Origin of the sequence: Streptomyces sp. NPDC127177 (genome assembly GCF_042672475.1) — a bacterium.
Taxonomy (GTDB): Bacteria; Actinomycetota; Actinomycetes; order Streptomycetales; family Streptomycetaceae; genus Streptomyces.
Genome location: NZ_JBHXUW010000032.1, coordinates 1 through 92,524, shown reverse-complemented (window position 1 = coordinate 92,524; position 92,524 = coordinate 1). Strand labels below are relative to the sequence as shown.

The 92,524-nt window shown below is 71.1% G+C and carries 83 protein-coding genes; 45 read left to right on the top strand and 38 right to left on the bottom strand.

Annotated elements, in window-relative coordinates; all coding sequences use genetic code 11:
* Positions 1-220 precede the first annotated feature (220 nt).
* Positions 221-1,285, top strand: a complete 1,065-nt coding sequence (locus ACFVJX_RS20850; RefSeq protein ID WP_384125996.1) for a Zn-dependent alcohol dehydrogenase — start codon at positions 221-223, stop codon at positions 1,283-1,285.
* A gap of 44 nt (positions 1,286-1,329) precedes the next feature.
* Here the strand turns inward: ACFVJX_RS20850 and ACFVJX_RS20845 are convergent, their stop codons facing one another.
* Both ACFVJX_RS20845 and ACFVJX_RS20840 read right to left on the bottom strand, forming a co-directional pair.
* Positions 1,330-2,502: a serine hydrolase domain-containing protein gene (locus tag ACFVJX_RS20845; protein ID WP_384125993.1), complete on the bottom strand. Its 1,173-nt coding sequence runs from the start codon at positions 2,500-2,502 to the stop codon at positions 1,330-1,332.
* A gap of 230 nt (positions 2,503-2,732) precedes the next feature.
* Positions 2,733-3,728, bottom strand: coding sequence for a GlxA family transcriptional regulator (locus ACFVJX_RS20840; protein WP_384125991.1), 996 nt, complete (start codon positions 3,726-3,728; stop codon positions 2,733-2,735).
* Between the two features lie 150 nt (positions 3,729-3,878).
* Between ACFVJX_RS20840 and ACFVJX_RS20835 the strand changes: the two genes are divergently transcribed.
* Both ACFVJX_RS20835 and ACFVJX_RS20830 read left to right on the top strand, forming a co-directional pair.
* Positions 3,879-5,111 (top strand): MFS transporter, encoded by a 1,233-nt coding sequence (locus ACFVJX_RS20835; RefSeq protein ID WP_384125988.1) that lies wholly within the window; start codon positions 3,879-3,881, stop codon positions 5,109-5,111.
* A 50-nt stretch (positions 5,112-5,161) separates the two neighbouring features.
* A complete protein-coding gene (locus tag ACFVJX_RS20830; RefSeq protein WP_384126183.1) occupies positions 5,162-5,527 on the top strand; it encodes a DUF2809 domain-containing protein in 366 nt (121 codons plus the stop codon).
* Here the strand turns inward: ACFVJX_RS20830 and ACFVJX_RS20825 are convergent.
* The gene (locus ACFVJX_RS20825; RefSeq protein WP_384125985.1) at positions 5,478-5,813 is read right to left on the bottom strand and encodes a hypothetical protein; all 336 of its coding nucleotides are present in this window, start codon (positions 5,811-5,813) and stop codon (positions 5,478-5,480) included. The genes ACFVJX_RS20830 and ACFVJX_RS20825 overlap by 50 nt on opposite strands.
* A 169-nt stretch (positions 5,814-5,982) precedes the next feature.
* On the opposite strand from ACFVJX_RS20825, the gene ACFVJX_RS20820 reads away from it, so the two are divergent.
* A complete protein-coding gene (locus ACFVJX_RS20820; RefSeq protein WP_384125982.1) occupies positions 5,983-7,305 on the top strand; it encodes an MFS transporter in 1,323 nt (440 codons plus the stop codon).
* A 118-nt stretch (positions 7,306-7,423) separates the two neighbouring features.
* Here the strand turns inward: ACFVJX_RS20820 and ACFVJX_RS20815 are convergent, their stop codons facing one another.
* The 4 genes from ACFVJX_RS20815 to ACFVJX_RS20800 form a co-directional block, all read right to left on the bottom strand.
* A complete protein-coding gene (locus ACFVJX_RS20815) occupies positions 7,424-8,038 on the bottom strand; it encodes a flavin reductase family protein (protein ID WP_384126181.1) in 615 nt (204 codons plus the stop codon).
* Between the two features lie 277 nt (positions 8,039-8,315).
* The gene (locus ACFVJX_RS20810; protein WP_384125979.1) at positions 8,316-9,212 is read right to left on the bottom strand and encodes an enoyl-CoA hydratase/isomerase family protein; all 897 of its coding nucleotides are present in this window, start codon (positions 9,210-9,212) and stop codon (positions 8,316-8,318) included.
* A gap of 112 nt (positions 9,213-9,324) precedes the next feature.
* Positions 9,325-11,553 carry an acetate--CoA ligase family protein gene (locus ACFVJX_RS20805; protein WP_384125977.1) on the bottom strand — a complete coding sequence of 743 codons (2,229 nt, stop codon included), beginning with the start codon at positions 11,551-11,553 and terminating at the stop codon, positions 9,325-9,327.
* A gap of 505 nt (positions 11,554-12,058) precedes the next feature.
* The gene (locus ACFVJX_RS20800; protein WP_384125974.1) at positions 12,059-13,246 is read right to left on the bottom strand and encodes a flavin-containing monooxygenase; all 1,188 of its coding nucleotides are present in this window, start codon (positions 13,244-13,246) and stop codon (positions 12,059-12,061) included.
* A 157-nt stretch (positions 13,247-13,403) separates the two neighbouring features.
* Between ACFVJX_RS20800 and ACFVJX_RS20795 the strand changes: the two genes are divergently transcribed.
* The 3 genes from ACFVJX_RS20795 (at position 13,404) to ACFVJX_RS20785 (ending at position 15,222) form a co-directional block, all read left to right on the top strand.
* Entirely contained in the window at positions 13,404-13,856 is a 453-nt protein-coding gene (locus tag ACFVJX_RS20795; RefSeq protein ID WP_384125971.1) for a DoxX family protein, read from the top strand.
* Positions 13,853-14,362 (top strand): Zn-ribbon domain-containing OB-fold protein, encoded by a 510-nt coding sequence (locus tag ACFVJX_RS20790; protein WP_384125969.1) that lies wholly within the window; start codon positions 13,853-13,855, stop codon positions 14,360-14,362. The genes ACFVJX_RS20795 and ACFVJX_RS20790 overlap by 4 nt, the downstream gene beginning before the upstream one ends.
* 77 nt (positions 14,363-14,439) lie before the next feature.
* Complete coding sequence (locus ACFVJX_RS20785; RefSeq protein WP_384125966.1) at positions 14,440-15,222, top strand: thioesterase family protein; 783 nt, start codon at positions 14,440-14,442, stop codon at positions 15,220-15,222.
* 13 nt (positions 15,223-15,235) lie between these two features.
* Here ACFVJX_RS20785 and ACFVJX_RS20780 read toward each other — a convergent pair whose 3' ends face one another.
* The 4 genes from ACFVJX_RS20780 to htpX all read right to left on the bottom strand — a co-directional run bounded on the left by ACFVJX_RS20780 (position 15,236) and on the right by htpX (position 17,816).
* On the bottom strand, positions 15,236-15,832 hold the full coding sequence (locus ACFVJX_RS20780; protein ID WP_384125963.1) for a DUF1707 domain-containing protein: 597 nt from the start codon (positions 15,830-15,832) through the stop codon (positions 15,236-15,238).
* Positions 15,833-15,891: 59 nt separating this feature from the next.
* Positions 15,892-16,212, bottom strand: a complete 321-nt coding sequence (locus ACFVJX_RS20775) for a hypothetical protein (RefSeq protein ID WP_384125959.1) — start codon at positions 16,210-16,212, stop codon at positions 15,892-15,894.
* Between the two features lie 81 nt (positions 16,213-16,293).
* Positions 16,294-16,878 (bottom strand): hypothetical protein, encoded by a 585-nt coding sequence (locus ACFVJX_RS20770; protein WP_384125956.1) that lies wholly within the window; start codon positions 16,876-16,878, stop codon positions 16,294-16,296.
* Between the two features lie 26 nt (positions 16,879-16,904).
* Entirely contained in the window at positions 16,905-17,816 is a 912-nt protein-coding gene (gene htpX / locus ACFVJX_RS20765) for a zinc metalloprotease HtpX (protein WP_384125953.1), read from the bottom strand.
* Between the two features lie 238 nt (positions 17,817-18,054).
* Between htpX and ACFVJX_RS20760 the strand changes: the two genes are divergently transcribed.
* Both ACFVJX_RS20760 and ACFVJX_RS20755 read left to right on the top strand, forming a co-directional pair.
* The gene (locus tag ACFVJX_RS20760) at positions 18,055-19,266 is read left to right on the top strand and encodes a cytochrome P450 (protein ID WP_384125950.1); all 1,212 of its coding nucleotides are present in this window, start codon (positions 18,055-18,057) and stop codon (positions 19,264-19,266) included.
* A gap of 29 nt (positions 19,267-19,295) precedes the next feature.
* Positions 19,296-19,484 (top strand): ferredoxin, encoded by a 189-nt coding sequence (locus ACFVJX_RS20755; RefSeq protein WP_384126180.1) that lies wholly within the window; start codon positions 19,296-19,298, stop codon positions 19,482-19,484.
* Between the two features lie 117 nt (positions 19,485-19,601).
* Here the strand turns inward: ACFVJX_RS20755 and ACFVJX_RS20750 are convergent, their stop codons facing one another.
* Together ACFVJX_RS20750 and ACFVJX_RS20745 are read right to left on the bottom strand one after the other, a co-directional pair.
* On the bottom strand, positions 19,602-20,291 hold the full coding sequence (locus ACFVJX_RS20750; RefSeq protein ID WP_384125947.1) for a pyridoxal 5'-phosphate synthase: 690 nt from the start codon (positions 20,289-20,291) through the stop codon (positions 19,602-19,604).
* A gap of 210 nt (positions 20,292-20,501) precedes the next feature.
* Positions 20,502-21,680: an acetyl-CoA acetyltransferase gene (locus tag ACFVJX_RS20745; protein ID WP_384125944.1), complete on the bottom strand. Its 1,179-nt coding sequence runs from the start codon at positions 21,678-21,680 to the stop codon at positions 20,502-20,504.
* 166 nt (positions 21,681-21,846) lie between these two features.
* Between ACFVJX_RS20745 and ACFVJX_RS20740 the strand changes: the two genes are divergently transcribed.
* Together ACFVJX_RS20740 and ACFVJX_RS20735 are read left to right on the top strand one after the other, a co-directional pair.
* Positions 21,847-23,112: an acyl-CoA dehydrogenase family protein gene (locus ACFVJX_RS20740; RefSeq protein WP_384125941.1), complete on the top strand. Its 1,266-nt coding sequence runs from the start codon at positions 21,847-21,849 to the stop codon at positions 23,110-23,112.
* Positions 23,112-23,609 carry a nitroreductase/quinone reductase family protein gene (locus ACFVJX_RS20735; protein WP_384125938.1) on the top strand — a complete coding sequence of 166 codons (498 nt, stop codon included), beginning with the start codon at positions 23,112-23,114 and terminating at the stop codon, positions 23,607-23,609. Before ACFVJX_RS20740 ends, ACFVJX_RS20735 begins: the two co-directional genes overlap by 1 nt.
* 134 nt (positions 23,610-23,743) lie before the next feature.
* Here the strand turns inward: ACFVJX_RS20735 and ACFVJX_RS20730 are convergent, their stop codons facing one another.
* Positions 23,744-24,391, bottom strand: coding sequence for a TetR family transcriptional regulator (locus ACFVJX_RS20730; RefSeq protein WP_384130832.1), 648 nt, complete (start codon positions 24,389-24,391; stop codon positions 23,744-23,746).
* Between the two features lie 326 nt (positions 24,392-24,717).
* Here ACFVJX_RS20730 and ACFVJX_RS20725 point away from each other — a divergent pair, with 326 nt between their 5' ends.
* Both ACFVJX_RS20725 and ACFVJX_RS20720 read left to right on the top strand, forming a co-directional pair.
* Positions 24,718-25,518: a VOC family protein gene (locus ACFVJX_RS20725; protein WP_384130829.1), complete on the top strand. Its 801-nt coding sequence runs from the start codon at positions 24,718-24,720 to the stop codon at positions 25,516-25,518.
* A 176-nt stretch (positions 25,519-25,694) separates the two neighbouring features.
* Positions 25,695-28,121, top strand: a complete 2,427-nt coding sequence (locus tag ACFVJX_RS20720) for a serine/threonine-protein kinase (RefSeq protein WP_384130826.1) — start codon at positions 25,695-25,697, stop codon at positions 28,119-28,121.
* A 129-nt stretch (positions 28,122-28,250) separates the two neighbouring features.
* Here the strand turns inward: ACFVJX_RS20720 and ACFVJX_RS20715 are convergent, their stop codons facing one another.
* Entirely contained in the window at positions 28,251-28,997 is a 747-nt protein-coding gene (locus ACFVJX_RS20715; RefSeq protein ID WP_384130823.1) for a hypothetical protein, read from the bottom strand.
* A 242-nt stretch (positions 28,998-29,239) separates the two neighbouring features.
* On the opposite strand from ACFVJX_RS20715, the gene ACFVJX_RS20710 reads away from it, so the two are divergent.
* A complete protein-coding gene (locus tag ACFVJX_RS20710; protein WP_384130820.1) occupies positions 29,240-29,779 on the top strand; it encodes a hypothetical protein in 540 nt (179 codons plus the stop codon).
* 36 nt (positions 29,780-29,815) lie between these two features.
* Here the strand turns inward: ACFVJX_RS20710 and ACFVJX_RS20705 are convergent, their stop codons facing one another.
* From ACFVJX_RS20705 to ACFVJX_RS20695, 3 genes are read right to left on the bottom strand one after another with little or no spacing between them, the layout of a single operon-like run.
* The gene (locus tag ACFVJX_RS20705; RefSeq protein WP_384130818.1) at positions 29,816-30,604 is read right to left on the bottom strand and encodes an enoyl-CoA hydratase/isomerase family protein; all 789 of its coding nucleotides are present in this window, start codon (positions 30,602-30,604) and stop codon (positions 29,816-29,818) included.
* A gap of 5 nt (positions 30,605-30,609) precedes the next feature.
* Positions 30,610-31,050, bottom strand: coding sequence for a Zn-ribbon domain-containing OB-fold protein (locus ACFVJX_RS20700; RefSeq protein WP_384130815.1), 441 nt, complete (start codon positions 31,048-31,050; stop codon positions 30,610-30,612).
* A 5-nt stretch (positions 31,051-31,055) separates the two neighbouring features.
* Positions 31,056-32,204 carry a lipid-transfer protein gene (locus tag ACFVJX_RS20695; RefSeq protein WP_384130813.1) on the bottom strand — a complete coding sequence of 383 codons (1,149 nt, stop codon included), beginning with the start codon at positions 32,202-32,204 and terminating at the stop codon, positions 31,056-31,058.
* Positions 32,205-32,316: 112 nt separating this feature from the next.
* Between ACFVJX_RS20695 and ACFVJX_RS20690 the strand changes: the two genes are divergently transcribed.
* Positions 32,317-33,870, top strand: coding sequence for a FadD3 family acyl-CoA ligase (locus ACFVJX_RS20690; protein WP_384130810.1), 1,554 nt, complete (start codon positions 32,317-32,319; stop codon positions 33,868-33,870).
* A 152-nt stretch (positions 33,871-34,022) separates the two neighbouring features.
* On the opposite strand, the gene ACFVJX_RS20685 is transcribed toward ACFVJX_RS20690, so the two are convergent.
* Together ACFVJX_RS20685 and ACFVJX_RS20680 are read right to left on the bottom strand one after the other, a co-directional pair.
* Entirely contained in the window at positions 34,023-34,187 is a 165-nt protein-coding gene (locus ACFVJX_RS20685; protein WP_384130807.1) for a hypothetical protein, read from the bottom strand.
* A 207-nt stretch (positions 34,188-34,394) separates the two neighbouring features.
* On the bottom strand, positions 34,395-37,355 hold the full coding sequence (locus ACFVJX_RS20680; protein WP_384130804.1) for a BTAD domain-containing putative transcriptional regulator: 2,961 nt from the start codon (positions 37,353-37,355) through the stop codon (positions 34,395-34,397).
* 237 nt (positions 37,356-37,592) lie between these two features.
* On the opposite strand from ACFVJX_RS20680, the gene ACFVJX_RS20675 reads away from it, so the two are divergent.
* Complete coding sequence (locus tag ACFVJX_RS20675) at positions 37,593-38,825, top strand: amidohydrolase family protein (RefSeq protein ID WP_384130801.1); 1,233 nt, start codon at positions 37,593-37,595, stop codon at positions 38,823-38,825.
* 139 nt (positions 38,826-38,964) lie between these two features.
* On the opposite strand, the gene ACFVJX_RS20670 is transcribed toward ACFVJX_RS20675, so the two are convergent.
* Positions 38,965-39,792, bottom strand: a complete 828-nt coding sequence (locus tag ACFVJX_RS20670; protein WP_384130798.1) for a MerR family transcriptional regulator — start codon at positions 39,790-39,792, stop codon at positions 38,965-38,967.
* Positions 39,793-39,950: 158 nt separating this feature from the next.
* Complete coding sequence (locus ACFVJX_RS20665; protein WP_003967102.1) at positions 39,951-40,154, bottom strand: cold-shock protein; 204 nt, start codon at positions 40,152-40,154, stop codon at positions 39,951-39,953.
* Positions 40,155-40,531: 377 nt separating this feature from the next.
* On the opposite strand from ACFVJX_RS20665, the gene ACFVJX_RS20660 reads away from it, so the two are divergent.
* The 4 genes from ACFVJX_RS20660 to ACFVJX_RS20645 all read left to right on the top strand — a co-directional run bounded on the left by ACFVJX_RS20660 (position 40,532) and on the right by ACFVJX_RS20645 (position 45,435).
* A complete protein-coding gene (locus ACFVJX_RS20660; RefSeq protein ID WP_384130796.1) occupies positions 40,532-41,410 on the top strand; it encodes a menaquinone biosynthetic enzyme MqnA/MqnD family protein in 879 nt (292 codons plus the stop codon).
* Between the two features lie 385 nt (positions 41,411-41,795).
* A complete protein-coding gene (locus tag ACFVJX_RS20655; protein WP_384130793.1) occupies positions 41,796-43,511 on the top strand; it encodes a serine/threonine-protein kinase in 1,716 nt (571 codons plus the stop codon).
* A gap of 72 nt (positions 43,512-43,583) precedes the next feature.
* The gene (gene mqnC, locus ACFVJX_RS20650) at positions 43,584-44,783 is read left to right on the top strand and encodes a cyclic dehypoxanthinyl futalosine synthase (RefSeq protein WP_384130790.1); all 1,200 of its coding nucleotides are present in this window, start codon (positions 43,584-43,586) and stop codon (positions 44,781-44,783) included.
* A 7-nt stretch (positions 44,784-44,790) separates the two neighbouring features.
* Positions 44,791-45,435 (top strand): hypothetical protein, encoded by a 645-nt coding sequence (locus ACFVJX_RS20645; RefSeq protein WP_384130787.1) that lies wholly within the window; start codon positions 44,791-44,793, stop codon positions 45,433-45,435.
* 26 nt (positions 45,436-45,461) lie between these two features.
* Here the strand turns inward: ACFVJX_RS20645 and ACFVJX_RS20640 are convergent, their stop codons facing one another.
* From ACFVJX_RS20640 to ACFVJX_RS20625, 4 genes are all read right to left on the bottom strand, one after another.
* Positions 45,462-46,091, bottom strand: coding sequence for a DUF3152 domain-containing protein (locus ACFVJX_RS20640; protein WP_384130784.1), 630 nt, complete (start codon positions 46,089-46,091; stop codon positions 45,462-45,464).
* A 193-nt stretch (positions 46,092-46,284) separates the two neighbouring features.
* The gene (locus ACFVJX_RS20635; protein ID WP_384130781.1) at positions 46,285-47,187 is read right to left on the bottom strand and encodes a DUF3152 domain-containing protein; all 903 of its coding nucleotides are present in this window, start codon (positions 47,185-47,187) and stop codon (positions 46,285-46,287) included.
* Positions 47,177-48,124, bottom strand: coding sequence for a hypothetical protein (locus tag ACFVJX_RS20630; RefSeq protein WP_384130840.1), 948 nt, complete (start codon positions 48,122-48,124; stop codon positions 47,177-47,179). Before ACFVJX_RS20630 ends, ACFVJX_RS20635 begins: the two co-directional genes overlap by 11 nt.
* 17 nt (positions 48,125-48,141) lie before the next feature.
* The gene (locus tag ACFVJX_RS20625; protein ID WP_384130778.1) at positions 48,142-48,651 is read right to left on the bottom strand and encodes a SigE family RNA polymerase sigma factor; all 510 of its coding nucleotides are present in this window, start codon (positions 48,649-48,651) and stop codon (positions 48,142-48,144) included.
* Between the two features lie 233 nt (positions 48,652-48,884).
* Between ACFVJX_RS20625 and ACFVJX_RS20620 the strand changes: the two genes are divergently transcribed.
* The gene (locus tag ACFVJX_RS20620; protein ID WP_384130776.1) at positions 48,885-49,577 is read left to right on the top strand and encodes a demethylmenaquinone methyltransferase; all 693 of its coding nucleotides are present in this window, start codon (positions 48,885-48,887) and stop codon (positions 49,575-49,577) included.
* A gap of 154 nt (positions 49,578-49,731) precedes the next feature.
* Positions 49,732-51,015 (top strand): geranylgeranyl reductase family protein, encoded by a 1,284-nt coding sequence (locus ACFVJX_RS20615; protein ID WP_384130774.1) that lies wholly within the window; start codon positions 49,732-49,734, stop codon positions 51,013-51,015.
* Between the two features lie 142 nt (positions 51,016-51,157).
* On the opposite strand, the gene ACFVJX_RS20610 is transcribed toward ACFVJX_RS20615, so the two are convergent.
* The gene (locus tag ACFVJX_RS20610; protein ID WP_384130771.1) at positions 51,158-51,985 is read right to left on the bottom strand and encodes a C40 family peptidase; all 828 of its coding nucleotides are present in this window, start codon (positions 51,983-51,985) and stop codon (positions 51,158-51,160) included.
* 805 nt (positions 51,986-52,790) lie between these two features.
* Here ACFVJX_RS20610 and ACFVJX_RS20605 point away from each other — a divergent pair.
* The 15 genes from ACFVJX_RS20605 (at position 52,791) to recQ (ending at position 71,168) form a co-directional block, all read left to right on the top strand.
* The gene (locus ACFVJX_RS20605; protein ID WP_136328529.1) at positions 52,791-53,150 is read left to right on the top strand and encodes an NADH-quinone oxidoreductase subunit A; all 360 of its coding nucleotides are present in this window, start codon (positions 52,791-52,793) and stop codon (positions 53,148-53,150) included.
* Positions 53,151-53,167: 17 nt separating this feature from the next.
* Entirely contained in the window at positions 53,168-53,722 is a 555-nt protein-coding gene (locus ACFVJX_RS20600) for an NADH-quinone oxidoreductase subunit B family protein (RefSeq protein ID WP_024491742.1), read from the top strand.
* The gene (locus ACFVJX_RS20595; protein ID WP_384130766.1) at positions 53,719-54,432 is read left to right on the top strand and encodes an NADH-quinone oxidoreductase subunit C; all 714 of its coding nucleotides are present in this window, start codon (positions 53,719-53,721) and stop codon (positions 54,430-54,432) included. Before ACFVJX_RS20600 ends, ACFVJX_RS20595 begins: the two co-directional genes overlap by 4 nt.
* Positions 54,432-55,796, top strand: a complete 1,365-nt coding sequence (locus ACFVJX_RS20590; protein ID WP_384130763.1) for an NADH-quinone oxidoreductase subunit D — start codon at positions 54,432-54,434, stop codon at positions 55,794-55,796. Before ACFVJX_RS20595 ends, ACFVJX_RS20590 begins: the two co-directional genes overlap by 1 nt.
* A 29-nt stretch (positions 55,797-55,825) precedes the next feature.
* The gene (nuoE, locus tag ACFVJX_RS20585) at positions 55,826-56,641 is read left to right on the top strand and encodes an NADH-quinone oxidoreductase subunit NuoE (RefSeq protein WP_384130837.1); all 816 of its coding nucleotides are present in this window, start codon (positions 55,826-55,828) and stop codon (positions 56,639-56,641) included.
* Complete coding sequence (nuoF, locus tag ACFVJX_RS20580) at positions 56,638-58,005, top strand: NADH-quinone oxidoreductase subunit NuoF (protein ID WP_384130760.1); 1,368 nt, start codon at positions 56,638-56,640, stop codon at positions 58,003-58,005. Before nuoE ends, nuoF begins: the two co-directional genes overlap by 4 nt.
* Positions 58,002-60,509 carry an NADH-quinone oxidoreductase subunit G gene (locus tag ACFVJX_RS20575; protein WP_384130757.1) on the top strand — a complete coding sequence of 836 codons (2,508 nt, stop codon included), beginning with the start codon at positions 58,002-58,004 and terminating at the stop codon, positions 60,507-60,509. The genes nuoF and ACFVJX_RS20575 overlap by 4 nt, the downstream gene beginning before the upstream one ends.
* Positions 60,506-61,909 carry an NADH-quinone oxidoreductase subunit NuoH gene (gene nuoH / locus ACFVJX_RS20570; protein WP_384130754.1) on the top strand — a complete coding sequence of 468 codons (1,404 nt, stop codon included), beginning with the start codon at positions 60,506-60,508 and terminating at the stop codon, positions 61,907-61,909. The genes ACFVJX_RS20575 and nuoH overlap by 4 nt, the downstream gene beginning before the upstream one ends.
* On the top strand, positions 61,902-62,630 hold the full coding sequence (gene nuoI / locus ACFVJX_RS20565) for an NADH-quinone oxidoreductase subunit NuoI (protein ID WP_384130752.1): 729 nt from the start codon (positions 61,902-61,904) through the stop codon (positions 62,628-62,630). The genes nuoH and nuoI overlap by 8 nt, the downstream gene beginning before the upstream one ends.
* On the top strand, positions 62,627-63,457 hold the full coding sequence (locus ACFVJX_RS20560; protein ID WP_384130749.1) for an NADH-quinone oxidoreductase subunit J: 831 nt from the start codon (positions 62,627-62,629) through the stop codon (positions 63,455-63,457). Before nuoI ends, ACFVJX_RS20560 begins: the two co-directional genes overlap by 4 nt.
* Positions 63,454-63,753 (top strand): NADH-quinone oxidoreductase subunit NuoK, encoded by a 300-nt coding sequence (nuoK, locus tag ACFVJX_RS20555; protein WP_024493678.1) that lies wholly within the window; start codon positions 63,454-63,456, stop codon positions 63,751-63,753. Before ACFVJX_RS20560 ends, nuoK begins: the two co-directional genes overlap by 4 nt.
* A gap of 15 nt (positions 63,754-63,768) precedes the next feature.
* The gene (gene nuoL / locus ACFVJX_RS20550) at positions 63,769-65,670 is read left to right on the top strand and encodes an NADH-quinone oxidoreductase subunit L (protein WP_384130747.1); all 1,902 of its coding nucleotides are present in this window, start codon (positions 63,769-63,771) and stop codon (positions 65,668-65,670) included.
* Positions 65,671-65,674: 4 nt separating this feature from the next.
* Positions 65,675-67,246: an NADH-quinone oxidoreductase subunit M gene (locus tag ACFVJX_RS20545; protein WP_384130744.1), complete on the top strand. Its 1,572-nt coding sequence runs from the start codon at positions 65,675-65,677 to the stop codon at positions 67,244-67,246.
* Complete coding sequence (gene nuoN / locus ACFVJX_RS20540; RefSeq protein WP_384130741.1) at positions 67,243-68,904, top strand: NADH-quinone oxidoreductase subunit NuoN; 1,662 nt, start codon at positions 67,243-67,245, stop codon at positions 68,902-68,904. Before ACFVJX_RS20545 ends, nuoN begins: the two co-directional genes overlap by 4 nt.
* A 179-nt stretch (positions 68,905-69,083) precedes the next feature.
* Positions 69,084-71,168, top strand: coding sequence for a DNA helicase RecQ (gene recQ / locus ACFVJX_RS20535; RefSeq protein WP_384130738.1), 2,085 nt, complete (start codon positions 69,084-69,086; stop codon positions 71,166-71,168).
* A 229-nt stretch (positions 71,169-71,397) separates the two neighbouring features.
* On the opposite strand, the gene ACFVJX_RS20530 is transcribed toward recQ, so the two are convergent.
* The 10 genes from ACFVJX_RS20530 to ACFVJX_RS20485 all read right to left on the bottom strand — a co-directional run bounded on the left by ACFVJX_RS20530 (position 71,398) and on the right by ACFVJX_RS20485 (position 83,886).
* Complete coding sequence (locus ACFVJX_RS20530; protein WP_384130735.1) at positions 71,398-74,118, bottom strand: fumarate reductase/succinate dehydrogenase flavoprotein subunit; 2,721 nt, start codon at positions 74,116-74,118, stop codon at positions 71,398-71,400.
* 26 nt (positions 74,119-74,144) lie between these two features.
* Entirely contained in the window at positions 74,145-74,894 is a 750-nt protein-coding gene (locus ACFVJX_RS20525; protein WP_384130732.1) for an ABC transporter ATP-binding protein, read from the bottom strand.
* Positions 74,891-75,754: an ABC transporter permease gene (locus ACFVJX_RS20520; RefSeq protein ID WP_384130729.1), complete on the bottom strand. Its 864-nt coding sequence runs from the start codon at positions 75,752-75,754 to the stop codon at positions 74,891-74,893. Before ACFVJX_RS20520 ends, ACFVJX_RS20525 begins: the two co-directional genes overlap by 4 nt.
* Positions 75,751-77,118 (bottom strand): ABC transporter substrate-binding protein, encoded by a 1,368-nt coding sequence (locus tag ACFVJX_RS20515; RefSeq protein ID WP_384130726.1) that lies wholly within the window; start codon positions 77,116-77,118, stop codon positions 75,751-75,753. Before ACFVJX_RS20515 ends, ACFVJX_RS20520 begins: the two co-directional genes overlap by 4 nt.
* 14 nt (positions 77,119-77,132) lie before the next feature.
* Entirely contained in the window at positions 77,133-77,360 is a 228-nt protein-coding gene (locus tag ACFVJX_RS20510) for a ferredoxin family protein (RefSeq protein WP_033297536.1), read from the bottom strand.
* A 56-nt stretch (positions 77,361-77,416) separates the two neighbouring features.
* A complete protein-coding gene (locus ACFVJX_RS20505) occupies positions 77,417-78,187 on the bottom strand; it encodes a GntR family transcriptional regulator (RefSeq protein WP_384130723.1) in 771 nt (256 codons plus the stop codon).
* 174 nt (positions 78,188-78,361) lie between these two features.
* Positions 78,362-79,009, bottom strand: a complete 648-nt coding sequence (locus ACFVJX_RS20500; protein WP_384130721.1) for a GPP34 family phosphoprotein — start codon at positions 79,007-79,009, stop codon at positions 78,362-78,364.
* Positions 79,006-80,235, bottom strand: a complete 1,230-nt coding sequence (gene fahA / locus ACFVJX_RS20495; protein WP_384130718.1) for a fumarylacetoacetase — start codon at positions 80,233-80,235, stop codon at positions 79,006-79,008. The genes ACFVJX_RS20500 and fahA overlap by 4 nt, the downstream gene beginning before the upstream one ends.
* Positions 80,236-80,382: 147 nt before the next feature.
* Positions 80,383-82,377, bottom strand: coding sequence for a CocE/NonD family hydrolase (locus tag ACFVJX_RS20490; protein WP_384130715.1), 1,995 nt, complete (start codon positions 82,375-82,377; stop codon positions 80,383-80,385).
* A gap of 9 nt (positions 82,378-82,386) precedes the next feature.
* Positions 82,387-83,886 carry a peptide MFS transporter gene (locus tag ACFVJX_RS20485; RefSeq protein ID WP_384130711.1) on the bottom strand — a complete coding sequence of 500 codons (1,500 nt, stop codon included), beginning with the start codon at positions 83,884-83,886 and terminating at the stop codon, positions 82,387-82,389.
* A 156-nt stretch (positions 83,887-84,042) separates the two neighbouring features.
* Between ACFVJX_RS20485 and ACFVJX_RS20480 the strand changes: the two genes are divergently transcribed.
* The 8 genes from ACFVJX_RS20480 (at position 84,043) to ACFVJX_RS20445 (ending at position 91,527) form a co-directional block, all read left to right on the top strand.
* Positions 84,043-85,053, top strand: a complete 1,011-nt coding sequence (locus ACFVJX_RS20480) for a polyprenyl synthetase family protein (protein WP_384130708.1) — start codon at positions 84,043-84,045, stop codon at positions 85,051-85,053.
* Positions 85,054-85,281: 228 nt separating this feature from the next.
* Positions 85,282-86,514 (top strand): outer membrane lipoprotein carrier protein LolA, encoded by a 1,233-nt coding sequence (locus ACFVJX_RS20475; protein ID WP_384130704.1) that lies wholly within the window; start codon positions 85,282-85,284, stop codon positions 86,512-86,514.
* Positions 86,515-86,658: 144 nt separating this feature from the next.
* Positions 86,659-87,648 carry an ATP-binding cassette domain-containing protein gene (locus tag ACFVJX_RS20470; RefSeq protein WP_384130701.1) on the top strand — a complete coding sequence of 330 codons (990 nt, stop codon included), beginning with the start codon at positions 86,659-86,661 and terminating at the stop codon, positions 87,646-87,648.
* A 4-nt stretch (positions 87,649-87,652) separates the two neighbouring features.
* Positions 87,653-88,549 carry an ABC transporter permease gene (locus tag ACFVJX_RS20465; protein WP_384130834.1) on the top strand — a complete coding sequence of 299 codons (897 nt, stop codon included), beginning with the start codon at positions 87,653-87,655 and terminating at the stop codon, positions 88,547-88,549.
* Positions 88,550-88,747: 198 nt separating this feature from the next.
* The gene (locus ACFVJX_RS20460) at positions 88,748-89,338 is read left to right on the top strand and encodes a TetR/AcrR family transcriptional regulator (protein WP_384130698.1); all 591 of its coding nucleotides are present in this window, start codon (positions 88,748-88,750) and stop codon (positions 89,336-89,338) included.
* Positions 89,339-89,633: 295 nt separating this feature from the next.
* Positions 89,634-90,158: a hypothetical protein gene (locus tag ACFVJX_RS20455; RefSeq protein ID WP_384130695.1), complete on the top strand. Its 525-nt coding sequence runs from the start codon at positions 89,634-89,636 to the stop codon at positions 90,156-90,158.
* A gap of 71 nt (positions 90,159-90,229) precedes the next feature.
* Entirely contained in the window at positions 90,230-90,592 is a 363-nt protein-coding gene (locus tag ACFVJX_RS20450) for a hypothetical protein (RefSeq protein WP_384130692.1), read from the top strand.
* A 371-nt stretch (positions 90,593-90,963) separates the two neighbouring features.
* Positions 90,964-91,527, top strand: a complete 564-nt coding sequence (locus ACFVJX_RS20445) for a DinB family protein (protein WP_384130690.1) — start codon at positions 90,964-90,966, stop codon at positions 91,525-91,527.
* A 142-nt stretch (positions 91,528-91,669) separates the two neighbouring features.
* Here ACFVJX_RS20445 and ACFVJX_RS20440 read toward each other — a convergent pair whose 3' ends face one another.
* A complete protein-coding gene (locus ACFVJX_RS20440) occupies positions 91,670-92,476 on the bottom strand; it encodes an HAD family hydrolase (protein WP_384130687.1) in 807 nt (268 codons plus the stop codon).
* Positions 92,477-92,524: the final 48 nt, after the last annotated feature.

Genomic DNA, 92,524 nt, shown 5'->3' with positions numbered 1-92,524 from the left:
GCCCCGGACCCCGGTCCTCAATCGCCGGGACGGGCTGGAAGGGGCCGCTGGCCCCCGGCATCGCGGGCTGGAAGGGGCCCTGGCCCCAGGAATCGGACGGGCTGGAAGGGCCCCTGGCCCCAGGAACCGGACGGCCCCGGTGCGGGCGAAACAGGGGCCCCGGCAGCATCCGCGAAACCACCACCGCCGAGCACGCGCTCGGCCTACCTAGGGAGCCGAGATGAGAGGCGTCGTTTTCGACGGCAAGCGGACCGAGGTCGTCGACGACCTGGAGATACGCGACCCGGGCCCCGGCGAGGTACTCGTGGCGGTGGCCGCGGCCGGCCTCTGCCACAGCGACCTGTCGGTGATCGACGGCACGATCCCCTTCCCGCTGCCGGTCGTACTCGGCCACGAGGGCGCAGGCGTGGTCGAGGCGGTCGGCGCCGGCGTGAGCCACGTCGCCCCCGGCGACCACGTGGCCCTGTCCACGCTGGCCAGTTGCGGCGCCTGCGCCCAGTGCGACCGCGGCCGGCCCACGATGTGCCGCAAGGCGATCGGGATGCCGGGGCAGCCGTTCTCCCGGGGAGGCAAGCCGCTCTACCAGTTCGCGTCCAACTCGGCGTTCGCCGAACGGACCCTGGTCAAAGCCGTGCAGGCGGTGAGGATCCCACCGGACCTGCCCCTGACCTCCGCGGCCCTGATCGGCTGCGGAGTGCTGACGGGAGTCGGAGCCGTACTGAACCGGGCCAAGGTCGACCGCGGCGAGAGCGTCGTCGTGATCGGCACCGGCGGCATCGGGCTCAACGTGATCCAGGGCGCCCGGATCGCCGGCGCGCTGACGATCGTCGCGGTCGACTCCAACCCGGACAAGGAGGCGGTGGCCCGGCAGTTCGGCGCCACCCACTTCCTCACCTCGGCGGACGGCGTCCGGGAGATCCTGCCGCACGGCGCCGACCACGCCTTCGAGTGCGTGGGCCGCACCGAGCTGATCCGTACCGCGATCGACCTGCTGGACCGGCACGGCCAGGCGGTGCTGCTGGGCGTACCGGCGGCGACGGCCGAGGCGTCGTTCCTCGTCTCGTCGATGTACCTGGACAAGTCGATCCTGGGCTGCCGCTACGGCTCCTCGCGCCCGCAGCGCGACATAGCCCTGTACGCGGACCTGTACCGGGAGGGCCGGCTGCTGCTGGACGAACTCGTCACCGAGACCTACCCGGTGGAGGACTTCGCCAAGGCCGCGGACGACGCCCACCACGGGCGGGTGGCCCGGGGGGTGCTGGTGTTCGGGGGTGCGGCGGCGTAGCGCCCCGGTCGTGCTCCGCCACGGCGCACACCCGGGGAGGGCGATCAGGGGCGGGCGCGGCACAGCTCCTGTCCCACGAGCGTGCTCATGGCCTGCTGCGTACCCTGGCCGCCGTCACTGGTGACGTACGTGACGGCCGTCCTGGTGCCATCTGCTGTGACGCCGCCCCAGCTGTGGTAGCCGAGCAGTTCGCCGGGGTGACCGAAGTAGCTGCCACCGCAGGGCAACGGAAGCTCGCCCAGACCGAGCCCGTACCTCACGCCGGGTATGCCCAGTTCGGTCGCCGGCACGGTGGTCGTCATCTCGTCGAGCTGCGCCGGAGGCAGCAAGCGTCCGCCGAGCAGGGCGGTGTAGAAGCGGCTCAGGTCGTGTGTGGTGCTGACGAGTGAACCGGAGCCGACGGCCATGCTGGTGTTGAGCACGGTGACATCGGTACTGCTGTCGGTGCGGAACGCGGCGTAGCTCTGGGCGTGCGGGCCCGGGATGAACGGAGAGGCGCCGGGCACACCGGTGTCCCTCAGGCCCAGCGGACGGATGATCCTTTCGTTCACCTCCTGTGCCCAGCTCCGGCCGGTGACCTCGTGGATGATCATCGAGGCGATGACGTAGTTGGTATTGGAGTACGACCAGTCCCTGCCCGGGGAGAATTCGGGGCGGTGCCGCATCGCCAGCCTCACCAACTCCTCGGGGGTGTAACCGCGGAACCGTTCGGCCCGGTAGCCGTCCGCGCTGTTCAGGGCGGGTATCTCCGGCGCGACGTCGGGGATGCCGCTGGTGTGCTGGAGCAGTTGTCGCACAGTGATCCGGCGTCCGTCGATGCCGTTGCCCTGGACCACTCCCGGCAGCCACTGTTCGACGGTGTCCTCCAGGGACACCCGTCCCTCGCCGACGAGTTGCAGGACGACGGTGGCGGTGAAGGTCTTTGTGGCGCTGCCGATCCGGAACCTGCCGTTCTGCGGCATCGGTCTGGTGGTGCCCCTCCGGGCCGTCCCGGCGTGCGCGCTGTCGCGGGTGCGGGGCGCTGTCACCTCGGCGGACACACCGACGGCCCCGGTGGCGTGGACGGTGTCCACCTGCTGTTGGAGTGGATCGGCCCGCGGCTTCGCCGCCGCTGTCGGCCCGGTCGATGCGACGAGGAGAGCCGGGACCAGGGCGCTCAGGGCGGTCAGGACGAGCCGGCCGCGCCGACCGCGCCGGCACCTTTGGGACACGTGCATGGTGATCCCCTTACTGGTCGGGTTGCCTGCTGGTTCCGGAACCCGCTCGGACTGTGGCCCGCGGTCTCTTCGCCCTCGGGAGCCGGCGGTTGGCCACCATCCCATCAGCGGAGGGACGCTCGGCCCATCCGGCTTTCACCCCGATGCGCCGACGCGCTGTCCTCAGGCGGCGCCGGGGGATACCCCCACGGCAGGGCAGCTGGCGAGGCAGCCCCGGCAGCCCGAGCCGCTCAGGCGCGGCTCCCGGCCGCCGTAGCCCGGAACGTCCGCCGGTACCCCGTCGGCGACACCCCCAGCGCCGCCTGGAGATGCTGCCGAAGCGAGGTGGGTGTGCCGAAGCCGGCGTCCCGGGCCACCTGGTCGATCGACAGATCGGTGGACTCCAGCAGTTGGCGGGCCCGCTCCACGCGTTGCTGGGTCAGCCACTGGACGGGGCTTATCCCGACCTCCTCACGGAAGCGCCGGGTGAAGGTGCGTACGCTCATCGACTCCTGCTGGGCCATGTCGCGCAGCAGGATCGGCCGTTCCAGCCGGCCGAGCGCCCAGGCCCGTGCGGCGGTCGTGCCGGAGAGCTGGACGTCGGGGACCGGGCGCTGGATGTACTGTGCCTGGCCGCCGTCGCGGTGCGGCGGTACGACGGTGCGCCTGGCGACGTCGTTGGCGACGGCGGTGCCGTGGTCGCGGCGCACGATGTGCAGGCAGAGATCGATCCCGGCGGCGACACCGGCCGAGGTCAGGACGTCTCCGTCGTCGATGAACAGGACGTCGGGATCGACCCGGACGGCCGGGAAGAGTCCCTGGAAGTGGTCGGCGGAGGACCAGTGGGTGGTGGCGGGACGCCCGTCGAGGTACCCGGCGGCGGCCAGGACGTACCCACCGGTGCAGATGGAGACCATCCGGGTGCCGGGCCTGATGTACGACAGGGCGGCGGCGAGTTCGTCGGTCAGCCGGCCCTCGGTGTGGACGGGGCCGAGTTCGTAACTGGCGGGGATCACCACCGTGTCGGCGGTGGCGAGTGCCTCCGGGCCGTGCTGGACGGTGATCGTGAAGTCCGCGTCGGTGCGGACCGGGCCGGGCGGGCGGATCGAGCAGGTGACGACTTCGTAGAGCGTCTGGCCCCGGTTGAGGGGTTCGAGCTCGAGCGACCGGCCGAATATCCTTTGCGGGATGCCCAGTTCGAACGGAAGCGCCCCATCGAGGGCGAGGACGACGACTCGGTGCGGCACGACGGTCTCCCTTCACCACTAGCTGGTATAGACCATAAGCTGATACATGTCATCGGTGTGAAGGAAAAGTCAGCAGACCACGCATGCATTCCCGCCGCTGACCGCGAGAGTGCTTTGCGTCATTCGTCCCCTGCGCTCCCGTTGTCCCCGATGCCCGCGCTGCCCCCGCTGCCGTCCCTGCCGGTCGGGCCCGACCGGCTCTGGAACCGCAACTTCCGGCTCTTCTTCGTCGCCCGTACCGCTGCGCTCTTCGGCGACGGAATGATCCCGGTGGCGCTCACCGCCGGCCTGCTGGGTGCCGGGCGCCCGCACTCCTCGGTGGGGTACGCGCTGGCGGCCTGGATGGGCCCGCTGGCGCTGTTCGTGCTGTTCGGCGGCGTACTCGCCGACCGGTTCACCCCACGCCGGATGATGATCATCGCCGACACTCTGCGGCTGATCGGCGCCAGTGCGCTCGCGGTCTCCTTCTCGATCGGCAACCCGCCCCTGTGGGCGGTGTACGCGCTGAGCTCGGTCGCCGGTGTGGGGGCGGCGCTCTTCCAGCCCGGGGTCGCGTCGACCGTGCCCCGGGTGGCGTCCGACGTGCAGCGCGGCAACGCGGTGCTCCGCGTCTCCGAGGCGCTGATGACCATGGCGGGCCCGGCGTTCGCGGGCGCCCTCGTGGGGCTGGCGAGCGCCGGGGCGGTCTACGCGGCGAACGCCTCGACGTTCCTGGTCTCCGGCATCTGCCTCTTCCTGCTCCGACTGTCCCCGGCCCCTTCGGACGATGCGCAGCGCGGCACGTTCGTCGCCGAACTGGTCGACGGGTGGCGTGAGTTCAAGGCCCGCAGCTGGCTGTGGGGGGTCATCGCCGTCTGGACGGTGTACGGGTTCACCGTGCTCGGCCCGATGCTTCCGCTGACCGCGGTCGAGATCACCGAGGCGCACGGCTCGGGGACGTACGGCGCGATGATGGCGGTGAACGGCGCGGGCAGTGTCGTCGGCGGCCTGCTCGCCCTGCGGCTGCGGCCGCCCCGTCCGCTGGCGGCGGGCGCCATGGCGCTGACCGGGGTGTGCGTCAACCTCCTGGTGCTGGGTCTCGGGCTGCCCGTGTTCGCGCTGGGTGCCGGGCAGTTCATCGCGGGTTCGGCGTTCGCGTTCTGGCTGGTGATGTGGTCGACGTCCGTCCAGACGCAGGTGCCGCCGGAGGCGCTGAACCGGCTGCACGCCTACGACGTGGCCGGGTCGCTGCTGATGCTGGCGGCGGGCCGGGCGCTGGCGGGCCCGGTCGCGGATCTGGTGGGTGCCCCCGAGGTGCTGCTGGCCGGAGCGGTGATCAACATGCTGGCGGTGGGCGTGCTGCTGGCGGCCCGTCCGATCCGGCGGCTGGAGCGGATCGGGTGACCGCGCGCGTCCGGAGCACCGGCCGGGTGTGGGCCGCGGCGGCGGCCCTGATGACGGTCGCGGCCGGGCTCGGCGTCCGTACCGTCTCGGACGGCGCTGGCGCCAAGTACGCGGGCGACGCGCTCTACACGGTCCTGATCTGCGCGCTCGTCGCGCTGTGCGCACCCCGGTCCCGGCCGCTCACGGTGGCCGGGACCGGGCTCGGGATCAGCTGGGCGGTCGAGCTGCTCCAGCTCACCGGGGTGCCGGCGGACCTGTCCCGGCACAGCGCGGTGGCACGGCTGGTGCTGGGCTCGACGTTCAACGCGCCCGACCTGTTCTGGTACGCGGTGGGCGCGGCAGTCGCCTGGGGTGTCCAGGTGGCTGCTACTTCCCGTTCGCGCGGGCGCGGTCCTCGGACTTCTGCATCTCGATGACCTGGAGGACGTGCGCGCTCGTCTGCCGGCGCACACTGCCGCCGACGAGCAGCGCGGCACCGAGCACGGACAGCGGCACGGACACCGCCAGGATGGTGAGCTGCTTGGGCAGGGAGGTGACCAACACGCAGTTGTAAACCGTGCGGTAGCAGTACGCGTCCTGCTGGTCCACCAGCAGGAACGCCAGCCATATCCACAACGCGCAGGCGACGAGCAGCAGGACGACGCCCCACCCCTGCATCAGCACGGACCGGTGATGGAAGTTCTGACGTGCGGCCCACTGCATGAGGTCCCCCGAGGACGTAGGTGGAGCGGCACGCGTGCGTGTGCGGACCGCCGGAGCAGGAGAGCGTACGCGGTCCGGTCCGTGGCCCGTGCCGCACGGTTCGCACGTGTGGCCCGATCCCTGCGAACAGTGGCCCTCGGGCCACTCGTGGGTGCGCGGCCGGGACCGGATGCTTGGCGACGTGACCCAGACAACCGACAGTTCCGCCCGGGGCATCCGCCGGCGGACAGCCCCCGACGCACGGCAGCCGCCACGCTTCCACCGTGCCTGGCTCGTCGCTGCCGTCACCTTCGTGACGATCATCGGCGGCGCCGCGTTCAACTCCCTTCCCGGGCTGCTCATCGACCCGCTCCACGCGGAGTTCGACTGGTCGCGCGGCGAGATCGGCCTCGCGGTGTCGATCGACATGGCGCTGTACGGGCTCACCGCGCCCTTCGCCGCGGCGCTGATGGACCGGTTCGGCATCCGCCGGGTCGTGGTCGTCGCGCTCACCGCGGTCGCCTCCGGGGCGCTGGCCGGCGTCTGGATGACGGCGGCCTGGCAGCTGATGATCTATTGGGGGCTGCTCGTCGGCCTCGGCAGCGGTTCGATGGCGATGGCCTTCTCCGCGACGGTCACCAACCGCTGGTTCGTCGCCCGCCGGGGCCTGGTCACGGGCATCCTCACCGCGGCCGGTGCCTCCGGTCAGCTGGTGTTCCTCCCGCTCTGCGCCTGGATCATCGACGCGCACGGCTGGCGACCGGCCTCGGTGACCGTCGCACTCGCCGCCCTGGTCGTCGTCCCGCTCGTCTGGCTCCTGATGCGCGACCACCCGGCCGATGTGGGCCTGGCCCCGTACGGCGGTACGTACGTGGAGAAGCCCGCGCCCGCGCGGGGCGCGGCGAGCCGGACCGTACGCGTACTGCTCGACGCCGCCCGCACCGGGCCGTTCTGGCTGCTGGCCGGCACCTTCGCGATCTGCGGCGCCTCGACCAACGGCCTGATTCGTACGCACTTCGTACCCTCGGCGCACGACCACGGCATGCCCATCACGGCCGCCGCCTCGCTGCTCGCCGTCATCGGGGTCTTCGACATCATCGGCACGATCTTCTCGGGCTGGCTCACCGACCGCTTCGACGCCCGGCGGCTGCTGGCCGTCTACTACGCGCTGCGGGGCATCTCGCTGCTGTTCCTGCCGATGCTGATGGCGCCCACGGTGCACCCGCCGATGGTCTTCTTCATCGTGTTCTACGGTCTGGACTGGGTCGCCACGGTCCCGCCGACCCTGGCCCTGTGCCGCGAGCAGTACGGCGAGGACAGCGCGATCGTCTTCGGCTGGGTCCTCGCCTCCCACCAGGTGGGCGCCGCCGTGGTGGCGTTCCTGGGCGGGGTGGCACGCGATGTGTTCGGCTCGTACGACATGGTCTGGTACGCCTCGGGGGCGCTGTGCGCGACGGCGGCGCTGATGGCGCTGGTGATCCGGCGGAATCCGGCGAGCGCCGTCGTCCTGTGAACGCGACGGCCCGAGCCGCGCCGCCGCTCAGCCGCAGAAGCGCCCGAACGGCCGCGGCTCAGCCGCCGATATGCCCGAACGGTGCCGCTCAGCCGCTGAAGCGCCCGAACGGTGCGGCTCAGCTGCTGAAGCGCCCGAACACCCCCTGGTGGAAGAGCAGCGGACCGCTCCCGGCCCCGCCCGCCGCCGCTCCCAGCGCCTCCACCCGGCCGACCACGATCAGGTGGTCGCCCCCGGTGTGGACGGCCTGGATGCGGCAGTCGACCCAGGCGGGCACCGATTCCAGCAGCGGGGACCCGGTCGCGGGGGCGGGGGTGTGGGCCACCCCGGCGAACTTGTCGGCCCCGCTGACCGCGAAGGAACGGCACAGCGCGCCCTGTTCGGCCCCCAGGATGTTGACGCAGAAGGCCCCGGCGCGGGCGATGCGCGGCCAGGTCGTCGACGTGCGGGCGACCATGAACGTGACGAGCGGTGGGTCCAGCGAGAGCGAGGCGAACGACTGGCAGGCGAAGCCCGCCGGGCCCGCGGGGTCGTCCGGGGCGTGCGCGGTGACGATCGTGACCCCGCTGGCGAAGTGCCCCAGCACCCGGCGGAACTCACCCGGATCCAGGGACAGTCGCTCGTCGTCGCCGACGGCCCGCAGATCGGGGCGCGGCAGCGCATCGACCGCCGCCGGAGAGACGGCTGTCGCGGCGCCGACGGACCTGAGGTAGCGGACGACGGTCGCGGCCATTCCTGCGTGTCCCATCACTCTCCCGATTAGAGCTGACGGAGCGTCAGATTGGAAGGGCGGGAGAACCTCCGGCCTTCGTCGGGGGGTGCCCCTGACGTCCGGCCCGGGTATCCCGCTCGCGCCGCTCCTGGGTCCGTTCCCATGAGACGGGAAACCGGCCGGGCGGCCCGGCAGGAGGACCGGCGGGACACCGGCTGGAGCGCCGGGCCCGTTCGGCCGGGCCTCGGAGACGGCGGGCCGCGACCCGCGGGAACGGCGCTTCGAGCCCGCGACGGCCTCAGACGCCGCGGTACTTCGCCGCCCGCCGTTCCACGAAGCTCGCCACGCCCTCGTTGGCGTCCTGCGTCGTCATGTTGATCTCCTGGGCCATGGCCTCGGCGGTGAACGCCGTGGTCCGGTCGGAGTCCAGCGAGGCGTTGACCAGCTGCTTGGTCAGGGCGATCGAGCGGGTGGGGCCCTCTGTCAGCCGCTGGGCCCAGGCCCGTGCCGTCGCCGCCAGTTCCTCGTCCGGCACGGTCCGGTTGACCAGGCCCAGCCGCTCCGCGTCCCGCGCCGGGAGCGAGTCGCCGAAGAACATCAGCTCCTTGGTGCGCTGCGGTCCGATCAGCCGGGGCAGCAGATACGCTCCGCCGCCGTCCGGTACGAGGCCGCGGCGTACGAACACCTCGATGAACTTGGCCGATTCGGCGGCCAGCACCAGATCGCAGGCGAACGCCAGATGGGCGCCGATACCGGCGGCCGTGCCGTTGACCGCGGCGATGACGGGCTTCTCGCAGTCCAGGACCGCGCCGATCAGGCGCTGTGCGCCGAGCCGGATCGTGCGGGCGACATCGCCGGGCACCCGGTCGCCGGTTGCCCGGTCGCCGGTCGCCGGGGCGCCGGTTGCCGGGGCGCCGGTTGCCGGGGCGCCGGTTGCCGGGGTGGCGCGCAGATCGGCGCCGGCGCAGAAGCCGCGGCCGGTGGCGGTCAGGACGACGGCCCGGATCCCGGGGTCTGCGGAGGCCTCCGCCAGCAGCGCGATGATGCGTTCGCGCTGGCCCCAGGTGACGGCGTTCATCGCCTCGGGGCGGTTGAGGGTGATCCATGAGACGCCGTTGTCAGTGGCGTGGAGTATCAATGATTCAGGCGTTCCGGACGGGGTGCCGGGGGTGGTGTCTTCGGGGGAGGACGGCATGAAGCAGCTCCTGAGCAGGTGGCGGCGGCGCGGACGGCGGGCGGGGCCGGGGGCGGTCGGCAGGGGCCGGTCAGCGGCCGGCGGGAGGCGGCCGGCCGCCGGCGGGGTCGGGTCAGCGGCAGACGGCGAGCGCGTCCAGCGCCACTGCGCCCTGCCCGCGGCCCAGGACCATCAGCGGGTTGATGTCCAGCTCGCAGAGGTCGTCGCCCAGTTCCAGTGCCATCCGCTGCACCCGCAGCACCACTTCGACGAGGGCGTCCACATCCACCGGCGGCCCGCCGCGCACCCCTTCCAGCAGGGCCCGGCCGCGCAGCTCGCCGAGCATCGCCCGCGCCTGGTCCTCGCCGAAGGGCGGCACCCGCACCGCCGCGTCGTGCAGCACTTCGACCAGCACGCCACCGAGGCCGACGGTCACGGTCGGCCCGAACAGGGCGTCCTGCGTGACGCCGACCATCATCTCGACGCCCCGCTCGACCATCTGGCAGACGAGGATCCCGTCCAGCTCGATGTCCTCGTAGCGCGCGATGTCGGTCAGTTCGCGATAGGCGTCCCGCACCTGGCTCGCCGAGGTCAGGCCGACCTTGACCAGCCCCAGTTCGGTCTTGTGGGCCAGCCTGGGGCCGGACGCCTTCATGACGACGGGGTAGCCGACGAGCCCCGCCGCCCGGACGGCCGCCGCGGCGCTGGTCACCAGCTGCTCGCGCGGCACCCGGATCCCGTACGCCCGCAGCAGCTGCTTCGCCGCGTGCTCGCTCAGCTGGTGGCCGGGGCGCATCAGTGCCTGCGCCTTGCGGAAGGAGGGCGACGGCGTGCGCGGCGCCTCGTCGAAGGGGGAGCGGTAGGAGGCGGCGAACCGGTGGTGGTCCAGATAGGCCTTCACCGCGGTGATGCAGTTCCCGAAGGTACGGAAGGTGGCCACACGGGACGAGCCGAGCAGGGTCGTGCGGTAGGCCTCCTCCGTGCCGACGGGCGAACCCCACACCACGCAGACCAGCTTGTCCGTGGTCTCCGCCGCGTCCACCAGGTCCTGTGCGAGCTTGTCGCTCATCGGCGGGAAGGGGCCTGTGATGGGACAGATCAGCACCCCGACCCCGGGATCGGCGAGGATCGCGTCGATGATCTTCCGGCCACGCCAGTCCCCGACCGGGTGACCGCCGTTGTCGACCGGGTTCGCCACGTTCAGGTAGTCCGGTATCCAGGTGTGCAGCTCGGCCTGCTTCTCCTCGGACAGGACGGGGATCTCCAGGCCCGCCGCCGTGGCAAGGTCGGAGAAGTGCGCGCCCGTGCCGCCCGAGATCGAATACACGACGACGCCGTCGGCCCGGGGCTTGCGGGCCCGCGCCAGGAGGGCCGCGGTGTCCTGGAGTTCGTCGAGACCATCCACCCGGATCACGCCGAACTGCCGCATCGCCGCGTCGACGACCTGGTCGGCGCCGGTCAGCTTGCCGGTGTGTGACGCGGCCATCCTGGCCCCCGTCTCCGTCCGCCCGACCTTGACCGCCACCACCGGGACGCCGGCCCGAGCGGCCCGGTCGGCCGCGAGCAGGAAGGAGCGCCCGTCCTTGAGCCCCTCCACATAGCAGGCGATGGCTCCGACTTCGGGGCGCTGGGAGAAGTACGCGATGAAGTCGGCGGTCTCCAGATCCGCCTCGTTGCCCGTGGGCGCCCAGTGCGAGAGCCGTACGCCCAGCTCCTGGAGGGTGTAGACGGGGCGGCCCTGGTGACCGGACTGGGTGATCAGCGCGATGGCCGGACCCTCCAGGTCGTCGCGGAACTCCTCGAAGGCGTTGAGGTTGGTGTTCGGCCCGAGCAGCCGCAGCCCCGACCTTTCCACCGCGGCGGCCAGCCGGGCCTGCGCGGCGGCGCCCTCGACGCCGGTCTCCGCGAAACCGGACGCGAAGGCGACGGCGAACTTCACCTTGGCGTGCGCCAGTTCCTCGATCACCGGGAGCGGGTCGCCGACCAGCAGCACCGCCAGGTCCACCTGTTCCGGCAGATCCGCTACGGAAGGAGAGCACGGGAGCCCGAAGACGGCCTCCCGCGTGGGGTGCACGGGATACAGCCGCGCCCCGACCCGCTCGGCCCAGGCGATCAGCTGCCGGGTGATTCCGGTGTTCGGCCGGCCGTCGGTGTCGGATGCGCCGATGACGGCCACGGACTCCGGCCGGAAGAACCGGTCCAGATCGGGCACGTTCGCGTGCAGCGGCCGGCCGCTGACATCGAGATCGCCCTCCGCCGCGGCGGCCGCCATGCTGTGGACGGCGGCGTGCGGCTCCTCGCCGCAGGCCACCACCCTGGCGCGGAAGTCGGTGGTGAGGGTGCCGTGAGTTGATCCAAGCATCGTTCCGCCCACTCCTGCTCGAGGTCCTCGGCGCTCGTGCTGCCCGGCCGGCGCCATGAGCTGACGCCATGTCAGATTACTTAACTGACGGCCCGTCAGGAATGGTCGTGCAGGCAAAGGATGGGAGTGGCCGCTCCGTGCGTCTCCTGCGATGCGCCGGACCCGGGACCGGCGCGGCCATTTGTGGTCTGCCCGGCACCCCGGAGGCCCACTTGCGGTCTGCCCGCCGATCGGGGGCGCGGAACCTGGGGTGGCTTTTTGCGGCCCGTTGGGCGTTTGGGGGCGCGGAACCTGGGGCGGGCATTTGTAGCCCGCCCGGCGATTGAGGGCGGAGCGGCACCCCCGGGCGCCCCGGCCCTTTGGGTCACCCGGTCACCCGGTCACCCGGTCACCCGTGCAGCCCCGCACCCCGTGCAGCCCCGCACCCCGTGCAGCCCCGCACCCACCGTGCCGGCCCCCCGCCGGCCCCGCCCCGCCCGTGCGGTTCCGGCCCCGGTTCCGGCGGTCAGCCGTTGCGGGCCAGCTTCTTGGCGATCTTCTGCGCGTCCAGGGCCAGTTCGCGGAGCATGCCGCTGATCGGGTTGGTGAACCCGGTGAAGTACAGGCCGGGAGCCTGCTTGGGGCTGCGCCCGCCGTGCACGACGGGCCGGCCCCGGGCGTCCAGCACATCGAGGTGGCCGACCAGCCCCTCCAGGGAGCGCAGGTAGCCGGTAGCGGCGATCACCGCGTCCGGGGTGATCCGGGTGCCGTCGGCCAGTACCACCGCGTCCTTGTCGAACGACTCGACGGCCGCCACCGGCACCACGCTGCCGGCCTTCACCGCGTTGATGAGGCCCACGTCCTGGACCGGGATGGCGCCGTCCTTGACGCGGGAGTACAGGCCGGTGTCGGGGCGGGGCAGCCCCTGTTCGGTGAGGTCGGGCATGGTGGCGCGGGCCATCAGACCCGCGGCCCGATCGACGAGGGCGACGGGCAGCCGGCGCACCAGGATGCCGGTTGCCTGGGCGGGCCAGCCCGCCGTGGAGCGGCGCAGGATGTGGGGAACGGTCCGCACGGCGAGCCGCACCTGTGACGCCCCGCCCTCCACCAGGTCGACGGCGATCTCGGCTCCCGTGTTGCCGATGCCCACGACCAGGACGTCCTTGCCCGCGAAGGGGGCGGGGGAGCGGTAGTCGGCCGCGTGCAGCAGCTTACCGGTGAAGGTGTCGCGTCCGGTCCAGTCCGGGATGCGCGGGGTGTGGTTGAACCCGGTGGCCACGACCACGGCCCGCCCGGTCAGCTCACGGCCGCCGGTCGCGGTCAGCCGCCACCCGGTGCCGTCCGGCGCCCGGTCGATGCGCGAGACCTCGACGCCCGTCACCACCTCCAGCTCGTGGTGCTCGGCGTACTTCTCCAGGTAGCGCACCACGTTGTCGCGGGACACCCAGCGGCCGAATTTGCGGGGCATGGCCAGCCCCGGCAGGGCGGACCAGCGCCGGGTGGTGTGCAGATGCAGCCGGTCGTAGTGGTGTCGCCAGGACGCGCCGACATCCGCGGACTTCTCCAGGACGACTGCTCGTTGACCCTGTGCGCGCAAGGCCGCCGCCGCGGCGAGACCGCCCGGGCCGCCGCCGATGACGTAGACGGGCCGACCCTCGGTGAGGTCGGTGGGGGACGCGGCGGTGCTACCGGCGGTAGATGTGCTGTCGGGCATGTTTTGGAGCGTAATCGCCCACCTCTTTGATGGGTCTCGGTCAAGACCGGAATCGATTGCGAATTGATCACGGCTACGCACTCATGTGCGACCTCTTGCGCGGTCCGCCGCCATCAGGTGAACTGACGTACCGTCAGATTACGTGAACGGAGGCCTCATGCGGACGATCTGGCTCGACGGAGCCGAGTGGCTCGCCGTGCTCCGAATAGGCCTCGGCCTGTGGTGGCTGGAGAGCTGGCGGCACAAGGACAAGAAGGGCTGGTTCGAGCGCGGCACCGGCATCGCCTGGGCCGCGGACGTCGCGGGCAAGCACCGCTGGCCGGTGGTGCGCGGCGGCTTCGAGAAGATCGTCGCGCCGCGCCCGAAGGCGATGGCCCACGTCGTCGTCTACGCGGAACTGGCCCTGGGCCTCGGCCTGGTGACCGGCCTCCTCACCCCGGTCGCGCTGGTCGCGGGACTCCTGCTCAACCTGCTCTACCTGGTGCTGATGATCCACGACTGGGCCGAGCAGGGGCAGAACGCGATGATGGCGCTGATCTCGCTCGTCGCCCTGTTCGCGATGTCCTGGCAGACCTGGTCCCTCGACAACGCGATCGGACTGTTCCTGTGACGCCCCCGGCCCAGCCCCCGGCCCAGGCCCAGCCCCCGGGTCCGGCCCAGCCCCCGGCCGCCACTCCCACCCTCACCCCCACCCCCACCCGCACCCCCGCTCCCCGTTACGACGCCCCGGAGCCCGATGCGTTCACCCGCCCCTACTGGGACGCCGCGGCCGAAGGGCATCTGCTGCTGCGCCGGTGCCGGGCCTGCGAACGGGCGCACCACTACCCGCGCGAGTTCTGCCCGCACTGCTGGAGCGAGGACGTCGGCTGGGAACGGGCGAGCGGCCGGGCCACGCTCTACACCTGGTCCGTCGTCCACCGCAACGACCTGCCCCCGTTCGGCACCCGGGTCCCGTATGTCGCGGCCGTCGTCGACCTGGCCGAGGGGCCGCGGATGATGACGGAGGTCGTGGAGTGCGAGGAGTCCGCGCTCGCCATCGGGATGGAGCTGCGGGTGACGTTCAGGCGGGAGGAGGGGCACGAGGCGGTGGCGGTCTTCGCCCCCGAATCCCTCTGAGGCCCCGGCCGCCGGCCGGAATCCGTTCGGTGTCACGCTGAGGTTCCTTGATCCGCACGGCCGCGAGGGACGCACCCATGAACACCGGCAGCTACTACGAGCGCACCGACGAACACCGCTTCAAGCCCACCGCCCACGCGAGCGGCGCATGGAGCACGGACGAAGTGCACTTCAGTCCGCTCGGCGGCCTCATCGTCCACGCCATCGAGAGCCACCTCGCAGACCGGCCGGGAGCGGCCCTGCTCCTGTCCCGGATCAGCTTCGACATCCTCGGCCGGCTCGCCCTCGACGAGTGCGAGATCCGGGTCGAGACCATCCGGCCCGGCCGCACCATCGAACTGGTCGAGGCCGTAGCCCTCATCGCGGACCGTCCCGTCGTGCGCGCCAGGGCCTGGTGCCTCGCTGCCGTCGACACCGGCGCGGTCGTCGGAGGGGAGACCGACAGGCTCACGCCTCCCGAGGCGCTCGCGCCCTGGGCCATGGCCGACCTCTGGCCCGGCGGCTACATCGCGTCCATCGACGTCCGCCCGCTCGCGCCGCCCCGGCCGGGCCGTGCGACGGCCTGGGTCTCCACGCCACTCGACCTCGTCGCGGGTGAACCCGTCGGCCCGCTCGCGTCCTATGTCGCGCTCGTCGACACCGCCAACGGCATCGCCGTACGCGAGTCACCGACGGCCTGGACGTTCCCCAACGTCGACCTGACCATCCACCTGCACCGTCATCCCGAGGGCCGTTGGACCGGGCTGGACACCACGGTCGTCTTCGGCCCCACCGGTCAGGGCATCACCAGCACTGTCCTGCACGATGTCAACGGACCGGTCGGCCACGCCCAGCAGATCCTCACCGTCCGCCCTGTGTAGGGCGGGAACGGGCTCAGTGCGGCAGTTCCTTGCGCTGCTTGCGGCGCTCGCGGAAGTTGGGGTGGCGGATGTGTACGCCCCCCATGCCGCATGTGCCCGTGATCCGCAGCACCGGCGTCCCCGGCAGCTGTTCGCCCGCGGTCTTGTCCTTCAGGCCGCCGAACCCGAGATCCAGGGCGTCGGTGTCCGCCTTCCAGCCCACCGGGACCACGATGCGGACCCCGGCCATCTGCGAGTCCACCTCCAACTCGATCTCGCGCAACCGGCACTCGGCCTGCGTGAAGTCGAGACGTACGCCGCCCAGGCCGCCGTACGCGAGGATGCGCGGCGGCACCTTCCAGCGTCCCGTCCGCTGCGCGCCGTGCACGCCGCCCCGCAGCGTCAGCGGTTCGCCGCCCGAGTCGGGCACGGCCGGTCCGAGGTCGTCGGTGAGCGGCACGAGTTCGCCGCGGGTCTTGGCGGCGAGAGCCAGTCCCAGGCGCGTGTCCAGCTCATCGAGGTCGATCCGGCCGTCCGCCGCCGCCTCCCGCAGTTCTTCCACGACCGCTTCGCGGTCGGCGTCGGAGGCACGCATACGTCCGGCGGATCGCGCGGGCGGCTCAGAAGTCATGCGGTCGATGATACGGACGCGGGCACGCGAGGCCAGGCCTCCCGGCCCCCCTTCCCTGCCTACTCCTCGGGCACCAGCTGTGCCGTCACCACCCCGTGCAACAACTCCGCGTCCACGAAGTCCCCCGCCTCCGGCGCCCCGCAACGCCAGCTCAGCGGATACGTGTTGCCGTGCGGTGCGGGGATGCCCACGTACTGGTCACGGGTGGCCGGCCCGAAGCACTTCGTGCCGGGAGCGAGCAGCAAGTACGTCCACCGCGCCCCCGCGATCTCCCGCACGACAGGTCCCGGATCGCCGTCGGTGAGCGTGGCCAGATGGTGCAGCACCGCCTCACCGCGTACGCCGCGCAGCCGGATCGCGTCGAAGTGGATGCCGGTCACGACGGCCCCACCTTCGCCGTCGCCCCGGCCGCCTGGACCGCGTTCCTCGGGCACGCGACCGTCAACGGCTGACCGCGGGCCTCACAGCCCCGGCGCCCCCCACACCGGGAACCAGCGGGCCAGGTCCTTCTCCACCCGGAGGTCGTCCCCGAGGGCGGACCGGACCTGTAGTTCGAGCTCGTTGTCGCGCTTCTGGGCGCCGCCCTGCACCGGGGCGAAGGGGTAGAAGGTGCCGCGCTTGTAGAGGTAGACGAGCGCCAGCGACCGTTCCCGCTCGTCCCGGAAGGCGATCAGCGAGCAGAGCAGCTGTGGGCCGAAGCCGCCGTCCTGGAGCAGTGTGTTGACCGCGTGCAGGTCGTTGACCAGGGCGGCGCTGTCCTCGGCGGGCTGGCGGGCCAGCAGCCAGGTGTAGCCGTAGGAGTCCCGGCTGAACTCCACCGGGATGCCGCCGCGCCCGGTGTCGGCGTCCAGCAGCTCCCGTACGTCCTGCTGGATACGGGCGAAGGTGCCGCCCTCCACGCCCGCGAAGCACACGGAGCCCAGACCGGTCGGGACGAAGCCCGTCGCCGCCTGGAGGGTGAGGGCGGCGGACGGGACGGCGAAGAGCTGGTCGAGGTCGGGCCGGATCGGTTTGCTGCGGCCCAGGATGGTGTCGAGCAGGCCCACGGACGTACTCCTCAAGGGGATCGGGGTCAGGGACGCGACAGGTCGGCGGAGATGCGGGCCAGCTGGTCGAGCCGCTGTTCCAGCGTCGGGTGCGAGGAGAGCAGCCGGCTCAGGCTCTCCTTGGAGGAGAAGGCCGGGACGAAGTAGAACGCGTTGTACGGCTCCGCCTTCCGCAGGTCCTCCGTCGGGATCCGGGCCATCTGGCCGCTCACCTTGGTGAGGGCGGAGGCGAGGGCGGAGGGCCGGCCCGTGAGCAGCGCGGCCGTGCGGTCGGCGGAGAGCTCGCGGTAGCGCGACAGCAGTCGGGTGAGCAGGAAGCTCAGGGCGTAGACCACCGCGCTGACCAGCGGAATCAGCAGGATCGCGATGCCGATGGGGTCGTTGCTCCGGTTGGACCGGGCGAATCCGCCCCACAGGGCGACACGGGTGATGATGCCCGCGAGTACGCCGAGGAACGAGGCGATCGTCATGACGGCGACGTCACGGTGTGCGACATGGGACATCTCGTGGGCGAGCACGCCCTCAAGTTCCTCGGGCTCCAGTCTGCGCAGCAGGCCGGTGGTGGCGCAGACGAGGGCGGTCTTCTCGCTTCGGCCGGTGGCGAAGGCGTTCGGGACGTCGCTCTCGGAGATCGCCACGCGGGGTTTGGGCATGTCGGCAAGGGCGCAGATCCGGTCGATGGCGCCGTGCAGTTCCGGTGCCTGCTCGGGCGTGACCTCGCGGGCGCCCATGCTGAAGGCCGCGATGCGGTCGCTGAACCAGAACTGGGCGATGAACATGCCCCCGGTGATGATCAGGATGATCGGCCAGGCGCCACGCAGCACGGCGAGCAGCACGCCGACCAGGACCACGTACAGCAGGCCGATCAGGAACATGGTGGTGACCATGCGTGTGGTCAGACCGCGGTCGGAGTCGTACCGGCTACGGGTTCGGGTCATGGGTGACCTCCAGTCCAGTCCTCATCTGTCTCCCATAGTGCTCCTCGGCTGTTGAAATCGGATAAGGGCCGGGCGGAACCGCTGGATATACGGGCCGTAGCGGGTGCGAGCAGCCGGAAGGGCGTTACGGGATTCGGCCGGGGGAATTGGCCGAACAACGCCTAGCCCATCTAGGTGCCTGAGGCATCTAGTGGTGAGTGATCGGCAGGACATCCCCCATCGCATTGCGAGGTCCTCCATGGCAGAGACCGAGAGCGTCACCTTTCCGCAGAACCGAACCTGCCCCTACCACCCGCCGACGGGATATCCCAGTGAGAGCCGGGGACAGCAGGCGGTGACTCCCGTCCGGTTCTTCGACGGCCGCACGGCGTGGTTGGTGACCGGGTACGCAGAAGCACGGTCCCTGCTGGTGGATCCGAGGCTTTCGTCGGACCGGGAGAACCCCGCGTTCCCGTTCTTCGCCCGGCGGCAGGCCGAGACCACCCAGCGGCGGGTGGAACTGATCGGCGTCGACGACCCGGAGCACAACACCCAGCGCCGGATGCTGATCCCGAGCTTCACCTTGAAGCGGACGGTGGCCCTGCGCCCGCAGATCCGGGCGACCGTGGACAGCCTGCTCGACGCGATGGTCGAACAGGGGCCGCCGGCCGATCTGGTCAACGCCTTCGCGCTGCCGGTGCCCTCCATGGTCATCTGCGCGCTGCTCGGGGTGCCCTACGCGGACCACGAGTTCTTCGAGGCGCAGTCGCGCAAGCTGCTGCGCGGCCCCGAGGCCTCCGACGTCGAGGCGGCGCGGGACGCGCTGGACGAGTACTTCCGCGTGCTCATCGAGCGGAAACGGCGCGATCCGGGTGAGGGGCTGCTCGACGAGCTGATCGCCAAGCAGCTGGAGACCGGTGCGGTGGACACCGAGGAACTGGTGCGGCTGGCCGAGATCCTGCTCGTGGCGGGCCACGAGACGACGGCGAACATGATCTCGCTCGGCACCTTCACCCTTCTTCAGCATCCGGAGCAGCTGGCCCGGCTGCGCGAGGCGGGCCGGGACTCCGGCAGCGCCGGGATGCCCGCCGCCGTCGAGGAGCTGCTGCGCTTCCTGTCCATCGCGGACGGGCTCTCCCGGGTGGCCGTCGAGGACATCGAGGTCGGCGGGGTGACCGTCCGGGCGGGGGACGGCGTCGTCCTGTCCACGTCGGTGATCAACCGGGACGAGGCCGTGTACCCGGCTGCGGACGAGCTGGACCTCGGCCGCAGCGCGCGTAATCACGTCGCTTTCGGGTTCGGAATCCATCAGTGCCTGGGCCAGAATCTGGCCCGAGCCGAATTGGAGATCGCGCTGCCGGCCCTCTTCGAACGCCTTCCCGGTCTGCGCCTGACGGTTCCCGCCGAGGAAATCCCGTTCAAACCCGGGGACACGATCCAGGGGCTCCTGGAACTTCCCGTGACGTGGTGACGGAAAACGATCGGAAAGGTCCTGCTGGGATGCGGATCGATATCGACAGGGACGTGTGTATCGGCGCGGGACAGTGCGCGCTCGCCGCGCCGAGGGTATTCACCCAGGACGACGACGGGTTCAGCGAACTGCTGTCCGAATCCGGTGAGGAGCTCGGAGACCCGATGGTCGGGGAGGCGGCCCGCGCCTGCCCGGTGCAGGCGATCACGGTGAACTGAGCGGCACGCTGCCGGGGCCCGGCGGGCACGGCGGGGTCGTTGGGGCCAGTGAGGCTGCCAGGGCTGCTGGGGCTGCCAGGGCCGCCGAGGTCGCTGCGGCCGCCGGGTCGGTGGCCGTCAGGGCCAGAGCAGCTCCCGCTCCCAGGCCCCGGCGGTCCCGGCGACCCGGCGGTAGCGCAGCCGTACGTGCCGCCGCCGGGCGTCGCCCTGGAAGAACTCGACCTCGCGCGGTTCGACCACGTACCGCGTCCAGGACGTCACCTCGGCGTCCGGCTCCGCTTGGGCCCGCTGCCAGGCGGTGTCCGATGCCCGGTCGAGTTCCCCCGTGGAGCCCAGCACCTCGCTCTGCCGCCCCACCAGCGCGGAGGCCAGCGCCCCGGTGGAGCGGGCGTGCAGATCGGCCCGGCTCTCGGCGGCCGAGCACGCGGTGACCGGGCCCCGGACCCGTACCTGCCGCCCCTGGGCGGGCCAGTAGAAGCCGAGCGCACCCTGCGGGCGGCCGGCGAGCTGGCGGCCCTTCGCGCTGCCGGAGTGCGTGGCGAAGTGCCAGCCGCGCTCGTCCGCGTCGTGCAGCATCAGCGTGCGGACATCGGGCAGTCCCTCCGCGTCGGCCGTGGCCAGGGTCATCGTGTGCGGCTCCGCCTGTCCGGCGGCGACCGCCTCGGCGAACCAGGAGTGGAAGAGGGGGAGCGGGGCCGGTGGAGCGGCGGCCGGATCGAAGGCGGGCAGCTCGATGTCCCACACGCGCTGGGCGTGGAGCAGGTCACGGAAGGCGCGCTGCGCGGGGGAAGGGGGTGCGTCGGTCATACGGCTCATTGCACCGCATGGGTGGGCGGGCATCCAACGGTGCGTCGGGCGGGCATCCAACGGTGCGTACGGATGGAGAAGCCGGGGGCCGCGCCGTGGCCGCCTTCGAACCGCTGCCCTTCGACGGGGAAGCCGCTGCCCGATACGGGAGCCCGGTGTCTCTTGTCGTCACCTCAGGCGAAAACCCACGCCCCACGGCGCGGTGGCCCCTCACCCACGCCCCAGCACCACCGTCCCCGACGAGCAGAACCAGCCGCCCGTGCCGGACGCCACCGCCAGTTCCGGCAGCCGGCCGCCCGCCTTGCGCACCTGGCGTTCCCCAGCCTCGCCGCGCAACTGGCGTACCGCCTCCACCAGCAGGAACAGTCCGCGCATGCCCGGGTGGCAGGCGGACAGGCCGCCGCCGTCCGTGTTGACAGGCAGCTCGCCGGTCAGGCCCGTGCGGCCCTTCTCCACGTACGCGCCGCCCTCGCCCTTCGCACAGAAACCCAGGTCCTCCAGCGTCACCAGGGTCATGTAGGTGAAGGCGTCGTAGATCTCGGCCAGGTCGATGTCGGCCGGCCTTACCCCGGCCCGCTCGAAGGCAAGGCGGCCCGAGACGGCGGCGGGGGAGACCGTGAAGTCGTCCCACTCGGACATGGCGGAGTGCGAGACGTGCTCGCCCGTCCCGAGGATCCAGACGGGGTCCTTCGCCGTGTCGGGTACGTACTCCTCGGCGGCCAGCAGCACCGCGCAGCCGCCGTCGCTGCGGATGCAGCAGTGCAGCTTGGTGAACGGGTCGGCGATCATCGGTCCTGACAGCACCTCGTCCACCGTGACCGGGTCGCGGAACATCGCGTCCGGGTTGGCCGCCGCGTTGGCGCGGGCCTGCACCGCCACCTCGGCCAGCTGCTCCAGGGTGGTGCCGTACTCGTGCATGTGGCGGCGCGCGGCCATCGCGTACTTGGCTATCAACGAGTGGCCGTAGGGCACCTCGAACTGGAGCGGGCCGCGGGCCCCGAAGGAGAGGTTGGACGTACGGCGGCCCGCCCTGATGTCGGCGCGTGCCGTCGATCCGTACACCAGCAGTACGGCGTTGGCGCGGCCCGCCGCGATCGCGTCAGCCGCATGGGCCGCCATCACCTCCCAGGTCGATCCGCCCACCGTGGTGGAGTCCACCCAGGTGGGCTTCAGGCCCAGGTACTCGGCGACCTCGACCGGGGCGAGCGTGCCGAGTCCGGCCGAGGCGAACCCGTCGACGACCGACCGGTCGAGCCCCGAGTCGGCGAGCGCCCGGCGGGCGGCCTGTGCGTGCAGGGCGTACGGGGTGGCCGTGTCGACGCGTCCGCAGTCGGCGAGGGATATGCCGACCACCGCGACCTTGCGGGGGGAGGAAGTCTCAGAAGGCATGAATCTGACGGTACATCAGATTCAGTGCCGGTGAACGGGCTTGTCGCATCGGGTTCCTGCGGCCCCCGTCACCGCGCGCGGCTCTGGGCATCTCACGGAATCCCCCCTAGCATGACGGCCCGTCAGATCAGAGGCCGTCGGCCTCTGAGGGGAAGGAGCCCGACGAATGGATGCCGCCTTCACCGCGGAACAGGACGAGATCCGCCGCACCGTGCGCGAACTGCTGGCAGGACCGGGGCGCCCCGGCCGCGACGGGAGTGCCGGGGGGCCACCGGACGACCCCGGCGGCGCCGTGGACGCGCGGGGTGGCCACGACGCCGCGCTCTGGCGCCGGCTCTGCCGGGACGTCGGGCTGCCCGGACTCGCCCTCCCGGAGGAGTACGGCGGCGCCGGCCGTGGCCCCGCCGACCTCGCCGTCGTCTGCGAGGAGACGGGCCGCGTACTGCTGCCGTCCCCGCTGCTCGCCACGGCCGTGCTCGCCGCACCCCTGATCCTCGCCCTCGGCACCGAGGAACAGCGCACCGCCCTGCTGCCCGCCGTCGCCGCGGGCGGGCTCACCGCGGCGCTGGCCGTGCCCGGCGGCTCGCTCCCCACCGCCCTCGGCCTCACCGGCGACCTGACGGGGGGCAACTGGGCGGGCGGCGGCAGGGCGGGCGGCGTACAGGCCCGGCAGACCGGTGACGGCGGGGAGTGGCGGCTGTACGGGGAGGCCGCCCAGGTGCTGGACGGGCACAGCGCCGGACTGCTCCTGGTCGCCGCGCACGCGGGCGGGTTCCCGCGCAGCCGCACCCTGCTGTTCCTGGTCCGGACTGACGGGGCGTCCGCGCCCGCGGGGCTCGTCCGCACCCGGCAGGCCTCCCCGGACGGGACCCGGCCGCTCGCCCGGATCCAGCTCCGTGACACCGAGGCCGAACTCCTCGGCGCCGACGACACCGTGGACGCGACGGCGGCCCTCGCCACGGCCGGCCGCACAGCGGCGGCGGTACTGGCCGCCGAGGCGGTGGGGGCGGCGGCGGGCGCGCTGGAGCGGACGGCCGCCTGCCTCGGCGAGCGTGAGCGGTCCGGCCACGCTGCCGGGGCCTTCCAGACGGTGAAGCACCGCCTGGCGGATCTGTACGTACGGGTGCAGTCCGCCCGCTCCGCGGCGTACTACGCGGCCTGGGGCCGGGAGGCCGGGGGGCTCGCCCTCGCCCAGGCGCTGGAGGTCCTGCGGGTCACCACGGCCGAAGCCGTACAGCTGCACGGGGGCTACGGCCTCGGCCGGGAGCAGGGGGCGCATCCGTACGTCGACCGGGCCGCCGCCGGTGAAATGCTCCTCGGGCCCGTGCACCGCCTCCGCGACCACGCGGCCCAGCAGGCGGGACTCTTCGCGTCCGGCCCGCACGAGCCGGCAGCCGCCGGTCCGGGAGCGGCCGAACGGGTGGCGGTCTGATGGCGCCCGGCGTCCGCCTCGTCCAGAAGGTCTCATCGACCCGCGCCTTCGCACGGATCGCGCCCCATCTCGTACCGGCCATGGACCGCACCGTCCACCGGCTCACCCGCGGCCGGGTGCTGCTCAGCGCGCAGATGCTGCCCGGGGTCGTCCTGACGGTGCCGGGGGCCCGCAGCGGACTGCTCAGGACCACCCCACTGGCCTGCATGCCGGAGGGTGGCGACAGCGGCGGGGGCGGCTGGATTCTGGTCGGCAGCAACTTCGGCCGTCCGGGGCACCCCGCCTGGACGGGGAACCTGCTGGCGCACCCGGAGGAGGCCGTCATCAACTGGAAGGGCCGCGACATTCCCGTACGGGCAGGGCTGCTGGAGGGCGCCGAACGGGCGGCCGTGTGGGAGGCGGCGCTGAGGTTCTGGCCGCCGTACGCGGCGTACCAGGCGCGGATCGACCGCGAGATCCGGCTGTTCCGGCTGGAGCGGCGCGACGCCACGGATTGAGTGCGGGCGGGCGCACGGAAGTGTCCGGGTACGCCGACGGCGGACCACCTGCGTGGTCCGCCGTCGGCGAGACAGGACCTGGGGCACCCGGGATCACCGCGCGTCACCCAGTACGGGGGAATCCGGCGCGGGCGCTACTTCGTCGGCTTCTTGCCGGTGATGCCCAGGTGCACCAACAGCGCGAGGTTCGGCCGGAGTTCGGCCTGCTTCACGCCCCAGGTGGTGAAGCCCTTCTGGTGCGAGGCGACCGCGGCCAGCATCGCCACCAGGGAGCCTGCCATCGCCGCCGGGCTGACGTCCTTGTCCACCTTGCCCTTGGCCTGGAGCTCCTTCACCGAATCCGTAAGGGAGTTGGTGACGGAGTTGAGGATCTTCATACGGATCTTGTAGAACCGCTTGTCGCCCTCGGCCGCGCCGAGGTCGATCACACGCAGGATCGCGTCGTTGCGCCGCCAGAAGTCGAGGAACCCCTCGACGAGTTCTTCGGCGGTCTGCCAGCCCGACTTGCCGACCCAGGAGCGTCCGGCGACCAGTTCGGTCAGTCCGGCGCCTTCCTTGGCCATTTCTTCGGCGATTTCGAGGACGGCGCCCTCGACGTCGGGGAAGTACTGATAGAAGGTCGCGGGTGAAGTCCCCGCCTTCCGGGCGACGTCGATGACTTTGACGTCCCGGTACGGCGAGGAGCTGAGCATCTCGCTGAGGCAGTCGAGCAGCTTCTGCCGCGTCGCCTGTCCGCGTCGGCCGGCCACGCGGCCGTCGACGGTGCGTACTTGTCCTGTCATGCCGTCAGCTTACCGACGGGTGATCGGAGCGCGATTCGGCCGACTGCAAATGGGGAGTGCCGCAGACGTGGTGGGGGGAGTGCGGGGGTTTCCGGTGAAGTGCCCGGTGGGTCCGTACGGGGTTGCCCACAGTCTGACTAGTGTTATCAACAGCCTGTGGATAACTTCCGTGGATAACTTTCCGTAACGATGACGCCCGGAGACCTTGGTGCCGAACGTGTGTTCGAGTCGAAGTGGTTGGGGCGCGCGGGCCGGGCCCCGCCGCTACGTTGGGTGTGACGAGCGTCACCACTGACGACGTCCACGCTACGGAAGGACCCGGGCCCATGGCCGCATTCGCGCAGTCCGCGCCGTGCTGGGTGGATGTGCAGCTCTCCGACCTGGAGGCGGGAAAGCGCTTCTACGGTGAGCTCTTCGGCTGGACCTTCCGGGCCGGCGACGGACCCTACGTCGACGCCCTCGGCGGCGGGGCCCTGGTGGCCGCGCTCGCCGCCAAGCAGGACGGACGGATGCCGACCGCCTGGGGCGTCTACTTCGCCACCGACGACATCACCGCGTCCGTCGCCCGGATCCGGGAGGCGGGCGGCCAGGTGATCACCGAACCGGTCCGGGCCGGCCGTTCCGGGGTGCTCGCCCAGGCCGCCGACCCCGGCGGCGCCGTCTTCGGGCTCTGGCAGGCGGGTGAGCGCAAGGGCTTCCAGAAGCAGAACGAGCCGGGCTCCTTCTGCTGGACCGAGGTCTACACACGGCAGAAGGAGCGCGTCGACCCCTTCTACGAGCAGGTCTTCGGCTTCCGCTCGGTCGATCCGGACGAGGACGGCTCCCGCTCCCCGGGGACGGACGAGGCCGGTGTCGACTTCCGTATGTGGTCGCCCGCCGGTACGGAACCCGGCCCGGACACGGCGGTCGGCGGGCGCAGCGTCATCACGGACGCCTTCCCTGCCGAGATGCCCAGCTACTTCCTCAACTATTTCGCCGTCGCCGACTGCGACGAGTCGGCCGGCACCACCGTCCGGCTCGGCGGCCGGGTCTCCGCACCGCCCTTCGACATCCCCTACGGGCGGATGGCGGTCCTCCAGGACAACCAGGGAGCCGTGTTCGCCGTACTTCAGCCACCGGTGTCCTGATTCGGCCCGGAGTGAGCCATGACACCCGGATCTGCCCCCGGGTTCGCAACCGGGGCCTCGGCCAGGAACAATCAGGGTGCGCACCGCCGGGTGGTGCCCAGGGGTGAGACGCTGCACAGGGCGGGTTTTTCGCGGGCCTCTGTCGACTGAGGTCCGTACGGGGAGGTGGCAGGCAAGTGGTGGAGCAGCTGACGCAGCACGACCCGAGGCGGATCGGCCCGTTCGAGGTGCTGGGACGGCTCGGGGCCGGCGGCATGGGGCTGGTCTATCTGGCCCGCTCGGCGTCGGGCCGGCGGGTGGCGATCAAGACGGTACGCACGGAACTGGCCGAGGATCAGCTGTTCCGGGTCCGCTTCACGCGTGAGGTGGAGGCGGCCCGGGCGGTCAGCGGTTTCTACACGGCCGCTGTGGTCGACGCCGATCCGCGCGCCGCCGTGCCCTGGCTCGCCACCGCCTACGTGCCCGCGCCCTCGCTCGAGGAAATAGTGAATGAGTGCGGGCCGATGCCGACCCAGGCGGTGCGCTGGCTGGCCGCGGGCATCGCCGAGGCCCTCCAGTCCATCCACGGTGCGAAGCTCGTCCACCGCGACATGAAGCCGTCGAACGTGCTCGTCGTCGAGGACGGTCCGCGGGTGATCGACTTCGGGATCGCATCCGGGGTCTCCAACACCCGGCTCACCATGACGAACGTCGCCGTGGGCACGCCCGCGTACATGTCGCCCGAGCAGGCGCGGGACTCGCGCAGCGTCACGGGCGCCAGCGACATCTTCTCGCTCGGCTCGACGCTCGTCTTCGCCGCGACCGGTCATGCGCCGTTCCACGGAGCGAACCCGGTCGAGACGGTCTTCATGCTGCTGCGCGAGGGGCCCGACGTCTCCGGTCTGCCGGACGATCTGCGGCCGCTGATCGAGTCCTGCATGCAGATGGACGCCTCGCGCCGGCCCACCCCGGCCGAGCTGCAGTCCCAGCTCGCTCCGCACCTCTTCGCCTCCGGCGGTGACGACAGCGGTACGGCTTCGGCCTGGCTGCCGACCGCCGCCACCGAGATGATCGAGCAGCGCCGCGGCGGCGGACGCGCGGTCGCGCCCGCGCCGGTGCCTGCCCCCGCGCCCGCCCCCGTTCCGCCGCCGCCGGCCGATCCGCCGGGCGGCGACCGGGACACCGGCTGGCGCAGCGGCGCGGACCTGCGCGCGCAGGCGGCCCCGCCTGTTCCGCCCGTCCCGCCCGGCCCGGCAGCGGGCGCGGAGGCGCCCGACGCGGGCGGCCCTGTGCGGCTCTCCGGTGCGCAGGTGCCGATCGGTCCCGGTCCGCGCGCCCAGCGGGCACACGCCGCGGCGGCCACCGCCGAGGCCGCCCCGGCGACCGGCTGGGTGCGCCCGCCCGCCGGGGTGAACGGCGCGGCCACGGCACCGCCCGCCCCCGTGCCCGCTCCGGCGCACGCGCCCGACAGCGCGCCCTCCGGTCCGGAACGCTGGCGGCCCTGGCGGTTCCGGATGTCGAACGACGTGTGGGGTACGCCGGTCGTCGTCGGTGACCTGCTGTACGTCACCTCCTTCGAGGTACACGCGCTGGACACCGGCAACGGGCGGCGCCAGTTCAAGACCCGTGACGTCGCCTGGGCGATGGCCGTGGACGGCAACCGCATCCACGCCTCGGACGGCCCCTCGCTCTACGCCCTGGACGCGGTCACCGGTGCCGAGCGGTGGCGGCTCCAGAGCGATGCGTGGGTGTACTCGCTCAAGGCCGACCGCGGCACGGTCGTCACCGGGACCCGGGGCGGTGGCGTCCAGGCGTGGGAGGCGTCCACCGGGGAGAAGCTCTGGGAGACCACCGGCGCGCAGACGGACTTCGAGACGGCGGAGGCGGGGCCCGCGATCCACGACGGCACGGTCTACCTCTGGCAGGACGCCAGACTGCGGGCCGTCGACGCCCGCACGGGCGTCGAGCGCTGGTCGTACCCGGTCGGCGACGCGGCCTCCTGCGGCGGGGTGCCGGTCCGGGTGACCCCGGCGCCGGACGGCTACGCGTACGTCTGCGCCGGCACCCGGGTCCTCGCGCTGGACATCGCCTCCGGGCGGGTGCGCTGGCACTTCGAGTCGCCGGCGGTCTTCCTCTCGCCGCCCGCGTTCGCGCCGGGGCCGGCGGTCACCGGCGGCGGGGTCTACCTCGCGGACTACCTCGGCACGGTCTACGCCCTGGACGCCTCGACCGGCAAGGACCGGTGGCGCATCGCCACGGAGTCCCGGCAGTCGGTCGAACCGGTGCTGGTGGCCACGGGGAACGTGCACGTCGGCAGCGGCAGCGCGCTGTACACGCTGGACGCGGTGACCGGCACCCCGAAGTGGCGCTTCGCCGCGGGCGGTGACGTGGTGGGAGCGCCCGTCGTCGCCGACGGCCGGGTCCACTTCGGCTCCGCGGACCATGTGCTCTACACGCTGGACGCGGCGGGGGGCCAGCTCCGCTGGAAGCTTGCCACGGGTGGCGAGATCACGGGGTCGCCGGTGGCGCGGGGCGGGGTGGTGTACGCGTGCAGCAAGGACCGCTGCGTGTACGCCTTGGACGCCCGGAAGGGGACCGGCACCGGCAACCGCCCCCGCCCGTAGCGGCCCCGGTGCCGTTCACGTCGGCCCGTGCGGCGTTCGAGGACGGCACCGTTGAGGTGGTGACGGTGAGCGGTGAGCGGTGAGCGGTGAGGACGGGGCGCGGGTTGCGTCCGGCCGACCGCTCCGTCCTCAATCGCCGGACGGGCTGGAAGGGCCGGACGGGCTGGAAGGGCCGGACGGGTTGGAAGGGCCGGACGGGCTGGAAGGGCCGTAAGGGCCGGAGGGGCCGTAAGGGCTCTGGCGGTCCGGCGGGCTCTGGTGGTCCGGCGGGCTCTGGTGGTCCGGTGGGGTTGAAGCGGCGGGGCCCACGTAGGGGTCCGGTTCCGGCTCGGGCCAGGGGCTCGTCTGCACCGACGGCCCCGGCTCCCGAGTGGGCGGCCAGGTGTCGGGATCCCCTGCCCCCGGCACCCCGTACGGCTCCCCACGCCGCCCCGCACGGCTCTGCACCGTACGGCTCCGCGCCCGCCCCGACATGAGCGCCGCCCCCAGCAGAAGCAGCACCCCGCCGCCGACCGCACCCGCGACCCCCTGCTGGAGCCCGGAGCCGCCGCCGTCGACCGTCAGGCTCCCCGCCGCCTGGCCCTGGCGGACCATCCACAGCACCGCGAATCCGAGCACCACCACACCTGCGAACGCGACCAGCAGCCGGGACCGCAGCACCACGCCGACGACCGTCACGACCGCGGCGAAGAGAAAGGGCAGCCAGATGGAGCCGAACAGGCCGGGATGAGCCCCCGTGACACCGGCCCCCGTGAAGAGGTCGCCGATCCGGTAATGCCGCCCGAGGCGGCCGTCGTACCAGTCACGGAAGGGGCTCAGCACGGCGGCCGCCGCTCCTGCGAGAGCGACGATCGAGCCGAGGACGTTACGGATCATCTCCGCCTCCTGCGGGCGCGTGCGACGCGTCACCGGCCGGTGACACGGACCAGCACCGCTCTCGATTCGACGCTACGCCGGGGGCACGGGCCCCGCCACCAGACGGCGGGCCGCGGATGATGACGAGATCGTGACAGGGTCATGACCGATCTACGGTCGGTACCGGCCATGCTGTGCGCTACGGTGTCGCGCGGCCGACCGGCGGCGGCACGCACACATACGAAATCAGGGGGGCGGCATCGATGATGCGGCAGCACGTGAAACTGACAGCGGTCCTGGCGGTGGTGGTACTCGCGCTCACCGGCTTCTCCAGCTCCACCCACGGCCACGGCAGCAAGAGCCGCAAGTCCAGCAGTAGCAGCAGTGGCGGCGGGTGCTCCAACTCCAAGAAGAGCAACGGCACCTACCACCGCTCCAGCGGCAGCTACGGATCGTCCGGCAGGACGTCCAGCGGCTCCACCTCCGGCACCTCGACCTCGACCCCGAGCGCCACGGCCACCAGCGCCCCCCGGGCATACGTCTTCCGCTGCGCGCAGCCCGCGAAGGGCGCGAGCAAGGCCGTCACCACCTCGACGGTTCGGCTCACCGCGAGCGCGTCCGGCAGCCACACGTACCGGGTGGACGTGAACTTCCTCGACTCGGTGGGCACGACCATCGACACCGGTGAGGCGACCGTGCAGGCGAACGGCGGCCAGACGAAGACCGTCTCCGTCCGGATGGACACGCCGAGCCAGGTCTCCCGGGTGGAGAAGTGCTCGGTCACCGCCGAGCTCAGCTACTGACGGACGACGACGCCCCGGCATCCAACGCCCCGGCGCTCACCGCAACCGGAACCCGGCACCACCACCGGCCCCCCTGCCCCGCTCCTCGAACAGCTCCGCCTGCCGCTCCGGCGCCAGGTTGCCGAGCCCGATCAGGTGCGGGGCATGGGCCAGGGCCTGCGCCCTCGCCGCCTCCTTCGCGGACCAGACCGCCCGTACGGTGCCCTGCACCGCCCCGGTCGGGTACGAGGCGATGACGGTCGCCGCCCGCAGCGCCGCCGGAACCGCGCCACCGGCCGGGGTGACCTCGCTGACCAGCCCGGTCTCGTACGCCCGCCGGGCCGTGACCCGCTCGGCCGTCCCCATCAGGGACATCCGGGCCACCTCACCGAACGGCATCCGCTGCGCCATCGAGATCGCCTCGTACGCGCTGACCATGCCGTATGTGGTGTGCGGGTCGAAGAACGTGGCCTCCTCGGACGCGATGACGAACTCCGCCTCGCCCAGCAGGTAGAACGCCCCGCCGCAGGCCATCCCCTCCACCGCCGCGATCACCGGTTTCCACAGGTCGTTCGCCTTCGGACCGATCGCGATCAGTGGATCGTCGATCGTGTACGGGGAGGGCGGCTGCGGGACCTCCGCACCCCGGTCGATCCCGGTGCAGAAGGCCCGGCCGCCCGCCCCCGTCACGACGACGGCCCGCACCTGCTCGTCGTACCGGAACGCCCTCCAGGCGGCGGTCAGTTCGGCGGCCGTCGCGAGGTCGATCGCGTTGTGCCGCTCCGGCCGGTCCAGGGTGAGCAGCGCGACCCCGGTCTCCCTGTCCCGCTCCGTGCGCAGCGCCATCGCCCTCACCGCTCCAGCAGCCAGCGGACCAGGGTCACTTCGGGGGAGACGGGGCAGAAGACCGCCTTCACCGCCGCGCCGATCCGCAGCCGTCCCGGGTCCACCGAGTTCAGCGGTGCGTCCGGCCCGCTCACCACATTGCCGACGAGCCGGATCTCCGGGGCGTCGGCCAGTTCGACGACCACGGCGTTGTACGGGGCCTGGGCCGCGTACGCGGGCAGCAGCGGCGGATGCGGCAGCACGTACGACCAGATGCGGCCGCGCCCGCTCATCACCCGCCACTCGCTCTCGAAGGACTGGCAGTGCGGGCAGCACGGCCGGGGCGGGAAGCGCAGACGTCCGCAGTCCGGGGCGGCGCACGCCTGGACGCGCAGTTCGCCGAGGGCCGCGTACTCCCAGAAGGGTGCGCCGTCCTCGTCCACGACGGGCAGCAGCGGGGAATCCATGGTGCTCAACTCCTCAGCAGTACGGCGGACGTGGGTACGCCCTCACCGGCGGTGACCAGGCAGGTGGATGCGTCCGGGACCTGGGCGGTGGAGGTGCCGCGCAGCTGCTTCACACCCTCGTTGATGAGGTTGAAGCCGTGCACGTACCCCTCGCTGAGCCCGCCGCCGCCGGTGTTGAGCGGCAGCCGCCCGCCGCTCTCCAGCGCACCGCCCTCGGTGAACGCGGCGCCCTCGCCGCGACCGCAGAATCCGTATCCCTCCAGGGAGAGCGGGATGAGCGGGGTGAACGCGTCGTAGATCTGGGCAACATCGACATCGTCCGGCCCGAAGTCGGCCTGTTTCCACAGCTGTCGGGCGGCCGCCCAGGCGGGTCCGGTGAGCGGGTCGTCGTTCCAGTAGTTGACCATCCCGTGGTGCTGGGCGGGCAGCCCCTGGGCGACCGAGTGGAGGTAGACCGGCTTCTGCCGGCAGTCGCGGGCGCGCTCGGCGGAGACGATGACGCAGGCCAGCGCCCCGTCCGTCTCCAGGCAGTTGTCGAAGAGACAGAGCGGCTCGCTGATCCAGCGCGAGGTCATATACATGTCGCGGGTCAGCGGGCGCTCGTACATCACCGCGTCGGGGTTCTGGTTGGCCCGGTTGCGGCAGGCCAGCGCCACGTTGAAGAGATGGTCCCGGGTCGCCCCGTACTCGTGCATGTACCGCCGTGCCAGCATGCCGATCTCGTCGGCGGGCCGCAGCAGCCCGTACGGCCGGGTCCACTGGGCGGGTGTGGGCAGCTGCACGGCGGTGTTCTTCCAGGGGCGCGGCCCGGAGCCCCGCTTCCGCGACCGCCAGGCGACCCCGACACCCGCCTGCCCGGTCGCGACGGCGGCAGCAAGGTGCGCAAGGGTCGCGCAGGAACCACCGCCCCCGTACCCCACCTTGCTGAAGAAGGTGACATCGCCGGCCCCGATGGCCTTGGCGACCTCGACCTCGTCCGTCTCCTCCATGGTGTACGAGGCGAACGCGTCCACCTCCGACGCGGCGATCCCCGCGTCGTCGAGCGCCGCGACGATGGCCCGGCAGGCCAGGGTCTTCTCCGAATCGGGCAGATGCTTCGCGAACCGCGTCTGCCCTATCCCGGCTATCGCCGCCTTGTCCTTGAGCGTCGCCACCGCCACCTCCGAAGCCGTCGTGACTGCTGACAGCGGCAGAGGCTACAGCTAATCTGACGGATAGTCAGCTACTGCGGTTCCACTGCGGTTCCGTTCGACGGGAGGGCAAGAGATGCGCGGCGACGAGGAATGGTCCACCGTCCCGAACCTGGTACGGGAGGCGGCGCGGCGGTACGGGGACCGGGAGGCAGTCGTCGAGGGCCGCACCAGGATCACGTACACGGAACTCGGCGAACGCGTGGAGCGGGCGGCCGCCGCGTGCATGGCCTCGGGGGTGGAACCGGGGGACCGGGTGGCGGTCTGGGCGCCCAACACCCTGGACTGGATCGTCTCCGCGCTGGGCGCGGTGACGGCCGGCGCGGTACTCGTCCCGCTCAACACCCGCTTCAAGGGCGCGGAGGCGGCGTACGTCCTGGAGCAGTGCCGCGCCAGGCTGCTCTTCGTCACGGGCACCTTCCTCGGCACGTCGTACGTGGCCTCCCTGCGCCGATCCGCGGCCGAACTGCCGCACCTGGAGAAGGTGGTGGTCCTCGCGGACACGGCCCCCGAGGACTACGTGACGTGGAAGGACTTCCTGGCGGCGGGCGAGCGGGTGCCGGCTGCGGCGGTCCGCGCCCGGGCCGATGCCATCGCCCCGTCCGCGCCCTCCGACATCATCTACACCTCCGGTACCACGGGCCGCCCCAAGGGTGCCGTCATCAGCCACTCCCAGACGCTGCGCTGCTACGAGATCTGGAGCGAGCTGGCCGGTCTGCGGGAGGGTGACCGCTACCTGATCGTGAACCCCTTCTTCCACACCTTCGGCTACAAGGCGGGCGTCATCGCCTGCCTGATGCGGGGCGCGACGATGATCCCGCAGCCGGTCTTCGGCGTGGACACCGTCCTCGCGAACATCGCCGCCGAACGCATCTCGGTCCTGCCGGGCCCGCCCACCCTCCACCAGTCGATCCTGGACCACCCGGCCAGGTCCGCCCACGACCTCTCGGCCCTGCGCCTGGTGGTGACGGGCGCCGCGGTCGTCCCCCTCCAGCTGGTGAACCGCCTGCGCACGGAACTCGGCATCGCCACGGTCCTCACCGCGTACGGCCTCTCCGAGGCGAGCGGCATCGTCACGATGTGCCGCCGCGGCGACCCGGCGGAGGTGATCGCCGCCACCTCGGGCCGGGCGATCCCCGGCACCGAACTCCGCGTCCTGGCCGCCCCTGGCCGGCCGGGCGAGATCCTGGTCCGCGGATTCAACGTGATGCGGGGCTACTTCGAGGACCCGGAGACCACGGCCACCACGATCACCGCCGACGGCTGGCTGCACACCGGCGACGTGGGCGTGCTCGACGCGGACGGCAGCCTGCGCATCACCGACCGGATCAAGGACATGTTCATCGTCGGCGGCTTCAACGCCTACCCCGCGGAGATAGAGCAGCTACTCGGCCTGCACCCGGACGTGGCGGACGTCGCGGTCATCGGCGTCCCCGACCCACGCCTCGGCGAGGTCGGCAAGGCGTACGCGGTCCGCAGGCCGGGCGCGACGGTGACGGCCGACGACCTGATCGCCTGGTCGCGGCGGGAGATGGCGAACTACAAGGTGCCGAGGGCGGTGGAGTTCGTGACGGAACTCCCGCGCAACGCGAGCGGCAAGGTGGTGAAGGGAGAGCTGCGGGGACGTTGACGTGCCCGGCCCGCCCCTTCGGGTGCGGGGAGCAGGGATACGCGAGCGGGGGCCGGGCAGGGTGGCCCGGCCCCGCCCCCGCCCCCGGACATGCGGCGGCCGCGACGGCTCCCCCTCCGCGCCGCCGCGGCCGTTCCCCCGTGCGGTTTGGTCTACTTGGCCGGCTTGAACGGCTCGGACGTGGCGTGCTGGTCCAGAGTGGTGACCTCTTCGCCCGTCGCGTGCTGGTCCTGCGTCGTCACCGGGGTCTCCGGCTCGCCGGTGGCGTGCTGGTCAGCCGGCTTGGTGATCGGGTCCTGCTTCTTGGCGTCGGCCATGATCGTCAACTCTCTTCTCTGGGTGCCACTGCGAACTGGGCTGACGAGGCCCGTCCGGCTGTTCCCCCGTGGACTGCCGGACGGGCCTCTCGGGCCGCGCTCACATTAATGGTGCGGCCGATGTCGCCCCCGTCTGCCCCCCGACGCGACGGATCGACAGGAACGACAATGGCGGCCCGTGATAAACGAACGATGAACGTGCCGAAATCAGGCAGCCGAAGCGGGAACCAGCAGGGCCCTGACGTCCTGGGCCTCGGGAGAGTCCAGCTCCTCGTAGATGCCGAGGGCCTCACGCCAGCAGACCTGAGCGCGCCCGGTCTGCCCGATTCCGGCGAGCGCCCTTCCCAGCGCGGTCAGTACGTTTCCTCGCCGCCACTCGCCACCGATGCCGCGAAGGACCGTGAGCGCCAGCTCGGAGTACTGGGCGGCCTGGGCGAAGTTCCCGGCCGCTATGTCGACTTCTGCCAGGCGGAACAGGGTCATGCCCTCCCACAGCCGCTGCCTGCTGTCCCGGAACACGTCCAGGGCCTCGTTCAACTGCTCGGTGGCGGTGGTGAGCTTCCTGCTCTGTGTCAGGGCGAGCCCCAGGGCGTAGCGGCCGTTCGCCCCCCGCAGGGCGTGGCCCAGCGAATCGTAGATGTCGATGCCCGACCGGGCGAGGGTGACCGCGCTCGCCGTCCGCCCGGTGGCGAGATGGATGCGCGAGAGGTTGCACAGGGCGCTGGCCTCACCCGGGCGGTTCCCGTCGCTCCTGAACGCCTCGATGGCCTGCGTCAGGAACGCCTCGCCGTCGGCGTGGCGGTTCTGGTAGAGGGCGATGATGCCCCGGGCGTTGGCGGCCCAGCAGACGGGCAGCAGGTCCTGAACGGTGTCCGCCAGCCGCATCGCTTCCTGCGCCTCACGGTCGGCAGGGGTGAAGCGTCCCGCCAACTGGTGCACATTGGCGAGGGACATGACCGCCCGGCCCTCGGTCCGGGGATCGGCGCAGTCCCGCGACGCCTCCCGCACCGTGAGTGCGGCGGCCTCGTACTGCTTGGAGTTCGCACCTGATTCGCCCAGGTCGAGGGCGGCGTAGAGCAGGTCGACGGCCCGGCGCAACGTGGCGGGGTGGGACGCCTGGCAGACGCAGGCCAGCAGGTTGGTCGCTTCGGTGTAGAGCCAGTCCAGGGCCGCGTGCCTGTTCGCGAACGAGAGCCCCGCGCGCCCCGTGGGCTCCAGATGGTCCACCAGCCGGTCCCCCGGCCGCTCCAGCGCGTACACCCCCGCCGTGGTGGCCAGGTAGAAGTCCAGCAGCCGCGACAGCGCCGACTCCCGCTCCTGCGACGGCTGCTCGTCCCGTTCCGCGCACGAACGCGCGTAGAGGCGCACCAGGTCGTGGTAGCGGTAGCGGCCGGGGGCCGCCGACTCCAGGAGGGAGGTGTCGACCAGGGCCTCCAGGAGGTCCTCCGCCCTGTGGGGTTCCAGGTTCAGCAGGGCCGCCGCTGCCGCCAGGGAGATGTCGGGGCCGTCCGCGAGGCCCAGGAGGCGGAAGGCGCGGGCCTGGGCCGGTTCCAGCTGGCCGTAGCCGAGTTCGAAGGTGGCCTTCACCGCGAGGTCGCCCGCCTGGAGCTCGTCCAGCCGGCGGCGTTCGTCGGCGAGCTTGGCGGCCAGGACCGAGACCGTCCAGGTGCGGCGGGAGGCCAGCCGGGAGGCGGCGATGCGGATGGCGAGGGGGAGGAAGCCGCAGGCGGCGACGACGTCGAGGGCCGCCTTGCGCTCGGAGTTGATGCGTTCCTCGCCCACGATCCGGGTGAAGAGCTGGAGCGCCTCCTCGGGTGACATCACGTCCAGGTCGACCAGGTGCGCGCCCGCCAGGTCGACCATCCGGACCCGGCTGGTGACCAGCGCCGCGCAGCCCGCGGTGCCGGGGAGCAGCGGCCGGATCTGGGCCGTGTCGTGGGCGTTGTCCAGGAGGACCAGGATGCGGCGGCCGTCGAGCGTGGAGCGGTACAGCGCGGCCCGCTCGTCCAGGGAGTCGGGGATCGCCGAGTCCGGTGTGCCCAGGGCGCGCAGGAACGCGCCGAGCACCGTCTCGGGTTCGGCGGCGCGGGAGCCCGCGCCCTGGAGGTCGACGTACAGCTGGCCGTCCGGGAAGTGCTTGCGGGCCTGGTGTGCGACGTGCACCGCCAGGGTCGTCTTGCCGACGCCGCCGATGCCCGCCAGTGCGGAGACGGCCATGACGGAGCCCTCGGCGGTGGCGAGGCGGTCGCCCAGCTCACGGACGAAGGAGGAGCGGCCCGTGAAGTCGGGCACGGTCGCCGGGAGTTGAGCCGGACGCACCGGTGCCGAGGTCTGGACGGGTTCGTCGACCGGGCGGGCCAGCTCCGCGTCCGCCTGGAGGATGCGCTGCTGGAGCCTGGCCAGTTCGGGGCGCGGGTCCACGCCCAGTTCCTCGGCGAGCAGTCGACGGGTGTCGGCGTACACCGCGAGGGCCTCTGCCTGCCGGCCGCTGCGGTACAGGGCCACCATCAGGAGTTCGCGCAGCCGTTCGCGCAGCGGGTGCGCCGCGGTGAGCGCGGTCAGTTCGGAGACGGCCTCCGCGTGGCAGCCGACCTCCAGGTCCAGATCGAGACGGGTCTCGGTGAGCTGGAGGCGCCACTCCTCCAGCCGGGTGCGCTGGTTCTCGGCGTACGGTCCGGGGACCGAGGCCAGCGCCTCGCCGTCCCACAGGGCGAGCGCCTTGTTCAGCAGCACCCTGGCCCGGCAGCGGTCGCCCGCGGACCGGGCCTTCTCGGCGTCCGCGGACAGTTCCTCGGCCACGGTCACATCGAGCGTGTCCGGTCCGGTCCACATCGCGTAGCCGCCGGAGTCGCTCGCCAGGGTGTGCGGGCCCAGGATCTTGCGGAGCCGGGAGGCGTACGTGCGCACGGCGGCCAGCGCCTGCGAGGGCGGAGCGTCGCCCCAGATGGCGTCGATGAGTTCGCCCGCAGTGGCGGTGTGCCCGCCGCGCAGCAGAAGGGCCGCCAACAGGGCGCGCTGCTGCGGTGATCCGGTCGGCAGCGCCTCGTCGCCCCGCCGGGCCCGTACCGGGCCGAGCACGGAAAAGCGCAGGTCCGTGCCGTCCGCCGGCCGCCGCTCCGGAGCTCGCTGTTCCGGAACACGCACCCGTGGCCCGTCGTCACGGCCCATTGCCGCCTCCTGTCCTGCTCTCCGCGCACTGCCCAGTGCCGCTCCGCACATGTCGGGACACCGCCGAGGAGATCCGGATTGCTCCATACCGTTGGTATCGCCGTCAACAGTCTGCCTTGTGGAGGGCGGACGCGTCAGCAGTGGGTGACTGTCTGCACGAGCCCTCGACAACGATTGTGGAACGGAGCCGCGCACAGGTAGCTGACGGTTCGTCAGATCAGCGCTACCGTGGAACGCATGGAGACCTTCCCGAAGATCATCTCGGTGGACGACCACACGGTGGAGCCCCCTCATGTCTGGCGGGACCGGCTCCCGTCCAAGTACGCGGACTCCGGCCCGCGCATCGTCCGGGCGCCGCTCAAGGAAATGACTTTCATGGGTGGCAAGTTCGCGCCTGTGATGGGTGCGAAGGGTGACGAGGGCCCGGTCGGCGACTGGTGGGTGTACGAGGATCTGCACCGCCCGCTCACCCGGCTCGACACCTCCGTCGGCTACGACAGGGACGAGATCAAGCTCGAAGTCATCACCTACGAGCAGATGCGCCCCGGTTCGTTCTCGGTGCCCGACCGGCTCGCGGACATGGACGTCAACCACGTGCAGTCCGCGCTCTGTTTCCCCACCTTCCCCCGTTTCTGCGGCCAGACCTTCACCGAAGCGAAGGACCGCGAACTCGGACTGCTCGGGGTGCGTGCGTACAACGACTGGATGGTCGACGAGTGGTGCGGACCCGAGGCGCACGGCCGGCTCATCCCGCTCACCCTCGTCCCGCTCTGGGACGCGCGACTGGCCGCCGACGAGGTCAGGCGCAACGCCGCTCGTGGAGTGCGTGCGGTGGCGTTCTCCGAAATACCTCCACATCTCGGTCTCCCGTCGATTCATACGGACGAGTGGGATCCGTTCCTGCAGGCATGTGACGAGACGGGGACGGTGATCGCCATGCACATCGGTTCGTCCTCGAAGATGCCGTCCACATCGGCCGACGCCCCGCCCGCCGTCGGCTCCACCATCACCTTCGCCAACTGCTGCTTCTCGATGGTCGACTGGCTGATGAGCGGCAAGTTCGAGCGCTTCCCGAATCTGCGGATCATGTACGCGGAGGGTCAGATCGGCTGGATCCCGTACATCCTGGAACGCGCCGACGTGGTCTGGGAGGAGAACCGGGGCTGGGGCGGAGTCGCGGACAAGGTCCACCGCCCACCGTCGGAGCTGTTCACCGAGCACGTCTACGGCTGCTTCTTCGACGACGCCTTCGGGCTGAAGAACCTGGACGCGGTAGGTGTCGGGAACGTGCTGTACGAGACGGATTACCCGCACTCCGACTCGACCTGGCCCAAGTCCCGGGAGGTCGGCGAGGAGCAGATGGGACACCTGGCGGCGGACGTGGTGGACCGCATCGTGCGCGGCAACGCCATCGAACTGCTCGGGCTGACCCCGGACGGGCTGTGGGCCGGGCCCGGCACGGGGGCGTGAACCCTGCGGCGCCCGGGGGTCGTCGCGTCGGACCGTACGTGAACCCGGGGGGTTCGGGGGGCCGTCGCGTCGGACCGTACGTGGGAACCGGGAGTGCCGGGGCGCCCGACGTGGACGGCCCCCGGCGCCCCCTCCTCCGTCAGTCCGTGACGACCGGCTCCTGGAGCTCCGTCACCCACTTCGCCTCGTCCTCGGGGCACTCCAGGGTGATCTCACGGGCGTACCCCGCCGACCGGTAGTCGGAGGCGTCGATCCAGCGGGCCAGCGACTGGGAGGTCGGCAGGACGCCGTCCATCGAGCCCCGGTGCACGATGGTCGCCGCCTCGAACGGCGGCAGCTCGACCACCGTGACCCCGGTGTCGCCCAGCGGTCCCACCGGCGCGGAGACCGTCACCCCGGCATGGACGACGACCGCTCCGTCCCCGTCCGGGGCGTCCTCGTAACGCGCGATCCCGGGGCCCGTCGGGGTGAGGCCCGCCTCACCCAGCAGCGGGAACAGCCGCTCGTACAGCGGGCGGATCACCGGAGTGATCGCCTCCGGTTCGTACCCCCCGGCCACGCCGGTCAGCTCCGCGACCCGTACCGCAGGAACGCTCTTGACCACTACATCGTCCGCGGACATATGTCCCTCGCTCTCGATTGACCGGAGCCTCGCCTCGACCTGGGCCAGCCGTGCCGCCGCCGCGGCCATGGCCGCCTCCAGCTCCGACCGTCGCAGCCGCAGCATCCCGCGCAACTCCTCCGGGCCCACCTCCTCGTCCAGGACGGCCCGCACCTGCTGGAGCGTGAAGCCGAGGTCCTTGAGGGCGATGATCCGGTTGAGCCGGGCGAGCAGACCGGCACCGTAGTAGCGGTAGCCGGTCGTGGGGTCGATGCGGTCCGGACGCAGGAGCCCGACCGCGTCGTAATGGCGCAGCATGCGGGCCGACACCCGCCCGTGCCGGGCGAAATCTCCGATGGTGAACATGATGTCTCCGAGTGCACGGCTTCACACGGTGTCAAGGTCAAGCGCCGCGGCGTCCGGGATGCCGCCACCACAGGCAGGAGCCCCGCTCCTCCGCCGAAACGGGGGAGCGGGGCTCCTTGGGTACTGCATTACCGGCCGCGATCGGCCGACCCGGGCAACTAGGCCGGGGTGACGTTCTCAGCCTGCGGACCCTTGGGTCCCTGAGTGACGTCGAAGTTCACGACCTGGTTCTCCTCGAGGGAGCGGAACCCGGACGCGTTGATCGCGGAGTAGTGGACGAAGACATCCGGGCCGCCGCCGTCCTGGGCGATGAAGCCGAAGCCCTTTTCAGCGTTGAACCACTTGACGGTTCCGGTAGCCATAAGCCCTCCTTGGGCCAAAGGGTTGCCCTGCTCCAGAACCTGCAAAGAAGTCTGAAAACTACAAAAGCCTGCGGGTTACATGCTCCGCAGGCTCTGTACTGCAAGGGAAACCAAACTGCAACTTGGCGATGAGCCTAGCACGCAGCATGTGAGGAAGGGTAGAGGGAAAGATCACTTCACCCGGATGTTTGATTGCCGTGCGCTCGGGCGATCGGAGAGGCCCTTCGCGGCGCATCGGGAAGGCCTTGCGCGACGCATCCGGGAGCCCTCGCGCGCAGAGGCCGGGCAGCCATTCCGGGGACGTCCGGGAGAGGGATCGTGGGGCGCCGCGCGCCCCCGGTGGGGCCGTCGGCGGCCGGCAGGTCTAGCCTCGCGATGTGGACAATTCAACCGTCACCACCGTCGCAGGCGACGACCGTCGCAACCGGCCGCGCGTCGGCCACATCCAGTTCCTCAACTGCCTTCCCCTCTACTGGGGGCTGGCACGGACCGGGACCCTGCTCGACCTGGAGCTCTCGAAGGACACCCCGGAGAAGCTTAGCGAGCAGCTGATCAGGGGCGATCTGGACATCGGCCCCGTCACCCTCGTGGAGTTCCTCCGCAACGCCGACGACCTGGTCGCCTTCCCCGACATCGCGGTCGGTTGCGACGGCCCCGTCATGTCGTGCGTGATCGTGTCGCAGCGGCCCTTGGAGGACCTCGACCGGGCCCGGGTGGCGCTCGGCTCGACCTCCCGCACCTCCGTACGCCTGGCGCAGCTGCTGCTCGCCGAGCGGTACGGGGTGAACCCCGACTACTACACCTGTCCGCCCGACCTCGGCGTGATGATGCAGGAGGCGGACGCCGCCGTCCTCATCGGTGACGCCGCGCTGCGCGCCAACCTGCACGACGCCCCCCGGCTCGGGCTCCAGGTCCACGACCTGGGCGCGATGTGGAAGGAGTGGACGGGCCTGCCGTTCGTCTTCGCCGTCTGGGCCGCGCGCAAGGACTACCTGGCCGCCGAGCCCACCGCGGTGGCCAAGGTGCACGAGGCGTTCCTGGCCTCGCGGGACGTCTCCCTTGAGGAGGTCACCAAGGTCGCGGAGCAGGCCGCGCGCTGGGAGGCCTTCGACGCGGAGGTCCTGGAGCGCTACTTCACGACCCTCGACTTCCGCTTCGGGCCCGCGCAGCTGGCGGGCGTCCAGGAGTTCGCGCGCCGGACGGGTCCGACGACCGGGTTCGCGGCGGACGTGAACGTGGAGCTGCTCGGCGGCTGAGCGGACCGGACGGACCGGTGGAGTGGAATGCCCGCCCGGCATTCCACCCGTCGTCCCTTTCCGGGTTCTCGTGGTTCCCCGGGAACCCGCGTTCCCGTGTTCCCGCCTTCCCGGCAGGGAAATCGATTCGGGTGAATACGCGTTGAATGGCCGATTGGCGAGAGGCGCCGGGAGTACGTCCCCGATGCCTCCCGCCAATCGGCGATGCCTCCCGCCAATCGGCCTGTCAACCTCGGAACAGCACATTCACGCCCTTTTCCTGTGGTGAATGGCGCCGTTCGTTCCCTTGGGGGCGAAATCGGCGGATGGTTTCCCCTGTGACCCGATGACCTTCGCCTCTAGGCTTCGGTCGCAGGTCCGGCCGGTCCACAGGGGGAGTCCTTATATGCAGCCGCTGGAAGCCGGCGAACCGCTCAGCATCGGTGCCTACCGACTCCTCGGCAGACTCGGTGCCGGCGGCATGGGCCGCGTCTATCTGGGGCGCAGCGCCGGCGGTCGCACCGTCGCCGTCAAGGTCGTCCACCCGCACTTCGCGCTCGACGAGCAGTTCCGCGCCCGGTTCCGGCGCGAGGTGGACGCGGCACGGCGGATCGGCGCCCAGTGGACGGCGCCCGTACTCGACGCCGACCCGGACGCCCCCGTCCCATGGGTCGCCACCGGCTACGTGGCCGGGCCGCCGCTCTCCGCCGCCGTCATGGACCACGGCCCGCTGCCCGAACAGGCGGTACGCACCCTGGGCGCCGGGCTCGCCGAGGCGCTCGCCGCCGTCCACGGACAGGGCCTGATCCACCGGGACGTGAAGCCCTCCAACGTGCTGCTCGCCCTCGACGGCCCCCGCCTGATCGACTTCGGCATCGCCAGGGCCATCGACGCCACCGCCTCGCTCACCTCCACCGGGGTCTCCGTGGGCTCCCCCGGCTACATGGCCCCGGAGCAGATCCGGGGCCTGGAGATCTCGGGCGCCGCCGACGTCTTCTCGCTGGGCGCGGTCCTCGCGTACGCGGCCACCGGCGCCGCGCCCTTCCTCGGCGACTCGTCCGCCGTGCTCCTCTACAAGGTGGTGCACGAGGAGCCCGAACTGGGCGATCTGGAGGGCGGGCTGCGCGAGGTCGTCGCCTCCTGCCTGGCGAAGGACCCGGGGCGCCGGCCCACCCCGGCCGAGCTCGCCCGGCAGCTGGCGCCCGACGGTGCGGCGGCCCGGGTGGCGGCGGGCTGGCTGCCCGGCCCCCTGGTGCGCGAGGTCAGCCGGTCCGCGGTCGCACTCCTCGACCTGGAACCGCAGGACGCCCCCGTGCAGTCGGGCCCGGTGCCGTTCACCAACGCGTCGTTCGGGTTCAACGGGGGCCCCGGCCCCGGTGTGTTCGGCCCGCCCGTCGAACCGCATCCCTCGGCCGGTCCGACCCCGCCGCCGTATCCGCCCACCGCCGGGGCGGGCGCGGTGCCGGGCCGGCGCACACCCGATCCCCGGTTCTCCGTCGGCGTCAGCGCCGACTCCGGGCCGGGGCAGCGCGGCGGGCGCAGGATGAGCTGCACCGTCGCCCTCGCGGTGGCCGGCGCGCTCGCCGCGGTGACGGTCGGCAGCGCGTACCTCTTCGACCTGATGCCGGGCGGCAGCGGCTCCGACACCGCCGATCACGGCGACACCACCCCGACCTCGGGAGCCACCCCCTCGTCGAAGGAGCCCGCACCGGCCGGCTCTGCCACCGGCGGCCCCCAGCAGGTCACCGAGGTCCCCGATGGCTTCATCGGCACCTGGAAGGGACCGGTCACCGAGAAGACGAGCGGCCAGGCGCACGGCACACTCACCGCGGTGTTCAAGGCGGGGAAGAAGGGTGCCGACGTGGTTACGATGAACACGACGGTCTCCACCCTCGGCATCGAGGTCAGCTGCAACAGCATCGCCTCCCTCACCTCCGGCACCGGCAAGGAGCTGACGCTGCGCGAACGCGCCGATCCGGGCCGCCCCAGCACCAAGGGCCTGTGCACCAGCACCGTCGACGACGTCCACTTCACCCTCGCGGCCGACGGCACCCTGCGCTACCGGTCGGACGAGCGCGGCGCCGGACTTCCGTACGGCACGCTGACCCGGTCCGGCCGATGACCCGGAGCGGAGCTGGCGTACGCTGAACCGGACCGTAGATCCGTTGAAAAACCGCCGAAAGGTGACAGCCCGGTGACCGAGAAGGCCGACCTTCAGCCCATCCTCGACCGAGCCGCCGAGGGCGGTCGGATCACTCCGGAAGAGGCACTCGACCTCTACCGCTCGGCCCCCCTGCACGCGCTGGGCGCGGCGGCGGACGCCGTGCGCCGGCGCCGCTACGCCGGCACGGAGCACATCGCGACGTACATCATCGAGCGCAACATCAACTACACGAACGTGTGCGTCACGGCCTGCAAGTTCTGCGCGTTCTACGCCGCGCCCAAGGACACCGCCAAGGGCTGGTCCCGCGACCTCGACGACATCCTGCGCCGCTGCGCGGAGACGGTCGAGCTCGGCGGTACGCAGATCATGTTCCAGGGCGGGCACCACCCGGACTACGGCGTGGAGTACTACGAGGAGCACTTCTCCGCGATCAAGAAGGCGTTCCCGCAGCTGGTCATCCACTCGCTCGGCGCCTCCGAGATCGAGCACATGGCCCGTATCTCCGGCGTCTCCGCCGAGGAAGCCATCAGCCGCATCCACGCCGCGGGCCTCGACTCCTTCGCGGGCGCCGGCGCCGAGCTGCTGCCGGCCCGGCCGCGGACCGCGATCGCCCCGCTCAAGGAGTCCGGCGAGCGCTGGCTGGAGATCATGGAGATCGCCCACCGCCTCGGTGTCGAGTCCACCTCCACCATGCTGATGGGCACCGGCGAGACCAACGCCGAGCGCATCGAGCACCTGAGCATGATCCGCGACGTGCAGGACCGCACCGGCGGATTCCGCGCCTTCATCCCGTACACCTACCAGCCGGAGAACAACAAGCTGAAGGGACAGACGCAGGCCACGCTCTTCGAGTACCTGCGGATGATCGCCATCGCCCGGCTCTTCCTGGACAACGTCGCCCACATCCAGGGCTCCTGGCTCACCACGGGCAAGGAGGTCGGCCAGCTGTCGCTGCACTACGGCGCGGACGACCTCGGCTCGATCATGCTGGAGGAGAACGTCGTCTCCTCCGCCGGTGCCAAGCACCGCTCCAACCGCCTGGAGATCATCGACCTGATCCGCAAGGCGGACCGGGTACCGGCCCAGCGCGCCACCACCTACGAGCACCTCGTCGTGCACGACGACCCGGCGAACGACCCGGTCGACGAGCGCGTCGTCTCGCACATCTCGTCCACCGCGATCGAGGGCGGCACCGCCCACCCGGAGCTCAAGCTCCTCAACGCCAACTGACCCCGTCGTGCTGACCGTTCACGCCGCGCCGCTGGTCCTTCCGGTCGGCGCGGCGGCCGTCGAGCGGGGCGCGGTGGCCGTGGACGGGGACCGGGTAGTCGCCATCGGCCCGTACGAGGAGGTCGCCGCCGCCCATCCGGCGGCGCGGGTAAGGCAGTGGCCCGGCGTCATCACGCCCGGCCTCCGGCAGCGCAGGGCCGCGTGGCTGCTCACCCGCTGCTACCACCCCGACCCGCGCGAGGCGGACGAGCTCGGCACCGAGCCGCTGACGGGCGAGGCGTTCGCACGGCTGGCGGGGGAGCTGGACGCGACCCGGTGGGCCGGCAGCGTACGGCGAGGGCTCCAGCAGATGCTGCGGTACGGCACGACGCATGTCACCGGCCCGTTCCACGACCCGGCCGTGCGTACCGCCGTATCCCGCTCCGGCCTCGTCGAGGTGCCCGCCACCGCGGCGCCCGGCGGCGGAGCGGAGCTGGACCCGTTCGCCGGGGGCCGCGATCTGGCGGGCTCCGTGCACACCCCGCTCACCGTCGACTCCCGCGCCGACCTCGCGGTCTTCGACGTTCCCGACGAGGAGGCGCTCGTGGCCACGGGGGCGGCGTCCTGCGTGGTCACCGTCCTCGCCGGACGGCTCGTGCACCGCAGGCGCTGAGCGCCACGCCTGTCCCGGGAAACCTCTCAGGGAACCGAAGGGCCGCCCAGGTACTTGCCCTTGGCGTCGTAGGGCCAGGCGTTGGAGACGCATCCCTTGAGTCCGTATATCTGCTGCATCATGGCGGGGGCGGGGCGTCCCTTGCCGGGGCAGTCCTCGTGTCCGTGGCCGAGCCAGTGGCCGACCTCGTGGTTGATGATGAGGGCCCGGTAGTCGGCGAGCGGCCCGTGGAATTCCGGTGAACCGGTCTGCCAGCGCTTGAGGTTGACCATGACGACCGCGCCGACGCGGCAGTTGACCTCGCCGTGGGTGTCGAGCCCGCTCTGCCCGCAGATCTTGTCGGTCGTCTCGGGCGATGCGATACGGATCACCAGCCCCGCCGGACGCTTCGAGATCTGGCGGAAGGTCTGCGCGCCGTGGTGCGTCCAGCCCCGTGGCGCGGTCAGGATGCGGGTGACCTCGCCGGCGGCCGTATCCGCGTCCAGTCCCGAACCGTCCTCCACCTCGACCCGGTAGGTACGGCCCCCGCTCCCGCTGTCCGAGGCGTTCGCACGGGCGATGGCGAAGGAGGCCGACGGGCCCCCGCCCGCGTGCTCGCTCTTCCAGCGCAGACCCGCCACTACGGCCGCCACCAGTACGACCGGAACGACCGCCATGACGAACAGCCGGTTCCGGCCACGCCCCCGCTGCCCCCGCCGAGATATGCCCGATTCGGACATTCCGCTCCCCTCCCCAGTACTTAGGTGTCCCCTGCACCCCTCTGTGAAGACTCTTTTCGGCGCCGATTGGTTCAGTCCACTCGTGGGCGGACCGGCGGGGCGGGTGGCGAGGCGGATGCCGGGGACGGTCTCAGGGGACCGAAGGGCCGCCCAGGTACTTGCCCTTGGCGTCGTAGGGCCAGGCGTTGGAGACGCATCCCTTGAGTCCGTATATCTGCTGCATCATGGCGGGGGCGGGGCGTCCCTTGCCGGGGCAGTCCTCGTGTCCGTGGCCGAGCCAGTGGCCGACCTCGTGGTTGATGATGAGGGCCCGGTAGTCGGCGAGGGGCCCGTCGAACTCGGGTGAACCGGTCTGCCAGCGCTTGAGGTTGACCATCACGTCGACACCGACGCGGCAGTTGACCTCACCGTGGGTGTCGAGCCCGCTCTGCCCGCAGATCTTGTCGGTCGTCGCCGCGGTGGCGATACGGATCACCAGGCCGGCCGAGCCCTCCGACACCTGGTGGAACGTGTGGGCCCCGCCGTGCGCCCAGCCGCGCGGGGCGGCCAGGATGTCGGCGACCTGTGCGGCGGCCTTGTCCGGGTCGACGCCCGTACCGTCCTCCACCTCCACCCGGTACGCGTTGCCCCCACCCGATGTGACACCCGCACGGGCGACCGTGAAGGTGCCGGGCCCCGACGCGGGAATGGTGCGGTGACCGGACCCGGCGCCCGGACTCGAACCGGCCTTGGGCGTCGGCCTGCCGCTGCCCCCGGCCTTGCGGCCTGCCCCGGACGTCGAATCGGGGCCGGGGGCCGTGGCGGGCGGGAGAGCGGTGGAACCGGTCGGTCCGGCCGCGGCCGCAGCGGCCGGCAGATCGTCCCCGCCGGACCACAGGGGAGCGGCCAGCACGGCGATGCCGACCAGTGCCGTCGGCACCAGGACCGCGACCAGCACCCGTATCCGGCCGCGTCTGCGCCGCTCCTGCCGTGCGCGCCGCCGGGTTCCCCGGCCGCGCTGCTGTCTCTTCTGCCGCGACACCTCAGTCGGCACGTTCGGCGGACTCCTTCGTCTCCATCGGATGGGTGTCCGCGTACTCCACGAGGTCCAGGAACCTGCCGTCCCCGGCGACCGCCAGCAGTTGTTGAACGGTGACGGGGGCCGACACCATCGTGGCGGTGTCCCCGTCCACCGAGAGCATGACGGTGCTGTCGCCGAACGAGAAGCGGACAACGGTGTTGTGGATGGACCGCGAGCGCCGGGTGTGGGAGACCGCCGTGACGGCCTGCGCCTTGATCCCGCCGGGAAGCGTCGCCCTCCGGCACCGCAGCTTCTTGTCCGGGTCGTCGCGGCACGGCGATTCGTACGGGACGGCGCCGCCCGGAGTGCCCCGGCGCCGTACCGAGAGGACGACGGGGAAGACCTCGCCGTCCGTACCGCCCTGATACCGGCTGACCGCGAGGTCCACCGGGCGGACCGGGCCGAACTCCCGCGGCAGCAGCTCGCCGAGAACCGCCGAGGTCTCCTCCTGGAAGTCCTCCTGCCGGGCCCGTTCGGCGTCCGGCAGGTCCGCCATGGACGACTGGCCGGGGGACGGCTCGATGTGTACGCGGGCGGGGGCGGGAGTGTCGGTGGGGGCGGACGAAGCGGTCGTGCCGGGCCTGTGCGACGGTGGGTCCGACGGGCGGGGCGAGGGCGGGACGCCCGTACTCCGCGCGGCGGCGGACCAGGTCCCCGCCGGTTCCGTCTGCCCGCCCCCGCTCCACAGCGGCAGGAGCGCACCGAGGACACCCACCGCCACCACACCCGTCACCCCCGCCCCGATGGCCGCGCGGGCCCGCGCCCGGCGGCTGCGGCCCTGGACCAGGGCGTCGGGCACCAGGTCGGGCACGGCCGGCGCACCGTCCGTCGCCTGTTCCATGGCCGCCCTGATGAGCAGCGTCTCGGCCTCCTCGTCCGGGGCCCGGCGGGGAAAGCGGTCCGAAGACATGTCCACGACGGTTCTCCTCAGCTTCGGGTGGTGTAGAGGTGTGCGTCGCCCAGTCGCGTACGCAGCGTGGCGAGGGAGCGCGAGCACTGGCTCTTGACGGTGGACTGACTGCACCGCAGCAGTTCCGCGACCGTCTCCACGCTCAGGTCCTCCCAGTAGCGCAGCACGACCATCGCCCGTGCGCGCGGAGGCAGTTCGGCGAGGGCGGCCAGCAGGGTGACGGTGAGTTCGGGGCCGACCGCGGGCGCGTGGGCGGCGATCGGCGTATGGGCCCGGAAGTCCCGCAGCCGGCGACGGCGCTCGGCGATGTAGGTACGCGTCAGCACCGTACGGGCGTAGGCGTCCGGATGGTCGGCTGCGCTCGCCCGGTGCCAGTGCTGGAAGAGCTTCGCCAGCGTCGTCTGGGTCAGATCGCGGGCGCTCTCCGCGTCACCGCACAGCAGATACGCGGTCCGGTACAGACGTCGCTGGCTCGCACGGGCGAACTCCTCGAAGCCGGTGGCGTCCTGGCTGTGTCCGGCGGTCATCCAGCCCCCTCTGCGGTCCGTCGGCGGTCTCTCCTCCTGTTACTGAGAGCCGACCGGCCGGAAAGGTTGAAGCCGATCCGAAATCCGTCTCCATCTCCGTCTCCGTCTCCCGGATCGTCCGGCTCCCGGATTCCGGGACGGGAAACCAGGCCGCAGCGCCATCGGCCCGCCGCCTCGCCCCCGCGCGGCGGGCCCGCCACGGTGCGGCAGGGCCGGACTGCTTGAATGGGCGGGTGACCCGAGCCTCCCTGGACAAGCAGCCGCACGAAGTCGCCTCGATGTTCGACGACGTGGCGGCGAACTACGACCTGACCAACGACGTGCTCTCGCTCGGCCAGGCGCGGCTGTGGCGCAAGGAGGTCGCGAAGGCGGTGCACGCCCGGCCCGCGGAGAAGGTCCTCGACCTGGCCGCCGGGACCGCGACCTCCTCGCTGCCGTTCGCCGCCACCGGCGCGTACGTCGTGCCGTGCGACTTCTCCATCGGCATGCTCCAGGAGGGCAAGAAGCGCAACTCCTGGCTGCCCTTCACCGCGGGCGACGCGACGCGGCTGCCGTTCCGCGACGAGACGTTCGACGCGGTGACGATCTCCTTCGGGCTGCGCAACGTCCAGGACACGGACGAGGCGCTGCGCGAGCTGTACCGGGTGACGAAGCCGGGCGGCCGGGTCGTCATCTGCGAGTTCTCCCAGCCGGTCTGGACGCCGTTCCGGACCGTCTACACCGAGTACCTGATGCGGGCCCTGCCGCCGGTGGCGCGCGCGGTGTCGTCCAACCCCGACGCGTACGTCTATCTCGCCGAATCGATCCGCGCCTGGCCCGACCAGGCCGGCCTCGCGGCCAGGCTCCAGCAGGCCGGCTGGTCCGAGGTCGCCTGGCGCAACCTCACCGGCGGAGTGGTGGCACTGCACCGGGGCGTACGCGCCTGACGCGCGGGCGGGGCCCCCGGCCGCGCGCAAGCGCTCCGGCGCGAGGCGCGATCGACATCGGGGAGCCCTCCGGGGGCCGGCCGACAGGCCCCCATAGACTGCCTTGGCCATGTGCCGCGTGGCACGCGAATTCGAGTCTCCGGGAGAGCCGACCGTGACCGAGCCCCTGTCCGAACACAGCGCGGATGTGATCGTCGTCGGGGCAGGCCCAGCCGGCTCCGCGACCGCCTACCACCTCGCCCAGGCCGGACTCGACGTCCTCCTCCTGGAGAAGACCGCCTTCCCGCGCGAGAAGGTCTGCGGCGACGGCCTGACACCGCGCGCCACCAAGCAGCTCGTCTCCATGGGCATCGACATCTCCGAAGAGGCCGGCTGGCTGCGCAACAAGGGCCTGCGCATCATCGGCGGCGGCGTGCGGCTCCAGCTGGACTGGCCGGACCTCGCCTCGTACCCGGACTACGGACTGGTCCGCAAGCGCGACGACTTCGACGAGCAGCTGGCCCGCCAGGCGCAGAAGGGCGGCGCCCGGCTGTACGAGCGCTGCAACGTCGGCGCCCCGATCACCGACCCCCGCACCGGCCGGATCACCGGCGTGCACGCGAAGCTCGGCGAGGAGAAGACCCCGGTCACCTTCCACGCCCCGCTCGTCGTCGCCGCGGACGGCAACTCCACCCGGCTCTCCCTCGCGATGGGTCTGCACCGGCGCGAGGACCGCCCGATGGGCGTCGCGGTCCGTACGTACTTCACCTCGCCCCGCCACGACGACGACTACCTGGAGTCCTGGCTGGAACTGTGGGACCGCCGGGGCGCCGAGGACCGGCTGCTGCCCGGTTACGGCTGGATCTTCGGCATGGGCGACGGCACCTCCAACGTCGGCCTCGGCATCCTCAACTCCTCCTCCGCCTTCAAGGAGCTGGACTGGCGCGAGGTCCTCAAGGCGTGGTGCGCGTCCATGCCGGAGGACTGGGGCTACACCCCGGAGAACATGACGATGCCGATCCGCGGCGCCGCCCTCCCGATGGCCTTCAACCGCCAGCCGCACTACACCAAGGGGCTGCTGCTCGTCGGTGACGCGGGCGGCATGGTCAACCCGTTCAACGGGGAGGGCATCGCCTACGCCATGGAGTCGGGCCAGATCGCCGCGGACGTCATCATCCAGGCCCACGCCCGCGCGACCCCGGCCCAGCGCGAACTGGCCCTGAACAACTACCCGAAGGTGCTCAAGGAGACCTACGGCGGCTACTACACGATGGGCCGCGCCTTCGTGAAGCTGATCGGCAACCCGAAGGTCATGAAGGTCGCCACCCAGCGCGGCCTGACGCACCCGCTGCTGATGAAGTTCACCCTGAAGATGCTCGCCAACCTCACCGACCCGACGGGCGGCGACGCGATGGACCGCATCATCAACGGGCTGACGAAGGTGGCTCCGCGGTCCTAGGGCGTGTTCTGAAGGCAGCGCCGTACACGAGCCCATGACGAAGGGCCGCGGCTCCCGAGCGGGGGAGCCACGGCCCTTCGATGTGCGCCGCGAGGCGCTTGTGAATCCGAGAACTCAGAGCACGGGGCTCGGAGCACGGAACTCAGAGGACGCGGACCGCGCCCGTCGGCATGTCGTAGTCCAGGGGGCGCTGCACCACACCGGTCGAGGAGTTCTGCGCGCCGACGAACTGGCCGCCGCCCACGTAGACGCCCACGTGGTACGCGCTGCCCGCGCCGCCCCAGTAGAGGATGTCGCCCGGCTGGAGGTTGCTGAGCGAGACCTGGGTGCCCGCGGTCGACTGGCTCTGCGAGACGCGCGGCAGGTCGACGCCCACCGTGCGGAACGCGGCCTGGACGAGGCCGGAGCAGTCCCACGAGTTGGGGCCGGTGCCGCCGGAGACGTACGCGTCGCCGACCTGCGCCTGGACGAACGAGATCACGGAGGCCGCGGAGCCGGTGGCGGAGGAGGAGACCGGGGCCGAGGTGGTCGACGCCGAGGAGCCCGTGGAGGCGCTGAGCGTGGTGCGCTCGGCGGAGCGGGAGGCGCGCTCGGCGGCCTCCGCCTTGGCCTTGGCCTTCGCGGCGGCCTCGGCCTTCTTCTTGGCCTCTGCCTTGCGGACGGCCTCGGCCTTGGCCTTCTTGGCGGCCTTGGCGGCGGTTGTGGCCGCCGCGTCCTCGTTGGCCTGCGTCTCCAGGTCCAGGGCGACCTGCTGCGTGGCCTCGGCGGACGCCGCGACGGTGGTGGAGAGCCCGGCCGTGATGGTGGGCATCTCGATGGTCTGGGTCACCGGCTCGGCCTGGGCCGGACCGGCAGCGCCTGCGACCGCGATGGTGCTGAGGACGCCACCGGCAACTCCGGCCCGCAGCGCCGTCTTCGAGGCGTTTCGGCGGGGCTTCCGGTGGCTGGGTATGAGAGCGGTTTGGGACATGGGTACTAGCGCTATCAGGGCCTCAGGGGTCCCATCAAGAAACGTGTGTTGCGACACAATTACGTTCGGAATCTGTGAATCCGCTTTCTGGCGGCCTTTATTGACGCCGTAACGGGCAAATCGGGCAGCCGTGATCATGGTCGTGATCACGGGTTATCGGCAATACGCCCGAATTGCCCGTCACCTACCATCCGTTCACACTGTTGGCCAAGCCCGCTTATGTGGGGTGGTGGGGTGAGTGACGCAGGTCACGGCATGGTCTCGGCGTGACGGGCATACGAGCACCTCGCGCGAGAGGGGTGGAGCGGAGGGGGAGCCGGCGTCGCCGGCGGAGGGGGAACTGCTGCCGCTCGTCCGTCAATTCGCCCGTTAAAGCTCCGATGTCGCGAAGCGTCCGCTTCGTGCTCCGTGGACCCCCGGTCCGGGCGGGGCGACGCGCCCCAGACCGGGGCACATCCCTGTATCACCGCATCACGTCCATCGCCAATTTGGCTGTTGGCGCTGTGGCTTGATAGAGCAACACGTCTTTGACCAGCGATGACAGGGGTGAATGTCACCTCTCGTGATCACTCGGCCGCTTCGCGTACGAAGATCACCGCTCATCCGACTTCATGATCGTTCGTCAGGTGGTGGAGATCACAAAGGCGTTGTCGTACCCCGTGTCGCAGATCACAGGACGGCGGGCATAGGATGCGGGGCAGTCGGGCTTGTGAACTGCCTCACATGTGCACGATCTTGGTGAGGTGGCGAGCCAGGTCGCCCGATGCGGTCCAACGGTCAAGGACGACTGGAAGGAGCGAGGAGCGTGAATGCCTACGCGCCCATCCTCGTGCTCGGCGCCCTCGGGGCAGGGTTTGCGATCTTCTCCGTGGTCAGTGCCACGCTTATCGGCCCCAAGCGGTACAACCGGGCAAAGCTCGAAGCGTACGAGTGCGGTATCGAACCCACACCCACTCCGGCCGGCGGCGGTCGCTTCCCCATCAAGTACTACCTGACGGCGATGCTCTTCATCGTCTTCGACATCGAGATCGTCTTCCTCTATCCCTGGGCCGTCACCTTCGACGCCCTCGGGATTTTCGGGCTCGTCGAGATGCTGATCTTCGTGCTCACCGTCTTCGTCGCCTACGCGTATGTATGGCGTCGCGGCGGCCTGGAATGGGACTGAGGGGCTGAGGGGCACATATGGGACTCGAAGAGAAGCTGCCGAGCGGCTTCGTGCTGACCACTGTCGAGCAGGCCGCCGGCTGGGTGCGGAAGTCATCCGTCTTCCCGGCCACCTTCGGCCTCGCCTGCTGCGCCATCGAGATGATGACGACCGGGGCCGGGCGCTACGACCTGGCCCGGTTCGGGATGGAGGTCTTCCGCGGATCGCCCCGGCAGGCGGACCTGATGATCGTGGCAGGGCGGGTCAGCCAGAAGATGGCGCCCGTCCTGCGGCAGGTCTACGACCAGATGCCGAACCCCAAGTGGGTCATCTCCATGGGGGTTTGCGCGTCATCGGGCGGGATGTTCAATAATTACGCCATTGTTCAGGGTGTTGATCATATTGTCCCGGTTGATATCTATTTGCCTGGCTGCCCGCCGCGGCCGGAGATGCTGATCGACGCGATCCTCAAGCTCCACCAGAAGATCCAGGGCTCCAAGCTCGGGGTCAACGCGGAGGAGGCCGCCCGCGAGGCGGAGGAAGCGGCGCTCAACGCACTGCCCCTGATCGAGATGAAGGGGCTGCTGCGATGAGTGACCAGGAGCAGAGCGCCAACGGCGTTCCCGCCCCGCGCGACGAGACCGGCGAGGTCATCGGCGTACGCAGGGGCATGTTCGGCGCGAACAACGGCGGCGACACCTCCGGCTACGGCGGACTCGTCCGCACGGTCACCCTGCCGGGCGCCACCTCGCGCCCGTACGGCGGCTGGTTCGACGAGGTGGCCGACGAACTCGAAGGCGCCCTGGAGGAACAGGGGCTGCTCCCCGACAGCGCCATCGAGAAGACCGTCGTGGACCGCGGCGAGCTCACCTTCCACATCGCCCGCGAGCACCTGCCCACCGTGGCCCGGACCCTGCGCGACGACCCGGCACTGCGCTTCGAGCTCTGTACGGGGGTGAGCGGCGTCCACTTCCTCGGTGACAAGGGACGCGAACTGCACGCCGTCTACCACCTGCGGTCCCTCACCCACGGCCGGCTCATCCGGCTGGAGGTGTCCGCACCGGACAGCGATCCGCACGTTCCGTCGCTCGTCGCGGTCTACCCGACCAACGACTGGCACGAGCGCGAGACCTACGACTTCTTCGGGCTCGTATTCGACGGGCACCCCGCCCTCACCCGGATCATGATGCCGGACGACTGGCAGGGCTTCCCGCAGCGCAAGGACTACCCGCTCGGCGGCATCGCCATCGAGTACAAGGGCGCCCAGATCCCGTCTCCGGACCAGCGGAGGTCGTACTCCTGATGACCACTCCCCACTCCCACCCGTCGCCCGGCCACCACCCCTCCGGGACGCACCTCTCGAATGCCCGGGCCACGACCGAGGGGACTGTATATACAGTCACCGGCGGCGACTGGGACGAGGTCGTCGAATCCGCGGCCGCCTCCGACGACGAGCGCATCATCGTCAACATGGGGCCCCAGCACCCGTCCACCCACGGAGTGCTCCGGCTCATCCTGGAGATCGACGGCGAGACCGTCACCGAGGCCCGCTGCGGCATCGGTTACCTCCACACCGGCATCGAGAAGAACCTCGAATTCCGGAACTGGACGCAGGGCACCACCTTCGTCACGCGCATGGACTACCTGACGCCGTTCTTCAACGAGACGGCCTACTGCCTGGGGGTGGAGAAGCTCCTCGGCATCGAGGACCAGATCCCCGACCGGGCCACCGTCCTGCGCGTGCTGCTGATGGAGCTCAACCGGCTCTCCTCGCACCTGGTGTGCATCGCCACCGGCGGCATGGAGCTCGGCGCCACGACGATCATGATCTACGGCTTCCGCGATCGTGAACTCGTTCTCGATCTCTTCGAGCTGATCACCGGCCTGCGGATGAACCACGCGTTCGTCCGGCCCGGCGGACTCGCCCAGGACCTGCCCCCGGGCACGGTCGACCAGCTGCGCGAGTTCGTGAAGACCATGAAGAAGAACCTGCCGGAGTACGACAAGCTCGCCACCGGCAACCCCATCTTCAAGGCCCGCATGCAGGACGTCGGCTACCTCGACCTGGCCGGCTGCATGGCCCTCGGCGCCACCGGCCCCGTCCTGCGCTCCGCCGGACTCCCGCACGACCTGCGCAAGACCGACCCCTACTGCGGGTACGAGAACTACGAGTTCGACGTCCCCACGGCGGACAGCTGCGACTCCTACGGACGCTTCCTCATCAGGCTCGAGGAGATGCGCCAGTCGCTGCGGATCATCGAGCAGTGCATCGACCGGCTCGAGCCGGGACCGGTCATGGTCGCCGACAAGAAGATCGCCTGGCCCGCGCAGCTCGCGCTCGGACCGGACGGACTCGGCAACTCGCTCGACCACATCAGGAAGATCATGGGGACCTCCATGGAGGCCCTGATCCACCACTTCAAGCTGGTGACCGAGGGCTTCCGGGTCCCGGCCGGGCAGGCGTACACCGCGGTCGAGTCGCCCAAGGGCGAACTCGGCGTGCACGTCGTCTCCGACGGCGGCACCCGCCCCTACCGGGTCCACTTCCGCGACCCGTCCTTCACCAATCTGCAGGCCATGGCGGCGATGTGCGAGGGCGGCCAGGTGGCCGACGTCATCGTCGCCGTCGCGTCCATCGACCCCGTGATGGGAGGCGTCGACCGGTGACCGAAGCACGTCAGGAAGTCAGTCTGGGGATGCCGCAGCTCCCCGCCCCCGCCTACCCGGCCGAGGTGCGCGCCAGGCTCGAAGCGGACGCGAAGGAGGTGATCGCCCGCTACCCCGGCAGCCGCTCCGCGCTGCTGCCGCTGCTGCACCTCGTGCAGTCCGAGGAGGGGTACGTCTCGCGTACGGGCATGGCCTTCTGCGCCGAACTGCTCGGCCTCACCACCGCCGAGGTCACGGCGGTCGCCACCTTCTACACGATGTACCGGCGCAAGCCGAGCGGCGACTACCAGGTCGGCGTCTGCACCAACACGCTCTGCGCGGTGATGGGCGGCGACGCCATCTTCGACACGCTCAAGGAGCACCTCGGCGTCGGCAACGACGAGACGACCGAGGACGGCAAGGTCACCCTCGAACACATCGAGTGCAACGCGGCCTGCGACTTCGCGCCCGTCGTGATGGTCAACTGGGAGTTCTTCGACAACCAGACGCCCGAGAGCGCCACCCGGCTCGTCGACGACCTGATCGCCGGCCGCACCGTCGAGCCGACCCGCGGCGCCCCGCTGTGCTCGTACAAGGACACCGCCCGGATCCTGGCCGGCTTCCCCGACGCGCGCCCCGGCGCCGTCGAGGCCTCCGGCGGGGCGGGCCCCGCCTCACTGATCGGGCTGAAGCTGGCCAAGGGCGAAGCCACACCGCAGCCCCGCGTGGTGAGCCCGCGCGGCGAGGCCCCGCGCGACGAACCGCAGAAGGGCGCCGAACACCTCAGCTCCCATGACGCACCACAGCAGACCTCGGCATCCGACCCGGACAACCCGGCCGGTCCCGCCGCCGAGGAGGGGGAGTGATGACGTTGGCCGCCGAAATCGACAAGAACGGGACCAGTCCCGAGAAGCTTCTCGCACCCGTCCTGTCCGCCTTCTGGGACGAGCCCGATTCCTGGACGCTGGAGACCTACCGCCGCCACGAGGGGTACGAGGGACTGCGCAAGGCCCTCACCATGTCCCCGGACGACCTCATCGCGTACGTCAAGGACTCCGGTCTGCGCGGCCGCGGCGGCGCGGGCTTCCCCACCGGGATGAAGTGGCAGTTCATCCCGCAGGGCGACGGCAAACCGCACTACCTGGTGGTCAACGCCGACGAGTCGGAGCCCGGGACCTGCAAGGACATCCCGCTCCTCTTCGCCAACCCGCACAGCCTCATCGAAGGCATCGTGATCGCCTGCTACGCGATCCGCTCCTCGCACGCCTTCATCTACCTGCGCGGCGAAGTCGTCCCCGTACTGCGGCGGTTGCACGAAGCCGTGCGCGAGGCGTACGAGGCGGGCTATCTCGGTACGAACATCCTGGGCTCCGGACTCGATCTGGAACTCACCGTGCACGCGGGCGCCGGTGCCTACATCTGCGGTGAGGAGACGGCACTGCTCGACTCGCTCGAAGGGCGCCGCGGCCAGCCCCGGCTGCGCCCGCCCTTCCCCGCGGTCGCCGGTCTGTACGCCTGCCCCACTGTGGTGAACAACGTCGAGTCCATCGCCTCGGTTCCCGCGATCCTGAACAAGGGCAAGGACTGGTTCAAGTCCATGGGCAGCGAGAAGTCCCCGGGCTTCACGCTCTACTCGCTCAGCGGCCACGTCGCAGGACCCGGCCAGTACGAGGCGCCGCTCGGCGTCACCCTGCGCCAGCTGCTCGACATCAGCGGCGGGATGCGCCCCGGCCACCAGCTCAAGTTCTGGACCCCGGGCGGCTCCTCCACCCCGATGTTCACCGACGAGCACCTCGACGTGCCCCTCGACTACGAGGGCGTCGGCGCCGCCGGTTCCATGCTCGGCACCAAGGCGCTCCAGTGCTTCGACGAGACGACGTGCGTCGTGCGCGCCGTCACCCGCTGGACCGAGTTCTACGCCCACGAGTCCTGCGGCAAGTGCACCCCGTGCCGTGAGGGCACCTACTGGCTCGTCCAGTTGCTGCGCGACATCGAGGCGGGCAAGGGGCAGATGTCCGACCTGGAAAAGCTGAACGACATCGCCGACAACATCAACGGCAAGTCGTTCTGCGCGCTGGGCGACGGCGCCGCCTCGCCGATCTTCTCCTCGCTCAAGTACTTCCGCGAGGAGTACGAGCAGCACATCACGGGCCAGGGCTGCCCCTTCGATCCCGCCAAGTCGACCGTCTGGGCCGACGACAAGAACGCTCACCGGGGGGTGAACGCATGACAGTCACCACGAGTGCGCCCTCCGGGGGCGGCGAGGCGGCTCTCCCGCCCGAGGACCTCGTCACGCTGACCATCGACGGCATCGAGATCAGCGTGCCCAAGGGCACCCTGGTCATCCGGGCCGCCGAACTCCTCGGCATCGAGATCCCGCGCTTCTGCGACCACCCGCTCCTCGACCCGGCCGGCGCCTGCCGCCAGTGCATCGTCGAGGTCGAGGGCCAGCGCAAGCCGATGGCGTCCTGCACCATCACCTGCACCGACGGCATGGTCGTCAAGTCGCAGATCACCTCGCCGGTCGCCGACAAGGCACAGCGCGGGGTGATGGAACTCCTGCTCATCAACCACCCGCTGGACTGCCCGGTCTGCGACAAGGGCGGCGAGTGCCCCCTGCAGAACCAGGCGATGTCGCACGGCGACGCGACCTCCCGCTTCGACGGGAAGAAGCGGACGTACGAGAAGCCCGTCCCGATCTCCACCCAGGTGCTGCTGGACCGTGAGCGGTGCGTGCTCTGCGCGCGCTGCACCCGGTTCTCCAACCAGGTGGCGGGCGACCCGATGATCGAGCTGATCGAGCGCGGCGCGCTCCAGCAGGTCGGCACCGGCGAGGGCGACCCGTTCGAGTCGTACTTCTCCGGCAACACCATCCAGATCTGCCCCGTCGGGGCGCTGACCTCGGCGGCCTACCGGTTCCGCTCACGCCCCTTCGACCTGGTGTCGACGCCCTCGGTGTGCGAGCACTGTGCGGGCGGCTGCGCCACCCGCACCGACCACCGGCGCGGCAAGGTCATGCGGCGGCTCGCCTCCAACGACCCCGAGGTCAACGAGGAGTGGCTGTGCGACAAGGGCCGCTTCGGCTTCCGCTACGCGCAGCAGCGCGACCGGCTCACCACCCCGCTGGTGCGGGGCGAGTCCGGTGAGCTGGAACCGGCGAGCTGGCCGGAGGCGCTCGAGGCGGCCGCCGCCGGGCTCTCCGCGGCCCGTGGCCGGACCGGGGTCCTCACGGGCGGCCGGCTGACCGTCGAGGACGCGTACGCGTACGGCAAGTTCGCCCGGATCGCCCTGGACACCAACGACATCGACTTCCGGGCCCGGGTGCACAGCGGCGAGGAGGCCGACTTCCTGGCCGCCCGCGTCGCCGGGCGCGGACGCGACCTGGACGGTTCGGGGGCCACGTACACCTCCCTGGAGAAGGCGCCGGCCGTGCTGCTGGTCGGCTTCGAGTCCGAGGAGGAGGCGCCCGGCGTCTTCCTGCGGCTGCGCAAGGCGAACCGCAAGCACGGACAGCGGACCTTCTCCGTCGCCTCGCACGCCACCCGCGGACTCACGAAGGCGGGCGGCACGCTGCTGCCCGCCGCCCCCGGCACCGAGACCGAGTGGCTGGACGCGATCGCGGGCGGTGTCGGCCTGGACGGCGACGGAGCCGCGGCGGCCGAGGCGCTGCGCGGCGAAGGCGCCCTGATCGTGGTCGGCGAACGGCTGGCCGGTGTGCCGGGCGGCCTGAGCGCCGCGGTACGGACGGCGACCGCCACCGGCGCCACCCTGGTGTGGATCCCGCGCCGGGCCGGCGAACGCGGTGCGGTGGAGGCGGGCGCGCTCCCGTCGCTGCTGCCCGGCGGCCGTCCGGCCACCGACCCGCGGGCCCGGGACGAGGTGGCGGCGCTCTGGGGCGTCGCCGAACTCCCCGCCGGATTCGGCCGCGACACCGGCCAGATCATCGAGGCCGCGGCCACCGGTGAACTGGGCGCGCTGCTCGTCGCCGGCGTCGAGACGGCGGACCTGCCCGACCCGGACCGGGCCCTGGAGGCCCTGGACCGGGTCGGATTCCTCGTCTCGCTGGAGCTCCGCCCCAGCGAGGTCACCGACCGCGCCGATGTGGTGTTCCCGGTCGCGGCCGTCGCCGAGAAGTCCGGCACCTTCCTCAACTGGGAGGGCAGGGCGCGGATGTTCGAGGCCGCGCTGAAGCCGGAGCAGATGTCCAGGACCCTCGCGCCGGGCGACGCCCGGGTGCTGCACATGCTGGCCGACGCGCTCGACGTCCACTTCGCGCTCCCGGACCTGCGGTCCGCCCGCCGCGAGCTGGACCGGCTCGGCGGATGGCAGGGCACCCACGCGGACGACCCGCGCGAGCCGGCCCAGCCGCTGCCCAGGCCCGGCGACGGCGAGGCGGTCCTCGCGGGCCACCGGATGCTGCTCGACCTGGGCCGGCTCCAGGAGGGCGATACGGCGCTGGCCGGAACCCGGCACGCCGCGGTCGCCCGGCTCTCCGCCGTCACCGCCGCCGAGACCGGCGTCAAGGACGGCGATCTGCTGTCCGTCAGCGGCCCGGCGGGCAGCGTCGAACTCCCGCTCCAGGTCACGGACATGCCCGACCGGGTGGTCTGGGTGCCGCTGAACTCCGTCGGACGGGGTGTGCCGGCCGGTACCGGCACCCAGCCCGGCGGTCTGGTGCGGATCGGTCCCGCCGCATCGGGTACTCCCGACGTCACACCGGAGGTGCGAGCGTGACTGCCTTCGCTCAACTGGCCGCGGTCCCGCACGGCGAAGTGCTCGCCGCCGAGGACCTGTCGATGTTCGGCACCGACCCCTGGTGGCTCGTCGTCATCAAGGCGGTCTTCTGCTTCGCGTTCCTGATGGTGACCGTGCTCTTCTCCATCGTGTGGGAGCGCAAGGTCGTCGCCTGGATGCAGCTGCGCATCGGCCCCAACCGGCACGGCCCCTGGGGCATGCTCCAGTCGCTCGCCGACGGCATCAAGCTGATGCTGAAGGAAGACGTCATCGTCAAGCGGGCCGACAAGGTCGTCTACGTCCTCGCCCCGATCGTGGCCGCCGTACCGGCGTTCATGGCGATCGCGGTGATCCCGTTCGGCCCGTCCGGCAACGAGGTCTCGATCTTCGGACACCGCACGGCGATGCAGCTCACCGACCTGCCGATCGCGATGCTCTACATCCTCGCGGTCGCCTCGGTCGGGATCTACGGCATCGTGCTGGCGGGCTGGTCCTCCGGATCGACGTACCCGCTGCTCGGCGGATTGCGCTCGTGCGCGCAGATGATCTCCTACGAGATCGCGATGGGCGCCGCGTTCGCCTCGGTCTTCCTCTACTCCGGGTCGATGTCGACCTCGAAGATCGTGGAGGCGCAGCAGGACCGCTGGTTCATCATCCTGCTGCCGGTCTCGTTCATCATCTACATCGTCACGATGGTCGGTGAGACCAACCGCGCCCCGTTCGACATGCCTGAGTCCGAGGGCGACCTGGTCGGCGGCTTCAACACCGAGTACTCGTCGATCAAGTTCGCGATGTTCATGCTCGCCGAGTACGTCAACATGGTGACCGTCTCCGCGGTCTCCATCACCCTGTTCCTGGGCGGCTGGCGGGCCCCGTGGCCGATCAGCACCTTCTGGGAGGGCGCGAACCACGGCTGGTGGCCGATGCTCTGGTTCGTCATCAAGGTCCAGCTGCTGCTGTTCTTCTTCATCTGGCTGCGCGGCACGCTGCCCCGGGTCCGCTACGACCAGCTGATGAAGCTCGGCTGGAAGGTCCTGATCCCGGTCTCGGTGGTCTGGCTGATGCTGGTCGCCACGGTGCGGGCGCTGCGCAACGAGGGCTACGACTACTCGAAGATCCTGCTCTACGTGGCCGGGGCCGTGATCGCTGTCCTGCTGATCTCCTTCGTCGTCGACATCTTCCGCGACAAGAAGGGCCGGGCCGCCGCTGCGGACGCGGAACCGGAGCCGGCGTTCGACCCGATGGCGGGCGGTTTCCCGGTGCCACCACTGCCCGGACAGACCCTGCCGCCGGTGCCCAGGCGCAGGCCGCGGCGCGAGCGGGAGCTCGTTGTCAGTGGTGGGGCGGATACTCAGAGTGACGGAAATCCGAGTGACGGAAAGGAGGCCGACCATGTCTGAACTGCCTGAGTCGCGGGGGTCCGAGAGGCCCCCGAAGGCCACCGGGCCGACGGGGTCGACAGCGGCCTCGGGGGCCTCGGGGGCCGGTGGGTCCGCGCAGTCCCCGCAGTCCTCGGAGGACAAGTTCCAGAATCCGGTGGCCGGCTTCGGCGTGACCTTCAAGGCCATGTTCAAGAAGCGGCTGACCGAGCAGTATCCGGAGACGCCGAAGGTGACGGCGCCGCGCTTCCACGGCCGGCACCAGCTCAACCGCCACCCGGACGGCCTGGAGAAGTGCGTCGGCTGCGAGCTGTGCGCCTGGGCCTGTCCGGCCGACGCGATCTACGTCGAGGGCGCGGACAACACGGATGAGGAGCGCTACTCCCCGGGGGAGCGCTACGGCCGCGTCTACCAGATCAACTACGCGCGCTGCATCCTCTGCGGACTGTGCATCGAGGCCTGCCCGACCCGGGCGCTCACGATGACCAACGAGTTCGAGCTCGCCAACACCACCCGCGAGAGCCTCATCTACACCAAGGACGAGCTGCTCGCGGGCCTGGAGGAAGGCATGGTCGACAGCCCGCACGCGATCTTCCCCGGCACGGACGAACAGGACTACTACCGGGGCCTGGTGACCGAGGTCGCCCCCGGTACGGAACGCCAGGTCGCCGTCTCCAAGGGCGAGAAGCCGTCGGACGCCGACAGCGAGAGCAACGGTTCGACGCAGGAGGTGGACGCATGACCGGCCTGGCCGCCGCGGCCTCCCAGACCTCGACCGGTGAGGCCTTCCAGTTCTGGGTGCTCGGCACCGTCGCCGTGATCGGCGCGCTGTCCACCGTACTGATGAAGAGGGCCGTGCACAGTGCGCTCAGCCTCGCCGGGACCATGATCATCCTGGCTGTCTTCTACCTCGCCAACGGCGCCTACTTCCTGGGCATCGTCCAGATCGTCGTCTACACCGGCGCGATCATGATGCTGTTCCTCTTCGTGGTCATGCTCGTCGGTGTCACGGCGGCCGACTCGCTGAAGGAGACGCTCAAGGGCCAGCGCTGGCTGGCCGTCGCCTGCGGGCTCGGCTTCGGCATCCTGCTGATCGCCGGCATCGGCAACGCCGGCCTGCACAGCTTCAACGGGCTCGGCGCTGCCAACGCGGCGCACGGCGGAAACGTGGAGGGGCTCGCCAGCCTCATCTTCACCAAGTACGTCTTCGCCTTCGAGATCACCGGCGCCCTGCTGATCACCGCGACCGTCGGCGCGATGGTGCTCACCCACCGCGAGCGCACCGAACGGGCCAAGACCCAGCGGGAGATGTCCGAGGAGCGCGTACGCAGCAGTCATCTGCCGCCGCTGCCCGCCCCCGGCGTCTACGCCCGGCACAACGCCGTGGACATCGCGGGCCTGCTCCCCGACGGCACACCGTCCGAACTGACCGTGATGCAGACGCTGCGCAAGCGCGGCCAGATGCGCGACGTGTCCAACGAGTCGCTGGAAGAGCTCAAGGCACTGGAGCAGCGCTCCGGTGAGCGGCTCGGCCGGGGCAACGCCGAAGAAGAGGAGGTCGCCAAGTGAATCCGGTCAACTACCTCTATCTCGCCGCACTGTTGTTCACCATCGGCGCGTCCGGGGTGCTGATCAGGCGGAACGCGATCGTGGTGTTCATGTGCGTGGAGCTGATGCTCAACGCCTGCAACCTCGCGTTCGTCACCTTCTCCCGTATGCACGGCAACCTCGACGGCCAGATCATCGCCTTCTTCACGATGGTCGTCGCCGCCGCGGAGGTCGTCGTCGGGCTCGCGATCATCGTGTCGCTGTTCCGTTCCCGCCACTCGGCCTCGGTCGACGACGCCAGCCTGATGAAGCTGTAGAGGGGCGCTTGTACCGTGGAGAACCTGATTGCGCTGCTTGTCGCGGCGCCCCTGCTCGGAGCGGCGGTGCTGCTCTGCGGCGGCCGGCGGCTCGACCGTGTGGGCCACTGGCTCGGCACCCTGCTCGCCGCCGGCTCCTTCGTCATCGGCGTGGTGCTCTTCCTCGACATGCTGGGGAAGGGCGCCGAGGACCGGGCCCTGCACCAGAAGCTGTTCAGCTGGATTCCGGTCGAGGGCTTCCAGGCCGACGTGGCCTTCCAGCTCGACCAGCTGTCGATGACGTTCGTCCTGCTGATCACCGGTGTGGGCACGCTGATCCACATCTACTCGATCGGCTACATGGAGCACGACGAGCGCCGTCGCCGCTTCTTCGGCTATCTGAACCTGTTCCTCGCGGCGATGCTGATCCTGGTCGTCGCCGACAACTACCTGCTGCTGTACGTCGGGTGGGAGGGCGTCGGCCTGGCGTCGTACCTGCTCATCGGCTTCTGGCAGCACAAGCCCAGCGCGGCCACCGCCGCGAAGAAGGCCTTCCTGGTCAACCGGGTCGGCGACATGGGCCTGTCGATCGCGATCATGCTGATGTTCACCACCTTCGGCACCTTCGCCTTCGGCCCCGTCCTGGACGCCGCGGGCAACGGCCAGACGGGCGAGGGCAAGCTGACGGCGATCGGCCTGATGCTGCTGCTCGCCGCCTGCGGTAAGTCCGCCCAGGTGCCGCTGCAGTCCTGGCTGGGTGACGCGATGGAGGGCCCGACCCCGGTCTCGGCCCTGATCCACGCCGCCACCATGGTGACCGCGGGCGTCTACCTCGTCGTCCGCTCCGGCGTGATCTTCAACAACGCCCCGGACGCACAGCTGGTCGTCGTGGTCGTCGGTGCGGTCACCCTGATCTTCGGGGCGATCGTCGGTTGCGCGAAGGACGACATCAAGAAGGCCCTCGCGGGCTCGACGATGTCGCAGATCGGCTACATGATGCTGGCCGCCGGGCTCGGCCCGATCGGCTACGTCTTCGCGATCATGCACCTGGTGACGCACGGCTTCTTCAAGGCCGGTCTCTTCCTCGGCGCCGGTTCGGTCATGCACGGCATGAACGACGAGGTCGACATGAGGAAGTTCGGCGGACTGCGCAAGTACATGCCGGTCACCTTCATCACCTTCGGCCTCGGCTATCTCGCGATCATCGGCTTCCCCGGACTGTCCGGCTTCTTCTCCAAGGACAAGATCATCGAGGCTGCCTTCGCCAAGGGCGGCACCGAGGGCTGGATCCTCGGAGCGGTCACGCTGCTGGGCGCCGCGATCACCGCGTTCTACATGACGCGCGTGATGCTGCTGACGTTCTTCGGCGAGAAGCGCTGGCAGCCCGACGCGGACGGCCACGAGCCGCATCCGCACGAGTCCCCGAAGTCCATGACCATCCCGATGATCGTGCTCGCGTTCGGCTCGGTCTTCGCCGGAGGCTTCTTCTCCATCGGCGACCGCTTCCTGCACTGGCTGGAGCCCGTCACCGGCCACGACCACGGGGACGCCCCGATCGGCGCGGCCACCGTCACCGCCGCCACCATGGTGGTGCTCGTCATCGGTGTCGGCATCGCCTGGGCGATGTACGGACGCAAGCCGGTGCCCGCGGTCGCCCCGCGCGGCTCGCTGCTCACCCGGGCCGCCCGCCGCGATCTCCTCCAGGACGACTTCAACCACGTGGTGCTGGTCCGCGGCGGCGAGCACCTCACCCGCTCGCTGGTCTACGTCGACCACACCCTGGTCGACGGCGTCGTCAACGGCACGGCCGCCTCCATGGGCGGGCTCTCCGGCCGGCTGCGCAAACTGCAGAACGGCTACGCCCGCTCCTACGCGGTCTCGATGTTCGGCGGTACGGCGGTCGTCATCGCCGCGACCCTGCTGATGAGGGCGGTCTGATCACATGTCCTTTCCCCTCCTGACAGCGACGGCGGCGCTCCCGGCGATCGGCGCGGTCGCCACCGCCGCGGTCCCGGCCGCGCGGCGCACGTTCGCCAAATGGCTGGCGCTGCTCTTCTCACTCGCCACCCTGGTCCTGGCGGGCGTCGCGCTCGCCCGCTTCGAACCGGGCGGCAGCCGCTACCAGCTCACCGAATCGCACGCCTGGATCAAGGACTTCGGTGTGCGGTACGAGCTGGGGGTGGACGGCATCGGGGTGGCGCTCATGGCGCTCACCGCCCTGCTGATCCCCTTCGTCATCCTGGCCGGCTGGCACGACGCCGACCCCCTGGAGACGAACTCCTCGCGCTGGCGCCCCACCCAGGGCTTCTTCGCCCTGATCCTGATGGTGGAGGCGATGGTGGTCCTCTCCTTCGAGGCCACCGACGTCTTCCTCTTCTACATCCTCTTCGAAGCCATGCTCATCCCGATGTACTTCCTCATCGGCGGCTTCGGGGACCGGGCCCACAACGGGAGCGACGAGAACGCCGCCGCGCAACGCTCGTACGCGGCGGTGAAGTTCCTCCTCTACAACCTGGTCGGCGGCCTCATCATGCTGGCCGCGGTGATCGGGCTGTACACCGTCGCGGGGACGTTCTCGCTCTCCGAGATCGCCGAGGCCCGCGCCAACGGCACGTTCTCCATGGCGACCGGCACCGAGCGCTGGCTCTTCCTCGGGTTCTTCTTCGCCTTCGCGGTGAAGGCCCCGCTGTGGCCGCTGCACACCTGGCTGCCCAACGCCATGGGTGAGGCGACCACCCCGGTCGCCGTGCTGATCACCGCGGTCGTCGACAAGGTCGGCACCTTCGCGATGCTCCGCTTCTGCCTCCAGCTCTTCCCGGAGGCCAGCAAGTGGGCCACCCCGGTGGTCCTGGTCCTGGCGCTGATCAGCATCGTCTACGGGGCGCTGCTCGCCGTAGGCCAGCGCGACATCAAGCGGCTGATCGCCTACGCGTCGATCTCGCACTTCGGCTTCATCATCCTGGGCATCTTCGCGATGACCAGCCAGGGCCAGTCTGGTGCGACGCTCTACATGGTCAACCACGGCATCTCGACGGCCGCGCTGATGCTGGTGGCGGGCTTCCTGATCACCCGGCGCGGATCGCGGCTCATCGCCGACTACGGCGGAGTGCAGAAGGTGGCCCCGGTTCTGGCCGGCACCTTCCTGATCGGTGGTCTGGCCACCCTCTCGCTGCCGGGGCTCGCCCCGTTCGTCAGCGAGTTCCTGGTCCTGGTCGGCGCGTTCTCCGCGTATCCCGCGGTCGGCATCATCGCCACCACCGGGATCGTGCTCGCCGCGATCTACGTCCTCGTCCTCTACCAGCGGACGATGACGGGACCGGTCAAGGCCGAGGTCCAGGGCATGGCGGACCTCAAGGTCCGTGAGCTGGTGGTGGTCGTCCCGCTGATCGCACTGCTGATCTTCCTGGGCGTCTACCCGAAGCCGCTGACGGACATCGTCAACCCGGCGGTGCAGCACACCATGTCGGACGTACAGAAGAAGGACCCCCAGCCCGAGGTGGAGGCCGCCAAGTGAGCGCAACAGCTGTCCACAGCCTGTGGACAACGGCGAGCGGGGTGACTACGGCCGCCCCGGAGAAGTTCACGGCGCCGGTCATCGAGTACGCCCAGCTGACCCCGGTCCTGATCGTGATCGGTGTCGCCGTCCTGGGCGTGCTCGTCGAGGCCTTCGTGCCGCGCCGTGCCCGCTACTACACGCAGGTCTTCCTGGCGGTCGTCGCCCTCGTCGCCGCGTTCGCCGCGGTGATCGGCCTGGCGGCCGGCGGATACGGTACGACAAAGGCGCACATCGCCGCGATGGGGGCCGTGGCCGTCGACGGGCCCGCACTGTTCCTCCAGGGCACCATCCTGCTGACGTCCCTGGTCGCCGTCTTCACCTTCGCCGAGCGGCGGCTCGATCCCGAGTCGCACGGAAGCCGCGTCGACTCGTTCGCCGCGCAGGCCGCATCGGTCCCCGGCAGCGACAGCGAGAAGGCCGCCGTCAAGGCCGGGTTCACCACCACCGAGGTCTTTCCGCTGCTCCTCTTCTCGGTGGCGGGCATGCTGGTCTTCCCCGCCGCCAACGATCTGCTGACGCTCTTCGTGGCCCTGGAAGTCTTCTCGCTCCCGCTCTACCTCCTGTGCGCCGTCGCCCGCCGCAAGCGGCTGATGTCGCAGGAGGCCGCGGTGAAGTACTTCCTGCTCGGCGCCTTCTCCTCGGCGTTCCTGCTCTTCGGGATCGCCCTGCTGTACGGGTACGCGGGCTCCGTCTCGTACGCGAAGATCGCCTCCGTCGTCGACGGCTCGATCCAGCAGATCGACCCGGCGCTCGCCGACACCATGGGCAACGACGCGCTGCTGCTCATCGGCGGCGCGATGATCCTCACCGGCCTGCTCTTCAAGGTCGGCGCCGTCCCGTTCCACATGTGGACCCCGGACGTCTACCAGGGCGCCCCGACCCCGGTCACCGGCTTCATGGCCGCGGCCACGAAGGTCGCCGCGTTCGGTGCGCTGCTGCGCCTGCTGTACGTGGTGGTCCCGGGCCTCACCTGGGACCTGCGGCCGGTCATGTGGGGCGTCGCGATCCTCACGATGCTGGGCGGTGCGATCGTCGCCATCACCCAGACCGACATCAAGCGGCTGCTGGCCTACTCCTCGATCGCGCACGCCGGCTTCATCCTGGCCGGTGCCATCGCGGCCACGCCGGAGGGCATCTCCTCGGTCCTCTTCTACCTGGCCACGTACTCCTTCGTGACCGTCGGCGCCTTCGCCGTCGTCACCCTGGTGCGCGACGCGGGCGGCGAGGCGACGCACCTGTCGAAGTGGGCCGGGCTCGGCCGGCGCTCCCCGCTGGTCGCCGCGGTCTTCGCGGTGTTCCTGCTGGCCTTCGCCGGTATCCCGCTCACCTCGGGCTTCTCCGGGAAGTTCGCGGTGTTCAAGGCCGCGGCCGACGGTGGCGCGGGCGGACTGGTCGTCGTCGGTGTGATCTCCTCGGCGATCGCCGCGTTCTTCTATATCCGGGTCATCGTGCTGATGTTCTTCAGCGAGCCGAAGGCGGACGGCCCCACGGTCGCCGTCCCGTCTCCGCTGACGATGACCACGATCGCGGTCGGCGTCGCGGTCACCCTGGTGCTGGGCCTGGCCCCGCAGTACTTCCTGGACCTGGCAGGCCAGGCGGGGGTCTTCGTGCGGTAGCGGGTAGCGCGCACCACTGCCGGACAGCGCCGGACGGGCTTGGAGGTCAAGCCCGTCCGGCGTTGTCGTAGGCGGCGCCTATCGTGGCAGGGGAGAGCGCAGGGACAGAACGGGACAGCCGTCGGGGGAACAGAGCGACGATGAGCAGGACGGGCGGGACGGGCGTGACGGACGTGACCATGAGCGTGACCGAGAGCGATGCGCAGGAGACGCTCCACCGGGTCTTCGGGTACGAGACGTTCCGGGGCGAGCAGGAAGCCGTCGTCGACCATGTGGTCGCGGGCGGGGACGCCGTCGTGCTGATGCCGACCGGTGGCGGCAAGTCGCTCTGCTACCAGATCCCGTCCCTGGTCAGATCCGGCACGGGCATCGTCATCTCGCCCCTGATCGCCCTGATGCAGGACCAGGTGGACGCGCTGCGGGCGCTGGGCGTGCGGGCCGGATTCGTGAACTCCACGCAGGATTTCGACGAGCGGCGCTCCATGGAGGCCCAGTTCGTCGCCGGAGAGCTGGACCTGCTCTACCTGGCCCCGGAGCGGCTCCGGCTGGACTCCACCCTCGGGCTGCTCTCCCGCGGTGAGATCTCCGTCTTCGCGATCGACGAGGCGCACTGCGTCGCCCAGTGGGGCCACGACTTCCGGCCCGACTACCTGGCCCTGTCCGTACTGGGCGAGCGCTGGCCCGACGTACCCCGCATCGCGCTGACGGCGACGGCGACGGAGGCCACCCACCGGGAGATCACCCAGCGCCTCGGCATGCCGGACGCCAAGCACTTCGTGGCGGGCTTCGACCGGCCCAACATCCAGTACCGCATCGTGCCCAAGGCCGACCCGAAGAAGCAGCTGCTGTCCTTCCTCAAGGAGGAGCACGCCGGGGACGCCGGCATCGTCTACTGCCTCTCGCGTAATTCGACCGAGAAGACCGCCGAGTACCTCTGCCGCAACGGCATCGAGGCCGTCCCGTACCACGCGGGTCTGGACGCCGGCACCCGAGCGGTCCACCAGTCCCGCTTCCTGCGCGAGGAGGGCCTGGTCGTCGTCGCGACGATCGCCTTCGGCATGGGCATCGACAAGCCGGACGTGCGCTTCGTCGCCCACCTCGACCTGCCGAAGTCCGTGGAGGGCTACTACCAGGAGACCGGCCGGGCCGGCCGTGACGGCGCCCCCTCCACGGCCTGGATGGCCTACGGACTCCAGGACGTCGTCCAGCAGCGCAAGCTCATCCAGGGCGGCGAGGGCGACGAGGCCTTCCGTCGCCGGGCCGCCTCCCACCTGGACTCCATGCTGGCCCTGTGCGAGACGGTGCAGTGCCGCCGGGCCCAGCTGCTGAAGTACTTCGGCCAGGAGCCCACCGCCGCCTCCTGCGGCAACTGCGACACCTGCCTGGCCCCGCCCGAGACGTGGGACGGCACGGTGGTCTCCCAGAAGCTGCTGTCCACGGTCGTACGGCTGAAGCGGGAGCGCGGACAGAAGTTCGGCGCGGGCCAGATCATCGACATCCTGCTGGGCCGCAAGACGGCGAAGGTGATCCAGTTCGACCACGACCAGCTTTCCGTGTTCGGCATCGGCGAGGAGCTGGCCGAGGCGGAATGGCGGGGCGTGGTCCGTCAGTTGCTCGCCCAGGGCCTGATCGCCGTCGAGGGCGAGTACGGCACGCTGGTTCTCACCGAGGAGAGCGGTTCCGTCCTCGGCCGGGAGCGCGAGGTGCTGCTCCGCAAGGAACCGAAGAAGGCCGCACCGGCCCGCTCCTCCTCTTCGAAGAGCGGCAAGGGCAGGGCGGCAGCCGTCGCCGATCTCCCGGAGTCGGCCGTCCCGGTCTTCGAGGCCCTGCGCGCCTGGCGCGGCGCCCAGGCCAAGGAGCTCGGCCTCCCGGCGTACGTGATCTTCCACGACGCGACGCTGCGGGAGATCGCGGCGCTGCGGCCGGGCTCGCTCGCGGAGCTGGGCGGCATCAGCGGCCTGGGCGAGAAGAAGCTCGCGACGTACGGCGAGGGCGTGCTGGAGGTGCTGGCGGGGCTCCCGGACGCCGACGCGGGGCCTGCGGCCCCGGCGGGCGCGGACGCGGATACGGGCGCGGATGCGGCTCCGGCCTCGTCCCCGACGCCTGATACGGCTCCCGCCCAGGCGGAGACGGCTCCGGCCCAGGCGCCCCCGGCTCCCGCCCACGCGGCCCCGGCCCGGGTGCCCGCGCCGGCTCCGGCCCCTGCCGCTCCGGCAGCCGATCCGGAGTTCGGGTGGGACGAGGAGCCGCCCGAGTTCGACTGAGGCGGGTGCCGGGGGTGCGGCGGCCGGTCCGCGCGGCGGCCGGTCCGCGCGGCGGTCGGTCCGCGCGGCGGTCGGTCCGCGCGGCGGTCGGTTCACGCGAGGCCGCGTGGACGAGTCACGCGCCCTTGACCGCCATCCCCCGCCCCGCGTACGCCCGGACATCCGCGTCCGGGTCCGCGCGGCGGCCGTTCCGCGCGGCGGCCGGTTCACGCGAGGCCGTGTGGACGAGTCACGCGCCCTTGACCGCCATCCCCCGCCCCGCGTACGCCCGGACATCCGCGTCCGGGTCCGCGACCGCCCCGGCCAGGGACTCCCGCGCCGCCGAGTCGTCCGGGTGACGCAGCAGTGCGAGCACCGCCGCCTTGCGCACGTCGGCGTTCGGGTCGGCCAGGGCGGCGGCCAGCGGGGGAACAGCGAGCCCCGGGTCCGCCGAGGAGAGGCCCTTCGCGGCGCCCGCCCGGACCTGCCAGGCCGGGTCCGTCAGCGCGGCAACCGCCCGCTCGGCGTACGGAGCCGGGCAGCCCGTCTCCGCGAGCGCGCCCAGGGCCGCCGCGCGGACCAGCGCGTCCGGGTCGTCCAGCAGCGGGGCGAGCGGTTCCGGTGCCGGGGAGCGGACCGCAGCCAGGCCCTTCGCCACCGCCACCCGCACCTCACGGGACGGGTCCGATGCGGCCAGGACCAGCCCGGCGACGGCGTCCACCGACACCAGCGCACGCACGGTCTCGACCCGCACATCGAGATCCGGGTCGGTCAGCGTGCCGGCGTACAGTTCCGCGTCGCCCAGCCGCAGCGCCCGCAGGGTGTCCAGCGCGGCGGCCCGGACCACCGGGTCGGCCGAGGCGAGTGCGGTGACCAGGGGGGTCCGCAGCGCCGGTTCGGGGTTCAGCACCTCGACCAGTTCGCGCAGGGACGCGGCGACGGCCGCGCGGACGGCCGGGTCCGGATCGCCCAGCGCCGCGGCCAGTGCGGGGCCGGCGCCCGGCGGGGTCGACTCGGTGAGCGCGGCGACCGCCGCCCGGCGGACGGCCGGGTCGGGGTCGGCCAGGTAGGGGGCGAGGGCCGCCAGTCCGGGTTCGCCCTCGCTCAGGGCGAGGAGCTCCAGAATGCGCGGCGATGTGGAGACGACGGGACCGGGCACGGCGGCGGCACCCGTACGCGGCGAGCCGGACACCGGTGCCGCGTCGCGCGCCCCCGCCGTCCCCACTCCCTCGGGCTCCACCTCGCCGATCCGCCGCACCGGCCCGCCGGCCGGGGCGAAGCCCTCCACCGGAACCAGGTAGGGCGCCACCGGGCGAGCCGTGAACTCCATGGCCCCGGAAGCCGACTTGTACAGGTCCAGGTGGTGGAACCAGTCCGTGTCGTCCCGCTCCGGATGGTCCGTGCGCTCGTGGTAGAGGCCCCAGCGGGACTCCGTGCGGGCCAGTGAGGAGCGGGCCGCCATCTCCGCGCAGTCCCGGATGAACGACACCTCGGCGCACCGCATCAGCTCGTGCGGGGTCTTCGCACCCATCTGCGCGAGGTCCGTGCGCATCCGCTCGAAGGACTCCAGGGCGATCGAGAGCCGGGCGCCGGACTTCGGCGGGGCCACGTAGTCGTTCACGAAACGGCGCAGCTTGTACTCCACCTGCGGCTGCGGCGGCCCGTCCGGGTTGCGCAGTGGCCGGTAGACCAGCTCGTGCGCGGCCCGCAGCTGGTCGGCCGGCAACTCGCCCTCGTACGCGGTGAACCGGGCCGCGTCCGCGCCCGCCAGATCACCGAAGACGAACGCGCCGATCATGTAGTTGTGCGGGACGCAGGCCAGGTCACCGGCCGCGTAGAGGCGCTCGACCGTGGTCCGGGCGTGGTCGTCGACCCGGACGCCGGAGGCCGAATGGCCGCCGCACAGGCCGATCTCCGAGATGTGCATCTCGATGTCGTGGGTGCGGTAGTCGTGGCCGCGCCCCGCGTGGAACGTGCCGCGGGTCGGCCGCTCGGTGGAGTGCAGGATCGACTCCAGCGCACTGACGGACTCCTCCGGCAGATGGCTCAGCTTCAGGTAGACCGGCCCCCGGTCGGAGGCCACTTCCGCCGCGAACTCGGCCATCATCTGCCCCGACCAGTAGTCGGAGTCCACGAAGCGTTCGCCGTGCCGGTTGACCTGGTAGCCCCCGAAGGGGTTCGCCACGTACGCGCAGGCCGGACCGTTGTAGTCCTTGATCAGCGGGTTGATCTGGAAGCACTCGATGCCGGTCAGCTCGGCGCCCGCGTGGTACGCCATGGCATAGCCGTCACCTGCGTTGGTCGGGTTCTCGTAGGTGCCGTAGAGGTAGCCGGAGGCGGGCAGTCCGAGCCGGCCGCAGGCTCCGGTGGCCAGGACGACCGCGCCCGCGCGGACCGTGACGAACCGTCCGGTGCGGGTGTTGAAGCCGGCCGCGCCGATGGCCCGGCCGTCGTCGCCGGTGAGGATGCGCACGGGCATGACACGGTTCTCGATCCGGATGCGTTCGCGCATCTCGCGGCGGCGCAGCTGCCGGTAGAGGACCTTCTTCACGTCCTTGCCCTCGGGCATCGGCAGCACGTACGAACCGGAGCGGTGCACCTGGCGCACCGCGTACTCGCCGTGCTCGTCCTTCTCGAACTTCACCCCGTACGACTCCAGCCGCCGCACCATGTCGAAGCCGCGCGTCGCGGTCTGGCGGACGGTGGACTGGTCGACGATGCCGTCGTTGGCGCGGGTGATCTCGGCGACGTAGTCGTCGGGTTCGGCGCGGCCCGGGATCACCGCGTTGTTCACGCCGTCCATGCCCATGGCCAGGGCGCCCGAGTGACGGACGTGCGCCTTCTCCAGCAGGAGGACCGAGGCGCCGTGCTCGGCGGCGGTGAGGGCCGCCATCGTGCCGGCCGTACCGCCGCCGACCACCAGCACGTCGCAGGAGAGTTCCTCGGCGTCGGCGAGGGCGGGGATCTGCACGGGAGGGCCTTTCCGGAGAGGGGAGTTCAGGGGGTGAGGGATTCCAGGACCTCGCGGCGCAGTGCGACCGTCGCGGGGTCGGTACGGGCCGCGCGTTCGCGCGGGCGGGGCACGGTCAGCACCCGGCCGGTGGAGAGCAGCGCGACGCGGTCCCCGAGGAACAGCGCCTCGTCCACGTCGTGCGTGACGAAGACGACGGTGGCGCCGGTGCCCTGGAGCACCTCGACGAGCAACTGCTGCATCCCGGCCCTGGTCTGGGCGTCCAGCGCGCCGAACGGTTCGTCCATCAGGACCGCGCGCGGCCCGCCGGCCAGGGCGCGGGCCAGCTGGACGCGCTGGCGCTGACCGCCGGAGATCCGGTGCGGGAGCTTGGTGGCGTGCTCCTCCAGGCCGACTCTGGCCAGCCACTCCGCTGCCCGTTCCCGGCGTTCGGCGCGCCGGACCCCCTGGATGGCGAGGGGCAGTTCGACGTTGGCTCGGACCGTGCGCCAGGGGAGCAGCGCGTCGTCCTGGAAGACGAGGGCCCGTTCGGCGCGGGGCGCGGTGACGGGTTCGCCGTCCTGGCGGACCTCGCCGCCGAGTGGCGGCAGCAGCCCGGCCAGCGTGCGCAGCAGGGTCGACTTCCCGCAGCCGGACGGGCCGACGACGGTGAGGATCTCGCCCGGCACGACGTCGAGGCCGACGCCGGTCAGGACGGGCACCCCGGCCCGGCCGAGCGTGGCATCGCGCAGGGTGAGCCGGACGCCGTGGGGGTGGGTCGAAACAGCGCTGGTCATGAACGCACCCGTTCCTGTGCGGTACGGACGGAGGGGGCGGCGGGCGCGGCCGGGGCGGGCCGCCGGCGGCGTACGGGAGCCGCAGACCGGCCCTCCGTACGCGGCAGCCACCGGGTCAGCCGGCGGCCCAGCAGCTCCACGGCCGTCGACGTCAGCCAGCCGAGCAGACCGATGGTGACCATGCCGACGAAGACGCCGGGGTAGTCGACGACCGTGTAGTCCTGCCAGGTGCGGTAGCCGACCCCGTACTCGCCGGAGATCATCTCGGCGGAGATCACACAGATCCACGACACCCCGATGCCCACGGAGAGACCGCCGAGGATGCCGGGGAGCGCGCCGGGCAGCACGACGGACCACAGGATCCGCCACCGCCCGCCGCCCATCGTCAGGACGGCCTCCTCCCACACCGGGGTCAGCGCCCGGACGGCGTGCCGGGTGGAGACCATGACGGGGAAGAACGCCGCCGTGCAGGTGATGAAGACGATGCCCTGCTCATTGCTCGGGAAGAGCAGGATCGCGACAGGGACGAGCGCGATCGCCGGTACGGGCCGCAGTACTTCGAGGACCGGGCCGAGCAGATCGGCGGCGAGCCGCGACCGGGCGACGGCCGTGCCGACGGTGACCCCGAGTACGGCGGCCAGCGCGAAGCCGGTGACGATCCGGGTCAGGCTGTCGGTGAGGTCCTGCCAGTACGCGTCGCCGGAGATCCGGTCCGCGTAGGCGCGGGCCACCTCCGTCACCGTCGGGAACTGCTCGAAGCGCAGCCACAGGTTGATGTCGTAGGAGGTGAGCACCTGCCAGAGGCCGAGGGCCGCGATCAGGGAGAGCGCCCGCCGCACCAGGGACCAGCGGCGGCTCATGAGGCGGACCGGGCTCGGGCCAGCGCGGTGGTGTACGGGACGGTACGGGCGCCGGGGTGCGCCGCCACATCGGCGCGGGCCGCGGACTGCGTGACGTACGGCCGCAGTTCGGAGCCGTCGGCGACCCACACCGCCCGGTCCGCGAACCACAGCGTGCCGGTGCGTGCGTCGGGGACGTACGCCGTGCGGACCGTGTCGCGGTGCGCGGCCACGTACCGCAGCAGGGCGACGGGGGTGGGGAACGCGGTCGTCGCGTCCTTCCCCTTCAGCCACACCTCGCCACCGCGCCGGGCGGGCGGACCGGCGGCGAGGGCCTTGGCGTAGCCGGTGCCGTACACCCGCTTCAGGTAGCTGTCGTCGACGAAGCCGTCCACGTCGACGTCGCCGACGAGTTTCGCCGAGCGCAGTACCGGGACGTCCTTCTTCAGGGCGGCGATCAGGGCGGGCTTCAGGGTGGTGTCGAAGGTGGCGATGCCCTGGGCGCCGTTGTAGAGGTGGACGACCTCGGCGGGCAGTCCGGTGGCCTTCGCGACGGACTCGGACGCGGCGACCGGGTGCTCGTGCAGATAGTCGGTCGCCCGGCCCTGGGCGCGCAGGAAGTCCTCCACCAAGGCCGGCCGCTTCTTCGCGAAGTCCTGGCGGACCGTGACCCCGTGGAAGGTCGGCAGGCTCAGCTCGGCGCCGTCGTACAGCGCCTTCGCCTTGCCCTGGAAGGCGAGCAGTCCGGGCCACGCCACGAACTGCGACAGGGCGTCCGCGCTGCCCGACTGGAGTGCCGAAGCACCCACGGCGGGCTGCTGGTTGAGCTTGCGGATGTCCTTCTCCGGGTCGAGCCCGGCCTGCTGGAGCGCGCGGACGAGGGTGCCGTCGGCCGCCGAGCCGATGCTCGTGGAGACCTTCTTCCCGCGCAGGTCCTTCAGCGAGCGCAGCCCGGAGTCCGGTCCTGTGACCACGGTGTTGAGGCCGCCCGCCAGGTTGTAGCCGGTGACCGAGACAAGCCGGGTGGGGCGGTTCAGCTGCTTGCCCCGGGCCGCGTTGATCAGCAGCGGGAAGTCGCCCATCGAGCCGATGTCGATCTTCCCGGCGGTCATCTGCGCGGTGATCGGGGCGCCGGTTGCGTAGTCCTGCCACTTCACCTTGTACGTGACACCGTCCCGCTTTCCGCGGCTACGCAGTTCGTCCTCGAAGTAGCCGAGGGAGCGCAGCAGGGTGCCGGCCGTGACGGTGTTGATGGTCCGGGACTGGTAGCCGACGGTCACCGTGACCGTGCCGCTGTCGTCCGCGCTCGCCCCGGCACCGCAGCCCGCGGTCAGCGGGGCCAGCAGCGCGGCGGCGAGCAGGGCACCGAATGCTGTGCGTCGCATGGGAGCCGGGCCTTTCAGCGAAGGAGGTAGGGCATGTTGACGGTGACCGCGTCGGTGGGGCACCGGGCCGCGCACGGGCCGCAGTACCAGCACTCGTCGACGTGCATGTACGCCTTGCCGCTGTCGGGGTGGATGGCGAGGGAGTCGAGCGGGCACATGTCGACGCAGAGGGTGCAGCCGTCGATGCACTTCGACTCGTCGATGGTCACGGGCACGTCGGCCCGCTGGGGCGCCAGAGGCATGGCGGTCTCCAGGGAAGGGGTTCAGGCAGGTTCGGGCGGGGGAGGGGGAGGCGGGGTCAGCCGGTCCGGTGCAGTACGCCGTTCATGCTGATGCGGTCGCCGCGGAAGCGGATGAACTCCAGGTCCACGGGGCGTCCGTCGGCGAGATGGGTGAGGCGTTCCAGCATCAGCACGGCGGAGCCGCGCGGGGTCTCCAGGACGGCGGCGGAGTGCGCGTCGGCGTTGACGGCCTCCAGGGTGATGTCGGCGCTGCCCAGCGGCTGGCCGGTCAGGGACTCCAGCAGCCGGAACACATCGGTGTTCTCCAGGTCGCTGCCGAGCAGTCCGGCACCGATGTCCATTGGGACGTAGGTGAGGTCGAGGGAGAGCGGCAGCCCGTTCAGCAGCCGGCGGCGCTCGATGTAGAGCACGTCGGTGTGCTCGGTGACGCCGAGCCGCCGGGCGACGGGCGCGGGCGCCGGGACCGGTCCGACGGTACGGACCTCGTTGGTGACCCTGCCGTGTTCGTGCAGGGTCTCGGCCAGCCCCTGGAGCCGGTCGAGTGCGTGCGGGTACTTCTCATTGACGACGACGGTGCCCACGCCCGGCTGCCGTTCGACCAGCCCCTCGCCACGCAGCAGGTCCAGGGCCTGGCGGACGGTGTTGCGCGAGACGCGGTAGTCGGTGCCGATCGTGTCCTCGTACGGCAGGACACCCCCGGGGAACGCGCCCGTGCGCACCTGGTGGCGCAGCAGGTCGGCGAGGAGCCGGGCACCGTCCGCGCGCAGTCGGCGCCGGCGGGCGGCGGCGACGGGCACGGTGTGCTCACGGATGCGTTCGGCTGGCATGCGGTGGACCATACCGACGCCTTGCCGGAGTTGGTGTTGCCGCAGTGTTGCGCCACCTGGGGGATTCCGGCGGACCGCTGTGACCTGCGGAGACGGGGCCGGAGAGGGAAGATCTGCCACCGCCGCGTGGTGCGGGGGCGGCGGCTCCGCCCGCTCCGGCGGCCCGCCGGGTGGCTACCCGCCGTCCGACTGCCTCGCCTTGTCCCGGCGGACGTTGCGGAGCACCGCGTGGGCCGGCCACTGCTCGCGGATCAGGCGGCGCATCGCCCTGCGGCTGCCACGGTCGGTGCCGAGGACGCGGGAGAGGCCCGCCGCCGAGACGAGCGCGGCCAGCGCCCGGCAGCGGTGGTCGGGGAAGTCCGACTGCTCGGCCGCGACGAACCGCTGCCGGGCCTGTGCCGCCAGGTCCTTCGCCGCCACCGGGTGGCGGTGGTAGGGGAGCAGGCCGAGGAAACGGTGGGTCTCGCGGCGCAGGATGCCGCGCTCCACCAGGGCGTCCAGGTACATGCCCTCGACCTGCCGCCCCGCGTGCCGGACCCAGCCCCTGGCCGACACCCCGGAACCCCGTCTGCTCTTGCCCGGGGCCGGCAGGCTCCGCATCACCGAGGCGAGCACCGGGTCCGGCGGCTCCAGCGGGTTGACCACCTGCGCCTGCCCGTACTGTTCGGTGATCCGCCCCTGGAGCTCCAGCTCCGCCAGGACGGCCCCGGCCATCGCGTACTCCAGGAAGCGGTTGCGGCAGAACGGTTTGCCGCGCACGGGGTCAAGGGCGAGCAGCAGCAGTTCCTCGGGCAGCGTCGGTCCGGGCGGTGGTGGGGTCATGGCGCGGACACGATCCTTCCGGTGACCTCGCCGAGGCCCACCCGGGTGCCGTCCGGTCCGGGCGCCCAGGCCGTCAGCGTCACCGTGTCGCCGTCCTCCAGGAACGTCCGCTTGCCCTCCGGGAGTTCGAGCGGATCGCGCCCGTTCCAGGTGAGTTCGAGCAGGGAGCCGCGCTGGGCCGGTTCGGCGCCGCTGATGGTGCCTGAGCCGTACAGGTCGCCGGTGCGCAGCGAGGCGCCGTTGACCGTCATCTGGGCCAGCTGCTGGGCCGCCGTCCAGTACATGGTGGAGAACGGCGGCTCGGCGACGACCTGGCCGTTGATCGCGACGGAGAGCCGCAGGTCGAAGCCGCCGGGCTCCTCGTCGGCCGCGTCGTCGAGGTAGGGCAGAAGGGGGAGGTCCCGGGTGGGCGGGGCGGTCCGGGCCGCGTCCAGGGCCTCCAGCGGCGTCACCCACGCCGACACGGAGGTGGCGAACGACTTTCCGAGGAAGGGGCCGAGCGGGACGTACTCCCACGCCTGGATGTCGCGCGCCGACCAGTCGTTGAGCAGCGACAGGCCGAAGACGTGCTCGCGGAAGTCGGCGAGGGCGACGGGGTGGCCCTGCGTCGATCCGACGCCGACGACGAAGCCGACCTCGGCCTCGATGTCCAGCTTGACGGACGGGCCGAAGACCGGCGCCGGGTCCGTGGGGGCCTTGCGCTGGCCGGAGGGGCGGGCCACGTCCGTACCGGAGACGACGACCGTGCCCGCGCGGCCGTGGTAACCGATCGGCAGGTGCTTCCAGTTGGGGGTGAGCGCGGCACCGTCGGGACGGAAGATCCGGCCGACGTTGGTGGCGTGGTGCTCGCTGGCGTAGAAGTCGACGTAGTCCGCCACCCGGTAGGGCATGTGGAGCGTCACCGAGTCCACCGGGTGCAGCAGCGGCTCTATGTCCGCGCGGTGGGCGGGGACCGTCACCCACGCGGTCAGCGCCCGGCGGACATCGCGCCAGGCGGTGCGGCCGGCCGCGAGCAGCGGCATCAGGTCGGGCTGGGCCAGCAGCTGGGCGTAGGGCGAGCCGAGGGCCAGTGCGGCCGCTCCGGCGTCCAGTACGTGACTGCCGATGCGGACGCCGACGCGTCGCTCTCCGGGCCGGTCGGGGGTGGAGAAGACGCCGTACGGAAGGTTGTGCGGACCGAAGGGATCGCCCTCGTCCAGTTCGAGCGGGCTGCTCTGCTCGGGCATCTGTTGCTGCCTCGCTTTCCAGGTCGCTTGGGGGACACGTTACGTCGGGCACCCCGCCCGGCGGCAGTGCCCCAACCATCCCCAATGCCCGGAAAGTTCCGCCGTATCCCCGGGTACGCGGAAGTACCCGGGGACTGACGGGACCGTTCACCCGGCCGTGCGCGGAATGCGCTTCTCCCACGTCCGGTGGAAGACGACCTCGTCGCCGTCCCTGCACACCACCTCGTTGGAGGTGATGAAGTCGCTCGCGTCGGCGGAGATCTCCGAGCGCGTCTCGATCCGCGCGTCCCAGGCCATCTCCGGCCGGTGCAGCCGGATCGTCCAGTCGGAACGGGTGCGCGCGGAGAGCGGGTCGTTCTCCTGGATCGTGTACGTCTCCACCGCGTCCTCGGTGAACTCCAGACCGTCCGAGTAGACCCGGGTCCCGCCGTAACGGGGATCGACCTCCATCCGCCACTCGCCCTTGGCGACATCGCGGATCACCAGCCGCTCGGGACGCTGTTCGTCGAGCGTGGCGGGGTGAACGACCCCGAGGGGCTCCGACTGCTCCGGCTCCTCGAAGTGGATCGCCGGGTCCTCGGTGTGCCGGCGCACCGGCAGTTCGACGAGGCTGCCGTCGGCGTCGAGCGTGAAGCCCGCCGAACCGGCCTGCGGCCAGATCCACGGCCAGTACGAGGAGGAGACCGCGAGCCTGATCCGGTGGCCGGGCGGGAACGCGTGCCCGATGCCGTTCAGCTCGAACGTGACGTCCTCGGTGGCCCCGGCGGGCCAGTCGTCCGCACGGTCCCGGCCGTGCCGGGTGGCGAGGTTGAGGACGCCGCGGGTGACGAGCGTGGACGAGCCGTCCGGGGCGACATCGCAGAGCCGGGCGATCACCTGACCGCGCGGCCCGTCCATCCGGATGCGCAGCCGGACCCGGGGGCGGCCCAGGATCTCGATCGGGGCGTCCTCGACCGGGAATTCGAAGGACACCGACTTGGCGTCCTCGTCGCGCTGGTCGGGCGGCAGGTCGGCGTCGTTGCCGAACGGGAAGAACCGGCCGGCGTCCACCCCGGTCTGCTGCGGTGAGTCGACGGTCTGCGGTCCGCCCTTGAGCGCGTACGCGACCGGCGCGACGTTCTCCGACGGCCAGCTGGTCTCCCCGACCCAGCGGCCGGGCAGCGTCTCGTACACCGTGGCGGGCCGGTGCGACTCACTGATCCAGGACCTCAGCAGCGGCTCCGCCATGACCCCGGTGTCCTTCTCCTTCAGGTGCTGGTCCCACCAGCGCAGCGTCTCCTGGAGGAAGCCGATGCCGGGCCCCGGCGGCAGGCCGCGGTCGGGGTACTGGTGCGACCAGGGCCCGATCAGCCCGCGGACCTTCGCCGGGTCCAGGTGCTCGACGAGCCGGAGGACGGTGTCGCGGTACGGGTCGTGCCAGCCGCCGACCGCGAGGACGTTCGCCTTGATGGCGGAGTAGTCCTCGCAGACGCTGCCGTGCCGCCAGTAGTCGTCGCGCGTCTGGTGGGCCAGCCAGGTGTGGATGAAGGGTTCGACGGCCTCCAGCCGCTCCAGCCACATGTCCTTCCACACGGCGCCGACCTGGGCCGGATCGGGCGGCCGGGAGACGAAGGCCAGCATCGTCGCCGCCCAGGCGTGCATGTCCACGGCGAGGACCGAGCCGCCCATGTAGTGGACGTCGTTGTCGTAGCGGTCGTCCGCCGAGCACACGGTGACGATCGCCTTCAGCGGCTCGGGGGCGAGCGCGGCGATCTGGAGGGAGTTGAAACCGCCCCAGGAGATGCCGAACATGCCGACCCGGCCCGAGCACCACTCCTGCTGGGCGAGCCAGTGGACGACGGCGACGCCGTCGGCGAGCTCCGTCGCGTCGTACTCGTCGCCCGGCAGCCCCTCGCTGTTGCCGTGGCCGCGTACATCGACCCGCACCGAGGCGTAGCCGTGGCCCGCGTACCAGGGGTGGCGCTGCCAGTCGCGCGGCGCCGTCCAGTCGCTCAGCCGGTAGGGCAGGTACTCGAGCAGCGCGGGGACGGGTTCGTCGGTGACCGGCCGCCAGATCCGGGCGTACAGCTGGGTGCCGCCCGGCAGCGGGATGTAGAGGTCCTCGCGGGTCGTCTCGTACGGGAACGCGGTCTCGATGTGCATGGGGCCACCTCAGTGGACGGGGTGCATGGTGCGCCTGAGCCAGGGGGCGGCGGCGATGACGGCCACACCGGCCGCCACCGCGATGGCGCCATTGACACCGAAGTAGGCGGGGTTGGAGACCTCGCCGTACAGCTTCACGATCTGGGCCTGGATGCCGTTGGCGAGGGCCAGCGAGAGGAACCAGAGCGCCATCGTCTGGCTGGCGAACGCCCTGGGGGCGAGCTTGGTGGTCGCGGACATGCCGGAGGTCTCCAGGAGGATGTCACCGAGGCCGAGCAGCAGGTACGAACCGACGATCCACCAGGCGGCCATCTTGTAGCTGTCCCCGGAGTGCCCGGAGGTCGGCAGGACCATCAGCAGGAACGACAGCCCGCCGAGGATCACCCCGATCGCGATCTTGTTGGACGCGTGCGGCTGGCGCGGGCCCATCCTCGCCCAGACGGCCGCCACCACCGGAGCGAGCGCCACCTCGAAGGCGCCGAGCGCGGAGGCGTACCAGCTGGCCGGGAAGTGGAAGCCGAAGATCTCGGCACGGGCGTTGGTCGAGGCGAGCAGGATCATCGTCGAGTACGCCTGGAAGAGGATGAAGTTGAAGACGACGGAGGCCAGGAACAGCACCACGTACGGACGCAGCCTGCCGCGCTCCTCCGGCGTGACGCGGGGGCTCCTGAACATCACCACGAAGTACACGACCGGGGCGATCACCGAGATGAGGGTGAGCAGGTCGACGAAGCGGTCCATGGTCAGCCAGCCCGCCAGCGCCAGAGCGGTGGCGACGGCGGCGACCACGACGGCACCTACGACGATGAGCCGGACGGCCCGGCGCATCGGCGCGGGGGCCAGCGCGAATTCGGCGGTGTTCTTACGCCCGGCCAGGTGACGGCGGCCCAGCACGTACTGGATCAGGCCGAGTGTCATACCGAACGCGGCGGCCGAGAAACCCCAGTGCCAGCTCGCGTGGTCACCGAGCCAGCCGGTGACCAGCGGGCCGAGGAACGCGCCGATGTTGATGCCCATGTAGTAGAGGGCGAAGCCGGCGTCGCGGCGCTCGTCGTCCGTGCGGTAGAGCTTGCCGACCATGGTGGCCACGTTGGGCTTGAGCAGGCCCGTTCCGGCACTGATCAGCCCCAGCCCGACCCAGGTCATCACGTCGGTGGGAACCGCCATGGCGTAGTGGCCGCAGGCGATCAGTACGCCGCCGTACAGGACGGCGCGGTACGAGCCGAGGATCCGGTCGGCCAGCCAGCCGCCGGCCACGGAGACCAGGTAGACGAGGGTGCCGTAGGCGGCGGACACGGACGCGGCGGTACCGGCCGCCATTCCCATGCCGCCGTTGGCGACGGTGTCGGCGAAGTACAGGACCAGGATCGCCTGCATGCCGAGGAACGAGAACCGCTCCCACACCTCCAGGCCGGACAGGGTCATCAGACCCCGTGGCTGGCCGAAGAAGGCGTGGTCGTCGCCGGGTGGGGGCTGGGCGGACTCGGTGTCGGCAGCGGTGTGGGACAAAGGGACAACTCCTGATCGTATGAGCTGATCCCGAACATACCGGCGGTGGCGGGAAGGCGCCCACGGTGATCCAAAGGGGACCGGATACGCTGACTTGAGTGATGACAGCGACACATCGACATTCCGTGTGATCGTCAGCAGACAGGAGATCCCCTCGTGACCGTCGTCGGGCCGTTCGGACTGAGCGTGCGGGACCAGGCTCTTGAAGCCGGTGTCCAGGCCGGTTTGGCTGCTGTCGAGTCGGGGCTGCTCGATGCCACCAAGAGCGAGGTGCCCTTCATCACAGAGGCCGCGCAGCACCTGGTGCACGCGGGTGGGAAGCGGTTCCGGCCGCTGCTGGGGATGCTGGCGGCCCAGTTCGGTGACGCCGAGGCACCCGGGGTGGTGCCCGCCGCCGTCGTCGTCGAGCTGACGCACCTCGCGACGCTGTACCACGACGACGTGATGGACGAGGCCGACGTGCGGCGCGGCGTCGACAGCGCCAATTCCCGCTGGGGGAACTCCGTCGCGGTGCTGACCGGCGACTTTCTCTTCGCGCGCGCGTCGCACATCCTGGCCGACCTCGGCCCCGAGGCCGTGCGGATCCAGGCCGAGGCGTTCGAGCGCCTGGTCACCGGCCAGATCCTGGAGACGGCCGGCCCGCGCGACGGCCGCGACCCGGTCGAGCACTACCTCGAGGTGATGCGCGGCAAGACCGGCTCACTGGTCGCCGTGGCCTGCCGCTTCGGCGCGATGATGGCCGGTGCCGACGACGCGGCGACCGACACGCTCACCCAGTACGGCGAACGGCTCGGCGTCGCCTTCCAGCTCGCCGACGACGTCCTCGACATCGCCTCCGACTCCCACGAGTCCGGCAAGACCCCCGGCACCGACCTCCTCGAAGGCATCCCGACGCTGCCCGTGCTCCACCTGAGGGCGCAGGCCGCGGCCGACGGCAAGCCGGACGACCTGGAGCTCGTCGAGCTGCTGGACGGCGACCTGACCGACGGCGACCGGCTCGCCGAGGCACTGCGCCGGCTGCGCGCCCACCCGGCCCTGGACCAGGCACGACGCGACACCATCCGGTACGCCGAGGAGGCGCGGGCCACGCTGGCCCCGCTGCCCGCCTGCTACGCGAAGTCCGCCCTGGAAGAGATGTGCGACGCCGTGGTGCACCGCGCGGGCTGAGCCCTCCCGCCCCGCTCTGCACCCCGACCCCTACGGGATGGCTGAGGAACGGCCGCCGGGTGTCATCCCGAAGAGGTACGCGGAGTTGCTCCCGCGGGCTGACGCCTGAAGCGGCCCGATTTGGTCAGATGGAGAACAACCGCTCCGGACCAAATCGGGTGAGAATGGCGGCACGGAGTGGACGAGTGCATCCGGACGGAAGCCGCCGACCACGGAGGTAGGGCACACATGGCACCGAACGACAGCGCAGCGACCGAGGGCACGACCGGGAACGAGACCCCAGGAGCCGTCGCAGGCCGCCGGAAGGCGGTGCGCTACATCGTCCCGGTCGCGGTGGCGGGAGTGGCGGCCGCGACGATCGGGCTGGTCCCGGCACTCGCGAGCTCGGGCGACCCCGACCTGCCGGAGATCACCGCGCAGGAACTCATCGAGAAGATCGCCGCGTCGGACACGCAGCAGCTGTCCGGCACGGTGAAGATCAGCACCGACCTCGGCATCCCGTCGCTGGGCGGACTGGCCGGCTCCTTCGTCCCGGACGGCGCGGGCGACAAGGGCTCGGGGAGCGCCGACCCGCAGGCGAAGCTGACGGAGCTCGCCTCCGGCACGCACACCCTCCGGGTGGCCGCGGACGGCCCCGACAAGCAGCGGGTGTCCATCCTGGACAACGCCTCCGAGTACAGCCTCATCCACAACGGCGCCGAGGTGTGGGCGTACGACAGCGGGTCGAACGCGGTCTACCACGCCAAGGAGAGCGCGGCGGACCAAGCGAAGCGCGGCAAGCACCAGGCCGCCCCCGACGGCGTACCGACCACCCCGAAGGCCTTCGCCGAGCAGGCCCTCAAGGCGGCCGACGGCACCACGTCCGTGACGGTGGGCGGCACAGCGCAGGTCGCGGGCCGCGACGCCTACCGGCTGGTCATCAAGCCCGAGCAGAGCGGCTCCACGATCGGTTCGATCACCGTCGCGGTGGACGCGAAGAGCGGCGTGCCGCTCAAGTTCACGCTCCAGCCCAGCAGCGGCGGCAAGGCGGCGGTCGACGCCGGATTCACGTCGGTCGACTTCGGCAAGCCGGACGCGTCCTCGTTCTCCTTCACCCCGCCCAAGGGCGCCGAGGTCACCGAGGCGGACGGCGCCGCGAAGCACGAGAAGGCGCAGAAGCCCGAGAACGGTCTGAGCGGTCTGAGTGAGCTCAAGGGCCTGAACGTGATCGGCGAGGGCTGGAACAGCATCGCCGAGATCAAGGCCCCCGGCGGCAAGGGATCGCCGTCGAAGGCGTCGGGTGACGTACCGGCCGAGGCACAGCAGTTGCTGGGCTCGATCGGCGACAAGGTCACCGGCAAGTTCGGCTCGGGCACGGTCTTCAAGACCCGCCTGGTCAACGCCCTGATGACCGACGACGGCCGGGTGTACGTCGGCGCGGTCACGAAGGACGCGCTGGTGAAGGCCGCAGACGCCGGCTGACACCGCCTGGGTGTACGCAACCAGTGGTCCGCCCCGCCGTAGCCTCCATACGGCGGGGCGGACTCGATCCGCGGGCCCGCAGTCCGCAGCCCTCGGCCCGCATCGCGACCCCTCGGCCCGCATCGCGACCCCTCGGGAGTAGACATGACAGGTGCCGACATCGCGCCCCTGATCGAGCCCGTACCCGTGAGCGAGCCGGTGCCCGTGATCGAGACCCGCGGCCTGACCAAGCGCTACCGGGGCGGCCAGCTCGCCGTCGACGGGCTCGACCTCACCGTCCCCGGCGGCAGTGTCTTCGGCTTCCTGGGGCCCAACGGCTCCGGGAAGACCACCACCATCCGGATGCTGATGGGCCTCATCGACCCGACCTCCGGAACCGCGAGCGTCCTGGGCCACACCGTGCCGGCCGCGGCCCGCACGGTGCTCCCGCAGGTCGGGGCGCTGATCGAGGGACCCGCGCTGTACGGATTCCTCAGCGGCCGGGACAACCTCGTGCGCTACGACTGCGCCGACCCCACCGCCGACCCGCGCACCCGCCGCACCCGCGTCGCCCACGCCCTGGACCGGGTCGGACTGGCCGCAGCGGGCGCCAAGAAGGCGCGCGCGTACTCGCTGGGCATGAAGCAGCGCCTCGGCCTGGCAGCCGCCCTGCTGCGCCCCCGCAGACTGCTCGTCCTGGACGAGCCGACCAACGGCCTGGACCCGCAGGGCATGCGGGAGATCCGCACCCTGGTCCGGGAGCTGGCCGCCGACGGCACCACGGTCTTCCTCTCCTCCCACCTCCTCGACGAGATCGAGCAGGTCTGCACGCACGCGGCGGTCATGGCACGCGGCCGGCTGCTCACCCAGGGCCCGGTCGCCGACCTCGCGGCAGGCACCCGCGGCCGTCTCGCCGTCACCACCCCGGACCCGGCCGAGGCCGCCCGGGTCATCGAGGAGCACGGGATCGGCGGAGTCACGGTGGACGGCGACCGGGTGCGAGCGGACGCTCCACCCGGCTCGGTCGAACTGTCCGACCTGAACGCGGCCCTGGTCCACGCGGGAGTCCGGGTACGTTCCTTCGGCGTCGAGCGGGCCTCACTGGAGGACGCGTTCGTGGCGCTCACCGGAGAGGGATTCGATGTCGCAGGCTGATTCGATGCCGCAGGCCGAACAGGCACGGGTACGCGAGGAGGCACGCCCGCCCCGGCGCAAGCCGCTGTGGACCCTGGGCATCCTGCGCTCCGAACTGACCACCACCCTGCGCCGCTGGCGCACGATCGCCCTGCTCGGGGTGCTGGCCGCCGTTCCCGTACTGATCGGGATCGCGGTGCGCATCGAGACGGCCGACGGCTCACCGGCCGGCCCCGGCGAGAGCGGGGCCGGCCCCGCGTTCCTCTCCCAGGTCACCAACAACGGCCTCTTCCTGGTCTTCGCCTCCCTCGCCGCCACGCTCCCGGTCTTCCTCCCGATGGCGGTGGGCGTCATCGCGGGCGACTCGGTAGCGGGCGAGGCCAACGCGGGCACGCTGCGCTATCTGCTGGTCGCCCCGGCCGGCCGGACCCGGCTGCTGCTCACCAAGTACGCCACCACACTGGTCTTCTGCCTGATCGCGACCCTGGTCGTGGCGGCGTCCGCGCTGGCCGTCGGCGCGCTCCTGTTCCCCGTCGGGGACGTCACGACGATCTCCGGCACCCGTATCGGCTTCGGCGAGGGCCTGCTGAGAGCGGCGGTCATCGCGGTGGCGGTCGCCGTGTCACTGATCGGCTTCGCGGCGATCGGACTGTTCGTCTCGACCCTCACCAACAGCGGTATCGCGGCGATGGCGGCCACGGTCGGCCTGCTGATCACGGTGCAGATCCTGGACACCATCCCGCAGCTGCACGGGATCCACCCGTACCTCTTCCCGCACTACTGGCTGTCCTTCGCGGACCTCCTGCGCGCCCCCGTCTACTGGGACGACCTGCTGAAGAACCTGGAGCTCCAGGGCCTGTACGCGGCGGTGTTCGGCTCGGCGGCCTGGGCGCGGTTCACGGCGAAGGACATCACCGCCTGACCGGACACGGCTCCCTCACCCGTACCGTCGGCCGGGCGAGCCGTCCCCCGATCGGCTCGTCGCGGCACGAACGGCACGAACGGTGCGGAAGCGCTGGAACGAGCCGACACGGTACGTTCCGTTTCCACCTGAGCATTGTTCGACTTTTGGCGACGGACTGTCAACAAGGATTGGCTCGAACAGCCCTATGCTCACCGAATGATCACATCGCCGAGTTCGCTGCGCCGCAGCGAGAGCTCACGCAGGGCGACCCTGGAGGCCGCCCTCGCCCTGTGCACGGAGAAAGGATACGGCCGCGTCACGGTCGAGGCCATTGCCGCGCGGGCGGGTGTCAGCAAGAAGACGATCTACCGCTGGTGGCCCTCGAAGAGCGCGGTGCTGCTGGAGGCGTTCACGGAGGCCCTGGTCCAGGCCACCCCGTTCACCGACACCGGTGACATCGCCAAAGACCTGTGGACCCACGTCACGGGCGCGGTCAACGTCCTCTCCGTCCCGCCCTTCGGCCCCGCGTACGCCGGAATACTCTCCGAGGTCCACCACGACGACCAACTGGCGGAAACGGTCCGCACCCAGCTGATCGAGCCCCGCTTCGAAGCAGCGGTCAACCGCCTCCGCAGCGCCCAGACCCAGGGCCAGATCCCACCGGGCGCCGACCTGCGCCTCGCGGTGGAGATGCTCTACGGCCCGGTCTACTACCGCCACGTACTGCGCAAGCCGATGCAGGACGCGGAGGCGGTGGCGACGCTGGTGGAACACGTGCTGCGGTCACTGGGGGGCGTGGGCGGCTGACGGGGGCGGCGTTGCCGTCGCACCCCGGGACCGCGTACTGAGGTACAGCCAAACCTGGAACTCCCTTGCGAGCAGACGACGTTCGCTCTAGCTTTTGCATGCGCGTTTGCAAATCGCACCTGGGGGGTGGGCATGGCGTTCTGGATGACGGCAGCAGCGGCGCGGCCTTCCGCGCCACGAGAAGATCCTGCTCTGCCTGACACTGCTGCTCGCCGCTCCGTCCGCGCTGTATCTGGCCGTCGGCTCGTTCCACTCCACGCACGGGATCCAGACGTACTTCGCGGACGGCACCGGGTTGCGGCTGCTGATCGGCTGCGCCCTCGCGGGAATGGCCCTCACGGCGTGGCGCCTCTGGGCTGCGGCGTACGGCTACCGGGCAGCTTCCGAGCGGCCGTTGGCAGAGGACGCGGGGCTGGTCCAGTTCCGCATGGCGGTGTGCCAAGTTTTCTTTCTGGAGGGTGACGTGCGCGACATTGTGAAGTGGGAGCGCGAATTCCAGGTTTGGCATTATTCCGTCAGCCACTCGATGTTGCTTCTGCGCAGCGTTGGTGTGGAGGGCTCAGAAACGCGCATCGATGTCCTATTTGCCTCGGTTGAGCTGATGCATCTACGGACATTCTTCGAGCGTCTTGAAATTTCGGAGGCAATTGAATCAAATAAAAAGGGGATTCTGGGTGACGCTGATTCGGAACTCGCGGGAAATCTCTACGTTATCAACGGTGGGCCAACCTATGTTCTGGCGGGACGGTGTGCATGGCATGAGGATTTCGGAGATCACCACGCCCCATCAAAATTCGGCCCGCTGAGGGCAACGGAATGATGATGGCCTATCGCATCGCGCCAGAGTGGACCGGGCCAGCTTAAGAGGGCGGCAGGCGTAGAGGATTTGAGATGCCCCTTGATGATCAGGATCTTCAGACCCCCTGGATTCGAGCCCAGTTGATCGAGTGGTTGGTCAAGCTGAGTGATCAAGATTGGCAGCAAGGAAACTGGGTGAATGTGGACTCTGATTCTTCAGGCCTTGATGGTGCCTTGGATTTTTTCGATGATTCCGGTGTGCTGGCTGAACCAGGCGGAAGGGTGGGGTATGTCCTTGTGGGGGATGAGGAGGTCGCACTGATGAAGGCGCTGAACGTTGCACTTAATTCAGTCCTCTCTTCAGCCACGTCAGGCGATGAAGAGATCATTAATTCCCAAGAGTGGCTTGATGTGGTTGCGGCAGCACGTGAAGCATTGAAGCTTATGAGTGATTGAGCGGTCTTGGGCTGCCCGCGGCTACGAATAGTCGACAGTTGAAATCCCGCAACGCCTCGTGAACGAAGACGCCTGCTTCGGGGAAGAAGACATCGAACGAGTGTACGTGGCCACGGTGGCGACCCCGGAAGATGTCGATGATGTGCTACGGGACCTCGGTGTCGATCCGGACGGCTTGGACGCTCCTTGGAAGAACGAATTCCCGTTGTAGCCGATCACGCCCCGTGGGTCGGGTTGTTGATATCGCAAAGCCGCTTGCACCGGCGGGGGCCGAAGTGCGCATGAGCGCCCCTGGTGCCGCAGGTTGCCGTGGTCGACGACGGCAACGGTGAGGGTCGCAGGCCGGTCTCCGGCATATGTAGTGTGCGGAAATGACAAGAAGCGAGCGAATCGCGGACCAGTTGGATTGGTACTGGCACAAGAACCTGCGCCCGCGGCTGCACGGTCTTACCGATGAGGAGTACTTCTGGGAGCCGGTGCCCGGCTGCTGGAGCATCCGCCCACGTGACACGTCCGCCGCACCGGTGTCTGCGGTTTCGGCGGAATGGACGATGGACTCCGCGTCCCCTGAACCGGTGCCGGCGCCGGTGACCACGATTGCCTGGCGGCTGGCGCACATCGTCGTCTCGTGCCTGGCCTATCGGGTCGAGTGGTACTTCGACGGCCAGGACTTCGACGCCGAGGCGTTCGCCTACGCGGGGACCGCTGACGAGGCGCTGAAACAGCTCGATGAGATGTACGGGAGATGGAACGCGGGGGTCCGCGAACTCTCGGACGCCGACCTGGACAATCCGCCCGCGATGGGTCCCGAGCCGTATCCCATGGAGAACAGGGTCCTGCACGTCAACAGGGAGCTGATCCATCACGGCGCCGAGATCTCCCTGCTGCGCGACCTCTACCGCTGGCAGGGCGGATCCGTGCCGCGCCGGGTATGACATTCCGGTAGGCGGCGATTGTGGGGCCGTGGCGCCCCGGCAGGTGATCAGCTCGTCGCGCAGTCGCCGCCGGACAGCGACGGGGCAGACATGGTTGCCGCCGGCCCATGTCGGCTGTGCCGGACGGGCGTTGACGGCCCGCTCAGCCGAAGACCCGCTCCAGCACCACCGCGACCCCGTCCTCCTCGTGGGACAGCGTCACCTCGTCCGCCGCGGCCCGCAGGAGCGGGTGGGCGTTGGCCATTGCCACCCCGTAGCCGCAACTGCGGAACATCGGCAGGTCGTTGGGCATGTCCCCGAAGGCGATCGCGGTCGCCGGGTCCAGCCCCAGGTGCTCGGCGGCGAGGGCGATCCCGGCGCCCTTGTCCACGCCGTACGGCTGAAGCTCTACCGTTCCCGGTCCGGACAGTGTGACCGTGGCGAGGTCCCCGACCGCCGCGTGTGCGGCGGCAGCGAGCGCGTCGTCGTCCAGCTCCGGGTGCCGGATCAGCACCTTGACGACCGGGGCGGCCCACAACTCGTCCCGGTGGAGTGCCTGGTGGGCCGGCAGTGCGGGGTGCGGCATGAGGTAGCCGGGCTCGATCAGGGTCCGTCCGTCGGGCCCGTCCTGGTCCACCGCCGCGAAGACCTGCCCCACCTGCGCCTCTATCTTGCCGAGCGCCGCATCTGCCAGCTCCCGGTCCAGCGTGACCGCCCGCACGATGCGTCCCGCCCCGGCGTCGTACAACTGCGTGCCCTGCCCGCAGACGGCCAGTCCCCGGTACCCGATCGCGGAGAGCAGCCCCCGTACCCCCGGCACCGGCCGGCCCGTGACCACGAGATGCCGGGCCCCGGCGGCTGCGGCGAGGCCGAGCGCGGCGCGGGAGCGGGGGCTCACGGTGTCGTCGCGGCGCAGCAGGGTGCCGTCAAGGTCCGTGGCGACGAGGGCATATGCGGGTGGGAGAGGCATGGGGCAAGACTAGGGCCGGTGTGGAGTTGTCCCGCGACGCCGCGGGAC

Coding starts and splice junctions, on each gene's coding strand:
- ACFVJX_RS20450 (WP_384130692.1), top strand. CDS start 90,230: ATGCCCCTTGATGATCAGGATCTTCAGACCCCCTGGATTCGAGCCCAG.
- ACFVJX_RS20505 (WP_384130723.1), bottom strand. CDS start 78,187: ATGCCAGCCGAACGCATCCGTGAGCACACCGTGCCCGTCGCCGCCGCC.
- ACFVJX_RS20830 (WP_384126183.1), top strand. CDS start 5,162: ATGACGGTCGCGGCCGGGCTCGGCGTCCGTACCGTCTCGGACGGCGCT.
- ACFVJX_RS20590 (WP_384130763.1), top strand. CDS start 54,432: ATGACCACTCCCCACTCCCACCCGTCGCCCGGCCACCACCCCTCCGGG.
- fahA (WP_384130718.1), bottom strand. CDS start 80,235: ATGCCCGAGCAGAGCAGCCCGCTCGAACTGGACGAGGGCGATCCCTTC.
- ACFVJX_RS20610 (WP_384130771.1), bottom strand. CDS start 51,985: ATGTCCCAAACCGCTCTCATACCCAGCCACCGGAAGCCCCGCCGAAAC.
- ACFVJX_RS20490 (WP_384130715.1), bottom strand. CDS start 82,377: ATGCACATCGAGACCGCGTTCCCGTACGAGACGACCCGCGAGGACCTC.
- ACFVJX_RS20705 (WP_384130818.1), bottom strand. CDS start 30,604: ATGGCGCTGCGCACGGAGCGGGACAGGGAGACCGGGGTCGCGCTGCTC.
- ACFVJX_RS20560 (WP_384130749.1), top strand. CDS start 62,627: ATGACCGGCCTGGCCGCCGCGGCCTCCCAGACCTCGACCGGTGAGGCC.
- ACFVJX_RS20460 (WP_384130698.1), top strand. CDS start 88,748: ATGATCACATCGCCGAGTTCGCTGCGCCGCAGCGAGAGCTCACGCAGG.
- ACFVJX_RS20725 (WP_384130829.1), top strand. CDS start 24,718: ATGGCCGCATTCGCGCAGTCCGCGCCGTGCTGGGTGGATGTGCAGCTC.
- ACFVJX_RS20800 (WP_384125974.1), bottom strand. CDS start 13,246: ATGCCCGACAGCACATCTACCGCCGGTAGCACCGCCGCGTCCCCCACC.
- ACFVJX_RS20715 (WP_384130823.1), bottom strand. CDS start 28,997: ATGATCCGTAACGTCCTCGGCTCGATCGTCGCTCTCGCAGGAGCGGCG.
- ACFVJX_RS20515 (WP_384130726.1), bottom strand. CDS start 77,118: ATGCGACGCACAGCATTCGGTGCCCTGCTCGCCGCCGCGCTGCTGGCC.
- ACFVJX_RS20665 (WP_003967102.1), bottom strand. CDS start 40,154: ATGGCTACCGGAACCGTCAAGTGGTTCAACGCTGAAAAGGGCTTCGGC.
- ACFVJX_RS20520 (WP_384130729.1), bottom strand. CDS start 75,754: ATGAGCCGCCGCTGGTCCCTGGTGCGGCGGGCGCTCTCCCTGATCGCG.
- ACFVJX_RS20510 (WP_033297536.1), bottom strand. CDS start 77,360: ATGCCTCTGGCGCCCCAGCGGGCCGACGTGCCCGTGACCATCGACGAG.
- ACFVJX_RS20640 (WP_384130784.1), bottom strand. CDS start 46,091: ATGGCGGTCGTTCCGGTCGTACTGGTGGCGGCCGTAGTGGCGGGTCTG.
- ACFVJX_RS20575 (WP_384130757.1), top strand. CDS start 58,002: ATGACAGTCACCACGAGTGCGCCCTCCGGGGGCGGCGAGGCGGCTCTC.
- ACFVJX_RS20795 (WP_384125971.1), top strand. CDS start 13,404: ATGCGGACGATCTGGCTCGACGGAGCCGAGTGGCTCGCCGTGCTCCGA.
- ACFVJX_RS20780 (WP_384125963.1), bottom strand. CDS start 15,832: ATGACTTCTGAGCCGCCCGCGCGATCCGCCGGACGTATGCGTGCCTCC.
- ACFVJX_RS20745 (WP_384125944.1), bottom strand. CDS start 21,680: ATGCCTTCTGAGACTTCCTCCCCCCGCAAGGTCGCGGTGGTCGGCATA.
- ACFVJX_RS20710 (WP_384130820.1), top strand. CDS start 29,240: ATGATGCGGCAGCACGTGAAACTGACAGCGGTCCTGGCGGTGGTGGTA.
- ACFVJX_RS20500 (WP_384130721.1), bottom strand. CDS start 79,009: ATGACCCCACCACCGCCCGGACCGACGCTGCCCGAGGAACTGCTGCTG.
- ACFVJX_RS20760 (WP_384125950.1), top strand. CDS start 18,055: ATGGCAGAGACCGAGAGCGTCACCTTTCCGCAGAACCGAACCTGCCCC.
- ACFVJX_RS20465 (WP_384130834.1), top strand. CDS start 87,653: ATGCCGCAGGCCGAACAGGCACGGGTACGCGAGGAGGCACGCCCGCCC.
- ACFVJX_RS20820 (WP_384125982.1), top strand. CDS start 5,983: ATGCTTGGCGACGTGACCCAGACAACCGACAGTTCCGCCCGGGGCATC.
- ACFVJX_RS20815 (WP_384126181.1), bottom strand. CDS start 8,038: ATGGCCGCGACCGTCGTCCGCTACCTCAGGTCCGTCGGCGCCGCGACA.
- ACFVJX_RS20845 (WP_384125993.1), bottom strand. CDS start 2,502: ATGCACGTGTCCCAAAGGTGCCGGCGCGGTCGGCGCGGCCGGCTCGTC.
- ACFVJX_RS20810 (WP_384125979.1), bottom strand. CDS start 9,212: ATGCCGTCCTCCCCCGAAGACACCACCCCCGGCACCCCGTCCGGAACG.
- ACFVJX_RS20670 (WP_384130798.1), bottom strand. CDS start 39,792: ATGTTCACCATCGGAGATTTCGCCCGGCACGGGCGGGTGTCGGCCCGC.
- ACFVJX_RS20625 (WP_384130778.1), bottom strand. CDS start 48,651: ATGACCGCCGGACACAGCCAGGACGCCACCGGCTTCGAGGAGTTCGCC.
- nuoI (WP_384130752.1), top strand. CDS start 61,902: ATGTCTGAACTGCCTGAGTCGCGGGGGTCCGAGAGGCCCCCGAAGGCC.
- ACFVJX_RS20690 (WP_384130810.1), top strand. CDS start 32,317: ATGCGCGGCGACGAGGAATGGTCCACCGTCCCGAACCTGGTACGGGAG.
- ACFVJX_RS20805 (WP_384125977.1), bottom strand. CDS start 11,553: ATGCTTGGATCAACTCACGGCACCCTCACCACCGACTTCCGCGCCAGG.
- ACFVJX_RS20785 (WP_384125966.1), top strand. CDS start 14,440: ATGAACACCGGCAGCTACTACGAGCGCACCGACGAACACCGCTTCAAG.
- ACFVJX_RS20685 (WP_384130807.1), bottom strand. CDS start 34,187: ATGGCCGACGCCAAGAAGCAGGACCCGATCACCAAGCCGGCTGACCAG.
- ACFVJX_RS20680 (WP_384130804.1), bottom strand. CDS start 37,355: ATGGGCCGTGACGACGGGCCACGGGTGCGTGTTCCGGAACAGCGAGCT.
- ACFVJX_RS20700 (WP_384130815.1), bottom strand. CDS start 31,050: ATGGATTCCCCGCTGCTGCCCGTCGTGGACGAGGACGGCGCACCCTTC.
- recQ (WP_384130738.1), top strand. CDS start 69,084: ATGAGCGTGACCGAGAGCGATGCGCAGGAGACGCTCCACCGGGTCTTC.
- ACFVJX_RS20835 (WP_384125988.1), top strand. CDS start 3,879: ATGCCCGCGCTGCCCCCGCTGCCGTCCCTGCCGGTCGGGCCCGACCGG.
- ACFVJX_RS20475 (WP_384130704.1), top strand. CDS start 85,282: ATGGCACCGAACGACAGCGCAGCGACCGAGGGCACGACCGGGAACGAG.
- ACFVJX_RS20730 (WP_384130832.1), bottom strand. CDS start 24,391: ATGACAGGACAAGTACGCACCGTCGACGGCCGCGTGGCCGGCCGACGC.
- ACFVJX_RS20445 (WP_384130690.1), top strand. CDS start 90,964: ATGACAAGAAGCGAGCGAATCGCGGACCAGTTGGATTGGTACTGGCAC.
- ACFVJX_RS20600 (WP_024491742.1), top strand. CDS start 53,168: ATGGGACTCGAAGAGAAGCTGCCGAGCGGCTTCGTGCTGACCACTGTC.
- ACFVJX_RS20755 (WP_384126180.1), top strand. CDS start 19,296: ATGCGGATCGATATCGACAGGGACGTGTGTATCGGCGCGGGACAGTGC.
- ACFVJX_RS20630 (WP_384130840.1), bottom strand. CDS start 48,124: ATGTCTTCGGACCGCTTTCCCCGCCGGGCCCCGGACGAGGAGGCCGAG.
- ACFVJX_RS20595 (WP_384130766.1), top strand. CDS start 53,719: ATGAGTGACCAGGAGCAGAGCGCCAACGGCGTTCCCGCCCCGCGCGAC.
- ACFVJX_RS20545 (WP_384130744.1), top strand. CDS start 65,675: ATGTCCTTTCCCCTCCTGACAGCGACGGCGGCGCTCCCGGCGATCGGC.
- nuoE (WP_384130837.1), top strand. CDS start 55,826: ATGCCGCAGCTCCCCGCCCCCGCCTACCCGGCCGAGGTGCGCGCCAGG.
- ACFVJX_RS20440 (WP_384130687.1), bottom strand. CDS start 92,476: ATGCCTCTCCCACCCGCATATGCCCTCGTCGCCACGGACCTTGACGGC.
- ACFVJX_RS20850 (WP_384125996.1), top strand. CDS start 221: ATGAGAGGCGTCGTTTTCGACGGCAAGCGGACCGAGGTCGTCGACGAC.
- ACFVJX_RS20675 (WP_384130801.1), top strand. CDS start 37,593: ATGGAGACCTTCCCGAAGATCATCTCGGTGGACGACCACACGGTGGAG.
- ACFVJX_RS20740 (WP_384125941.1), top strand. CDS start 21,847: ATGGATGCCGCCTTCACCGCGGAACAGGACGAGATCCGCCGCACCGTG.
- htpX (WP_384125953.1), bottom strand. CDS start 17,816: ATGACCCGAACCCGTAGCCGGTACGACTCCGACCGCGGTCTGACCACA.
- ACFVJX_RS20655 (WP_384130793.1), top strand. CDS start 41,796: ATGCAGCCGCTGGAAGCCGGCGAACCGCTCAGCATCGGTGCCTACCGA.
- ACFVJX_RS20750 (WP_384125947.1), bottom strand. CDS start 20,291: ATGACCGACGCACCCCCTTCCCCCGCGCAGCGCGCCTTCCGTGACCTG.
- ACFVJX_RS20470 (WP_384130701.1), top strand. CDS start 86,659: ATGACAGGTGCCGACATCGCGCCCCTGATCGAGCCCGTACCCGTGAGC.
- ACFVJX_RS20525 (WP_384130732.1), bottom strand. CDS start 74,894: ATGACCAGCGCTGTTTCGACCCACCCCCACGGCGTCCGGCTCACCCTG.
- ACFVJX_RS20735 (WP_384125938.1), top strand. CDS start 23,112: ATGGCGCCCGGCGTCCGCCTCGTCCAGAAGGTCTCATCGACCCGCGCC.
- ACFVJX_RS20825 (WP_384125985.1), bottom strand. CDS start 5,813: ATGCAGTGGGCCGCACGTCAGAACTTCCATCACCGGTCCGTGCTGATG.